The sequence below is a fragment of the Bradyrhizobium centrolobii genome (assembly GCF_001641635.1).
GTDB classification, from domain to species: domain Bacteria; phylum Pseudomonadota; class Alphaproteobacteria; order Rhizobiales; family Xanthobacteraceae; genus Bradyrhizobium; species Bradyrhizobium centrolobii.
The window spans coordinates 239639-321194 of the sequence record NZ_LUUB01000079.1 but is presented as its reverse complement, the minus strand read 5'-3'; the positions used below and the strand labels follow the sequence as shown (position 1 = coordinate 321194).

Sequence of the window (81556 nt, the reverse complement as noted above, 5' to 3'; positions counted from 1 at the left end):
GAGCCGCCGCGAGCGTACCACTGTCGGCCGACCCGGCCGGCTCAGGCCACCTCTTCGTCGTTGTACTCGGTGAATTTCTTGTAGATCCAGTCGCGGCCGTCATGCCGGCGCCAGACCTTGCCGAACACAAGCTGCCCGTTGATCGAGCGCCGCGGCACGATCACCGTCCAGAGGTGCCAGATCTCAGTCCAGCCGGACCGTGGATGGAGGTTTCTCGGGTTCATATCGAAGGTCATGACGGACAACTCGCGCGAAACGAAATGCCGCGGCGAATGTGATCTTGGACGAGCCGGTTGGCCCCATCGCCGCGAGCCGTGACCGATTGATAACGCTCAGGAAAGTCGGCGCAACAAAGGCTCGCCCTTAACCTAACCGGTCAACCTTACTGACCCGGGGTAGCTCGCCTCGCCGGTTGAACCGCTGGCCCATCCTTTCTAGACTGCGTGCGCAATTTGAGAGCAAGCGCGCCGTTTTTGAGGGCGCGGCGATTTCGGGCTTCGACTGAATTCGTTAAGACGCATTGCCTGGATCTATGACCATGAAGTTGCAATGTGCATGTTTGCATCTGACGATCGTTTCGACGCCGCCCATCCCGGTCGTCAAACCCGGCGCCGATAGACTGCCGAAAGCCGCCAACGACAATTATCCCGCTTGGCCGCTAATCCCGTTCCCTGCGGGCTGGTACGCCTCGAGCTGACCTGCGCTGCGGCTGAAAAGCGCAACGCCGCGCAAGCGGAATATCATCGCTTGGCGGCGTCCGTTTAGGCATTGGGCGCTGAAATCCCCAACACCCATGTGTCTGCACCGACGCTCAAAGGTTCGATGAAGCGCGCGAATTCCGCGCCTGGTCAGACGGCGCCAATTCCTTGAAAAATCGCGCAGAAGTCGCGACGCGCGGAGAACAAACGCCAAGGGTTCAAGGCCGCACCCGCGCGTGCGTCTAGTGCCTGCGATCGAGCCTCGTTCAGACGCCGGCGCTCGCGCTGGAGGCACTGTTGGCATTGCCGGTGAGCGCGCCTTGCGCGTTGTAGGTTTGGCCTTGATTGCTCTGACCTCCCTGCGCGCTGACGGACGTCTCGACTTCGGTCGTGCCGTCCGAATAGGTGATGGTCGTGGTGGTGATCCCGTTGACGGTGGTGGAGACCTCGCTGACGATGGTCTTGGCCGAGCTGCCGCCACCGCCTCCCGTGCCCGAGCTGCCGCCGGCGGATTGCGAAGATGACGCAGCCGATGTCGACGATGTCTCCGACGTCGACGAGGCTGCTGACGTTGACGACGACGATGGAGTCGCTGAGGAGGACGTTGAGGCGGTCGACTGGGACGTCGCCGCCGCCGTGGTGAATGAGCCAATCGCACTGATCGACATGAAAACCTCGCCTGAAGGAAACCTCGACGGGCGCGGCACGGATTTGTGCGAACCGCCCTTTCCCTTCAACGCGGGGCACGGCGGGATCAGGCGACAGAAACGCGGAAAAGCTAATATGGCAATGTAAGCAATCGAGGACCTGGCAGATCGAGGCCGCCGGCTGCGAACCAACGGCGGCCCCGCTCGCTCAGGACTTCGCGATGACCGGGCCGCCGAAGCGGTAGTTCAGGCGCACGCGCAAAGCTCGACCGCATCAGGCGCTGGAAGGACTACGTCGATGACTGGTGGAACAGGCAATATTGAGCCCACCGGAACGTTTGGCTGAACTCGCGCGCCAGGGCTGGTCACGCGCAGCAAAATGCGAAGGAAAATCAACGTCGGGACTGGTCGGGGCAGCTGGATTCGAACCAACGACCTGCAGTACCCAAAACATTTGCATTTGCATTCCAGTGGTCATGCTGAGACATCCTGCAAACGCTAAGCCGTTGATTTAATTCAGTTCCACCTCGTCACCTTGTTCATACGAATGCAAACAGTGTCGCAAGTTCAGGTCCCCAGCGGGTCCCCAGAACTCCTCCTTTCCAAGGAAGACCTGCAGTGAGATTACAGGCTGCACCCTCCACGCCTGCTGGATGGCACCTGCATTTTGACGGCTCAGGCGAACCGCTTCGGATTTCATCGTCCAAGCCCTTTGGATGCCGCGCGACCTGACGGGAGACGGATGCAAGCCCGATTGGGGAGCGTAATGAGCAAGCCCTTGCAAAATCTCCCAAGCTCGGGTTGTACCTAGATGGGGAAACATCCAGTGGGCGGGAGGGGGCTGTGAAGCTGATCAAGGCGCAAGTTATAAACTATAGGAGTGTGCGCGACTCGACCGAGTTTGAGTTAGAGCCCTCGAAGACAATCTTTGTCGGCCCAAACGAAGCTGGGAAAACCGCAATCCTCCGCGCGCTACAGCAGATCAATCCGCCAGCAGACGTACCAAAATTCGATACGCTGCGAGATTATCCGCGCGCAAGCTACAATGACATCACGACCAAAAAGGTTGATCCCGCCAAGTGCAACGTCGTGGTTGCAACGTTCGCACTCGAGGATGACGACAAAAAGGCCCTTCACGCCGACTTTCACGACTGCACATATACGACCTGGCGCAGGCTGGATAATAGCTGGTCACACCGCCTGGATGGTGGGCCGCAGTTGAAGACTTATGGGGGTCTGAAAAATGATCTCATCCGCCTCTCCTCCCACATGGACGACCGTGTCCTTGTTCCAGCCGAAGGGGCAGCGCCAGAAAAGAAGCCGACTGATCTACTCAACGAGTTCACGGCAAGCTGGCAGAATGACTTGGTCCTTCGAGGCGAAGACAGCACCAAATTGAACGCATGGCTGAACGCAAACCTAAAATATGTTGACGAGGATAACGAGAAAGAGACAGCGCGATTTAATAAGCTTCAAGAAGCCTGCGAAATTGCGGGCAGAAGGATTGAAACGCTCAAGTTGCTCCGCGAACGCTTGCCAATTTTTGTTTTGTTCAGCAACTATTTCAGGGTCAGGCCGATCATTCACCTCGACCATCTCGCGAGCAGGGTCGAACAAAATATCTTGGATGACGTCCAATACGACTACGGAAACCTTTGTCTCCTAAAGCTCCTGGGGTTTACGCCTCGCGAGCTTTCCGATCTCGGGAAGGCAAAGGAACCCTCAGCTCAAGACGTGGACGCGATGCGGGCCTATCGGGACCAACTCGATAAACGCCAGTATCAGCTCAATGCCGCAAGCGTGAAGCTCACTGAAGAAATCCGCTCTGTCTGGAACCCCAATCCGGAGCGCGCAGAAGCCGACCGACTCAGAATTGTTGCCGACGGCCAATATCTCAAGGTAGTCGTGGAAGACTCGCTCGGCGTCGAAATCGAATTGGATCAACGCTCCGAGGGTTTCCAATGGCTGGTGTCATTCTTCGTCGTCTTCTTTGCGGAAGCCGCGGATAAACATCAGAACGCGATCCTATTGCTCGATGAGCCGGGGCTTAGTCTGCACGGCCTCAAGCAGCGGGATTTTCGCGACACAATCTCCCGGTTGGCAAAATCCAATCAGACAGTTTACACAACGCACTCGCCGTTTCTTGTCGGACCTGACGAACTCGATTTGGTGCGTGTCGTTGAAATGACTGATCGCAGGGTGGGAACGAAGGTTCACACCGAGGTCATGGCTGACGATCCGGCATCACTACTACCACTGCAGGAGGCGCTAGGCTACGATTTGGCCCAAAGCCTTTTTGCCCAGCAGAGAAACCTTATCCTCGAAGGCCTAACCGACTTTTGGTATCTGGAAGCAACGAGCGATTTGCTGCGCGATGCAGGGATCGCTGATCTCGATCGAAATATTGCACTCATCTCCGCAAACAAGGCGAGCAAGGTTGTCTACTTTGCGACAATCTTGCATGCCCATAATCTCAAGGTCGCCGCGCTCCTCGACTCCGACGTAGCCGGAGACCAAGCTGCTAAGCAAGAAATTCTCATTCATAAGCTGGGCAACAAGCGGATTCTGCGAACTCAAGATGTCTACACGGGCGCAGCTAAGGCGCCGGAGATCGAAGATCTTTTGCGAGAGACGCTAGTCGAAATCGCGAAGGCCCAACTTGGATGGAATGTTTCTACGAAAGCCACTGCCCAACCCAATCGACCGATCGTCGACATCTTCTCGGACGAGATCGCGGACTTCTCCAAGTATCGGCTTGCGAAAGCGTACGTTCGCTGGACAAGGGAAAACACAGCATCTGCTCTAAAGGAAGCCGAGCGGAAACAGTGGATCGATCTCATCTCGAAGATCAATTCCGCGCTGCGCCCTACTTCGGCCTAGCACGCCGGCCTCCGGTCAGTGGTCTCGGGGCCGCTCCCCGCGACTACCCATAAATCCGCCCGCCGACGATGTCCGCATTACCCTCGGAAGCGGACATGGGAGGCGCGCTTGGTCATGACGGCTAAGGGCCAGCTGCTGACTCATGCAGCGCAGCAAACACCGTGCATAGGTTGCAGGTGTGTGCACCCGGTCCGCCAGCTGTCCTGAGCAGATCCGTTCTGGGCGCACACAAGATCAGCCAACAGCTGAAACATCAAGCAAGGGTAGACGCTATACGTCGGCGCGACAACCGGCGCACCTCCTGTCAAGTTGAGCATGTCGGCATCGTCGTATCCGGCTGCGCCACCGCTGCCTTGGACGACCTGTAGATTAGCTTACGCGTAAGCACTGACGACCTCATCATGCGCCCATTTCACCGCGTCCTCGGCCGGCATACCTTGGATCGCCTTCGCATACATGTCCGTGATGATGTATTTGGTCACCACTTCGGCGGCCTTGCGATTGGGCGGCCCTGCATATCCTGGCAACCGGCCGAACGGCGGGAGATCGCGGAACGGCAGCAGGACGGGATCGACTTCCCATACCTTGTCCTTTTCCCAATCCCTGGTAGCGCCGTCGGCATACCCCTGCTGCGAGGTGAACCATTCCGCAAAAACCGGTTTAGAGTGCATCCAGCGCAGGAAATCCTTGGCCGCTTTCTGGTTCTTGGAGTAACCCATCAGCATATCGGTGAAGGGACCTGGAAGGTTAAACTGTCCGCCGGGACCCTTCGGGATGCGCGCGTGCAGGATGTCGTTCCACATCGGCGCGCCCTTCTCGGTCAGATACGCCTCGGGTTTGCGCTTGGCTTCAATGTAGATCGAGGCGCCGTTGTTAGTGGCGCTGATGGTACCCGACAGGAAGGCGCGGTTGTTGTTGGTGTCGTCCCAAGCGAGCCCACCCTCGTCGCAGGTGTCTTTCCAGAAACCAACTGCGAACTTGACCGATTCGATGGTTTCTCGGCTGTTCAACACCACCGTCTTGCCGTCGGCCTCGACCTCCTTCCCGCCCCAAGACCACAAATACGGGTACCACCAGCTCGGGGCATCGCCGAACGTGTGTCCAGCGGTTTGGCCGATAGGCCGGCCCTTGGCCTTGAGTTTCTTGCCGGCATCGAGCAACGCGTCCCAGGTTTCCGGGAAGGTATTGTACCCAATCTCTTCGAACCACGACTTGCGATAGGCGATCAGCCCGCCGACGATAGCCCACGGCACGCCGATCCATTTGTTGCCGACCGTGGCGACGAGCTTGGAGACGTCGTAGTAGCCGCCTTGGGCCTTGCCGATCTCCTCAGCCACGTCACCGGCATCGGCGAGGCTTTCGGTATAGAGCTGCGGCCAGTTTCCGAACGCCATGGTGATGTCGGCTCCGGTTCGCGACTGGATCGCCGATGTGATGCGCGACTGCAGATCATTGGCGTTGATAGTTTCAACGTTGAGCGTGATGCCGGTCGCCTTCTTGCATTCCTGCGTGATCTGTCCTTTGAGCAGCACGTCGGAAGCCGGAACGAAATCCGCCCAGCGCAGCCAATGAATATTCGTCCCCTGCGCGTAGGCGGGTGCGAGTCCAGTGGCTACGATGGCAGCAAGGCCGCCGGTTTTTGCGGCGACAAGTCCGGCTCCGGACAATTTGAGAACTCTACGTCGCGTGATGCGCGCCATGTCTTCTCCTCCCATCATTGTTATGCGTTGGAATTGCGCTTACTCAGCCGCGCACGTGTGCGCGCCGAGGCGTCGTGTACCAACCAGGGCATCAGGGCGGGGCGTGCAGCCGAGTGCTCCCAGGCGCGACGCCGGCTGAGAATACCGCTATTCAGTCGAAACCACAGCTCCAATCTGGGTATTTTCGCCACGCCGTGGCGTCGCGAGGGTGACCCAGTGCCGCGCAGTGTCGGTTGTTTGACGCGCTTGCGGTTGATGGCAATGCCACGTAATCGCACTCGCGGGATGGTGCGTCGCAATGCACGGTCGTTGACGATGGCAGTTCTGGGTCATTAGCGCCGCTTTGTCTGTCAACCTCGCACTTCCGGTCTTCCCCGAACAACCGACTTTTTCGTGGGCAGTCGGGGTGTCTCAAACGGGCCCAATTGCGGACAAGTGCAAGATTAACCGCTAGGCTGGCGAGGGTTCGCGGATCGCTACGAACAGTGGACCGAAGAAGGCGGCGAGAGGAGAGCTCAATTGAGAAACGCCGACCCAGATGCGTTCATCAACACCGCCATTGAGGTGGGCTCACGCGCGCTACGGGACGGTCGGGGAATTGGCGCGTTAGACGCTGATCAGCGCCTTGTATACCTGATATCGGAAGCAGAGGTTCTCTGCGATATGGAGGGGATTGACTCTTTCCTCGATCGCTACTTTCCGCAGTGGATGGAAGAGACCGCATCCGCCTTCGCCGAGGTCGGAGCCGCTGAGATCGCTGTCGCCCTGCGTGCAATTGACGCCGACACGATACACGAAGATCCCCTCCTTGATCGCGCAAACGATCTTATCACCAGCCGCGCAGGCTATGGTTACGAAGCCGTCCGCCAGGCAGTCGAGAGGCGCCTCACAAAACGATCTCCTTGAGTGCGGACTTTGGTGCCTCTCGTTTGCGGGGCGCAGGTGCATTGTCGGCTAATGGGTCAAAATGCGAAGAACTCAGGTGAGCCAGTCTAGTCCGCTATACCCCCGTGTCCGGACCTCGACGAGGCGCGCGGCCACTTCGCTGATGGGCCTGAGCGGACATCTCGGCCCCTTCCGGGTACCTCGCGCAATTGGCGTAGCATTATTTTCGCGGGCTGCGACCCTCGCGACAGGCCGAAGCCCCGATTTCAACAGCAGCATTGCAGAACAGGAGAGCGAACATGTCGAACGTTCACGCGCGCGCGACTTCGCGGCGTACCCTGCTGGCGACGCTTCTTGTAACTGCAGGTCTGGGGATAACAATGTCTTCCGTTGCACAGCCAACCCAAGCCGAGGCGCCCAGGAGTATCGATCGACCTGTTTCAGTCCAGTTGGCACAGGCGACTCCGCCCGACACCACGTCGGTCAACGAAAAGGAAGCCATTCATAAAGTCCTTAGCGGCTACTACGATGCCTTTGGACGCGACTCTGCGGCGGCATCAGCATTTTATGGCGAACCAACTTTGATTATTCTGCCGAACGATGTCGTCCTGCTTTCGACCCGCGCAGACGTTGAGGCGTTTTTTGATAAGTTTGTGGCGAGTCTTAAGCCCAGCGGATATTCACACTCGAAGTTGGGTGACCACCGCGTCAAACTGCTGAATTCAACGACGGCGCTGTACAGCACCGTCGCAATTCGCATGAAAACGGACGGCACAGAAATGCAGCGGTCTGGCTTCACTTACCTGCTTCACAAGAGCAACGCCGGATGGAGAATTCACGAGATTATCGCCACTGATCTCGACAAGCTGATGAGCGCCGATTGAGCGAGAAGTTAGTCGTACATCACCCGTCAATGAGACCCCGCTGACTTCCGCAACGGGTGGTCAAAATGCGAAGAACTCAACGTGAGCAAATCTAGTCGGCTATGCCCAATTAAGCGGACGTCAATCAGGCGCGCCGCCACTTCGCTGATGGGCCATAACCAGACTAGCAGTCAGTTTCTGATGAAGTCGCGACCTTCCCGGCCCCTGCGCATCTTCCTTCATTTGCGGCCCACAGTGCCACCAACGCCAATTGTGCTCGGCCCCTCCTGAGGACGATTGATCAGCGTTGCAAACGGCCCGACAGGATGGAGCTAACCACACAAGTTAATAGCGGCGCAACGCGCTTTGGCACATCTGAAGTTAGCGGCTGCTGCGACAAGCTAGCTGTTCTTCACGTCTCATCACGAAAACAAGATTACCCGACCCGTCGTAGCCAGATCTAGCCACGCCCGCAGCGCCAGAGCCAAGTAGAGAACTGTAGCGACAGGCAGTAGAGGGCGTTTTCCATCATCGAGTCTCCTTCGAACGCCAGAAAGTCCTTGAATCATGATCCCGTACCCGAAGTGCATGGCGTCAAACAATTCGTGTTCGAAGGAATAAACGGATTCAAACGGGAGTCTCCTGCGGAGGCGTTACGAAGAACGCGCAACTTTCGGGAGACAGACGATGACTAATCTTTCACTGCTTGGAACCGCCGCTGTCTTATCGATCATGTTCGCATCATCGACACCGGTTCAGGCCGCCATCTATGATTCAAGCGCTTGTCCGAATTCATCGATGACATCCGCAAACGCTCCAGCTCCCTCGATCTGGCTACCGCGCGGATGCGAAACCTCGACCAAGCCTTGGTCGGCGCCGGTCGGTCACCGCCAGCCGCAAGCGGCCGATATTCCAACGTCAATTTCGTTCGAGCAAACTTTGGATGAGGAAAACGCGAGAATCGATCGCGTGATCAGCGGTGTATGCCGAGGTTGCTGAACATCGCGGTCATAACTTCTGATAGAAATTCAGCCCATCGGTCGCCTCTGTTGATGACGTGACGAATATCGTTTGCGGAACTGTTCGAACAAAGGGCGACCCCAATGACAAGGCCGCAATCCTCGCGTTCGACAGAGCCGAGTCGATGTCTTGAGCCCGCTCTTTCTCGGTTCCCCGCTCCAAAACGGCCCGCTCGCCGAGAAACTTCGGAGCAAGGAAAAATCCAAATCTCTCGGGTCATCCACGCAGTGAATTGATTTGTGCGCGAGCCAATGCCTGGAGCAATCGACATGATGCAAAGTTCAGAATCCGCAAGGGAAGAGGCAAAAACCACACCTCCGGCAAGTGGACGTTTCGATCGAACAAGCATCATTCTGCATTGGTTTACGGTGCTTCTGATTGCAGTTCAATTCTCGAGCGCGTGGTTACGCCAAATGGTCGATCACAACAGCAGCTTTGCCGCGACCCTTCTGGACACGCACCGAAATTCTGGCGTGCTGATCTGGACCGTTAGCATGACGCGGCTGGTCTGGCTGCACAATTACGCCTATCTGCCGCCGTTTCCGGAAGGCATGCCGAGACTGCAACAAACCATCGCCAAGGCCAACGAATACGGCCTCTATGCGCTGCTCCTGGTCCAGCCAATCACGGGTCTGGGAAGGGTTCTGCTCCGCGGCGCGCCGTTTGACCTCTTCATCTGGGAAGCGCCGGCGCTGTTCGAGCCCAATGACGCGATTCGTCATCTGCTCGAGAAGGCTCATGAGTTTGGCGCCAATGCGCTCTTTGCGCTGATCGGTCTCCACGCGGGAGCGGCGCTGTTCCATCGGCTAATTTTGCGCGATGGCGTACTGCAGCGGATGTTGCCGTGGAACTCGCAGGCGGTTGGTGTGGGCGAACCAATCCGCGGCCGACTGCCAGTGAGGCGGAATAAAACAAACTCTCGATCGGTCTTGGCGCATGGGCGCAGGTCGTTTTGAAGGAGGAGCAATTATGTCTGCGATGAATAAATCGATGATTGCCGCAGCGGCAGCTCTCGTCAGCATTTTCACCCTGCTCGCGGCTCCTACGCCGAAGGCATTGGCGCAAGCGAGCCTTCAGGATGCGGAGATCGCGAAAGCATTGCGCGCGGGCGATCTCGTCATGGTCGTTCGCCACGGCGCCACCTTCCCGGATCAGACCGATACCGATCCGCTGAACTTCGACAACATTGCTGCTCAGCGCAATCTCAACGACAAGGGCAAGGCATTGGCCAAGGCGTTCGGCGACGCCCTTCGTCAGGCCGGGGTGCCCGTAGGCAAGGTCTACACCAGCAAATACAACCGCGCCTACGAGACTGCCGTCATTGCCGGCTTCAAGGACATTGAAAAGACAACGGACCTGACCGAGGGCGGACTTATCGTATCGCCAAACGAAAACAACCGGCGCGCCGAGGCTTTTCGGAGGATGATTGCGACGCCTCCCCAGCCTCACACCGTCACGATCCTCATCACGCACCAGCCGAATATCATCGCAGCACTGGGCAAGGACTGGTTCGACGTCAAGGAAGGCGAAGCATCGATCTTCCGCCCCTCAAGTGGCAACTACAAGCTTTTGACCCGCGTGCAGATGGATCAATGGCCGCGCATCGCAGCGGCGAAATAGGTTGAAAGCGCCAGTGCCGGCTGGCCGGTACCTCACAGCAATCATGTTCGGCCAGCCGGGATTCTTCGCGCCGCGTGTGCCGACACACTGGCTATTCGGCGGAAAAGTCACGAGTTGCTACGACACCTGCGGCCTCAAATCGACACCTCGCTCTTCAGGAGCGCCAATCGAGGAATTGAGGTGACACGATCAAAATTCGGTTGTCAGGCAAGTCGGCTCGAGAGATTGCGACCCTACGAGGTGAGAGAAATGGCGGAGTGCTTGTTTCAAATATATTGGATCAAGCCGAATGTCCGAATCGGGTCAAAAGGCGACATCCCAGTGCCGTTGGTGCGTTTCCGCTTTACCCCATAAAGCAGACATCGACTGTTTATGAGTACACGCTCTAGACTGCTTCAAAACGGAAGGCAGGAGTTGGTGCTAGGCGTCCGTCATTGTGATTTCAGCTTGCCGCGCCGTCCGGCTACCAATGGCTTGGGCGGTCGCTCCCCTCGCGATGGCGTGCGAAACAAATCCGCGATGGAAATCGAAAGAGCCGACGCCAGTTTATCCAAAACAACTACGGTTGGATTCTCGAGCCCTCGTTCCAGGCTGCTCACATAAGTACGATCTATTTGGGCATCGACAGCGAGCTTCTCCTGCGAAAGGCCCTGCTCGACGCGATGCCTTCGAAGATTCCAAGCAACAAGCCGCCGACCATCCATGGGGATGAGGCGATCTGTTTATAAAACCACGGTCCATAGTCGACATATTTTGTGGACTCAATTTCATTGCGTTGGGCTGAAGTGATCAACCCACGGCGCCGGCACGAAGCCGGACAAGCTAGGAGACGACAATGGAAAGAGCGGACACACCCGACAGGGCATCGGCTGTGCGGCAAATGATCTCAATCAGGGACGTCTTGAGGAGAGTACCGATCAGTCGGTCGACCCTTGAGCGGAAAGTGAAGGAAGGCACTTTCCCTAAAATGTACTCGATCGCTCCAATGCGGGTCGGCTTCTTCTTGGACGAGGTCCTGCAATGGCAAGCGGATCTTATTCAGAATGAGATCAGGCCCGCAGAACCTTTGCGCGTCCTCGTACGCGGACGCAGCTAAATAGAAAACGGGTCCCTAGCGGGTCCCCAGGTGACACTGCTGAATGCCAATGCGAGGAAAGCACTAGAATTTACGAGGGATTCTGCGCACGACCTGCAGTACGAAATACTGTCGCGCCAAAAATCAGCTGCTTCTCTTAAGTTGTTGATTTTACAGTGCTTTTGGTCGGGGCACGCGGATTCGAACCGCGGACCTGCAGTACCCAAAACTGCCGCGCTACCAGGCTGCGCTATACCCCGAATGTCCGGCGAGCCCCGTCGATACACGCTTCCTGGGGCTCCAGCAAGGCGGCAATAGCGGGCTCTTGACCGCCCCTATTTGCCGCCGAACAGCGGATGGGCGACGCGGTCGCCGGGCCGGATGCCGTATTTCTGTGCCGTCCCTGCCGGCACCTCCAGGACGGCCCGAGCAAGCCCCTGGGACGAGATGATCCTGGTCGACAGCGGCTCGGTGTTTTCCGCGATCCTCAAGATGCGGCCGTCGGCCCGGATGAAGATCATGTCGAGCGAGATGTAGGTGTTCTTCATCCACATCGACACTTCCTGCTCGGGATTAAAGTCGAACAGCATGCCTTTGCCGTCGGCCAATTCCTTGCGGTACATCAGGCCCGTCTGCTTCTCCTCCTCGGTGGTCGCCATCTCCACCGAGAACACCTGCACGCCGTTCTTCGTGACGATCTCGAGCGGCTGGAAGCTGGCGGCGCGGATGGGCGCGACCACGAAGACGGCAACAACGAAAACTGCGGCGAGCCAGCTCCTGGCAAGGAACCAGGCGGCCTTTCGATCAAAACGCATGGGATGGCACTCATGGCCTGGCGGCGTGGGACTGGAACATCCTTACGCGGCGATCGTGACAAAAACCAGATGGCGCGGCCCGGTGCGGACGCGCGCCCCTGCTCACGATTGCGGGAGTTGGCGGCCTTGGAGCCGCCAGCAGGACGACAGTCTTCCGGTGAGAAGGCCAGCCTTCTAGTGAGAAGAAAGTCCCGGCGACCCGGACTCGGGATGGATCTCGGCCGCCATCATGCCCTTGGAGCCCGGCCCATAGCGGACCAGCACATACTGGCCGGGCCGCAATTCGGTCATGCCGAAGCGCCGCAGCGTCTCCATGTGCACGAAGATGTCGGGCGTGCCTTCCCCGCAGGTCAGGAAGCCGAAGCCGCGCAGCCGGTTGAACCATTTGACCTGGGCGCGCTCCAGCCCGCTGGTCGGCGTCACCGTGACATGGGTGCGCGGCGGCAGCATCTGCGCCGGATGGATCGCGGTCGACTCGTCCATCGAGACCACCCGGAACGCCTGGTAGCCTTTGGCGCGCTGGATGCATTCGACGACGACGCGGGCACCTTCATAAGCCGTCTGGAAACCGTCGCGCCTGAGAACGGTCACGTGCAAGAGCACGTCCGGCCAGCCATTGTCGGGAACGATGAAGCCGTAGCCCTTCGAGGCGTCGAACCACTTGATGACGCCGGTGACCTCGACGAGGTTGGCGCTGGCTTCGCCCAGTCCGGTGAAGGGATTGATCGCGGGATCGCGACCAACGCCGCCGAGTTCGCCTGGCGCATGCCGGCCCGGCGACGCGCCGCCCGACGCAGGAATTCCGACTTTCTTGGACTCAAATCCGTCCGACGACCCCATAACCCCGGACCCCACACCTGCCATGCAACCCGCCTCAGCGGCGGAGTCGAATCACGCGTCTATCGAGAAGCTTCCCAGTAAGACGCGACGCGAATCTTTCGAATCAAAAGATAACACTCCCGGTTGCGAGGCATAGACAAAAAAGAGATTCGCCGGAACCTATGAACAGCTTGCACGGCCGCGAATCAAATTGATGCCTCAATTACCGACAAAGGGCCCGAGTGCTTCGCCGATGTCGTGACGGATCACGAGATCAGCGATGTCGTCCTGTTCAGTGGGCTCGCGATTGATGATCACTAAACGCGCACCGCAGTTCTTCGCCATCATCGGAAAACCCGCGGCGGGCCACACCACGAGCGAGGAACCGATCGCGATAAAGAGATCACAGGTCTGCGACAGCTCCGTTGCGCGCTGCATCGCATCCTCCGGCATCGCCTGGCCGAACGAAACGGTCGCGGTCTTCACCGGTTCGTCGCATACGGTGCAATCGGGCGCGGCACCGTCGACCTCGAAGCGGCTCTTCACCCAGTCGAGCTGATAGGTCTGCCCACATCCGATGCAGCGCGCATAAGTAGTATTGCCGTGAAGTTCAATCACGTGGTCGGGAGCGAAACCCGAGGCCTGATGCAGATTGTCGATGTTCTGGGTGATGATCGCGGGAATCTTGCCGGCGCGGTAGAGCGAGGCGAGCGCCCGATGGCCGCGTCCGGGCCGCGCCGCCGCAAAGGTCGTTTCCATGGCAAAGCGCCGGCGCCAGGATTCGTCGCGGGCATCCTGGCTTGCGACGAATTCGTCGAACGGGATCGGACGGTTGCGGGTCCACAAGCCCCCGGGTGAGCGGAAGTCGGGTATGCCGCACTCGGTCGAGATGCCGGCGCCGGTGAACGGCACGATGGTCTTTGCCGCGGCGATCATGTCGCCGAGCCGTTCAACGCCGCTGCGAAGATCCGATGCAATCATGGCAGGCCATCCGTTTTTCCGAGCATGGCTCTATAGCATGCCGGGAGCGGACGTTGCCGTGATCCATGGATGGTGCGTGCTGCCTTCGCGGCAGGCGCGCCTCAAGCCGCTGTCGCGACGTTGTCCCTCGGTGCGGCGGCCGCCTCGTCGCTCTTGCGCGCTTTCGGCGCCGCCGGTGCAAGCGCGGCCTTCTTCGGCGGCTTGCCATATTGGGAGAGCTTTTCGAGCTCGGCCTGACGCGCAGCGACCTTCTCCAGGAGTTTTGCATTCGCGCGCTCGCGCAGCTCCGCCAGCTCTTCGATGCTCAGTGAGTCCAGATCGATTTTCGCCATCGCAGCTCCCCGATTTCCTTTTTTTTGGCTAGCGGCGGAACAGACAAGCGACAAGATTGTTGACGCTCTTATCCACCGCGCAGCGAGATGCGGTCGGCAGATTTTTCCGTTCTTCGCTTATCACAATCCTGCAATGCCTCGTCCCCATTGACGCCAGAATCAGAAGTGCCAATGCATACTGCAGATGCGACTCAACGCGATGCGGCGGCAGTGCTTGAGTTCAGTAGTGAACAAAGGGAATGGACATGACCGAAGACGAAGAACGCAAAGCACGCGAGCGCGATGAGATTGCCGCACGTGTAGCGGCCTTCCGCGCCACGCAGGAGAAGTTCAAGCGTGAGCGTGAGGAATACTTCGTGTCCACGCTGGAGAACGCCCGGAAGGTGGAACGGCCCTCGCTCTGGCCGTAGGACATCACGTCAAAATCGCCGCGCATGAAAAAGCCCGGAGCAACGCTCCGGGCTTTTCGCTTACCAGTAGTGGCGGTAGTAGCGGTGCCGGTAGTAACCCGGCCCGCCGTAATAGGCGTACGGACCCGGTCCGTAATAGTAGCCCGGGCCTTCATAATAGCCGTAGCCAGGGCCGTAGTAGCCGTACGGATGGGACGCCGCGATGGCGCCGGCCGTGATCGCGCCGGCGGCCAGACCGAATGCAAGGCCCGGTCCAATGTGGCGTGCCTGCGCGGGGGCCGGTGCCGCGACCGCGGTCACGCCGACGGTCGCTGCCGTGGCCAAAACAGCCAGTGTCTTCTTCATCATGCATTCTCCTCCTTCGCGTCTGGCGAGATAACGCCGAGGGTCTGTGGTGGTTGCGCGCTAGCGCGCAGGGCAGCGGAACCACGGCCCACACAAAAATGTCGGAACGATGGGAACGGCATCGCGCCCCCGGCGTTCAGGTCACAAGTGCGACAGCCTCCGCCATCCGACTGAGGCGAGAGCACGAAGCCCCGTCAGTATCCAAGTGATGCTGGCGGGGTTTTCAGTTTCATGGAGGGAGATGGCAGCAGACTAGACGGAGTCTCCCTCGGCGGAGACGGTGGCAAACCTCGGCCGCCGGCTCGATCCGTCCTCGAAGATCTGAAGGGCGTTCCCTGTTGCGTGCCGGGAACAAGGGGCCTGGCGACGGCGTTGATGCTGTTCATCACGCCAAGAGGCCCGAGATGCCCCCGTGGCTTGAAGTCCTGCTCAACCTGTTTGGCTATGCCGGCTTCCTCGCGCTCGCCACGCGCGGGGCGTGGCGTCCTCGCGCTTCCGGCGACGATCACATCTGCGGCGACAAACGCTAGTTCGTGTGCGCGGCCTGACCTGCGGTGCGCACCAGCCGGTCAGCCTTGACGAGGACATGGACGTCCTCTGCCTGCGGGCGCAGCGAGAAACTGATCACCACGAAAGCGAGGCAAAACAGCGTGCCGACGACGGCTACGCGCCGATAGGTGTGCCTGTCACCCTGAAAGAAGGACGTTTCTGAAAACGGAGTCTCTGAAAACGAAGTCATGGCAAAGCTGTTTCTTGCTTGTCTTTGCCGACACACCTACCGCAAAGCGCCGCAACTGCAACGCGATTGGACTTTTAACCTAACCGAATAGCGTTATCGCCTCTCGTGAAAGCTTTCGTTAGGACTCCGCGCCATCGCGCGCATCAGATGTCGGCAAGCCGTTTCAACGTCGCGCGAAAGCTCAGGCTACGAGAGCCCGCGACCAGCACGGTACCGAACACCTCGGCCCCGTCATCACTGAACGTCCCGGAAAAGCCGCTCGTAACCTCCTGCCCGCCGAACAGCGGCCGGATGAATGGATCGGGAAACGGCGAGTGCTGGTTGGTGGCGAGTTCGCCCTTCCAGGTGCCGTTGCCGACGGTGTACGAGCCGCGCGACCAGAAATACGGCCCGCCGCCGAGCAGCACCCCGTCGCGCAACACCAGTATCCCGCTGTCGCGGCCCTTCACACCGTCGAGCATGTAGATGTGGATGGAGTAAAGGCCGTTCTTCATGGCTGCGCCCGCCGTCGAGGGCGACGATATCGCCGGACGGAGCGAGCGTCGAGACGGTGGCGGGAAGGTTTAGGGCAGCTCGGCGGACCGTTTTGTTCCAGCTTCGACTCCATTTCGTTCTCTGAGAACGAATCGGAATCGAAGAAATCGGCGCGGACGACCTCTTAACAACTGGTTTGGATCGCTAGAAAGAAATCCAGCACGCGCCGCTGCCGACGCAGCTGATGCAAACGTCATCGCTAGCTCTGTGCGAAGCATCACGCTGGCTGGCTCAGGCAAACACGCGAGGTCGACATCAACAGCCACGACTTGTTCTGCTTCCAATTCCATTTCGTTCTCGAAGAACGAATCGGAATCGAAGAAATCGTCACGGAGCAATTCCTAACGATCGATGAAGCTGCGTCCTGTTACTTCTTTGGCGGGAGGAATTTCGAGACGACTGCAAAGACGATGACGATCTCGCGACAGGGCTCGCACTTGAATGTGTTCGTTGAGTTTGCCGCCATCGGCTTGGCGCATTGTGGGCAAGTCATGCAAGCCGAACGCGGCCGATACTCGTTTGTTCCTAAGCGATCGGCTTACTTGAACGGCCCGTCATCCTTGCTCTGGAAGCATCACACGCCTCACGCACATGCGCACGCACCCCCTGCCCCTTGTCGCGTTTTGCTGCTATTTGATGCTCCCACCGGCCCCGGCCCGAACAAGAACCCTCCGACTGTCCAAGGGAGCAAGAAACATGCGTTATCTCCACACCATGCTGCGCGTGCGCAATCTCGATGTCGCGCTGAAATTCTATTCTGATGCGCTGGGCCTGAAGGAGGTGCGGCGGATCGAGAACGACAAGGGGCGCTTCACGCTGGTGTTCCTGTGCTCGGCGGACGATCTCGAAGCGCTGAAGAAGCAGCCCTCGACGCGCGGCGCGCCGCTGGTCGAGCTCACCTACAACTGGGATGAGGAGAAATACGGCGAGGACCGCTTCTTCGGCCATCTCGCCTATGAGGTCGACGACATCTACGCCACCTGCGAGAAGCTGATGAAGGCCGGCATCACCATCAACCGGCCACCGCGCGACGGCAACATGGCCTTCGTCCGCTCGCCCGACCTGCACTCGATCGAGCTGCTTCAGAAGGGCGAGCCGAAGCCGCCGCAGGAGCCCTGGCTGTCGATGCCCAATACCGGCCACTGGTAAGACGCCCCACGCGCCGCACGCCCTCAGGAACAAGCCCTTCCCCCTCGCGTTCTCCCTGCCATGAGGAGACTGGAGGAGGAGACAATGGCGAGAGGGCCGTTGCTGTGGTTGCTTGGCGTGCCGATACCGGTGATCATTCTGCTGTGGCTGTTCTTCGGCCACTGATCGCGCCGACGAGTGCTGCATGAAAGCTTCGCCTCAGGCGGAGCTTTTTGCATGAGGGCCACGGCGCAATCGCCGACGCTCGAAAACCGAAATTCCGCTATCACCCCGCGCAAAGCCAATTGCTGCGGGAGAAGCAACGTGCCGGACACTCAACAGCCGCAACTGACGATCTGGGGCCGCGCCAACTCGGTCAACGTGCAGAAGGTGCTGTGGTGCTTGAGCGAGCTCGGCCTTCCCTATGAACGCGTCGACGCGGGCATGCAGTACGGCCGCACCCGCGAAGCCGATTATCTTGCGATGAATCCCAATGCGCGCATCCCGACGCTGGTCGAGGGCGACTTCGTGCTGTGGGAATCCAACTCGATCATGCGCTATCTCTGTCTCGCCCATGGACGCGGCACGCCGATCTATCCGGAGGCGCCGAAGATGCGCGCGGCCGTCGACCGCTGGCTGGACTGGACGCTGTCGACCGTGCAGCCGGTCGACCGCCCCGTGTTCTGGGGGATCGTGCGCACGCCGCCCGCGGAGCGCGACATGATCCAGGTCCAGAAGGACGCCGATGCGGCGGCCGAAGTCTGGGCGATCGCCGATCGCCTGCTGGCCACGCGGCGATTCATGGAAGGCGATCAGTTCACGCTCGCCGATATCGCGATCGGCGCCTATGCGCGCCGCTGGCTCGGCGTCGAAGGGATCTCAAGGCCCGCGCAGCCGCATCTGACGCGCTGGCTCGCGGAGCTCGGCCGCCGCCCCGGCTTCGCCCAGCATGTCGCGCCGCCGATGTCCTGAGCCTGGACGAAGGCTAACGCCAGCCGCGCTCGACCAGCAGCACGCAAATGACCAGCGCGAGCGTGACGGCGGCCGTAGCAAGCCGCGCGGCCCAGCTCACGCCGCGGCCGACCCACCACAACAGCGCGCAATACATCAGCACGGGAACGAGGATGTCGAGCCGCAGGAGATCCGGCGGCATCCTTTAGCGCCGGATCGTCGCGTCGACGCTGATCGCGCCGCCGATCTTCACGCAGGTTCCGGTGGCCTCGACCATGACGAAGCCCCGGCCATAAGAGGCGCAAGAATTCGCCTTCGCCGTCCCGGCCGCTCCCTTCAGCGGCAAGGTCTTGCTGGTCTGCGGCTGCTCGGCAGCAGGAAGACGCAAGGTCTCTGCCGCGGCTGCGGATGTCGCTGCAAAGCAGATGAAAATGAGGACCGAGGTTCGCATCCAATGCCTTGTAGCCCGGACCCGCGCCGGACGCCATCGGGCAGCGCGCCGGCTTCAAACGAACTTGATGCCGGCCGATTTGCCGCGGCGCCAGACCACCTGGCAGCGCTGCCCCGTGCGCGCATCGCGCGCGAACGCCATTCGGATGATGCCCGGGAGCTGACTCGCGTCCTCGTCGAGCGTGATCTTCGCACCGGTGCTCGAGATGTCCTGCACCAGGCAATGCCGTGCGGCGAACCCGCCGTCGAGCGTGATCCAGGCATGCTGCGACAGCAGTTTGCGGGCCGCGCGCTTCTTGGGCTGTGGCATCGATCGAAGTACTCCCGTTCCAGCGCTATCTCAGGGAACCCTAAGAAATAGTTGAAATTGGCTCCGAAAAGCCCCGGGCTCAACCTGTCCACCGGCCCCAAAAGAGCGTTCCCGAATGGCTTGCCCACAGGCTGAAAGGCCACTATACGTTCGCCCGCTGCAAGCCGCCGGCACGACTCGTGCGGGCTTCGGCACGGTGCCCCGGGGCCAGTTCCCGAAAGGCTTGCCGTCGTAACGTTAAGCCGTGCGAACGGCCGTGCCGCGAAAAGCGGCGGGGCTTTGCGTTTGCTCCCTTCGTCTATCGGTCAGGACGCCACCCTTTCACGGTGGAGAGAGCGGTTCGATTCCGCTAGGGAGCGCCAACTAAATCGATCACTTACATTCGCCTCCTCCGCCGTGTCCAACGCATGGCCAATAAACGGGTGTGGACTCTCAGACGGCCAGGAAGCCGAGCTGCGCGCCAGCAGATTCGATCGTGAGCTCGTCGACGTCCTTCTGATTGTGCCCCATGCGGCCGATCAGACTCCGGTGGCGACTCCCGCGTCAGGGGCTTTGGTACGTTGTTGAGACGATCCTGCTGGCGCTCGATCTCCCGCGAGGCAGCCCGTCTCGAGTCAACGGAGATGAAAATGAGCGAGCAATTCAAAGGCTGCGAAACCTGCTTCGGCACCGGCAACGAGCCGAGGACGACGTCACCTCAGCCAACCCAGCAGATCCTCTTTCGGCCATGCCCGACGTGCGCTGGTAGCGGCAGGCCGCCTTCGCGGGCGTCCTGATCAAATGGGGCGCGGGACCGGAGCGGCGCCTCCTGGAAAACGCTGGAACGTCGGCCCCTGCTGCGCATTCAAACGGGATGAAGCAGCTTGCTTTTGGCCTGGCTGCTTTAGGCGGCTCGCTGATCCTCTTCGTCCTGTGGTTGGGACGTCACGAGCAACAGGCAGCCGTCGAGCGGCTGGAGCGCTACGAGATCCCCCATACCGACCGGTGATCCGCCGGCTCGAGCGGGGCATCGCGGTGCCATTGGTCATTTGGCAGATTCTTGCTGCCTGGCCGGTGTAAAAGGGAGATGCCCGCCGAGTGCAGATCGCAGCCGCGCGCTCTGTAAGGTCCCCGTCAGTTGGTCGCCGTAAGATCACACTGCCAAAGCTGTAAGCAACGCAAAAAATAAGCAGCTTTAGCTGGAGGGTCAGATGGCAGTCCGGCCCCTGTTGATAGCCCTTTGCATTCTGCTTTTGAGCGAGCCGCCGGCAATTTCCAAAGGCAGTGCTGGCAACAAACATGATATTTGGGATTCTCACCACATAGACGATCTGCCCCCGGACGTCCGGCATTACATCGTCGGAATCTGCAAGGGACCTCCCGCGGCGCAGCACGACTTTGCCACCTACTTGCCGAGCGAACACCGTTGGCGAATAAATCTTGAGTATCTTCGATGCGAAGGCCTCGGCGAATATCGTCGAGGAAACCAATGTCTCGACGTGGACTTCGTAGAAGTGGGCTCGCACTTTCGGCTCGCGAGAAAGCAATATGCGGCCTGTGGGTTTTGAGGACTAACCTCCGTCGACAAAGCAGAACATTTAATCAGACGGAGTAGGCCCGCCCGCTCGAGCTGGCGGGCCTTGTCGTTCACAGCCCCAGCCGACGGCGATTCGTCGTCAACCGGGCTCACGTCCGCTTCCTGCGCGGTTGAGAAAGATCGGCAGCCCCCGCTTGTTGGAATAGAGAGGACGGTAGCGCTCCGTGTTGTATGAGCTGGCGACGTCCAGTTTACGCGGCCCGAGCCTGGCGTCAGGGATCGGCACAAGGTCGTAGCGGCCCTCGACCAGCGCCGACATCAGACCGCTCTTGCCTTCCAGGATGGCATCGTAGGCCATGTTGCCGAAAGTCAGGGCGACCAGCTTGTCGATGAAATCAGGATCGCCCGACCGCAGGTCGTAGGTGAGATCAGAGACGATAGTCTCCTCGCCGGCGCGCTGCTTGATCTCGTCGGCAAGCGCTTCGGCTACGCTCGCCCTCTTGCGGTGACCGTACGCATCCGGTTCGCCGTATTCCTGCGCCTTGTAGCCATCCCACTCCGCTCCCTCGCTGAGAACGATCAGCGCGTAGTTGCTTGGGTTGGCGCGCTTCTCCTCGCGCAGCAACTGGATCAGCTTGTCCAGATTGACCTTGTACTCCGGTATCACGCATCGGATCGAGGTCGCGTATGCGGTATAGAGCGCCGTAAATCCGGCATCACGGCCAAAGATGCGGAAAATGCCAATTCGCTCGTGCGAGCCGACAGTCGTGCGCTGCCGCTGGATAGCATCGCTGGCGCGGGTGATCGCGGTCGAGAAACCGATGCAGTACTCGGTGTTGCGGACATCGTTGTCCATCGTCTTCGGTATTGCGATGATCTTGACGCCGAGTCCGCCGAGCTTGTCCGCATAACTGAGCGTGTCGTCGCCGCCGATGGCGATGAGGTGCTCGAGGCCAAGCCCGGAGAGGTTCGCCAGGACCTGGCCGGTGAGATCCCAGGTCTTGGTTGCGATGCCGCCCTTGGCACTCTCCGAGCCCGGAGGGTCTTGACCAAGGAGATGACCGGGCAGCTTTTTGACTCTGGAGGGATTGGTGCGGCTCGAGTGCAGCACGGTGCCGCCGCGTCGGTCGATGATGCGCGTATTTTCACGGTTGAGCGGGATGAGGTAGTGCGATTTGCTGGCGGGGTCGTCGAGATTCAGATGCGTGAGCGCCTCCCAACCGCGGCGGAGACCGACGACCTCGATGTCGTCCTCGCTGCCGCGATAGGTCACGGTCTTGATGATTGCGTTGAGGCCGGGGACGTCGCCGCCGCCGGTGAGAATGCCGATGCGTTTTCTCGCCATGCCCACCTCCCAGCATTGGCATGTCGCAATGGCGCCCGCGTCACACGTTCGCTACTCGGCCGCTTCCGGCTTGCGCTCCTCGCGCAGCCGAAAACGCTTCAGGAGCGCGGATACGGTGTCGCGGAAGCCGCCATATTCCAGCTCGGAATAGGGCAGCATCGCAGCGCCGGACCAGCCTTGGCTGCGCATCTCGATTGCCTTGCTTTGCGCGCGCCGGCGCACCTCGTCCCACGCCGGGTTATCGAAAAAGTCGGTATAGGACTCCGAAAAACGGCCTTCCTTGTCGATCGAAAAGCCGGTGCAGGAAACGATCGGCAGGCAGTACATGCCAGTCACCGGCGTATTGAGCGGCACGGGCATCAGCGGCATCACGTGCGAGCCGCGTGCATCCCCGCCCACGAAGTGTGCCTTGGCGAAGGGCGAGATGATCTCCTCGGGAGCCGGGAAAATTCCCTGGTTCCTGATGATCGCGACCGGATCGTCCTTGCCGGTGTACTTGCCTGCGATTGCGTGAAGACGTTGCGCCGACACGGCGACGGCAACCTCGCCATATGTTTGAGAAACGATGCGATCAATGCCAAAGCGCTCGTTATCGCGGAGGAGCGCGGCAATGTGGTAATTGTCCGCAGGCGCGTCAAGTTCGATCACGCTGTCGCCCGCCGTGTGATCCATGTCGATGACATGGAAACGGAATCCCTTGATCATCGGGGGCAGCATGAGCCCCGCGCAATACATGGGATCAGCGAAGGCCAGGTAGAGTGGCAGGTTGTAGGCGCCGGGGCCGCATTTGTCGGCGGCGAACACCATGAAGGATTCCGCGGGTCTCGCCCCAGAGAGGCTGTGGTCGAAGCTGAGTTCGGCGACGCCCGGGCCAGCACCGCGAATGTTTCCCGAAGGTGCATCTGCAAGAAGATCCTGGCCGGCGCCGTAGAGACCGGACGTCTTCGCAACCGAAGTGGCCGCGAGAAACGCCTTCCAGGCGAATTGATGGATCTCGGAGCTCCCTTCGCCCCGTGTGTGCGTCATGATGATCGCAATGTCATCGCCGGTGTGGCAGACAAAACCGTCGATCAAGAGATTATTGCAGATCGCCTTCGCGACCTCGCCCTCGACAGCGGCCATCATACGTGAAGATGGTTTCGTATGCCCGCCGATGGAGCCAACGTCAGCCTTGATGACCGAAAGAGTGAGTCTCATGAGCATCCCTCCCAGCAGCACAGCTCAGCGCCTCGCCCTCGGCGCTTGCTGCGCCGGGGCGACGGCGCTGCTCATTCGCATAAACGAACGTCTAATGTCGCGATTAGGTTCCAACTGGAGGCCCGCTGCATCGCAATCTTGGGCGGCGGCCGATAGGACCTGGTGCGTCGCGAGGTTGTCGAAGGCCGGAAGGTCGTAGCCCCCGCTCGCGGCTACCATCCTTTCGATTGTCCAGGGTGCGCCAGCTGACTCTTTGCTGCCGGCTTGCTTGTTTGGTGAAGGACCAGATCCCCAGAGGAAAGGAATGAAGCGCGCGAAGCGCCCTTCGGACCCGCCGGCGACCTGGCGCGATTGCCCCAAAGGAGACACGTCAATCGGCAGCGCCCCCCAAACAGAGCCATGGCAATTCTGTAGTCGCCTCAGATCAAACGATCTTACGTGGCAGCTTCGATGCTTTTGGGAGCTGGCCGGCTCACGAAGTGACACCGTGGCCGCCGCGTCAAGCTTAGCACTTGATTTCCTGCTGTGACGGGCGACAATGACGCCGCGCCAGCTTCCGGTACCGAACTTCAGGTGAGACGGGGAATATTAAGACGGGGAAAACCCGCTTGGCCACGGTAATACCGTCGCTGCGCGGGAGGCACCGTTATGACGGTAGTGTTCATGCGCTGGGTGCAGTGCCGACACGATCCAGGCCGCCGGTCGTATCGCCATTGCCGTTGCGAGCGCTGTAATCCCGCCGCTGCTCTGCGCAGAATTCACTCTATGTTGCGGCGCACTCGCCACCACGGCGCTGCGAGTGGAACACCAACCAATGATCATCGAGGCAACGTACTGCGCAGGCGACCGCGCAAACGTTGAACCATGGAGACGCGATAGACTGAAAGGTACTCCAAGCCGGCGTAAGACCGGCCGGAGCATCAGCTCAGACACACCGAGGGAGGGATGCATGACGACAGTAACCCGACGCAATGTCCTCAAGGGCGGTACCGCGCTTGTGGGCGGCATGGCCGGCATCCTGGCGACCGGCAGGGCACCCGCCTATGCGCAAGCCTCCACCGTGCACTGGCTGCGCTGGACCGACTTCGTTCCGGCTTCAGATCAGCTTCTGCGCAACGAGATCGCCAAGGAGTGCGAGAAGGCGCTCGGCATCAAGCTCAATCTGGAGACCATCAACGCCAACGATATCCAGGCCCGCGTCACCTCGGCGATCCAGTCGGGGTCAGGCCCCGACGTCGTCTGCGTCCTCAACAATTGGGGGCAACTTTACGGCGAGAGCGTCATGGATGTCAGCGACCTCGCTGAGGCGCTCGGCAAGAGCCAGGGCGGCTTCTACGAAACATCCCGCGCTGTCGCCAATGACGGCAAGAAATGGATTGCAGTGCCGTGGTGCATCGTCGGCCTGCAGATCGCATACCGAAAGTCCTGGTTTGCCGAGATCGGCTACACGGATGGAAAATTTCCCCAGACGTGGGAAGAGTATCGCGAGGCCGGCAAGAAGCTGAAGGCAAAGGGACGGCCCATCGGCCAAACGCTGGGTCACACCTTCGGCGATGCGCCCTCCTTCGCTTACCCCTACCTGTGGTCCTGGGGCGGCAAAGAGGTCGAAGCAGACGGCAAGACGGTTGTGCTGAATAGCCCGGCAACGGTCGAGTCGGTGAAGTTCATGGTGGGCTTCTGGAAGGACGCCCACGATGAAGGCGGACTCGCCTGGGACGATTCCAACAACAACCGCGCTTTTCTGTCCGGGACGTGCAGCGCCACTCTCAATGGCGCCTCGATCTACATCGAGGCTCTGCGCAAGCCGGATACCTACAAGACGGAGACAGGTGGGAAACTGAAGGACGACATCCTGCACGCCGCGCTGCCCAAGGGCCCCGGCGGGCAGTTCAGCTATCACGTCCCGTTCTCGAACCTCCTGATGGGTTATTCGAAGAACCAGGATGCCGCGAAGAAATTCCTTGGCTGGATTCACTCCAAGGACGTCTACGACAAGTGGTTCGTCTCCCAGAAGGGCTTCTCGGTCGGCCCGACCACGGATTGGGAAAAGCACAAGCTGTGGGACGACGACCCGATCATGCTGCCCTACAAGCAAGCGGCACGCACAGGGCGCTTCGCTGGCTACGAAGGGCCCTCTACGCGGAAGGCAGCCGAGGTCGTAACCAAGTACATCATCATCGATATGTACGCAAAGGCCGTCCAAGGCATGCCGGCCGAGGATGCCGTGAAGTGGGCCGAGGCTGAGCTCAAGAAGGTCTACGTCTGAGGTTAAGCCGTCCCCCTCCCCACTTTTCGAGGGGCGGGGGATTCTTCCGGCCGACGAGGATCGAACATGGCGATAAGCGCGGTTTCCGACACCACGCTCCACGAGGCGCCCCCTCCCCGGCGACAGCGTTTGCTCGAGGACGAGCGCTGGCTGGCGTTCGTGCTGCTGGTGCCGACCATCGTGCTGCTCGGCATGTTCATTGCCTATCCCTTCATTCAAGGGATATTGCTGTCGGTCACCAGCTCACGCGTCGGTATGCGCGGTGACTTCGTCGGCCTCGCCAACTTCTACAAGATCTTCAATGACGGGATCTTTCGCACCGCCGTTTACAACACCTTCCTCTATACGGGCGTGACCACCGTCTTCAAGCTGGCGCTGGGGCTGTGGCTGGCCATGCTGCTCAACCGTAATTTCCGCGGCAAGGCTTTTACCCGTGCTTTCATCCTGCTGCCGTTCATTATTCCGACCGTGCTCTCGACTTTCGCCTGGAAGTGGATGTTCGACCCGACGTTCAGCGTTCTCAATTGGCTCCTCTACCATCTCGGTTTGATCACCGGTCGGATCAACTGGCTGGGCGATCCGGACCTCGCCATGATCTCGATTATCATCGTCAACATCTGGCGCGGGGTGCCGTTTTTCGCCATCAGCCTGCTCGCCGGCCTGCAGACGATCAGTCCCGAGCTCAACGAGGCCGCCGCCATCGATGGCGCCAAGCCGTGGCAGCGATTCTGGCACATCACCTGGCCGCTGCTGCTGCCCGTGACCATGGTCGTGATGCTGTTCTCGGTGATTCAGACGTTCGCCGATTTTCAGATTGTGTATGTGATGACGGGCGGCGGGCCGGCCAACGCAACGCACCTGTTCGCCACCTACGCCTATCAGATCGGCATCGGCACCGGCCTCTTGAGCGAGGGCGCCGCGATCTCACTCGCAATGTTTCCGGTCCTGTTTCTGGTCGTCGTCATCCAGCTTCTCTACATCCGCCGCGTGGAGGTCCGCTGAGCCATGATCGAAGGCGCAAGGTGGCGAAAGTGGGTGTTCTTCTACGTGCCCATGGCGCTGTTCCTGCTTTTTCTGCTGTTCCCGTTCTACTGGATGGTGATCACTTCGGTGCGGCCGGACGGCGAGCTTTACCGGCCCTGGAATTCGACCAACTACAATCCGTTCTGGACTTGGAATCCGACCTGGGTCCATGTCAGGTACCTGTTCGAGGAGACGCTGTTTGCATCGTGGCTGTGGAACACGACGTTCATTGCGCTCGCGTCAACCGCTATCTCGCTCGTGTGCGGCGTATTCGCCGGCTATGCTTTGTCGCGGCTGAACTTTCCATTTGCCGGCAGCCTGGGCACCGCCATCTTCATTACCTATCTGGTGCCTCAGACGCTGCTGTTCATTCCGTTGGCAGAGATCATCCGCAACTATCGGCTGGGCGACACGCCGTGGTCATTGATTCTGACCTATCCGACCTTCCTTATTCCGTTCTGCACCTGGATCATGATGGGCTACTTCAAGGCGGTGCCCAAGGAGCTCGAGGAATGCGCGCGCATCGACGGCGCCTCGCGCTGGCAGGCGATGCTCTACATCGTCATTCCGGTGGCGATCCCGGGCATCCTCTCGGCCGGCATCTTCGCTTTCACGCTGTCGTGGAACGAGTTCATCTATGCGCTTGTCTTCTTGTCCTCGCCTGCGCAGAAGACTGTGCCGGTCGGCGTCACATCGGAGCTGATCCGAGGAGACGTATTTTACTGGGGACCGCTGATGGCTGGGGCCCTGCTTGGATCTATACCGGTTGCTATCGCCTATTCGTTCTTCGTCGAGCATTACGTCGCAGGATTGACCGGATCGGTGAAGGGCTGACAGCACCGCGGATCAAGGGGATTCGAAAGCGCGCATGCGACTGCGCATACGCCGTTGGGATGCAGGTGGAAGCAAATGGGCCAGGTCGTCCTCAAGGGAATCAACAAATTCTTTGACGGCATGCACGCTGTCAAAGACGTCAACCTGCAGATCCGCGACAAGGAGTTCATGGTGTTCGTCGGCCCCTCCGGCTGCGGCAAGACGACGACGCTCAGGATGATCGCCGGGCTTGAAGCGATCAGTTCCGGCGACATTTCCATCGACGGCAACGTGGTCAACAATTTGGCACCCATGGACCGCGACATTGCCATGGTGTTCCAGAACTACGCCCTGTACCCGCACATGAGCGTGTACGACAACATGGCGTTCGGCCTGAAGATGCGCAAATTCGAAAAGCCCGAGATTGACAAGCGCGTGCTGGAGGCGGCTGACATCCTCGGCATCGGCGAACTGCTGAAGCGCAGGCCACGCCAGCTCTCAGGCGGCCAGCGCCAGCGCGTGGCGTTAGGCCGTGCTATCGTGCGCCACCCCCGCGTGTTCCTGTTCGACGAGCCGCTGTCGAACCTCGATGCCAAGCTGCGGGTGCAGATGCGCGTTGAGCTGAAGAAGCTGCATCTGCGTCTCGGCACTACAGCCATTTACGTTACGCACGATCAGGTCGAAGCCATGACGCTGGGCGACCGGGTCGTCGTCATGAGAGAGGGCGTGGTGCAGCAGGTGGGGGAGCCGCTCGAGCTGTACAATCAGCCCGCCAACAAGTTCGTTGCCGGCTTCATCGGCTCCCCGGCCATGAATTTCGCCGTCGTTACTGTGACCGAGGCGAACGGATCGCTGATCGCCGAGAACTCCGGCCTGCGCATCAAGCTGCCGGACGAGACCGCGCGGCGGCTGCGCGGCCATATCGGACGCGAGGTCATGCTCGGCGTGCGTCCGGAGGACCTCACCGTAGCGGGCAGCGTTGATCTCGGCCACCCATGCTTCGATGCTGTGATTGAGGTGGTCGAGCAACTCGGCTCGGAAATCCTCCTCGATATGAAGGTCGGCGAGAGTATCATGGTGGCGAGCGTCGAGCCGACCGTGAGCGTGAGGGTGGGCGACAAGCTGCGCGTTGCCATGCGGCCCACCAGGCTTCACGTTTTCGACGCGCAGACCGAGGCGGCCATCTAACGCCGGCAGTTGGCCAAATCCTCTCTGGATGCCCTGCGTGGCAAACCGGCAAAAAAAGATCAGGGCGGCCGAATTGGGCAAACGGATCGCTCAGAGACGATGGCGCGCAGCCATGGAGTTCGGGAAGGTCAATGGCGCAGGACCCCGGGGCACGTTGTACCTACAGATGAGCCTTGGACCGCGGGCACTTCGTCTAGAAGGTCGCGACCACCTCATGCCTGTTGCGGCCACTCCAATCCGCTTGGCCACGATCCAGCTCCTCATCGGCCTTGGTCTTCTGGCCCCGCTCGTTGTCTTCGACTATTCCACGTTCATGATCACGAGCTGGCTCGGACGCCTTTGAGCCGCCGGAGATCGAACGCTTGCCGAAGCCCCGGCCGCCCCTCTGTCAGGTCTCCGTAAGCCGTCACGGCTAGCTTCGAAAGGACCTGATTCACAGCGCCCGCTCCGCCGACGCGGGCAGCGGCGTCACGCCCGGTGAGAGATGAGCCTTTTGGAGCTCCGGAAGCTGCGACAGATCGTGATCGTGTCGCGCGCGCTGGCTCGGCAGGACGGGGTCGACTACCGTCACACCTCCAGACACAAGCGACATCAGTACCGGCGCGAGGCGATCATCACTCTGCTCGGCAACTGGACGCTTGCAGACATCCGCCGCATCGACGGCGTCCTGGACATTCGCCGCGACGATTAGCCCCTCACGATCGCGTGCGCATTTACCTGAAATTTACCCCGGCTCATGAGTGGCGGTATCATTTGCTTAGAATTTGCTGGCTACCGTGGAAATACGGAATCCTTCCCAAACATCATTGGCCCTCATGTCCGTCGCAGAGTTCCTCCGGCAGCGCGCAGTGGAAGTCACTGTGAACGGCAGCTACTCGCTGCATCGCTGGTACGATTGCGAAGGCAAGCTCCGGACTTTCGCTTGCCGCACCAGGCGTGTCTCGCCGTTCCGGATGATCGTGGACGTCCCGGTCGTCGGCAAGGTCGGCGAGCGCGTGACGTCCTACTTCCAGGACTTCGGCGAATTCGAATGCACGATCAGCGCGACGCTGAAGTCGGGCTTCATGATGGAGCTCGATATGACGCGGGCGCGGCGTGCCTGGATGTCGGAAAAGCTGACCTGGCTCGAGAAGAAGCAGAAGGACGCCAGCGTCATGGAGCACCGGCGTGACGCGCGGTTCGTCCCGCAGGTCCCGCACACCTTCCTGACGCTCGCTGACGGCAGCACGCATCCCTGCTTCATCATCGACGTCTCCACCGCCGGTGTCGCGGTATCGGCCGAATACGACCCGCAGGTCGGAATGCCGCTCGCGATCGGCGCCTGTGTGGGGCGCGTCATCCGGAAATTTGCCAACGGCTTTGCGGTGAAGTTCGCCGAGAGGCAACAGCGGGACGACCTCGTCCGCTTGATCGTACGATCGGCTGCGCTGCAGTCAGCCTGAGGCGTCGGTCGGACGAAACCGCCGCCGGTTTCTTGGGGGAGCCGGCGGCGACGCAGGGGCGCGCCCGATGCGCCTCCGACTCCGGGGTGCCCTGAATGGCCGCTTCCGCCATCCGGCCGCCTCGCCTCTTCACCGCCGCCATTTCGTGGCCCCAATGCGGGATCAGCCTGTCGAGGTCCGCGCCTCGTGCCGGCCTTCATTTGCAGGGTTGCGATCGGGGGACCGAATGGCTGTCGACAAGATCACCTGGGACAGGGTCGGCCGGGTTACCGAGCCCGGACGCTACATGTATACCTTCGGCTGGCTCACGATCACGGCCAGTGACATCGCGATCTGGCAGCAGTATCCGCACGCGGCGTTCACGCTGCTCGCACAGCGTCCCCCGCCGGGCGAGACGGTCGGCCGGGAATTCTATCTCGGCACCTTCGACATTGCGCCCGGCGCGAGGCTGCCGCTAACCACGCATTGACGGCTGGATATGGCCGGTCCGATCGCGCCGGACCGGACCACCGCCTCGCCGGACGCACAATGAATAGTGACTGGGCCGGCCTGCCCGGCTCCGCGTTATTCAGGCGTTGGCCGAAGCGGCTCTGGACTTGCGACCGCGGCACGTGCATCGTGAATCGAAGAGACCTTCATACTCCTTTGATCTAATTCGCTAATCGCAACCTGACGCGGGCTGCACGAATGCTGCCATCGAGATCGAACAGGCACCGTCATACGATTGATTGCGCTCATACTTCCGGACTTCGCAGCCCGAGCCGCGACGCGTCCAAGCTTCGACGTCCCCGCGAAATGCATGGGCTTGCCGAGCGTGAGAAGTGTGGTGATGAACGGAATCTGCCCCGGTTGTTAATGCCAGCGACAGCAGGCGCATGACACATGGTCGCATCGGTGGAAGTGGATAAGCCGGCCAAGGGAACCTATTTTCGCGCCGATGTATCTGATTGAAGCATTACCCACGGTCATCGGAACTGCCGCCATCGCCCCGGCGCTCTTGATGCTGTGGCTTGTCATTGCCGCCGAAGAGCGTCCCGGCCCGCCGGCCCAGGTCTGGACCGCGTTCCTGCTCGGCGCGGCCAGCATTTCGCTCCTGGGCCTTGCCCGCGCCCCCTTCGCCAAGATGGTCGCAGCCCCCGACAATCCCTGGGCGGCGCTGGCGATGCATTCGGTGTTCGGCGTCGCGCTGCCCGAGGAAGCCGTGAAGGTGATCGCCATCGTGCTGGTCTCTTCGACCAAGCGGCGGACCTTTGCCAATCCCATGGACACGGTGGTCTACGGCGCGGCCGTCGGCCTCGGCTTCGCAGCCTATGAGAACCTCGCCTATCTCGTGCAACATGCCGAAATGTGGCGGTCGCTGGCGGCCCTGCGCAGCGTGCTCACCGTGCCGTTCCACGGTGCGCTCGGCATCATCGCCGGCGCCTACCTCACGATTGCCCGCGCAGGCACGGCGCTGGGTGCAAACCGCCATCATCGCGACTGGGCCCGCCTCTCCAGCCGCCTCCTGATGTTGGCGGGCCCGCTCGCTTTGCACTCGGCCTTCGACTTCCCGCTGCTCACGCTCCAGCAAATGCCGGATCTCGATCCGACGCTCAGGATGTGGCTGGGCGCGGCGAGCCTTCTGATCGGCTTCAGCTCGATCGCTTTCGCCATCCGTCTGGTGCAGCGCGTCGCGCGCCACCATGCGCCCCGGACCGATATCGCCCGGGAGCGGCTCAGCCAGTTGCGGCGCATGTGGGCGTTGCTGCTGGCCGGCGGCGGCGTCGGGTTTATCGGCCTCGCCTTCGTGCTGACCTCGATCCGTCACTGGATCGTCAATCCCGAGCGCAACGTGACGGTCGTGCTGATCCCGATCGGCTTCACCTCGATCCTGCTCGGCATCGCGCTTCTCGTTGTCACAACCGCGATCTACATTCTCGGCCGCAACCGCATCCGCACCAGCGCGGACGGTTTTTCGTCGGCGCCGGGCGGCGGGTGAGCTGCCGGATGGCAACGCCGGTGCAGCCATACTAGACTGAGCCGCATCCGCGACCTGGAGGCCTCCATGACATCGCCTGAAGATTTCGCACGATTGCGGTCCGCCATGAGCCAGGCGGTGAAGGCGCACTGGAAGGCCTTCCTGTTCGAAGGCATCCTGCTTGCCGTTCTCGGCATTGCCGCGCTGATCCTGCCGCCGCTCGCAAGCCTTGCGATCACGATCTTCCTCGGCTGGATGTTCCTGATCAGCGGCATCGGCGGGCTGATCGTGACCTACTGGGCACGCAACATGCCGGGCTTCTGGTGGTCGCTGATCTCGGCCGCACTCGCGGTGCTTGCCGGCATGATCCTGCTGGCGCGGCCGATGCAGGCCGTGCTGACGCTGACCATCGTGCTCGGCGCCTATTTCCTCGCCGAAGGCGTCGCCACCATCATGTACGCGCTGGAGCATCGCCGCGAGCTGAACAGCCGCTGGTCGTGGCTGCTGATCTCGGGCCTCGTCGACATCGCGATCTCGTTCATGGTGATCGCGGGGCTGCCAAGCTCAGCCGAATGGGCGATCGGTATCCTGGTCGGTATCAACCTCCTGTTCGGCGGGGCCACCTTGATCGGCATGGCACTGGCGGCGCGCAACAGCAACACCTGAGGCGCCTGGTCGCGCCTGTACCGATTGGGGGTGACAACCCCGGAGGCCTGCGCTATAGAGCCGCCCATGATCACCCTCGCCACCAGCTATTTTTGGTACTTTAGCTACGACAGCTCGCTGGCGGCGGGAGGATCGCGCTCAATCTGACACATTGCAGCAAGACATCCGAACAGCCGCCAGACCTGGCGGCTTTTTTGTTGGCCGGCAGGTTCTTCAAAGACAGGAGCCCCGCCGTGCTGAGCACGACCGACGACCTTCGTATCCGCGAACTGAAAGAGCTGAGCACGCCTGACGAGGTGATGCGGGAGGTCCCGCGGACCCTCACCGCGACCCGCGTGGTCATGGCGGCGCGCAACGCAATCCATGCCATCCTGAACGGCCAGGACGACCGCCTCCTGGTCGTCGTCGGGCCCTGCTCGGTGCACGACCCCGAGGCCGCGATTGACTATGCCGAGCGCCTCGCGCGCCTGCGCGAAGATCTCGCCGATCAGCTCGAGATCGTGATGCGGGTCTATTTCGAGAAGCCGCGCACCACCGTCGGCTGGAAGGGGCTGATCAACGACCCAAATCTCGACGGCAGCTTCGACATCAACAAAGGCCTCAGGCTCGCACGTAACGTGCTGTCCGCGGTGAACAATCTCGGCCTGCCCGCGGGCGCCGAATTCCTCGACATGACGACGCCGCAATACATCGCCGACCTCGTGTCCTGGGCCGCGATCGGTGCGCGTACCACCGAGAGCCAGATCCATCGCGAATTGGCCTCGGGGCTATCGTGCCCGGTCGGCTTCAAGAACGGCACCGACGGAAACGTCCGCATCGCGGCGGACGCGGTGAAGTCGGCCTCGCACCCGCATCATTTCATGGCGGTGACGAAGCGCGGCCGTTCGGCGATCGCCTCGACCGCGGGCAACGAGGACTGCCACATCATCCTGCGCGGCGGCAGCAAGCCGAACTACGACGCGGCGAGTGTTGCGGCCGCCTGCAATGAGCTGGCAAAGTCCGGCGTCGGCCCGCGGGTGATGGTGGATGCAAGCCACGCCAATTCGAGCAAGCAGCCGGAAAACCAGCCGCTGGTCGTGGCCGACATCGCTGGCCAGATCTCAGGCGGTGAGAGCCGCATCATGGGCGTGATGATCGAGAGCAATCTCGTCGCTGGCCGCCAGGACGTCGTCCCGGGCAAGCCGCTCACCTACGGCCAGAGCATCACCGACGGCTGCATTGACTGGACGACCACGGCGACCGTGCTCGAGCAGCTTGCCGATGCGGTCGAGATCCGGCGCAACTCGCAGCGCGCAGGGTTCCACGAGCGCACGGCCTGAGCATGACGAGGTTAAGTCGGTCGGTTGCGCTAGTCCTCACCTCTCCCCAGCGGGGAGAGGTGAAGGCACCTCAACAGCCGCGGCAGATGCTCTTGATCTTCTTGTCGAGCAACGCGTCTTCCTTGTTCACCGGATTGTTCGGATCGCTCAGATTCTTCTCGCTGGGCACGTCAGAGGCACGCGGCTGACGGTGACCGACCGGCGCGGGCAGCACGCCTGAACCTGCCGATTGTCCCGACGTCGACGTCCCCGCACCCTTGCTCCCGGTCTGCGCAAGGCCTGCACTGCCGAACACCACCAGGAGCGACATTGCCACGACGATCTTTCTCATTCTGCTCCTCCATTCCTCAAACCGGCGTCGCCACACATTCCACCCGCTCAGGTCTCTGGCGGATAGAGATGAACGTCGCCGCAATAGTCCACGATACGATAGCGCGTTTCCGACGCCGCTTCACGCCCATCGGGTGCGGTATTTTGCACCGCCAACACATAATTCGGACCGACCGGCGATTTGCCGGCGCCGCCGGGAACGTCGATGACATAGTCCGGCTGACACAATCCTGACACCCGCCCGCGCAATTGCCGCATCAGTTCCTGTCCCTGCGCCAGCGTTGTGCGCAGATGCGCGGTGCCCGGCGCGAGATCGCCATGATGCAGGTAGTAGGGCTTGATCCGGCATTCGACGAAAGCGCGCATCAAATCCGACAAGGCAACCACATTGTCATTGACGCCGCGCAAAAGCACGGACTGGCTCACCATGGGAATGCCGGCGTCGACCAGCCGCGCGCAGGCGGCACGCGCCGTCTCGGTCAGCTCGCGCGCATGGTTGGCATGCAGCGCGACCCAGGTGGTCGCGCCCTCGACCTTCAGTGCCGCCACCATCTCGTCGCTGATGCGCGCGGGATCTGCGACGGGAACACGGGTGTGCAGCCGGATGATCTTGACGTGCTCGATGCCGGCGAGATCGGCCATGATCTCGCTCATCCGCCGCGGCGATAGCATCAACGGATCGCCGCCGGTGAGGATCACCTCCCAGATCTCGCCATGCGCCCGGATGTAATCGATGGCCGCGCGGTAGGCATCTTCCGAGAGCGCATTCTCCTTGCCGGGACCGACCATCTCGCGGCGGAAGCAGAAGCGGCAATAGACGGCGCAGACGTGAACGAGCTTGAACAGCACGCGGTCGGGGTAGCGGTGCACGATGCCGGGCACCGGCGAATGCGGATGGTCCCCGATCGGATCGGCGCTCTCGCCCGGCTGCATCTCCAGCTCCGCGGCGCTCGGAACGAACTGCCGCGCGATGGGATCCCCGGGATCGGACGTGTCGATCAATTCGACCAGCGCCGGCGTGATCGCCACAGCATAGCGCGCGGCAACCCGCTCGAGCGTCGGCAGCGCCGCAGCGGGCGCAAGGTGCTCGGCCACGAGCTCGGCCGGCTCGCGCAACGTACGTGCAAGATTGGTCTTCGTCATGTCTCACCTGCAGGCGGCGTCCACACCACCTGATCAATTCGCGATGCGCCGCTCGCCAGCATGACCAGCCGATCGAAGCCGAGCGCGACGCCGCTCGCCTCCGGCATTTCGGCGACCGCGGCCAGAAAATCTTCGTCCAGCGGATAGGCTTCGCCATATCGGCGCTGCTTCTCCGCCATCGCCTCCGTGAAGCGTCGGCGCTGCTCGTCGGCGTCGGTCAACTCGCCGAAGCCGTTCGCGAGCTCGACGCCGCAGGCATAAACCTCGAAACGCTCGGCCACCCGCGGATCGCCCGCCTTCACGCGCGCCAGCGCCGCCTCAGGAGATGGGTATTCGAACAGAATGGTCAAACGGTCCTGTCCCAGATGGGATTCGACATGCTCGACCAGAACCTTGCTGAAGATATCGGACCAGGTGTCGTCCTCGGCCACGCGGACTTTGCCGGCGGCCGCCGCCGCGAGCGCGGCGCGGTCGCCCTCTCCGCCCGAAATGGTCGAGAGCAGGTCGATCCCGGCGAACCGCTCGAAGGCGTCGGCGACCGTCACAAGCTCCGGCTCGGCCAAGGGATCGGCGGCCCGGCCGCGGAAGGAGAACTGCCTGATTCCGGTCGCCTGCGCCGCATGGGCGATCACGACGACGCAGTCGGCCATAATGGCGTCATAGGGCGCGGCGGCCCGATACCATTCCAGCATGGTGAATTCGGGCAGATGCAGGTCGCCGCGCTCGCGATCGCGGAACACCCGCGCGAACTCGAAAATCCGGGGCTCGCCGGCCGCTAGCAGCTTCTTGCAGGCGAATTCAGGGGACGTCCGCAGATAGCGGCTGGCGCGGCTGCCGTCGGGCCGCATGATCTCGGTCCGCGGGGCGTGCAGATGCGTTTCGTTGCCCGGGGAGACCTGGAGAACGGAGGTTTCCACCTCAACGAAGCCCTGTTCGGCGAAAAAGCCCCGTACAGCCCCGGTGACAGCCCCCCTCGCCCGGAGGAACGGCCGCCGGTCGAGGTGGCGCCCGGGCGACCAGAACGGGGATATCGGCTTGTCCCCAGCCATTAACCGACCGCCCCGCGGCACAGCAAAATGCTGGCATCCAACGGCAAAATCAGTATGTTGCGGCCCGAAACGGGCGCCGAGGTCCGATTTGAGGCCCCCAGTCCCCCATCAATTTGACCAAGTCCTGGCCGGAGCCGGGCCAAGCAAGCAGGAAATACAGCTTTGAGAGTCATCGCCAGTTCTATTCGCAAGGGCAACGTGATCGAGCAAGACGGCAAGCTCTATGTCGTCGTGAGCGCCGAGAACATCCATCCCGGCAAGGGCACCCCGGTCAGCCAGATCGAAATGCGCCGAATCTCGGACGGGGTAAAGATCTCTGAACGGTACAAGACCACCGACCAGGTCGAAAAGGCCACGATCGAAGAGCGCAACTACACCTTCCTGTATGAAGATGCCGACGGCTACCACTTCATGAACCCGGAGACCTACGACCAGGTCCAGGTCTCCAAGGACGTCGTCGGCGATGCGGCCGCGTATCTTCAGGAGAGCATGACGGTCAAGCTGTCCATGCACGACGCCAACCCGGTGTCGATCGCGCTGCCGCAGCGCGTGACGCTGGAAGTGGTCGAGACCGAGCCCGTGACCAAGGGCCAGACCGCCTCCTCCTCCTACAAGCCCGCGGTCCTTTCCAACGGCGTGCGCACCACCGTGCCGCCGCACATCTCGGTCGGCACCCGCATCGTGGTGATGACCGAAGACGGCTCCTATTCCGAGCGCGCCAAGGACTAACGGAGAGAACAGGTGCCGCCGGGGGGCGAGACAGTGGTTGGGAAGAGTTTCCGCTTCGTCTCGCTTCTTCTGGCGTCGCTTTCGCTCCTCACCGCCACGCCGCTCGCTGCGGACGAAATCCGCAGCCCTTCACTCACGGCCCTGCGCGTCGATTGGCGCGCAGCACTCGACCAGCTCCGCACCGAGATCAACAGCCACCCCCAGATTGCTGGCGACTTCATCTTTGCACCCCGCCGTTCGGTGCCGCGATACGATCCGCGCGCCACGCCGGCGCTGGTGCAGCTCAACGCGATCTCCGCACAGTTCTTCACCGGTATCGCACGCAGCTCCATCCCCGTGCTGCTGCCGTTCGACGCCGCCGCCTACCTCGATGCGCAGCGCAGCGGCGCGCCGGCGCCTCTTGCGCTGGCTCGCTACCAGGCCGACTTCAATCCCGTCGACGTGTTCGATGCCGGCCCCGCCGGCTACAGTGCGAGCTTTTCGTTCGAGCCGGGCGCCGGTGACGGCATGCCGGCACGCGTGTTCGCAAGGCCGGTCGAGGTGCAGATCACCGGCTCCGCGCTGATCTACGACATCGCCGATCCCGCCGGCGGCAAGGGTGAGCAGGTCAAATCGCTCACGGCGCTCTATCCGGATCTGCGCAGGTTCATCCGGGAAGGCTTCGTGCGCTACGCCTTCACGCGCTTCGGCGTCGCCTATGTGGTGTCGATCCAATGTCTCGACAGCGTTGCCAAGCCGCGGCGGCTGGCCTGCAAGGAAGCCTATCCGGTTGCCGAACGCTTCCTGAAGGCGCTGCGCGTCGCGGGCGGCCAGCGCATGCGGCCGCTGATGGACATCGCCTCCGACGGCATTGAGCGTCCTGCGGAGCGCTCGGCGGATTTCACCTACCGGCCGAGCGGCGACATCATCCCGAACAGCGGGTACCGCAAGCAAGGTGGCCATCCCGACGTCATCGCCTATGCGCAGATCCGCTTTCCGCTCGAAAAGACACCCGCCTTCGTACGCTCACAGTCCCACGTCAAGCGCGACAAGATGAATCCCGCGACCGCTTATCCCTGGCGCGACAATTTCTGCGAGTCGCGCAGTTTCGAGGTCTGGCAATGCGCCGGCGGCTATGGCCATCAGGGCGAGGATATTCGCGCGGCCGACTGCCCGTCCCCCGGCGATAGTGGCGAGCGCTGCGATCCCAGGCAGCGGGCGGTAGTTGCGGTCCGCGATGCCGCGGTGATCCGTGGCATCAAGGACCAGGCCGCGACGCTCGAGGTCAACAGCCGCACCGAGCACATCCGATTCCGCTACATGCACATGAATCCGCAGGCCATGAACGCCGACGGACTGCTCAACGGCCGCATCGTTACTGAAGGCGAGAAGATCGGCGTGGTCTCGAACTATCTCGATCATCCCGCCGGCACGTCCAGGCACCTGCACTTCGACATCCAGCTGTTCACCCGCGACGGTTGGATCTGGGTCAGCCCCTACGCCACGCTGGTCTCGGCCTATGAACGTCTGATCCAGGCCCGCGGGCGCGAGGTCGGCCCGGAAATCGCAGGCACCCCGCAGCCGGTCGCGCATTCGCTGCCGGAGGACGTGATCAAGCCGGACCAGCGCGAAGGCTCGAGCGGCGAGGACAATTGAGCGGCTAGTGTAGACGCATTGCACATGCCGCCCATTCGGTGTCGTCCCCGCGAAGGCCGGGACGACGTCGGGGAAGCAGTGTCAGCGCTACTCCAAGAACGTCGTGAGCTGCGCGCCCTCATCCGCCACGAACACCGCGATCAATTCCGCCGACTCCGTGGTGCTGGCGTTGGCCGACACCAGATGCGTCGAGCCGGGCGGCTCGAAGAAGGACTGGCCGACTCCAAACGTCGCGACCGGGCCGCCGCCGAGCTGGGAGCGGATCTCGCCCTTTGTGATGTAGGCGGTGACGGAGCCGGCGTGACGATGCGGCCGCGAGAACCCGCCGGGACCGTAGAACACGCGCACGATGGTGACGCGTTTGCCGGGCACGTTCGGCAGCGGGTAGGAGGCGATCGGCTCGACCTTGTCGAGCGGCGAGCTCTCGGCGGCGGTGGCGCATAGCGGTGCCAGCGCACCGGACACGGTGTCCATCGTCAGCGGCAGCGCCTGGCCGATCGCGAGCGCACAGGCGAGCCCTGCGACGACGGCAAGCGACATCGGCCGCGACGGCGTCTGCCGCGGCGCGGCGGCCATCATCATTGTTGTCATATCGACCTCCTCTCCTCGCGATCAGGACGCCGCGGCATTCGCCGCGACCGGCCGCTTCGCCGGTGTCCAGCGATACGCCGCGCCAAAGCGGTTCCAGGTGTTGATCGAGGCGACCGCCGAGGTCAGATACATCAGCTCCGTCTCCGAGAATTCGTGGCTCGCCTCCGCATAGGTCTCGTCGCTGACGCCATCGGGGAGGAAGGTCAGCGCTTCGGCCCAGGCCAGCGCGGTGCGCTCCCGCGCCGAGAAGATCGGCGCCTCGCGCCAGACCGCGACCAGGTTGAGCTTGTCCACGGGCACGCCGATACGCTCCGAGACGAGGATGTGATGCTGCACGCAGAAGGCGCAGCCATTGATCTGCGAGGCCCGCAGCTTGACCAGTTCCAGAAGCTGCTTGTCGAGGCCGGCCTTGGCTGCGAGCTGGCCAAGCGCGAGCACCAGATCATAGGCGTCGGGCGCGAGGCGCTTGAAATCTTCATATTCGCTGCGGGCGTGTGACATTTCCGTTCACCTCGTGTAATTGTCAGAATGCTTACATCTTATAAGAGCTCTTATATGCACCGCAAGACGGCTGGTATCACAAGATCACAACCGGGCCGAAAAGCGACCGCGCGACGAAAGACGTCCGGACCGGTCGTTGATGGTTCCGTGCGCGTTCCCGCGCCCGGCGAGGGCAAGCGTGGCGAGCAAGGCTATCTCGGCTATCTGCTGCGTCAGGCCCACGCCGCGGTTCGGCTGAAGATGGAACGAACGCTCGCCGATCTCGGCGTGACGTCACCGCAATTCGCGGTGCTCACCATGCTCAATGCCTATCCCGGCCTCTCGGGCGCCGATGTCGCCCGCCTCACCTTCCTGACGCCCCAGACCGTCTGGCGTGATCATTCGCAATCTCGAACGCGACGGTGCGATCGAAATGACGCCCCATCCCGTCCATGGCCGCATCCAGCAATGGACGCTGACTGCGCGTGGCGCGACGCTGCTCAAGGCATGCCGGGAGCGCGTGATCGAGCTAGAGACGCGCCTCGCCGGCGGCCTCGATGCCAGGGCCGAGGCGACCATCCGGCGCTGGCTTTCCAACATTGCTGCCGAGTTGCAGGAAGAGGATTAGGTACGCATCCTGCGCAGACAGGAACGAACCGACCGTAAAGCGACAAGCTCAGAACTTGGGATTGATCGACTTGTGCAAGGCGCGCCTATCCGCCCCTCAACACATTCTTAACCTCGCCGGCGGGCCAGGTCTCATTTGCGGCAATCACCCGCACGCGGCTTTGGTCTGTGCAATTCACCAGCACATGCGAACTCACCCGTTCATCGCTGCGCTCGACGCGCAACTCGGTCTCGGGTTTCCAGTCTAGCGTCTGATCAAGATCGCCGGGAAAGATCTGCCAGCGGGATCCGTCGTCCAGCTCGACGACATGACTCTCTGAATGCGTGCGTATCTTCATCACCCTCCAATTCGCATTCTGCCAACTGGGCGCCTGCAGCGAAGAAGCCCCAGCGTTCGGCCGGGGCCCTGCTCCATCAAATGCAGGAGTGCGGCACTTTGTTCCGGGGAACGATGAAGCTGAATCTTCCTGTTCCGCGCCGCATGTGAACTTACGCTGGAACTCATCGGCACGTCTCAGGAACCGGCTCACAGGGGCGCAGTTTCCCGCTAGAATGGACACATGAAACCAGCTGATTCCTCGGCCAGTCCCACCCGCCGCGCGTTGCTCCAATCCGCACTCGGTGCAGCCCCTCTGCTCGCATCACCGACGCGCGTCCTTGCGGCAACGCCGCCCGGCTTCGATGAATGGCGCGAAAGCTTTCGCGCGCGAGCCATGGCGAAAGGCATTTCGGCTGCGACGTGGCAGCGCGCGATGGCACGGGTCGAGCCAGACATGAGCGTGTTCAAGCAGATCCGCAACCAGCCCGAATTCAACGAGCAGGTCTGGCAATACATCAATCGTCGCGTCTCCGACTGGCGCATCATCAACGGCAAGATCGCACTGAAGAACAACGAGGCGCTGTTCGCCCGCATCGAGCGCGATTTTGGGGTCGAGCGCGGCACGCTGCTCGCGCTGTGGGGCGTGGAGTCAGCCTATGGCGATCCGCTGGTGCAACAGAACCACATGACGCCGGTGTTTCCTTCCCTCGCGGCACTCGCCTGGAACGAGCCGCGACGAAAGGCCTATTGGGAGACCGAGCTGATCAATGCACTGCGCATCGTCGACAAGGGCTGGAGCACGCCGGAGGAGATGCGCGGCTCCTGGGCCGGCGCGATGGGGCATTCGCAATGGATGCCCGAGGTCTGGCTCAACGTTGGCATCGACTATGACGGCGACGGCAAGGTCTCGCCGTTCGGCAAGCCCGACGATGCGCTGGGATCGACGGCAAAGTATCTCGTCAATCGCGGCAAATGGCATCGCGGCGAGCATTGGGGCTATGAGGTGCGTGCGTCCGGCAACATGAGCGGCAGCCGCACCTACGCGGCCTGGCAAGCCGCCGGCGTCACCCGCGCTGACGGCCAGCCGTTTCCGCAACCCAATGCCTCCGCGCAGATGTGGACACCGGTCGCGGGCGGGCCGACGTTCCTGCTCGGACCGAACTTCTATTCAGTGAAGAGTTACAATCCCTCGATGAACTACGCGCTGGCGATCTGCCATCTCGGCGACCGCTGCCTCGGCGCGTCGCCCTTCATCCAGCCTTTCCCCGGCTCCGAACGCGCGCTGACACTCGCCGAGGTGCAGGAGATGCAGACGCGATTGACAAAAGCCGGCTTCGACACCGGCGGCACCGATGGTCGCGTCGGTAACGACACGATGAAGGCGATCAAGGATTTTCAGCAGCGGGCGGGGATCGCGCCGGCGGATGGCTACGGCGGGCTGAAGGTGTTGGCGAAGTTGCGGCAGGGATCGTAGGGCACGCTCTCTCCCCCGTCATTCCGGGGCGCGCCACTTGGCGCGAGCCCGGAATCCATCTTTCCACCTCGCTTGCTGCACAATGGATTCCGGGTTCGAGGCTTCGCCTCGTCCCGGAATGACGAAGTGCCGTCAATGCCGATACTGCGGCTCTTCAGCGTCGAGCTGGCGCCGGACCGCAGCAAGATGCAGCCGCGCGGATTCGGAATCGCCCTCCCGCATCTGCTTGTAGGTCGCAGCCGCAATCGCGGGATCGACGGGCAGAACCTTGCGTCCCGTCGACATCGCCAGCACCTGCACTTCTGCGGCGCGTTCGAGATAATAGAGATCGTCCCAGGCTTCCGCGATGGTCGGCGCCAGCACCATCACGCCGTGATGCTTCATGAAGACGATATCGGCATCCCCGACGGTCGATGCGATGCGCGCGCCTTCGCGGTTGTCGAGCGCGAGGCCGTTATAGTCGCGGTCCACTGCCGTGCGGCCATAGAACTTCAGCGCGGTCTGGCCGGCCCAGATCAAGGGATCGCCCTCGGTCATCGACAGCGCGGTGGCATAAGGCATGTGGGTGTGGAAGGCCACCTTCGCGCGCGGCAGACGCTTGTGCATCTCGGCGTGGATGTAGAACGCGGTCGCCTCGGGCACGCCCTCGCCGTCGAGCACATTGCCGTGGAAGTCGCAGATCAGGAGCTTTGACGCGGTGAGCTCGCGGAAGGCGTAGCCATAGGGGTTGACGAGAAAGAGCTCGTCATGGCCCGGCACCACCGCGGAAAAATGGTTGCAGATACCCTCCTCGAAGCCGTTCCGCGCGGCCATCCGGAAGCAGGCGGCAAGGTCCTCGCGCACGGTGCGGATCGCATCGGTGGCGAGGTCCGGCCGGTTCGAACGATGGGGCGCGGGTACGGAGGCATGAAGGCTGTGCGCCATGGCGAAGGAAACCTCTTTCGGTCGGAAGCTCCTCGCGTTCTACAGGGCCGGCGCCTGCGCGTCAGCCCCTGCGAGCGCCACCCTGCCCTGCGTGGCTTACACCCGCCGCGGCGCGCTGCCTGCGTTCATGCCGCCGTCGATGACGAGCTCGCTGCCGGTAACGTAGCGCGAGGCGTCGGACGCGAGATACAGCACGCCGCTGGCGATCTCCGCGGCCTGGCCGGCACGGCCGAGTGGCGTTGCAATCTTCGCGCGCTCCTCCGGATCGATCGGCGCGTTACCCTGGTTGCCGGTCGCGCCCGTCGGGATCTTGCCCCAGATCGGCGTGTCGATGATGCCGGGATGCACGGAGTTGACGCGGATGCCGTCGCCCGCCGCCGCACACTCCATCGCGATCGATTTGGCGAACAGCCGCACGCCGCCCTTGGTCGCCGAATACGCGGACAGCCCCGGCGCGCCGCGCAGGCCCGCAAGCGAGGACATCATGATGATGGAGCCGCCGCCAGTCTTGCGCATCAGGGGCAGGCAATGCTTGACCGAGAGGAATACGCCGTCGAGGTTGATCGCGTTCTGCTTGCGCCAATCACTGAGCGTCATGTCGACGATCGAGGGCACGGAAATGCCGATGCCGGCGTTGGCGACGAGAATGTCGAGCCGGCCATAGCGCTTCGCGATTTCGGCTGAGATCTCCGTCCAGCGCTCCTCGCTAGTGACGTCTTGCTCCAGGAAGATCGCCTTGCCGCCGGTCTTCGTGACGCGTTTTGCGAGCTCAGGGCCCCTCAGCTCGTCGATGTCGGAGGCAATGACCGTCGCGCCCTCCCGCGCGAACAGCTCGACGATCGCTTCGCCGATGCCCGAGGCGCCACCCGTCACCAGCGCAACCTTGCCCTCAACCTGCCCTGCCATGTTCACTCCCTTTTTTGTTGTTTGCGAAATGCTATCTAATCACGGATGGCCCCTGGTCCGGTAGCGCGACATCGATGACGCGAAACTGCACGCGCTCGGCGCCCTGGTAGCGGTCGACCGACAAGGAGCCAGCGACATGCAGTTGCTGGCCGCGGTTCGCCAGGAGCGCATTGCCGAGCTTCTGGCCGACGGAGCGGAACGCGATGCCGTTGACGATCGCGCCATCGCCGGACTTGAAGCGCAGCCGCAAGTGCGCCTGCCCGACCTCGTCGGCATAGACGAGCTGATGCGCCGGCAGCGCCAGCACCGCTTCCGGATTGCCGCTGCCGAAGGGACCTGCGCGGTTGAGCGTGGTCGCAAGCTCCGGCGTCACCGCGCGCGCGGAGACGGCGCCGTCGACATAGAGCTCGTTGACATGCCGCGCTTCCGCAACGTCATGCGCCAGCGCGCTCTCGAGATAGGCGCGGAATTCGGCGAGCTTCTCTTTCCGCAGCGTGACGCCCGCAGCCATCGCGTGCCCGCCCCCCTTGAGCAGAAGGCCGTCGGCCACCGCCTGCCGCACCGCCTTGCCGAGATCGACGCCGGCAATCGAGCGACCCGAGCCGGTACCGATGCCGCCGGGCTCCAGCGCAATGGCGAAAGCCGGCCGCGAGAACTTCTCCTTCAGCCGGGAAGCGACGAGGCCGACCACGCCCGGGTGCCAGCCCTCGGAGGCCGTCACGATGACACCGAGCTTGTCCTCGAAGCCGATCGAGGCGAGCGCCTCGGCTTCGGCCTGGGCCTCCGCGGCCTGTTCGATCAAGCGGCGCTCGCTGTTGAGGCGATCGAGTTCGGCGGCGATCCGCGCAGCTTCTACACTGTCGCCTTCGAGCAGGAGCCGCACGCCGAGATCGGCGCGGCCGATGCGGCCGCCGGCATTGACGCGCGGCCCCAGCATGAAGCCGAGATGCCAGGCCTCCGGCGGGCCATTGAGCCGCGCCACGTCCATCAGTGCGGTGTGGCCGACATGGTCGCGCCGCCGCATCGCGATCAGGCCCTTGGCGACGAAAGCGCGGTTCAGCCCGATCAGCGGCGCGACGTCGGCGACCGTGCCGAGCGCGACGTGATGCAGCATGCCGAGCAGGTCCGGCTCGGGTATCTCGCTGGTCCAGAAGCCGCGCTGGCGCAGCTCCCGGTTGACCGCGACCAGCGTCACCAGCACGAGGCCGACGGCCGCGAGATGGCCGAGACCGGAGAGATCATCGGGGCGGTTCGGATTGACCAGTGCATCGACCTCGGGAAGGTCGAGGCCGCACTGATGGTGATCGATCACGACGACGGACATGCCGAGCCGCTTGGCCTCGGCCAACGGTTCGATGCTGGTGGTGCCGCAATCGACGGTGACGAGCAGCGTCGCGCCCTTCGCGGCCAGTACACGCACAGCCTCCGTGTTCGGGCCATAACCCTCGAAAATCCGGTCGGGAATGTGGATCAGCGGATCGAGCCCGCAATGACGCAGGTGCCAGGCGAGCAGCGCCGCCGAGGTCGCACCGTCAACGTCGTAGTCGCCGAAGATCGCGACCTTCTCGCCTCTCGCTGCGGCATCGGCGATGCGCTTGGCTGCAGCTTCCATCTCGGTCACGGTGAACGGGTCGGGCAGCAGTTTGCGGATGGTCGGGTCGAGGAAGTCCGGCACCGCGTCGATATCGACGCCGCGCCCGGCCAGCACGCGCGCAAGCAGCTCCGGCAATTGGTGGCGCTGCACGATAGCGAGTGCCCTCGCGGCCCCGCGCGCGTCCAGCCGGTCCCGCCAGAGCTTGTCGGTGAGCGAGCGCGCCACGCCAAGAAAAGCCTGGGGCATCTCGACGGGCAAGGCGGTGGAGAGCGGCGTCATGATTCGAGCGTGTTCGACTAGTCCGGGTAAAACCCGCGGCGGGACAGCCGCGTCAGATCAGAGGATTCGTCGGGAATCTTGGGCGATTTGCAATCTCGACGCCTCAGAAAGCGGTGGATTGCCGAATTCCTGAGCGAGCTGACTATCATTTGAGCAGTGGCGCAGTCAGCAAATTAAGTGGGCGTTAGGCGGAATCTTCGAAAACGACTCATATTCGATCTGTAATTTGTTGTTCCGGGTTCGTTGCAGATCAGGCCTCATTGCCAAGGAAGCCCCTGATGTCTGCTGCGCTGGGTCTGAAAGCCAAGCCGATTGCGAACGGAACCACTGAACCCGCCGACGATGATTCCGACATCTCCGCGCTGATCAACCGCCTCACCGCGGAGGTCAACCAGATCGCGGTCGACAAGACCAAGTCGATCCAGCAGATCACCAACCAGATGAAGATGCTGGCACTGAACGCGCTGATCGAGAGCTCGCGCGCCGGCGCGCAAGGCGCGGGCTTCGCGGTGGTGGCGCAGGAGGTGCGCGGCGTCGGCCAGCAGGTCGAGACCATCGCGCGCGAGCTCGAGACCCAACTGACAAAGCGCACCGGCGATCTCGTCGCCTCGATCGAGCGGATGAGCCAGCGCTCGCGCGGCGAGCGCATGGTCGATCTGTCGCTCAACGCCATCGAGCTGATCGACCGCAACCTCTATGAGCGCACCTGCGACGTGCGCTGGTGGGCGACCGATTCCGCCGTGGTCGATTGCGCAGCCTCGCCGAGCACTGCAGCGGTCGCCCATGCATCGCAGCGCTTAGGGGTGATCCTCGGCGCCTACACCGTCTATCTCGACCTCTGGCTCTGCGACCTCGACGGCAACGTCATCGCCAACGGCCGCGCCGACCGTTTTCGCGTGGTCGGCCAGAACGTCGCCGGCACCAAATGGTTTCGCGAGGCGCGGTCCTTGCGCTCCGGCGACGACTATGTCGCCGGCGACGTCGAGAACCAGCCGCTGCTCGGCAATGCGCAGGTTGCGACCTACTGCGCCAGCGTGCGTGCCGGCGGACAGGCCAATGGCGCGCCGATCGGCGTGCTCGCCATCCATTTCGACTGGGAGCCGCAGGCCCGCGCCATCGTCCAGGGCGTGCGCGTCGGCGACAGCGACAAGGCGCGCGTGCTGCTGATCGACTCGCATCTGCGTGTAATCGCGTCCTCCGACGGCCAGGGCATTCTGAGCGAGCGCCTCTCGCTGTCGCTGAACGGCCAGCGCTCCGGCTTCTATCACGACCGCTCGGGCGCCCTGGTCGCCTTCCACGCCACGCCGGGCTACGAGACCTATCGGGGGCTCGGCTGGTACGGGGTGATCGTCTGCGGGCCCTGAGGCCAGGAGCGACCGGTGCGAAAATCGGACCGGTTCGGAGAGCCAAGCAAAAATCTGAAAAACAACCCCATGCAAAGTAGCGCGGGGCTGCCGATAGTGAGTATGGCCCCCCGCTAAACCGTTTGACACGTCGGGCAAAACACCGGCAAGATTCGATCATGGCGGGGTTTGCAAAAGCGGCCGTTTGCGCTCGCCTATGTCGTGCCTAAACGAAACGCGGCGCATCAATGGTCTTCATCGCCGTGGCTGCGGTGCTCCAAACGGGATCAACGCGCGGACGCCGGTAGGTCCAAAGGCCGAAATTGCCGCCAAGAGCTGCGCGCTCGGCGCCGAACGCAACTTGTCCGTTCAGGATGACGCAGTCGATCTCGCGGCGCGACATACGGGGATCGCAGAACTCGCGGTCGCTCTCGGGTCGCACAACCTGGCTCGCATCCTGTGGAAGCCGCGGCGGACAAAAGGCCGCTCTCGGGCCAGTCCCTTGAAACCAAGCCCGCGCGTTCTGGTTTTCTTCCTGCAGTCCGGCCCATGCCGGCGCCAAGCCTTGGCGCCGGGCCTTGGCGCCAAGCCTCGGGCCGTCCGTTTCAGCGTCATCTCGAGCTCTCGCATGACCAAGAAGACCCGCTTCAACATCCTGTATGCCATCGCCACAATTGCTGCGGTCCTGTTCATCCAATACGTCATTGCGACAGCGAACCGGATCGCCGTAATCCCCTACAGCGAGTACCAGCAGCTTTTGAGCCAGGATAAGGTCGAAAGCGTCGGCGTCTCGGATCGCACGTTGCAGGGCACGCTGAAGGAGCCGCTGCCGGGCGGTCAGAAGCAATTCGTGACAACACGTGTCGATCAGGACATCGCCCAGGAGCTCCAGAAACACAACGTCCGCTTCACCGGCCAGATCGAGAGCCCCCTGTTCCGCGATCTGCTCTCCTGGGCCATGCCGGTGCTGCTGTTCTTCGGGGTGTGGTGGTATATCGGCCGCCGCGTTGCTGAAGGCGGAGGACTCGGCGGCGGGTTGATGCAGATCGGCAAGAGCAAGGCCAAGATCTACGTCGAATCCAACACCGGCGTCACTTTTGCCGACGTTGCCGGCGTCGATGAAGCGAAAGATGAGCTGCGCGAGGTCGTCGATTTCCTGAAAAATCCCACCGACTATGGCCGGCTCGGCGGACGCATGCCCAAGGGTGTGCTGCTGGTCGGGCCGCCGGGCACAGGCAAGACCCTGCTCGCGAAGGCGGTTGCGGGTGAAGCGAAAGTGCCGTTCTTCTCGATCTCGGGCTCCGAGTTCGTCGAAATGTTCGTTGGGGTAGGTGCGGCACGCGTGCGCGACCTGTTCCAGCAAGCGCATGAAAAGGCGCCTGCGATCATCTTCATCGACGAGCTCGATGCGCTGGGCCGCGCCCGCGGCATCGGGCCGTTTGCCGGTGGTCACGACGAGAAGGAGCAGACGCTGAACCAGCTGTTGGTCGAGCTCGACGGTTTCGACTCGCGGTCGGGCCTCGTCATCCTGGCCGCGACCAACCGGCCCGAAATCCTCGACCCCGCCCTGCTCCGCGCCGGCCGCTTCGATCGCCAAGTGCTGGTCGATCGTCCCGACAAGAAGGGACGCGTCGACATCCTGAAGGTGCACATGGCAAAGGTGCGAGTGACGCCCGAGGTCGATGTGGAGGCCGTGGCGGCCCTGACGCCGGGGTTCACCGGCGCCGACCTCGCCAATCTGGTCAATGAGGCGGCGCTGCTCGCGACGCGGCGCGGGGCGGCGGCAGTCGGCATGATCGACTTCAACAACGCGGTCGAGCGCATGGTCGCGGGACTTGAGAAGCGCAATCGCCTGCTCAATCCCAGGGAGCGCGAGATCGTCGCCCATCATGAGATGGGCCACGCGCTGGTCGCGCTGTCGTTGCCGGGCGTCGATCCCGTGCACAAAGTCTCGATCATCCCGCGCGGTGTCGGCGCGCTGGGCTACACCATTCAGCGTCCGATCGAAGACCGCTTCCTCATGACCAAGGAGGAGCTCGAGAACAAGATGGCCGTGCTGCTCGGCGGCCGCGCCGCCGAGCAGATCGTCTTCGGCCATCTCTCCACCGGCGCGGCCGACGATCTGCGCCGCGTCACCGATATCGCCCGCAGCATGGTCACACGCTACGGGATGTCCGAGAAGCTCGGCGGCATCGCCTACGAGCGCGATCCCGGCAATTTCCTTGCCAGTGCCGACCGGCCCTACCCGGCTCACGAGCGCGACTATGCGGAAGAGACAGCGGCCAGCATCGATCACGAGCTCAAGGACATTGTCGATCGCGTCTTCCAGCGCGCCCAAACCATTTTGACCGCGCGCCGGCCGACCCTGGACCGTGCGGCCAAGAAACTCCTGGAGAAGGAGACGCTGGAGCAGAGCGATATCGACGCGCTGATCCGCGAGATGCCGAGGGAAACCCTGCGCGCGATTTGACCATGAGATCGCGACTTGCTCTGGACCGGGGTTGACTGGGCTGCTTCTGACTGGCGTCGCGGGGTTCGGTCGTCTTCTGATCGAGAGACGGCGCGCGTGATATCAGCGGCGGCGATGCAGCTGGCCGGCCCGGCAATTCAAGTTCGTTGCTCGGTGGGTGCGTGGAGCTGTGCTCGATGTACAGTTGGCCCGCGACCAACATCATGTCGGCGCACTGCAGCGCAAGGCTCACAGCCACGAGATCACGATAGTCGTCGTCCATCCTTATTGCTTGCCCTTCGCTGCCTCAGAGAACGTCGCAGTTCGTCGTCAATTCCGAACATGCGGCGAGCGTGAAATCGCATACGACAATCGGCCGTTTCGCGTGCGCATCGTGGCGGCACCGATCTCGCCGCTTCGTTCGGCGCGCCGATCTGCTCCATCGGGCTCAAAGGCGGGCTGTGGCGCGCCGGCTTAAAGAGCTCGCCGAGCACGCAAACTCAGCTCTGCGGCAGATCACCGAAGACCTCGACCAGGCGAAAGCGCTCGCACATCAGCATCATGTCGTCGCTGAATCGTCCGAGCCGGCCGAAATAGGCCCGATGAGCGTTACGCCAATAGGCGAGGCTCCGATCGCCTTCGCCCTCATCAAACGCAAAGTCGGCCTCAACTTCATTGAAGCGCCGATATGTTACCTCGGTGGTTTCGATGACACAGCGCGGTTCTCCACGTCCATCGAGCACGACCCAGCGCTCACCGGGCGTAGAGGTGTTCGGCTCGTCCTCTGTGCTGCAAGTCGCGACCTTGATGCCCTTGACGACAAGTTCAAGGAGTTCATCTGCAAGCGCGGGACTGTCGCCGAAGGCAAACGTTCGAAGGTGTCGATACCGTTCAGGGACCCGCTCGTTCATGATCTTCCAAGCCTTCACGTCACCTCGCAGCTACGCAATGGTCGCATCGCTTAGCTGCAAAGGGACGTTGTCGAAATTCGTGATTGCGCGCAAGAACCCGTCACGGCATTCGGCAGACGTCCGGATGCATCAGCGGCGCGTCCTTCACCCAAACTTTCGCGCCTTCAGGACCTGACACGGCACGCAGCGCTTCGCCAGGCGGCAAGCGGATCCAGCCTTGCGATGTCAGCATCTGATCGCCGATCGACAAGCTCCCCGCGAGAACGAGTGCTTCGAGCCCGCGTCGGTTCTCGATCATCACGGTCTTGCCGGGCATCCAGCTCTCGATGCGCACATTTTCGAATCCGTCGTCGAACAATTCGGTTGCGCTCGCCACGCCCGATCTCGGCTCCAGGGGACGACCTTCCGCCGGCTGTCGCACGATCTGGTCGCGATCGCCGTCCCGGAATTGCCAGAGACGGACGAAGATCGTGCAGCCGTCCTTCGATGCGGGAACGTGCGAAGTGCCCGGAGGGTTGCGGAAGTAGCTGCCCGCCGGGTAGTCGCCATGCTCGTCCTGGAAGACGCCGTCGAGGACGACGATCTCCTCACCGCCACCGTGGGTATGGCGGGGGAATACGCTCTGCGGTGCATAGCGCACGATCGACGTGGCGCGCGCCACCTCCTCGCCGATGCGCAATAGCATGCGCCGCTCGACGCCGGGGGCCGGACTTGGCTTCCATGGGAGCTGTGCGGTGTGAACGATCACCGGAACCGTCAGATCATCATTGATGCGCATTGCGTTCCTCCATCATGGTCAACACCATTCTGAACCTGGCCTGGTCGGACCTCATCTTCGTTGTCCCCCACATCAGGTCGCTACTTCACTGCGGCGCCGTCGCGAAGACGCCACCACCAACGCGGCGACGGCGAAAACGAGAGGCAGAAATGAAAGCCACAGGACCGCGTCCCAGCCATAGGCGGAGAGCAGTCCTCCGGACAGGAACGAGCCGACCGTCATGGTGCCGAACACGATGAAGTCGTTCAGCGACTGGACGCGCGCCTTCTCCTCCGGTCGGTGACACTCGAGCACCATCGCGGACGCTCCGACGAAGCCGAAATTCCAGCCGACGCCCAGCAGGATCAGCGTCGTCCAGAAGTGCGCGACTTCAATGCCGAGCAGACCCACCACCGAAGAGGCAGCCGTGAACAGCAGGCCCGTGGCCACCACCCTCGATGCGCCGAACCGGGTGATCAACCTGCCCGTCCAGAAGCTCGGCCCGTACATGGCGATCACATGCCATTGTAGACCGAGATTGGCGGATTGCTGCGAAAGATTGCAGAACTTCATCGCGAGCGGCGCCGCCGTCATGAGGAAGTTCATCAGCAGATAGGACACGACGCCGCAGACGACAGCGCCGATGAAGCGCGGCTGGCGCACGATGACGGAGAGAGGACGACCTCGATCCGCCTCGGTGTCGGTCGGCATCGGCAGCCGGATGCCGGCGAGAACGAGAAACGAAAGCGCGGCGATTGCGGCCTGTGCCAGATACGTGGCTGCGAACAGATAGGGTTGCCAAAGATCCATCGTGTACGTGACGAGCTGCGGCCCGATCACGCCGGCGAAAACCCCGCCCGCCATCACCGCCGACAGCGCGCGCGGTCGCCGCTCCGGTGCGGCGCAATCGGCGGCCGCGAACCGAAACGACAGCACCACCGCGGCATAGGTGCCGCCGAGAAACGCCGCGGCACAGAACAACCAGAACGAAGCCTGCAGCACCGCCAAGGACCCGATGAGGCCGGCGAGGACGCCGCAGCCCGTCCCGATCATGAACGTCGCACGCCGGCCGTAACGCTGCGCGACTGCCCCCGCAGGCAATGTGCAGGCAGCCATTCCGACGACGAAGATCGAGATCGGAAGCGTCGCCAGCGCTTTGCTCGGTGCCAGCATGTCGCCGATCACGGCGCCGGTGGCATAAATGACGGTCGAATTCGCGCCGGCCAAGGCCTGCGCGATCGCGAGCCGCACGACGTTGCTGCGCTCGAACCGGAGCGCCGGCGGCGCGTCCGCCGCTCCCTGAATAACGAGTTGGGACATTCAGAACTCGATTGGCGACGGGAGCGCGCACCGCGCCAGCGTCGGAGGTCCACCGCTAACAGGGCAAAATCAGGCTGTCTTTCGACGTTTTGCCAACTTATATAGAATATCCGCCAATCGGAGACGACATGACCTGGGCATCCATTTCGGCCCCACCGGGCGTCTTGCCGCCCCGCCCCATCACCATGCGCGTCCAATCGATCCCACCCCGGCACGAATTCCCGGAGCACGCGCATGATTGGCACCAGGTGGCCTACGCCATCGATGGAGCGCTGATGGTGACAGCGGAAAGCCGCTCGTTCGTCATCTCGCCCGACCAGGCGGTCTGGCTGCCGAGCGGTGTTTCCCACCGGGTGGGCTCGCTGCTAGGGGCCGAGTTTCGCAGCCTTTGGATTGCCGTCGATGCGGGACGGAATCTCCCATCCGCCCCTACGGTCCTGGCGGTCTCTCCTCTGCTCAAGGAGTTGATCGTGGAAGCTGCAGCGATCGAACGCAGCCAGGACAGCGATGGCTACCCGGAGCGGGTCGCGACCCTCATCCTCGATCAGCTCCGCAGGGCTCAATCACTGACGACGGGACTGCCTTGGCCGCGCGGCGGACGCCTGCTTCGGCTTTGCGAAGCACTGTACATCGACCCTGCCGACGCGCGCAGTTCAAGCGAGTGGGCCAAAGCGCTAGGCATGTCCTCGCGCACGCTCACGCGCCAGTTCGAAGCGGAGATGGGTTTAAGCCTGCGATCATGGCGGCGGAAGCTTCGACTGCTGCGCGCGATTGAGCTTTTGAGCAGCGGCACAGCCGTGACAGAGACGGCGATGCAACTGGGGTACGGATCCGCATCGGCTTTCGTCTTCGCGTTCCGGACGGAGATGGGAGCCAGCCCGCACGCCTACATGCGAAAGGCGACAGGGGCATATCGCGCCTCATCTCCAATTCCGCCGAAACTACGCCGTCAAAATTCTCGACGATGATGTTGCCATATGGCGACATTCGCTTGCATGGCGCACCGCACACACGCGACGAGGCAGCTCCTGAAGCCACCTCTTTTCTTTCAAATCGCCACTCGTCTTGATGCAAATCAACACGGGCCGCCATCGCGGAAACAATGCTGGCCAGAACGGCGGACCTTTCGGGACGAGCGGCGCCATGGACGATCTGTCGCGACTTGGCATCGATGCCGCCAGGCTGCCGACCTGGCTCCGCATCGTCATGGTCGTGGCGCTGGTGGTGCTCGCCACCGGCGCGGGCCTTTTTGCGTATCGCTGGTACGTCCGGCCGGTGACGCTGTCGATTGCGGTCGGATCGCTGGATGGCGACGCGCCGAAGATCGTGTCGGCGCTTGCGAGCAGACTTGCCGTGAACAACGCGCCGGTGCGGCTCAAGGTGGTCGAGACCAGTGGTCCGATCGAATCCGCCGCCGCGTTCTCGTCCGGCAAGACTGACCTCGCCGTCGTTCGCGGCGATGTCGGCGACCTGTCGCAGGCGCAAGCGATTGTCGTGCTGGCCGAAGCCGTGGCGCTGCTGGTCGCGCCCCCTGGGTCGGCCATCACGGATATCGCGGGCCTGAAGCGCACGACCGTGGGCGTTGTTGCCGGCGACACCAATCAGAAGATCGTCGGCGTCCTCACCAAGGCATATGACCTTGGCCGCGCCAACGTCGTGTTCAAGAACCTTGCGCCGGACGACGTCCGTCGCGCGCTCGAGACCAAGGAGGTGCGCGCAGTCCTCTTCGTCATTCCACTAAGTGACAAATATCTGTCACTGGTCCGAGGGCTGTTCCCGCAGAATGCCAAAACCGCGCCGGTTCTGATCCCGATCGAGAATGCGGGAGCGATTGCGGAGAAAGAGCGCGCCTACGAGAGCTTCGACATCCCCAAGGGGACGTTGCGCGGATCTCCGCCCGTCCCCGAAGATGACGTGACGACCTTGCGCGTGTCGTTCTATTTGGTCGGCAAGAAGAGCCTCGACAACGACATGATCGCCGGCTTCACGCAGGCGATCACGGCTGCCCGCAGGGACATTTTGCCCGAATGGCCGATTCTCGCGCAATTCAAGGCGCCCGATACCGACGCCGGCGCTTATCTTCCCGTTCATGCCGGCGCCGCCGAGTTCTACAACGGCAACCAGCAAACGTTCCTCGACAAATGGAGCAACGCGATCTTCCTGGCGCCAATGGCCCTGGGCGCGCTGGCGTCGATCGCGGCTGCGCTCTGGCAATTTCTCCGGTCGGGCGAGCGCAAGCCGCGGGAGCCGGCGCTCGATGCACTCTATGCGCTCGGGCGGCAGATACGACATGCGGATGACGAAACGGAACTGCTTGAGATCGAAAATCAGATCGACAACGTGCTGCGCGCGCAGCGCGCCGGTGCCAACGAGGACGAAAACGCCCTGGATGCGGCTACCCTGAACGTGGCGGCCCATCGCCTTGAGAATCTCATCCATGATCGAAGGGCTGCGCTGAACGTCGCAAATGCCGAGCGACCACTGGAAATCCGGGACCAATCGCCAGGGTAGCAGCGACATCCACCCAACCCGTCCTCGACCTTCCGGAGCATTTTTCGGCCAATCAGGCCCGTTTCAGGCAAGAGCTTGTCTCATTGCTCGGGTAAAGTGAATTTCGTGTCAGGTTCATTGACCTGAGCGTGAGTACGAATTGGCTTTGATCATCTCACGTTCGCAAAATGCCAAGGAGACATGCCATGAAGATTGTCGTGATCGGCGGGTCCGGGTTGATCGGATCCAACCTCGTGGCAAAGCTCAAGCAACGGGGCCACGAGGCCGTAGCAGCCTCGCCAAAATCCGGCGTGAACGCCGTGACCGGGGAAGGCCTCGCTGACGTGATGGCTGGCGCGGATGTCGTCGTCGACGTGGCCAACGCGCCGTCCTGGGAACCTGCCGCCGTGCTCGAATTCTTCGAACGTTCGAGCCAAAATCTCGTCGCGACTGAGGCCGCAGCGGGCGTTGGGCATCACGTGGCGCTGTCGATCGTGGGGACCGATCGGTCGCCCGACATCGCCTATTTCCGTGCAAAGCTGGCCCAGGAGACCATCGTCAAGGCATCTTCGGTCCCCTACTCGATCGTCCGCGCCACCCAGTTCTTTGAATTCCTCGGCGCTATTGCCGAAACAGGTGCGGTTGGGGGCAATGTCGTCGTGCCATCGGCGCTGTTTCAGCCGATCGCGGCCGACGACGTGGTTGATAGCCTCGTCGAGGTCGCAACGGGACGGCCGCTGAACGGCACGATCGAGATCGCGGGACCCGAGAAGGCCCCCTTCAATGAGTTCGTTGCGCGCCGCCTGAAAGCGTCGGGCGACCGCCGTACGGTGGTGGGAGAGCCCAGCGCGCAGTACTACGGTGCGCCCATTGACGACACGTCGCTGATCCCGCTCGGCGAGGCGCGGCTCGGGAAAACGCCGCTCGCAACATGGCTCGCGCGGGTCTGAGAATCCGCGATCCCAGATTCACCGCAACCACGGCAGTGAAGAGGCTCCCATGCGCGGATTGCTGATCGCGACGGCGGTTTATGCCGCTTCTTTCCTGACTGCACAGGCAGCCGAGACACAGCCGGCGGCGCCGCCTGCCAAAGTGACCGTGGTATTTGACCAAGTACTGCCCAACATCCCGGGCAAGAGCATGAAGGGCGTGCTGGTCGAGTACGGTCCCGGAGGTTTCTCACCAGCCCACGTTCATGCACCTTCGGCATTCATCTATGCCACCGTCCTGGAAGGAGCGATCCGCAGTCAGGTCGATGACCAGCCCGCCAAGGTCTTTCACAAGGGAGAGAACTTTTTCGAAAGGCCCGGCGATCGCCATGCCATCAGCGCCAACGCCAGCGATACCGAGCCTGCGAAGTTGCTGGCCGTCTTCGTGGTGGATACAGGCGACAAGGAGCTGACGACGCCTCTCGTGAAGTAACTGCAAAATCAACGGGCGGCGTTGCTGCATCGAGACGCTCGCATCATCCGCGGCCCTCCACGAACGCGACCGGCGTCCCTTTCGAGACGCTGCCTGCGACGCGTTCGGCGTCCCAATTGGTGAGGCGCACGCAGCCGTGGGATTCCGCCTTGGAGATCTTCCCCGGCGAAGGCGTACCGTGGATGCCGTAGCCTTCGGCCGACAGGTTGATCCAGACCGTGCCGACCGGATTGTTCGGACCGGGCTTGATGGTGAAGGGCTTGCGCGAATGGACACCCTTGAAGTGATAATCGGGATTGTAGCGGTAGGTCGGATTGCGGCTGATCTCCGTGACCTTCAGCGTGCCCGAGGGTGACGGTTTTTCTTCGCTGCCAACGGTCGCCGGATAGAATCCGACCAGCGAGTTCGACTTGTCGAACAGCTTCACCGTCTGCCGGCTCTTGTCGATCTCGACCCTGTCAGCCTTGACAGGCGCACCGCCCTCACCACTACCGGTGTTCACCACGACGATGCTGTCGCCGACGCGATCGAAGTGGCGTCCGGGGTTGAGCGCCGCCAATAGCTGCTCGCTCATGTGAAATTTCTCGGCCAATCCTTCGCGCGGACTGGTGAAGCTGAGCTTCGGGATATTCTTCATCTCCTCCATCCTCGACGGCAGCTTGCGCAGGAACGGGCCCGCCACGTCCCGCTCGGTGATGGTGTAGGTCGCCGTCGGCGGCCGGTCGTCGGCCTGCAGCGCCTTCCAGACGTCCTCCGTCAAGGCGTCCGAGCTCGGCAACTGCTGTGCCTCAGCATAGGCCCGCAGCGCCTTCTTCGCGTTCTCTCCGAACTTGCCGTCGATCTCGCCGGGCGAGAAGTGCGCCCTGTCCAGGAGGACCTGCAGCCGCACCCCCGCCGGGGTCGGCTTCTCGTTCGAGAGCGTCTTCTTCGATGGCTGGGAGGATCCGATGGCTGCCGCGTCCATCTCGGCGGCGAATGCAGGCACGGCCGTCAGGGCGAAGACCAGAAAGATGCAGATCTGCCGAGCGCGGCAGACGGACCCGGCGGCATTCGCCGCCGTTCGTCGCTGGCCGTCGTCGACCATGTTCCAGCTCCGAGGTGGAGATGTTCATCGGGATGGCAACTCGGCTCGACGACGGAAGTTTCCAGTTTTTCCCGGGAATCCTTGGCCTCCCGTCCGTTCAACCGGACGACGAATGGATCACGACACCGTATTGCCGGGCGATTGTCGCAATGGTCTCGACAGCCGGCATCTGTCCGCTCTGTTTTCCCAGCTCGTCGAAGGCGGCGAACATGCGATCGAGGCCGTCGCCGGGCATCGCGAACACCAGGAGGCGCGCGGTATCAGTGCCCACATTGCGATAGCCATGGCGGCGGTGGCGCGGGGCAAAGAGAAATGCGCCGGGGCCGAGGCGCAACGGATCGCTCATGCCTTCGACGTCAACAAGCACCTCGCCGCTCAGCACGTAGAATGCTTCGTCCTCGCGGGTATGCGTGTGCGGCGGCGCGCCGCGGCCCGGCGGCACGATCGATTCCCATATCGAGAATTGCTGACCGGTATCGCTCGCCATCGCCTTGTAGCTGTGCGTCACGCCGAGCACATCGAGCGTAGGTCCAGTCCCTGGCGCACGGGAGAGCGGACTCAATTGCGAGCAATCGCGGCTTGCATCGCTGGTCATGGCAGTTCCTCCGCGGATCGGGTTGCGATGCGTCGTCTTCCAGCGGGAGCGAACCCGCCTGACGCCGCAACGTTCCTCACAGAAGGATTGCGATGAGCCTGCCAAGGTTACGTGTGATGGAACCAGCCTTCCCCCTTTGGTGGAACGCCACTTGTCGCACCTCCAGCACTTCGAACCGGAGTCGCGCGGTCCTGTCGTAGCCAAGCACCAACGCGCACGAGATGTTCTTTCTCAACGGCTTGAAGGGAATATTCGCGCAATGGGACGGCCATTTGCCGAATGATCACTTTCTTGCCGAGTATGATCGTATCGGCGGCTCGCGGTTGGCGTTGATTGGTGAGAGCGCGATCGTCCGGGTCACCGGACGAACGCTCCCTGAGTGAAAATCAGGCGACGCGACGAGCGGCCATCTGCGCGGCGAGCAGCAGCGCGGCGCGGCTCGCGCCAGTCGATGCGATGCCCTGGCCCGCGATGTCGTAGGCGGTGCCGTGCGCCGGCGTGCAGATCGGAAACGGAAAGCCGCCGAGCAGGGTCACGCCGCGATCGAAGCCCATCAGCTTCATCGCGATCTGGCCCTGGTCGTGATACATCGTCAGCACCGCATCGAAGGCGCCGCCCTTGGCGCGCAGGAATACCGTGTCGGCCGGGAACGGCCCCTCGACGGCGATGCCCTCGCGCTGGCCGGCCGCGACCGCAGGCTCAATGACGTCGATCTCCTCGCGGCCGAAATTGCCGCCGTCGCCCGCGTGCGGATTGAGCCCGGCGACCGCGATGCGCGGACGCGCGAAGCCGGCGTCGCGCATGCAGAAGTCGGTCAGCTTGAGCGCACGATGGATGCGTTCACTGGACAGCCGCGCAGCGACGTCCTTGAGCGGGATGTGCGAGGTGACGCGCGCATTCCACAGCTGACCCAGCACGTTGAATTCGCTTGCAGCGGTCTTGAGCCCGGCCACCTCCGCGGAAAACGCGATCTCGTCGTCGTAGTCGGCGCGGGCAAGGCGCATCGCCTGCTTGTTGAACGGCGTGAAGCAGACGGCATCGACGCGGCCGTCGCAGCCGAGCTCGAGCGCGTGCCGGTAATTCGCCAGCGCGAACCTTCCGCCGGCAAGGCTCGCGGTTTTTGGCTCGACCTCTGCGGGATCGAGATGGCCGAGATCGACGAACAGCGCCTCGCCCTCCGCCTCGCGAAAGTCAGTGCCCTGCTCCACCGTCCTGAGTTCCGGCCTGACGCCCGCAACGCGCGCGCCTTCGTCGAAGATGCGCCGGTCGCCGATCACGACCAGCCGGGCACGGGCGCGGATGTAGTCCAGCGTCACGAGCTTCGCCGTCAGCTCCGGGCTGATGCCGGCGGGGTCTCCCATCGCGAGCGCAATGAGCGGCTTTGCAGTCATATGATCACCTTCTCCTGGCTTGTCGTCTCGGCGGTGGGGGGCGCGGGCTTGCGCCAGGGACGCGTCAGCTGCAACGCAAGCGGAAGCAGCAACAGCGCGATGCCGGCGATCACGAGGCTCGTCACCAGCCCGTTGGCAAAGAAGATCCCGAGCGATCCCTTGGACATCAGCATCGATTGTCGGAACGCGTCCTCGGCTTTGTCGCCGATCACGATCGCGAGCACCAGCGGCGCCAGCGGATAGAACAGCTTCTTGAAGAGATAGCCGACGATCCCGAAGCCGAGCATCATGACCACGTCGAGATAGGAATTCGAGACCGAATAGGCGCCGACCACGCAGATGATCACGATCAGCGGCGCGATCACGACAAAGGGAATCCGCATCAGGGCGGCAAAGACCGGGACGGTGAGCAGCACCAGCGCGACGGCGACGATGTTGCCGACATACATCGAGGCGATCAGACCCCAGACGAAGTCCTTCTGGTCGACGAACAGCATCGGCCCGGGATTGAGACCCCAGATCATGAGCCCGCCCATCATGACCGCCGCGGTGGCCGAGCCGGGAATGCCGAGCGAGAGCATCGGGAGCAGCGCGCTGGTGCCGGCGGCATGATCGGCCGTCTCCGGCGAGATGATGCCCTCGACCTCGCCGGTGCCGAAATATCGGCCGCGGCGCGAGAAGCGGCGGGCGATGCCGTAGCTCATGAAGGACGCCGCGGTCGGGCCGCCCGGCGTGATCCCCATCCAGCACCCGATCGCGGCGCTCCGCAGCAGCGCTACGCCATGCCGCGGCAGGCGGGCGACGGCGCGAAACACCTCGCCCCAATCGATCTTCGATGAGACGGCCCGGGCATGGAACTCCTCTTCGACTGCGACCAGGAGCTCGCCGATGCCGAACAGGCCCATCACCGCGACGACGAAGTTCACGCCCTTGACCAGCTCGTCGATTCCCATGGTGAGGCGCACGCTGCCGGACACGGTGTCGATGCCGATCGCGGCGATCGCAAAGCCGATCGCGAGCGCCACGACGGTCTTGATCGGCGCCGCGCCGCCCATGCCGACGAAGCTGGCGAAGGCGAGGAAATAGACCGCAAAATATTCCGGCGGCCCGAAGGCGAGCGCGACCTGCGCCACCCATGAGGCGAGGAAGGTGATCAGGATCACGCCGACCAGCGCGCCGAACGCGGCCGAGCCGAACGCGGTGGCGAGCGCCGTCGTCGGCCGGCCGTCGCGCGCCATCGGGTAGCCGTCAAAGGTGGTCGCGACCGATGATGGCTCTCCCGGGATGTTGAACAGGATCGAGGTCACAGAGCCGCCGAACAGCGCGCCCCAATACATGCTGGAGAGCAGGATGATCGCCGAAACCGGCTGCATGCCGAAGGTCAGCGGCAGCAGCAGCGACACGCCGTTCGGCGCGCCGAGGCCAGGCAGTACGCCGACGAGAATGCCGAGCAGCACGCCGATTGCCATCAGGACCAGATGCGGCACGGTGACCGCGATGGTGAAGCCGTGCAGGAGCTCCTGGAGATTGTCCATCGGCCTCTCCGTCAGAACCCGAGCGCGGCGGCGAGCGCGCCGTGCGGCAGCGTCACCTGGAACATGCGCTCAAACACGACGTAGAGCGCCAGTGCCGTCGCCGCCGCCATGGCGAGCGCGCGCGGCACGGATTGATGTCTGGGGATCGCGAGCACCGCGAAGACATACAAGGCCGAGGCGAGATACATCCCGAGCAACGGGATCGCAGCAACGAAGATTGCGGCCGGCACGAACAGGCCGGCAAGCCGGCGCAGCTCGGTCGGCGTGATGGCGATGGGAACGCTTGCGAGCGTCGCGGCCGGCAGGACTCCCCGCACCAGATTGTAGAGGCTGCCCACCACGATTACGAGGCCGGTCAGGAACGGGAACGTGCCGGCGTCCACGCCCGCGCTCGACCAGCCGATGCCGTTATCGAGGCTGGAGACGACCACCGCGACACCAAAGCTGCCGGTGAGGATGGCGGTCGCAAGTTCGAGGGCGCGGCGCGATATCATCGAGGGCTCCAGCCGGACGTGAGACGACAGGACATCATGGCGCAGGCGTTCGCCGTGTCACTTCACGAGCCAGCCCTGCTCGCTCGCAACCTGCCTGAGGTGCTCGAGGTCCTCCTTGATGAATTTGTCGAAGTCGGCGCCGGTCAGGAACGTGTCGACCTGGGAGGTCTTCTCGATGTAGTCCTTCCATTCCGGCGTCGCCTGCACCTTCTTCATGAGGTCGACATAGAACGCAGCCTGGTCCGGCGTGACCTTGCCGGGCAGCCACACCGTGCGGGGCTGCTCATATTGCTTGATGTCGAGGCCCTGCTCGACACAGGTCGGAACGTCGCTCCAGCCTTCGGTCGCCGTGATCTTGGCGCCCTGCGGCAGCCGCTTCGGGCTGAAGGCGCACAGCGGGCGCTGCGTGCCGCCGCGCCATTGCCCGAGGCTCTCGCTGGGATTGTTGACGTGGGAATCGATGTGCCCGCCAGCGAGCTGCACGGCGGCTTCGGCGCCGCTCTTGAAGGGGATGTAGGTCAGCTTGACGTGACCGATCTTCTCGATCATGCGGGTCAAGACCTCGTCGGTGTCCTTCGACTGCGCGCCGCCCATCTTGAATTCACTCGACGCGGCGGCCTTCAGGTAGTCCCCCGCCGTCTTGTAGGGCGCGTCCTGCTTGACCCAGAGCAAAAACTCGTCCTGCGCCATCGCCGCGATCGGGGTGAGGTCGGTGTAGTTGAAGGCGACCTTGGATACGAGCGGCTGCTGCCAGGCGTTCGACGTGCCGAAGATCACCTTGTAGGGATCGCCCGCGGACGCCTTGCCGTAGACATAGCCTTCGGCGCCGCTGCCGCCGCCCTTGTTGACGACAACGATCGGCTGATCCGTCAGCTTGTACTTGGTGATGATGTTCTGCACCGCACGGGCGAGATTGTCGGTCCCGCCGCCCGGCCCGGCCGTGGCCACGAACTCGATCGGCTTTTGCGGCTGCCAGGCCGCAAGCGCCGGCATCGTGCCGGCGAGCAAGGCCGCGGCTGCGGAAAGCAGAAATGTTGACGTCCGACCCATGATTTCCTCCAGCTGATTTCTTGTTTTTTCTGTTGTTCTCGTCTGTCGTATTGACGTTAGGTCAGGCGACGCGTTCCTCCTGCCCCCTAGACGCCGAAACGATCGCGCCTTCTTGTTCGAGCGCTTCGATTTGCTTTTGGTCGAACCCGTGCTCGGCCAGCACCTCCCGGGTATGCTCACCATAGACGGGCGCACCGGAACGCACTTTGCCTGGCGTCTCCGAAAACTTGACCGGAAGCCCGATCGTCTTCACCGGGCCGAGGGTGGAATGCTCGACCTCGACGACCATCTCGCGCGCCAGTGTCTGCGGATCGCTGAGGGCTTCCAGCATGTCGTGCACGGGTCCGCACGGCACACCCTTCTCGTCGAGCGCCGCAAGCCAATGCGATCGTGACTTGGTGCGGAAGCGCTCACTCAGGACCGCTTCGAGCTCCTTCAGATTCGCCATGCGGTCGGCACCGGTAACGAAGCGCGGATCGGCGGCGAGCTCGGTTGCGCCAAGCGCCTCCAGCATCAACAGCCAGTGCTTCTTGTTGGCGCCACCGACCACGAGCCAGCCGTCGGAGGCTTCAAAGGCCTGGTACGGCGCGTTGAGTGGATGGGCCGAGCCCATCGCGCGCGGCGCGGTGCCCACGGCCAGCGCGATCGTCGATTGCCAATAGGTCTGTACCAGGGCCGCTTCATAGAGCGAGGTCTCGACCCACTGCCCTTCACCGGTCTTGAGACGGTGCGCATAGGCAGCGAGGATGCCCATGCTCGCGAGCAGGCCGGCGGTGATGTCGGACAGCGGCGGGCCGCACTTCACGGGCGGACCGTCAGGACGTTCACCCGTGAAGCTCATGATGCCGCTCATGGCCTGCGCGACCAGATCGAATCCCCGGCGGCGCTTGTAGGGCCCGGTGCGGCCAAAGCCCGACAGCGAGCAGTAGATCAGCGCCGGGAATTCCTGGTGCAGCGCCTCGTAGCCGAAGCCCAGGCGCTCCATGGCGCCCGGCGCAAAATTCTCGACCAGCACGTCGGCGCTCGCGATCAGACGGCGCAGCACCTGTTTGCCGCCTTCGGTCTTCAAATCCAGCACGATGCCGCGCTTGTTGCGGTTCATCATCAGGAAGGACGCCGCCTCCTCACCGATCTTCGGCGGCACCGAATGACGGGTGTCATCGCCGTTCGGCCACTTCTCGATCTTGATGACGTCGGCGCCCATGTCGGCGAGCATCAGGGTGCAGGTCGGCCCCGCCATGACATGGGTGAGATCGATGACCTTGAGGCCGGTAAGCGGGCCCGAACGGCGAGAGGTGGATTTCGATCGATCGCTTTGCATCGGCCTGCCCTATTGACCGCGCCACTGCGGCGCGCGCTTGTTGAGGAAAGCATCGAGCCCTTCGCGAAAATCCTGGCTCGTGTAGCACATCAGGATGAGGTCTCCGCCCTCATCCCGCGTCAGCCGCTTTTGCAGGCGGGCCACCGCCTGCTTGGTCGCAGTCAGCGTCAACGGCGCGTGGCTGGCGAGCAGCCGGGCGACCTCGTCGGCGCGCCTGTCGAGCGCCGCAATGTCCTCGACGACCTCGCCGAGCAGCCCGACGTTTGCGGCCTCCGCGGCATCGACGAGACGCGCAGTGAAGATCAGATCCTTGACGCGCGCGGCACCAATGAGCGCGGTGCGACGGCTGACATTGGACATCGACAGGCAATTGCCGAGCGTCCGGGCGATGGGAAAGCCGATTCTGGTGGTCTTGGTGCCAATGCGCAGGTCACAGGCCGCGGCAATGCCCGCCCCTCCACCGGTGCAGAATCCGTTGATCGCCGCGATCGTCGGCACGCGGCACTGCTCGAGAGTGGTGAGGACGCGATCAATCCGGTTCTCGTAGTCGATCGCGTCCTGCGGTGTCTTGAATTCGCGGAACTGATTGATGTCGGTGCCCGAGGCGAAGGCCTTGTCGCCTGCACCGCGCAGCACCAGCACCTTGATCGACTGATCGCTGTTGGCCTCTTCGCAAATCGCGGCGAGCCGCTCGTACATGGCGAAGGTGAAGGCATTGCGCGCCTGCGGGCGGTTGAAGATGATCCGCCCGATGCCGTCCTGGCACTCAAAAACGAGGTCTGCCGCCGCCGCGACCGATAGGTCCATTTCCTCTGTCCTTTGTTTTTTTACATTTTTGAATGCAAAATCTGATATTTTCAAGCTGAAACTTCTATTCATCAGCTTATAAGTTCATTTTTGCATGCAAAATGGAGCCCGATCCCATGCTTCATGAGGAGGTCGTCGGCCGCATCCGCGCCATCCTGCTCGACGGCGAAATCCCGCCGGGCGCGCGGATTCCCGAGCGCGAGCTGTGCGACCGGCTGCAGATCTCGCGCACGCCGCTGCGCGAGGCGCTCAAGGTGCTCGCCGCCGAGGGCCTCGTGCAGTTGCTGCCCCATCGCGGCTCGCGCGCGGCGAAGCTGACCGACAAGGACATGCGCGACCTGTTCGAGGTCTGCCAGGGCCTCGAGGCTCTCGCCGGCGAGCTCGCCTGCGAGCGAATCACCGACGCCGAGATCGACGAGATCGCCGCCGCGCATTCGGACATGGTGAAGCATTATCGCGAGGGCGACCTGATCCAGTACTACCGCGGCAACCGCGCCATTCACGAAGCCATCGTCACCGCGGCCGGAAATCCCGTGCTCGTAGGGCTCTATGCCTCCGTGACCGCGCGCATTCGCCGCGCGCGCTATGTCACGCCGATGACGCCGCAGCGCTGGGCGCTCGCCGTGAAGGAGCACGAAGCGATCCTGAACGCTCTCCAGCGCCGCGATGGCGTTGGCCTAGCCCACATCCTGCGTGCGCACCTTCGCCACAAGCGCGAAGAGGTCTTGCAGGCGGGTTTTGCCGAAACGGAAGGAAGTGAGCTCACGCTGCGGATCGCGTGAGGGGCGACGCGCCGGCAGGATCCTTGGCCGGCCGAGCTGTCCGGGGAACATGCAATTCTCTGTTGCCCTACAATCACACCACCGTGGAATCGGCAGTTAGACCTGTGACGAGAAGCGCCACCAATGGCAGACCACTGGCGAAGCAGCTACGTATTTCCCGTTTGAAATATTTGGCAATGCAATGCATTGCATTGGGGCACCTGTGGAATTTGCAGTTAGGGTTGGCGGCTCGCGTCCCACGCGGTGGGCGTTCTCCATCAAGGCGCTGTTAGCGAGTACGGCATTGACGAGGGCCCTACCTGCCGCAGTCGTGGTCCTGACCGCGATGGCGATCTCCGGACAGGCGGCCGCGCAGACCTGGTACGGGGGACCCGGCCCGTGGGGCACAGGCTCGAACTGGACACCAGCTAGTGTTCCAAATGCAGTCGACGCTGTTGCGACGTTCAATGACGGAACCGCATACGCGACCTTCTTCGTCGATCTTGTTGGCGCCCGTTCACGATCGGCACCCTCAATCTGAACGCTACCGTTGTGAACGGTAACTTCGGGTTTACCAACGGCACGCTGATCATGCAGACCAGCACAGGCTCGGCCAGCTGCTGGCGCTTCGCGCCACTTCGCTCCACGCCGTCACCAGACCTCACGACCGGCTTGTAAACTCGCAAGGATCGCGCGATTCTGATTGTGGCAGGACAGGACCGCGGTGCATGGCGATTGAGCTGCATGGCTACCAATACAGCGTCTATTCCTGGATCGCCCGGTTGGCTCTCCATGAAAAAGGCGTGACGTACAATTGGGTGGAGATAAATCCCTTCGCTGAGGATGTCCCTGCCAGCTACCTTGCAATGCATCCCTTCAGGCGCGTGCCCGCGCTGGTTCATGCCGGGTTCGTCGTCTACGAGACGGGCGCGATCACGCGCTATGTCGATGAGGCCTTTGAAGGTCCCATGCTCCAGCCAGCGGAGCCGAGAGAGCGGGCACGTTGCAATCAGATCATGTCGATCGTGGACAGCTACGCCTACTGGCCTCTGGTGAGGCAAGTCTTCTCTCACAGGGTTCTCAGGCCGCTCATGAGACGACCGGCGGATGAGAGCGAGTTTCAAAAAGGCATCGAAGCGGCGCCGAGGATATTGGCAGCTCTTGAGAGAGCCGCTAGCGAGGGGCAGTACCTCTGCGGCAATCAACTGTCATTGGCTGACATCCATTTGGCGCCGATGATCGGCTACTTTGTGCTGGCCGACGAAGGGCGTGCGCTTCTCCAGAAGCACCCTAGGCTTGATCACTGGTGGTCAGAACTCTCCAAGAGATCCGCGTTCGCAAACACAACGCCGCGATTGCCGTGATCCTATGAGTACGCGCCTCAGCACCCCAACTTGTCGGCGATGCCGCCAAAATCTTTCGCGACAATGTCCCACTTGCCGGTGGCATCAAAATCCACCTTTTGCAGCGGACCGTATTCGGTCGGTCGTGCGACGAAGGCGGTCTTGAGGCCGTTCTTTTGCGCGGCCAGGAGGTCGCCGTTGTGGGCGGCGACCATCATCACCTCGCCGGGCTTGAGGCCGAGCAGGCGCGCGGCGCCGAGATAGGTCTCGGGATCGGGCTTGTAGTGCTCAAACAGCTCCGCCGACATCACGAGGTCCCACGGAAGACCTGCGAACTTCGCCATGTTGGTCAGCAGCGCGACGTTGCCGTTCGACAGCGGCGAGATCACGAATTTTGATTTCAGCCGCGTCAGGCCCGCGACGCTGTCCGGCCACGGATGCAGGCGATGCCAGCCCTTGGTGAGGTAATCGAGATCGGCATCGGTCAGCCCCTTGATCGCGAACTTCTCGACCAGCTTTTCCAGCGAGCGGCGGTGCAGGTCATCGAGCATGACATAGCCGCGCTCAGGATGCTTGCGCACATCGTCCATGGAGGCGACGTACACGCCGCGCCAACCGTCGACCAGCGCGGTCCAGTCGGCGGCGATGCCGCGTTGCTTCCCCCACCACATGAAGTCGGTGATCAGGCTGGTGCGCCAGTCGACGACCGTGCCGAACACGTCGAACACGAGGGCTTTGACGGTGGACAGATCGGACATGTGCGCTTCCCCTGTTATTTGTTGTCATTCCGGGGCGCGACGAAGTCGCGACCCCGGAAACTCGCGCCACATCCCCTGGATTCCGGGTTCGCGCTGCGCGCGCCCCGGAATGACGTCAGAGGATTAATCCAGGTGAAACTTCGCCAGCTCCCGGTGCTCGGCCTTGATGTAGCGCACGGTGCCTGTCACCGAGCGCATCACCACCGTCTCGGTCTCGATCACGCCGTCCTTGCGGAATTTGACGCCCGAGAGCAGCGAGCCCGTAGTGACGCCGGTGGCGGCGAACAGGCAGTCGCCCTTGGCCAAGTCCTCGATGCCGTAGATCAGCTTGGGATCGTTGACGCCCATCTTGGCGGCACGCTCGCGCTTCTCGTCGGAATCGAGGATCAGGCGGCACTGCATCTGGCCGCCGATGCAGCGCAGCGCCACGGCCGCGAGCACACCCTCCGGCGCGCCGCCGGTGCCCAGATACATGTCGACGCCGGTGTTGTCGGGGTCGGCGCAGTGGATGACGCCGGCGACATCGCCGTCGGTGATGAGGCGCACCGCTGCGCCCGTCGAGCGCACGCTCGCGATGATGTCGGCATGGCGCGGACGGTCGAGCACGAGAACCGTGATCGCCTCCGGGTTGACACCCTTGGCCTTGGCGAGGCGGCGGACGTTGTCGGCCGGCGTGGCATCGAGATCGACAACGCCCTTGTCGTAGCCCGGACCAATCGCGAGCTTCTGCATGTAAACGTCGGGCGCGTGCAGCAGCGTGCCGCCATCGGCCATTGCCATGGTCGCGATCGCGCCCGGCATGTTCTTGGCGCACAGCGTGGTGCCTTCGAGCGGGTCGACGGCGATATCGACCTGGGGACCGGCCTTGATGCCGACCTGCTCGCCGATGAAGAGCATCGGCGCCTCGTCGCGCTCGCCCTCGCCGATCACGATGGTGCCCTCGATCGGCAGCTTGTTGAGCTCGCGCCGCATCGCGTCGACGGCGGCCTGGTCGGCCGCCTTCTCCTGCCCGTGGCCGCGCAGCCGCGCGGCCGACACCGCCGCCCGCTCCGTCACGCGCACGATCTCCAGCGTGAGAATGCGCTCGAGCAACGCGTGCGGCGGGACTGAAATATGGGTCGACATCGGCTCACTCCTTCGAAACAGTTCGGGACAGAAGTCTCTGTCCGCATCAACTCGCAACGCCCACGGTTCGTTCGAACCGCCCTCATTGTTTGAGCATGATCTCTCCGGAAAACCGCTTCACACTTTGCGCTAGCGCGGTCCTTCGAATCCGGATCATGCTCTAGTTCTTCTCGATCCGGATGACCTGCGGCCGTCCGCTGATCACCTTGTCGTGCTGTACGGCGGCAAGCGCACGGCGCACGGCGTCCTCGTGGGTCGCATAGGTGATCAGGATGACGGGCACGGGCGCAGCCTTGCCTGGATTCGCCGGGACAGCTCCACCATTGGGATGGCGCTGCACGATGGATTCGATCGAAATCTTTTGCTCGGCGAGCCGGGTCGCTATCGCAGCCGCAGTGCCCGGGAGATCGCGCGCCAGGAGGCGAATGTAGTAGCCGCCTTCATGCCGCTCCATCGGCGCCTTCGTGGTGTCGCGCAGGTGCGCGACGGGGCGGCCGAACGGATTGGCGCGGATGCCGCGCGCAACATCGGCGATGTCGGCGACGACGGCGGATGCGGTCGCAGCTCCCCCGGCACCGGGGCCAACCAGCGTGATCGGCGGAATCCCCTCGCCGTCGATTGTGACTGCATTGGTGACGCCCATCACCTGCGCGATCGAGGACGATTTCGGAACCATGGTCGGATGCACGCGCTGCTCGATGCCCTTGGCGGTGCGAACCGCAACGCCGAGCAGCTTGACGCGGTAACCAAGATCGGCAGCCGCGCGCAAATCTTCCGGCGCGATGGACGAGATACCTTCGACATACACCGCACTTTGAGCAACTTTTGTGCCGAAAGCGAGGCTCGCGAGGATCGCGAGCTTCTGCGCGGTGTCATGGCCATCGACGTCGAAGGACGGATCAGCCTCGGCATAGCCGAGCCGCTGCGCATCCTTGAGGCATTCGGCGAAGGACAGGCCTTCCTGCTCCATCCGCGTCAGGATGTAATTGCAGGTGCCGTTGAGGATGCCGTAGACGCGGCTGATGCCGGTTGCGGCGAGACCTTCGCGTAACGTCTTGATGACGGGAATCGCGGCACCGACCGCTGCCTCGAAATTCAGCGCGCCGCCGTGCTTTTCGGCTGATTTGGCGAGCTTGATGCCGTGCTTGGCGAGCAGTGCCTTGTTGGCGGTGACGACGGACTTGCCGGCGTTCAGCGCTGCCTCGACCGCGGAGAGCGCGGGATCGCCGGCCCCGCCCATCAGCTCGACGAAACAGTCGACCTCGGGATGGGTGGCCAGCGCGATCGGGTCCTTCGCCCAATCGACGCCGCGCAGGTCGATGGAGCGCTTCTTCGCCTTCGAACGCGCGGTGACGGCGACGACGCGAATGCCCCGGCCGCTGCGGCCCGCGAGCACGCGAGCCTGGGTTTCAATCAAGCGGACAACTTCGGCGCCCACGGTGCCGAGGCCCGCAATACCCACTTTCAGGGGTGCGACCATAACGCGAAAAAACCTGCCGGAGGGACTTAACGCCGATTGGCGAGCGGAACGACGTTGTGCAACGTTTCGATGCCGCTTTCAAGGAAGCGGCGCACGCCGCGCGCGGCCTGCCTGATCCGTTGCTCGTTTTCCACCATGGCGATGCGGACATATCCTTCGCCATGCTCGCCGAATCCGACGCCGGGCGACACCGCGACCCCGGATTTCTCCACCATCAGCGTCGCGAACTCCATGCTGCCAATGCTGCGGAAGGCCTCCGGCAGCGGGACCCATGCGAACATCGAGGCATCCGGCGGCGGAATGTCCCAGCCGGCGCGGCCGAACGACTCGACCAGCGCATCGCGGCGCTTGCGGTAGGTGTCGCGCATCTCCTTGATGCAATCGTCGGGGCCGTTCAGCGCGGCCGTCGCGGCGACCTGGACCGGCGTGAAGGCGCCGTAGTCGAGATAGGATTTGACGCGCGCGAGCGCTGCGATCACGCGCTCATTGCCGACGGCAAAGCCCATGCGCCAGCCGGCCATCGAATAGGTCTTCGACATCGAGGTGAACTCGACGGTCACGTCCATCGCGCCCGGCACCTGGAGCACCGAGGGCGGCGGGTTCTTCTCGTCGAAATAGACCTCGGCATAGGCGAGGTCGGAGAGAATCAGGATCTCGTGCTTCTTCGCGAACGCCACGAGGTCCTTGTAGAAGTCGAGGCTCGCGACATAGGCGGTCGGGTTCGAGGGATAGCAGACGACGAGCGCGAGCGGCTTCGGGATCGAATGAACGATCGCCCGCTCCACCGCTTCGAAGAACTGCGGCGTCGGCTCCGACGGCACCGAACGGATCACGCCGCCCGCCATCAAAAAGCCGAAGGCGTGAATCGGATAGCTCGGGTTGGGACAGAGGATGACGTCGCCGGGCGCGGTGATCGCCTGGGCCACGTTGGCAAAGCCCTCCTTCGAGCCGAGCGTTGCCACCACCTGGGTGTCAGGATTGAGCTTCACGCCGAAGCGACGGGCATAATAGGCGGCCTGGGCCTTGCGCAGCCCGGGGATGCCGCGCGAGGCGGAGTAACGGTCGGTCCGCGGTTTGCCGAGCGTCTCCTTGAGCTTCTCCAGCACATGCGGCGGCGCCGGCAGATCCGGATTGCCCATGCCGAGGTCGATGATGTCGGCGCCGGCGTTCCGCGCGGCCGCCTTGGCACGGTTGACCTGTTCGAACACGTAAGGCGGCAGGCGGCGGATGCGGTAAAAATCTTCCATGGCTCTCTGGGCTCCGGGCAACCGGTCAGGACAGAATCGAACGGCCTTCCACGGACCATCGAAAAGGGATCCAAGCCTTGCGCGAAAATCACTCCAAATCAAACACTTAGAGCAAATTCCGACGACAAGGGCTGAACTCCTTCACCCTGACTTTCGGTTGAATTGATGTCTTTTAGCACGGACCGACGGGCGCGCCAGCGATTACCTTGCACCGCCCCAGCTTGGCATCGTTACTTGGCATCCTTGGCGGCGACGGCCTGGCGGTCGCGCGCGGCGGCCAACTCCGCCTCGATCTTTGCGCGCTTATCCGGCGGGATCACCGCCTCGTCACGGGCCGGCGGCAGATCATGAACCGGCAGATAGGTGCTGGGATCCTTTGGATGCGCCTGGGTGTCGGCGGGCGTCAGATCCGCGATCTGGCTGGTACAGCCGGCAAGCCCGAGCGCCACGATCAGCAGCGCGCCGCAGACAAGCCGCGTCTTTTGCAGGTCCCTCAACGCCAACACTTGGGAAATCCCCTACTCGTCCCAACGCCAGGCTGTCGGAGCCTAACCCGACAACCTGCCCAAGCTCAAACCATTGCTGCCCTAAATGGTGCGAGCGAGAAAACATCCAAGAGCCACCAACCCGCTAGGTGCGGCTTGATTGTGACGGAACCAAGAAACTTTGTCGCAGTGCAACACATCTTCGCGAGTGTTTAACGCCAAACGTGCGAGCTTCGCGGTGACGAATACGGAATGAATCGTTACTGTCTTGGTCATGACTACCGTTACGCCCGACACGCCCACGTCTGAAAAGAAGTTCGATGCGGAAGCCTTCGCGATGAATGTCGCGCGGGCGCTGGAGAGCAGCGGCAAGGCGCTCGCCGCTTACATCAAGCCGCGCGAGAGCGGCGAGGTGCAGGATCGACCGCCGACCGAACTCACCGAAGTCGTCAAGACTTTCACGTCGGTCGCGGAATACTGGCTGTCGGACAGCTCGCGCTCCTCCGATCTGCAGACCAAGCTCGCCAAGGATTATCTCGACCTCTGGGGCGCGGCGGCGCGGCGCATGGCCGGCCAAGACGTGGCGCCCGCGATCGTGCCCTCGCCGCGCGATAAGCGCTTTGCCGATCCGGAATGGAAGTCGAACCAGTTCTTCGATTTCGTGATGCAGCTCTATCTGCTCACGACCAAATGGGCGCAGGAGCTGGTGCACGACGCCGAAGGGCTCGATCCGCACACCCGCCGCAAGGCCGAGTTCTACGTCCAGCAGGTCACCAACGCGCTGTCGCCGTCGAACTTCGTGCTGACCAATCCGGAGGTGCTGCGCGAGACGGTCGCAAGCAACGGCGAAAATCTCGCGCGCGGCCTGAAGATGCTGGCCGAGGACATCGCGGCCGGCAAGGGCATGCTGAAGATCCGCCAGTCCAATCCTGACAACCTCGTCGTCGGCGTCAACATGGCGACGACGCCGGGCAAGGTGATCTACCAGAACGAGATGATGCAGCTCATCCAGTATGAGCCGACGACCGAGAAGGTGCTGCGCACCCCGCTCCTGATCGTGCCGCCCTGGATCAACAAGTTCTACATTCTCGATCTCAAGCCGGAAAAATCCTACATCAAGTGGTGCGTCGACCAGGGCATCACCGTGTTCGTGATCTCCTGGGTCAACCCCGACAAGCGGCTCGGCAACAAGAGCTGGGAAGACTACATGAAGGAAGGCCCGCTCACGGCGATGGACGTGATCGAGAAGGCCACCGGCGAAATGAAGGTGCACACGGCGGGCTATTGCGTCGGCGGCACGATGCTTGCGACCACGTTGGCCTGGCTCGCCGAGAAGCGCCGCCAGCGCGTGACCTCGGCGACGTTCTTCGCCGCACAGGTCGACTTCACCCATGCCGGCGACCTCCTCGTTTTCGTCGACGAGGAGCAGATCGCCGCGCTCGAGCACGACATGAAGGCCGCCGGCGTGCTCGAAGGCTCGAAGATGGCGATGGCCTTCAACATGCTGCGCTCCAACGACCTGATCTGGTCCTACGTCGTCAGCAACTATCTGAAGGGCCAGCAGCCGAGCGCGTTCGACCTGCTGCACTGGAATTCCGACGCCACGCGTATGACCTCGGCGAACCATTCCTATTACTTGCGCAACTGCTATCTCGAGAACCGGCTGTCGGCCGGCACGATGGTGCTCGACAACACCCTGCTCGACCTCTCCAAGGTCAAGGTGCCCGTCTACAATCTCGCCACCCGCGAGGACCACATCGCCCCGGCCGAGTCGGTGCTCTATGGCTCGCAGTTCTTCGGCGGCCCGGTGAAATACGTCCTGTCCGGCTCCGGACACATCGCCGGCGTGGTCAACCCGCCCGCCTCGAACAAGTACCAGTACTGGACCAACGACAACATCAAGGACGCCAACGTCGCCCAGTGGATGAAGGGCGCGGTTGAGCACAAGGGCTCGTGGTGGCCGGACTGGCGCCAATGGCTGGGTGAGCTCGATCCGGAGGAGGTCCCGGCCCGCGCGGTCGGCAGCGACGCCCTGCCCCCGATCGAGGACGCGCCCGGCAGCTATGTCCGCGTTCGCGCATAGCGGAATCTCTCGCGTTTTTGTATAAGCTTTCTTCTCGGCACAGCGACCAGAGGGGACCGGGTTATGACGCGCGAATTGTTCTGGCTGACACTGACGGTGATCCTGACCGGTATTCTCTGGATCCCCTACATCATCAACCGCTGCCAGGTTCGCGGCCTCTCCGGCGCGATGGCCAATCCCTCGCGCGGTGACAAGCCGCATGCCGAATGGGCCAACCGGCTGATGTTCGCGCATGACAACGCGGTCGAGAACCTCGTGATCTTCGCGCCGCTGGTGCTGATCCTGAACGCGATCGACTATTCCACGAAATGGACCGTGTTCGCCTGCGCCGTCTATTTCTGGGCCCGCGTTGCGCATCTGATCGTCTATACGCTCGGCCTGCCGGTGTTCCGCACGCTGGCCTTCACCGTCGGCTTCCTCGCGCAGGCCGTGCTGGCGCTGGCGATCTTCAAGGTATTCTGATCTCGCGTCCCGGACGCGCTGCGTCCGGGCCCCGGCCTGTCGAGCACCGAGACCTGGATGCGTCGCGAGTTGAACCGGGACTTTCTCGAATTCCACGATCTGCGACCGGACACCGTCCTGTCGATCGTCGACCGCGCGCAGGTCCTGGCGGCAGCCTGGAACGACCGTAGCATGCCGCTGAGCCTTGCCGGCAAGCGCGTGGCTCTCATTGTCGACGACGGTGGATGGAGGAATACCACGGCCTTCGATCTCGGCGTGCAGGCAATGGGCGGCGTCTGCGTCCAGACGCCGATCAGATTCAATGTCCGCGAAACAACTGCCGATCTGGGGAAATATCTCGACAACTGGTTCGACGTCCTGATGGTGCGCACCAGGGAGCTGTCGGCGCTGCGAGAGCTTGCATCGAGCGCCGGCGCGCCGGTCGTGAATGCGAGAACGCGATCAAATCACCCCTGTGAAACGCTCGGCGATCTCGCCTATGTCAGGAGCAAGAGAGCCAGGCTCGATGGCCTGAAGGTCGTCGGCGTGTCCCCCGCCGCAAACATACTCCGCTCATGGGTTGAAGCCTCGATCGCGCTGCCGCTCCAGGTGACCCAGATCTATCCGGAAGACTGGCATATCAAGGACATCGCGAGTCCAAACTTCACCGCCACGTCCCGCCTGGATCCCTTGTTCGATGCGGACGTGATCATCACCGACTGCTGGCCTGACGGCGCGCGCGAGGATGAGCTTCTCAAATATCAGATATCGGCATCGCTGCTCGATAGATGCCGCCCCGACGTCATTTTCCTGCCCTGCCCGCCCGTGACCAGGGGCCAGGAGGTCAGCGCCGACGCGATGTCACATCCGGCCTGCCAGAGTCCGGCTGCAAAAGCCTATCTTCTGCACGCCCAGAACGCCCTGCTCGAATGGATCGTCGCATAGCCCCTTCGAGCTGGCGCACCTGCGATTTTCAAGGGACCTGAAGCCTCCAAAAGCTCCGCCGCGGCCGCCGGTGGCTTCGGTACGGGCGGTGGCCCCAACGAGACCCGTTGGGGTGGGCTCCGGCTCTGCAGCGCACCGCCGAAAGAAGCGCTGCGCTGCGTCGGGGGCACGAGGAGCTCTACTCCTCCGGCAGGCCCAGCATCAGCCGCATGTTCTGCACGGCAGCGCCGGACGCACCCTTGCCGAGATTGTCGAGCCGCGCGACCAGCACCGCCTGGTGATACTTGTCGCTGGCGAAGACGTAGAGCTCGAGCATGTTGGTCTCGTTCAGCGCCTCCGGCTCGAGCCGGCCGCCCTTGGTCGCCTCGTTCTGAAGCGGCATCACCGAGACGTATTTTGAACCGGCGTAGCGCTTTGCCAGCGCGGCCTGCAGGTCCGCGCCATCAGGCTTGCCCGGCAGCGTGTCGAGCTGCAGCGGCACCGAGACCAGCATGCCCTGCCGGTAGTTGCCGACCGAGGGGATGAAGATCGGCCGCCGCGTCAGGTTGGAGTAAAGCTGCATCTCCGGCAGATGCTTGTGCTCGAAGCCGAGACCGTAGAGCTCGAACGACGGCGCGCTGCCGTCCTCGAAACTCGCGATCATCGACTTGCCGCCGCCGGAATAGCCGCTCACCGCGTTGACGGTGACGGGATAGTCCTGAGGCAGCAGGCCGGCATCGACGATCGGCCGCAGCAGCGCGATCGCACCGGTCGGATAGCAGCCGGGATTGGAGACCTTTTTCGCGGCCTTGATCTTGCCGGCCTGGTCGGGCGTCAGCTCCGGAAAGCCATAGGCCCAGTCGGGCGCGACCCGGTACGCAGTGGAGGCGTCCAGCACCTTCGGCGCCGAGGCGCCCATGCTGTCGACCAGCGCAACCGTCTCCTTTGCGGCATCATCGGGCAGGCAGAGGATGACGAGATCCACCTCCTCCATCAGCGCCTTCTTGGCCGCGGGATCCTTGCGCTTGTCGTCGGCGATGGTCTTCACCGCGACGTCGCTCTGGAGCTTGAGCCGCTCGTTGATGCCGAGCCCGGTCGTGCCGGAGCCGCCGTCGACGAAAACGGTGGCGGGCTTCTTCGCAACGCCGGTGGTCGGTGCTTGCTTGGTATCAGCGAGGCTCATGGCGCGCTCCTTTCGAGCATGTTCGTGTCGTCTGCAAAAGCTAGCGGCCGGGTCTGCCGCATCAAGTGTGAGATCTGCTTCGCGTCGGCATCGCCGTCGCCAAGCGCGTTCGCGACCGCCGCGAAATCGGCATCCGACTTGTGCTGGTTGAGCTTGAAGCTGCCCTCGACCTCTTCAACCGTCATGACCAGACCAACGATCGCCTTCTTCATCGTCTCGAGCCGCCCGGCCGTCATCTTGGCCGACGTCCACGGCGCCTTCGGCAACAGCCAGCTCTCGAACTTGTCGCTGAGCGTGTCGATCTGCACCGACAACTCGTCGCCCGACAGCAGCCGCACCGGGCCGGTCAGGTGAACCGACTGGTAGAGCCAGGTCGGCACCTGGTCCGGCGAGACGTACCAGTCCGGCGACACATAGGCATCGGGGCCGTTGACCGCGAGCAGCCAGGACGTCGTGCCGTCCGCAAGCTTTACCAGCGGATTGTGACGGGCAACGTGAAAGGCCACGTGCGGCGTGCCGTCGTCGGCGTAGGTCAGGTAGAACGGCAGCGCGGAGGCGACCGGCTTGTGGCCGTCGAAGGCGCACATCGTGCCGAAGCCGCGCTCATCCGCGAATTTGAGGCTGGCGGCGCGGTCCTGCTTGAAAAAGGGTGGCGTGTACATCGTGGTCTCCTGCTGGGCCTCCTCTGGGGAGCCGCCGGATCAGATCGCGCTGACAGGAGAGAGAATGCCGCGGATCGGATCCAGCGGCAAAGACGATGATCTCAAACGCGATCGACCGCCCAAACCGCTAAGCTGCGGCGGCGGCGACGGGCGAACAGGATGGTCGCGGCGTTGATCATGGCGCGCGGCTATAAGGCCATATCGGCCGAACGTCAAGGTTTTGGAACCGTTGTTCGAGGCCTGGATCCGGAGTACACGGCGAGCGCAAGCGGCCGGCGTCCCGTTGCTGTCGTTACCATCTGGCTAGGCCGAGACGGCCGAAGAGCGTTTCCCAAAAGGAACCTCCGCGGGTCAGCTCGTACAAATGAGCGCTTGCCTGCCCGTTTCCGAGATCGGACGCCTTGCTGTACCACTTGATCGCCTGCCGGGTATCCTTGGCCACACCCGTGCCGCTCTCATACGCCCACCCCAAATTGTATTGGGCCAGCCCGTCGTTCTGTTCGGCGGCCTTGCGCAGCAGCGATATGCCCTTGGCGAAATCCTGCGGCACGCCTTCGCCCTTGATGTGCAGGAGGGCGAGGTTCGTCTGCGCGAACGTCAATCCCTGGTCAGCTGCCTTCGAAAACAGATCGAAAGCCAGCGCATAGTCCTGGGGAACACTGCGTCCGTCCCGGTACATGGCCGCAAGGCGGGACTGGCTATAGGCGTTGCCCTGATCCGCGGCCTTGGCGTACCAGTCGGCCGCCTGCTTCTCGTCCCGAGCTGTTCCCAGGCCCATCTCGTAGACGTAAGCAAGATTCTCCTGGCCGTAGGCATCGCCCTGTTCGGCCGACAAGCGAAACCATTTGATCGCCTCCGCGCTGTCGCGCTTCGTTCCGCTTCCGTCCCGGTACATCGCCCCCAGATAGGACTGCGCACGTGCGCTGCCGATTTCGGCCAGCGGCTTCAACCGCTCCATCGCGCGTTCGAAATCATGGGCGAGATATGCGCTCACGCCGTCCCTGAAGTCGGCGCCAACGTCGATGACGGAGGCCCCCGCTTTCGGGGTCAGGCCGATCAGCCCGTATTTGAACTCGTCGAGCTTATCAAACCCCTTCTCGATTGCGGGGGCAAACTCCGCCGGGCAGACCGGCGCATCGAGCGTCAGGCGAAGAACGGCATTGGAGCGAATGGTTCGGCCATCGAGGTCAATCGTGCCGCTGACCTCGATCCGGCCGTGCACGGCTCCATAGCCCGTCCGCCCTTCGAACGTGGCCGAATAGGCGACGGGTGCCGGTTTCTCGTAGAAGAAGATGTTCTCGGGGACCGTGAGCGAAGCGGCCTCGCGGTATTCCATCGGCCGGCAAACGAAGGGCCGGCCGTTCGTCTGGCGGGCAGCCAACCGCAGCAACGGTCGCCTTGGATCAGTCAACGGCAACACCCTGACGCGCGCAGGCCGATCGAGATCGACGGCCTTGCTGATCTGAAACGTCGACGTGATAGCGTAGTCGTCCGTCAGGTCGCGCGGATTTGGATAGGTGTAGTCGCCGGTGCCGGTCAGGCCGGCCTGCTCGATCAGGCGCTTGGCGGTCATCTGCCGGTCTGCATCATCCAGTCCTTGTGCGACCACGCGTCCCAGTTGCGCGCCGACGCCAGCGCCGGACAGGATCGACCGTGCCTCGCGTTTCCCATCCTTGCCGAGGACGTAGTCCGTTTCCGCAGCTAGGCGGAAGCGTGCCGGGTCGATCATGGGGATGCGTCCCATAGTGCCCTTGTCGATGTTGAGGGCCGGCTTGCCCGCGAGATCCGGCGGCAGGGAGCCGAAGGCAAAGAGTGAGGCGGTCGGATCGAGATACTGGTCGATCTCCGGGACATAGGCGATCGCGTGATCGAAATTCGGCGTGGCAATTTCGGTGAGCGTGTACCTTGCGTCCGAGTTCACTGCGACCAAATTTGCCTCTATGCCCTGGGCAGCAAGCAATGCCTTGAACAGCGTCGCATGCGCCTTGCAATCGCCGTAGCGCGACGCAAGCACGGCCGAGGCCGGCTGTGACGTCCAGCCGCCGTCCTCCAGTCCAATTCCGACGTAGCGGATGTTGCGGGCCACCCAATTGTAAATGCGCTCGATCTTCGCGCGTGAGCCGACGGCGTCGCCGGCGATCTCCCGCGAGAGTCTCGTGATCTTCTCGTCCGGTCGCGCCATGAGCGCGTTGCGGGCGTTCAGCGTCGCCGCGAAAGCGGAATAGTCGGCAAATGTGCTCACCTCGAAACGCGCGGCATATGAGAGAGCCTCATCGTCGATCTGGCCGGGTCTCGGCGCGTCGTGCCGGAAATGCACGCGATGGACGATTCGATCGTTTACCCTCTCTTCCCGATGCTCGACATTGCGCAGTGCGATCCGCAGCGGCCTGGATGCCGGTCCGTCCACGATCACTTCGAGCAATTCGGGCGGTTGGCTCGCCGGCTCGCTCCAAAACCGCGCAAACTCGCCTGCAAATCTCGCCTGCTTCGCCTTGTAGATCAAACGCCCGCGGATGCTGTCGCCGGGAGCAACGTGCGGAAAGGCGATGATCCTGTCGCGAACCTCGTCGAAATAGGGCGAAGAGGAATCTGTCGAGGCCGGTTGATCGCGGATGGCACGCTCGTCGACCGCGACCACGCTGCCATCTGCCTTGAGGGTGGCAAGCGACGTTGACGACAAATCGTCAAAATAGCTGTTGTACTGAAAACTCTGCTGCGCGATCGCCTCGGCGCCCTTCTCGTCGAGCGCCTTGATCTCGAACTCGAAAACCTCGGTGCTCAGCCCTGTCTCATCGAATGTAACGGTATGGCGCGCCACCGTTCGCCGCCAACCCGCGTCGATCCAGCCGGGCTTCGTATCCGAGCCGGATGATTCAGCGGCATACGATGTCATGCATGGCGACGAGAGGAGCAGCATCGCCAGGAAGGCTGAATAAATTCGTACGATCATCTATTGAGCGCTCGGCCAACCAAGTCCGCAGCTCAACTAGCAGGCGAAACTTACCAGCGACACTCTCAGAAACAACGCCTTTTAAGTTTCTTCTGCCCGGGCGATCCGTTGGGGGGCGAGCCGGGCCCAATCACACCAAGCGCCAGATCCATTCCATGACCTTCGCGATCACGTCGCCGAACAGCAGCAGAGCCGCCGCCCAGACCAGCGCGGAAATGAAATTGGCGGCCTGGAAGCTCCAATAGGGCATCTCGAAAATGCCGGCGGCGAGCGGCACAGAGGCGCGCAACGGACCGAAGAATCGGCCGATGAAGATGCTGGGCACGCCCCAGCTGCGCACAAAGGCCTCGCCCTTGGGGAGGATTTCCGGATAGCGCGACAAGGGCCACATCTGGGCGACCTGTTCCTTGTAGCGATAGCCGAACCAGTAGGAGACCCAATCGCCGAGGGCGGCGCCGAGGCTGCCGGCAATCCAGACCGGATAGAAGCTGATGCCGCTGGCTCCGATCAGCGCGCCGATCGCCACCAGCGCGCCCCAGGCCGGGATCAGGAGCGAGATGAAGGCCAGCGACTCCCCGAAGGCCAGCAGGAACACGATCGGGGCGGCCCAGACCTGGTGGACACGCACGAAATCGGCCAGTGCGTGCGCAAACTGCTCCATTCCAGATAGCTCTCCCGCCCCGTAAGGTCCTGTCAGATGGAAAAGACTGGTAAGCCAAGGGCTTGCGTGACATCAAGTCACAAAGCCCGGCCGGACGTGGACGGGACCGTCAAATTGCCGCGAATTGGTGGGCGCCGGCGTAAAATCGCCGGGATTAGCTCCCAACCCCACCGCCAGGCCGGCCTTGCGGTCACCTTTTCCGGGCCAGCCGTGGCATAGTCAGGCCAACCGATTCGCCGCCTGCGCGGCCCCCAAAACGCATCAAGATATATGTCCAAGCAGTTGAAAACGAAAACAAAAGACGATCTGTTCAACGGTAACGAGCCGAAGCCTCGCGCCCCGGCGAAGGCCGCATCACGGGCAAGCGGCGGCGAAGCCGAATACACGGCCGCCGACATCGAGGTGCTGGAAGGCCTGGAGCCGGTCCGGCGCCGGCCCGGCATGTATATCGGCGGCACCGACGAGAAGGC

At 62.8% G+C, this 81556-nt stretch carries 85 protein-coding genes, 2 tRNA genes and 1 pseudogene (1 of these 88 only partly in view); 42 read left to right on the top strand and 46 right to left on the bottom strand.

The window, feature by feature from the left end; genetic code table 11:
• Positions 1 to 41 precede the first annotated feature (41 nt).
• Positions 42 to 236, bottom strand: coding sequence for a hypothetical protein (locus tag AYJ54_RS27855; protein WP_063703957.1), 195 nt, complete (start codon positions 234 to 236; stop codon positions 42 to 44).
• 870 nt (positions 237 to 1106) lie between these two features.
• On the opposite strand from AYJ54_RS27855, the gene AYJ54_RS50860 reads away from it, so the two are divergent.
• Complete coding sequence (locus AYJ54_RS50860; protein ID WP_063703956.1) at positions 1107 to 1493, top strand: hypothetical protein; 387 nt, start codon at positions 1107 to 1109, stop codon at positions 1491 to 1493.
• 695 nt (positions 1494 to 2188) lie between these two features.
• Positions 2189 to 4225: an AAA family ATPase gene (locus tag AYJ54_RS27845; protein ID WP_063704277.1), complete on the top strand. Its 2037-nt coding sequence runs from the start codon at positions 2189 to 2191 to the stop codon at positions 4223 to 4225.
• Between the two features lie 374 nt (positions 4226 to 4599).
• Here AYJ54_RS27845 and AYJ54_RS27840 read toward each other — a convergent pair whose 3' ends face one another.
• Positions 4600 to 5925, bottom strand: coding sequence for an ABC transporter substrate-binding protein (locus AYJ54_RS27840; RefSeq protein WP_063703954.1), 1326 nt, complete (start codon positions 5923 to 5925; stop codon positions 4600 to 4602).
• 519 nt (positions 5926 to 6444) lie between these two features.
• Between AYJ54_RS27840 and AYJ54_RS27835 the strand changes: the two genes are divergently transcribed.
• From AYJ54_RS27835 to AYJ54_RS27820, 5 genes are all read left to right on the top strand, one after another.
• The gene (locus AYJ54_RS27835) at positions 6445 to 6831 is read left to right on the top strand and encodes a DMP19 family protein (RefSeq protein WP_136623968.1); all 387 of its coding nucleotides are present in this window, start codon (positions 6445 to 6447) and stop codon (positions 6829 to 6831) included.
• 278 nt (positions 6832 to 7109) lie between these two features.
• On the top strand, positions 7110 to 7694 hold the full coding sequence (locus tag AYJ54_RS27830) for a DUF6841 family protein (RefSeq protein ID WP_063703951.1): 585 nt from the start codon (positions 7110 to 7112) through the stop codon (positions 7692 to 7694).
• Positions 7695 to 8360: 666 nt separating this feature from the next.
• A complete protein-coding gene (locus AYJ54_RS52805) occupies positions 8361 to 8672 on the top strand; it encodes a hypothetical protein (RefSeq protein WP_245329148.1) in 312 nt (103 codons plus the stop codon).
• Positions 8673 to 8962: 290 nt separating this feature from the next.
• Positions 8963 to 9649 (top strand): cytochrome b, encoded by a 687-nt coding sequence (locus AYJ54_RS27825; RefSeq protein ID WP_161491915.1) that lies wholly within the window; start codon positions 8963 to 8965, stop codon positions 9647 to 9649.
• Positions 9650 to 9662: 13 nt separating this feature from the next.
• Complete coding sequence (locus AYJ54_RS27820) at positions 9663 to 10313, top strand: histidine phosphatase family protein (protein WP_063703947.1); 651 nt, start codon at positions 9663 to 9665, stop codon at positions 10311 to 10313.
• 431 nt (positions 10314 to 10744) lie between these two features.
• On the opposite strand, the gene AYJ54_RS47865 is transcribed toward AYJ54_RS27820, so the two are convergent.
• Complete coding sequence (locus AYJ54_RS47865; protein ID WP_082905880.1) at positions 10745 to 11017, bottom strand: helix-turn-helix domain-containing protein; 273 nt, start codon at positions 11015 to 11017, stop codon at positions 10745 to 10747.
• Between the two features lie 131 nt (positions 11018 to 11148).
• On the opposite strand from AYJ54_RS47865, the gene AYJ54_RS54105 reads away from it, so the two are divergent.
• Positions 11149 to 11409 carry a helix-turn-helix transcriptional regulator gene (locus AYJ54_RS54105; protein WP_082905879.1) on the top strand — a complete coding sequence of 87 codons (261 nt, stop codon included), beginning with the start codon at positions 11149 to 11151 and terminating at the stop codon, positions 11407 to 11409.
• A 162-nt stretch (positions 11410 to 11571) separates the two neighbouring features.
• On the opposite strand, the gene AYJ54_RS27810 is transcribed toward AYJ54_RS54105, so the two are convergent.
• From AYJ54_RS27810 to AYJ54_RS27790, 5 genes are all read right to left on the bottom strand, one after another.
• Positions 11572 to 11648: transfer RNA gene (locus AYJ54_RS27810), tRNA-Pro, on the bottom strand.
• Positions 11649 to 11723: 75 nt separating this feature from the next.
• Complete coding sequence (locus AYJ54_RS27805) at positions 11724 to 12203, bottom strand: DUF192 domain-containing protein (protein ID WP_063703944.1); 480 nt, start codon at positions 12201 to 12203, stop codon at positions 11724 to 11726.
• Positions 12204 to 12377: 174 nt separating this feature from the next.
• Entirely contained in the window at positions 12378 to 13043 is a 666-nt protein-coding gene (locus AYJ54_RS27800) for a cold-shock protein (protein WP_063703942.1), read from the bottom strand.
• Between the two features lie 198 nt (positions 13044 to 13241).
• Complete coding sequence (locus AYJ54_RS27795) at positions 13242 to 14003, bottom strand: SIR2 family NAD-dependent protein deacylase (protein ID WP_063703940.1); 762 nt, start codon at positions 14001 to 14003, stop codon at positions 13242 to 13244.
• A gap of 101 nt (positions 14004 to 14104) precedes the next feature.
• Positions 14105 to 14335, bottom strand: a complete 231-nt coding sequence (locus tag AYJ54_RS27790; RefSeq protein ID WP_063703938.1) for a hypothetical protein — start codon at positions 14333 to 14335, stop codon at positions 14105 to 14107.
• Positions 14336 to 14580: 245 nt separating this feature from the next.
• Between AYJ54_RS27790 and AYJ54_RS51440 the strand changes: the two genes are divergently transcribed.
• Entirely contained in the window at positions 14581 to 14745 is a 165-nt protein-coding gene (locus tag AYJ54_RS51440; RefSeq protein WP_162832225.1) for a hypothetical protein, read from the top strand.
• Positions 14746 to 14805: 60 nt separating this feature from the next.
• Here the strand turns inward: AYJ54_RS51440 and AYJ54_RS27785 are convergent, their stop codons facing one another.
• Positions 14806 to 15090, bottom strand: a complete 285-nt coding sequence (locus tag AYJ54_RS27785) for a hypothetical protein (RefSeq protein ID WP_063704275.1) — start codon at positions 15088 to 15090, stop codon at positions 14806 to 14808.
• Positions 15091 to 15494: 404 nt separating this feature from the next.
• Between AYJ54_RS27785 and AYJ54_RS53535 the strand changes: the two genes are divergently transcribed.
• A complete protein-coding gene (locus AYJ54_RS53535; protein WP_283808710.1) occupies positions 15495 to 15620 on the top strand; it encodes a hypothetical protein in 126 nt (41 codons plus the stop codon).
• On the opposite strand, the gene AYJ54_RS27780 is transcribed toward AYJ54_RS53535, so the two are convergent.
• Together AYJ54_RS27780 and AYJ54_RS27775 are read right to left on the bottom strand one after the other, a co-directional pair.
• Positions 15617 to 15829, bottom strand: a complete 213-nt coding sequence (locus tag AYJ54_RS27780; protein ID WP_063703936.1) for a hypothetical protein — start codon at positions 15827 to 15829, stop codon at positions 15617 to 15619. The two genes, AYJ54_RS53535 and AYJ54_RS27780, sit on opposite strands and share 4 nt — an antisense overlap.
• 143 nt (positions 15830 to 15972) lie before the next feature.
• The gene (locus AYJ54_RS27775) at positions 15973 to 16323 is read right to left on the bottom strand and encodes a GrlR family regulatory protein (protein WP_063703935.1); all 351 of its coding nucleotides are present in this window, start codon (positions 16321 to 16323) and stop codon (positions 15973 to 15975) included.
• A gap of 736 nt (positions 16324 to 17059) precedes the next feature.
• Here AYJ54_RS27775 and AYJ54_RS27770 point away from each other — a divergent pair.
• Together AYJ54_RS27770 and AYJ54_RS27765 are read left to right on the top strand one after the other, a co-directional pair.
• Positions 17060 to 17512, top strand: coding sequence for a VOC family protein (locus tag AYJ54_RS27770; RefSeq protein WP_063703933.1), 453 nt, complete (start codon positions 17060 to 17062; stop codon positions 17510 to 17512).
• A 303-nt stretch (positions 17513 to 17815) separates the two neighbouring features.
• The gene (locus tag AYJ54_RS27765) at positions 17816 to 18463 is read left to right on the top strand and encodes a glutathione S-transferase family protein (protein ID WP_063703932.1); all 648 of its coding nucleotides are present in this window, start codon (positions 17816 to 17818) and stop codon (positions 18461 to 18463) included.
• A 13-nt stretch (positions 18464 to 18476) separates the two neighbouring features.
• Here AYJ54_RS27765 and AYJ54_RS49810 read toward each other — a convergent pair whose 3' ends face one another.
• From AYJ54_RS49810 to AYJ54_RS27755, 3 genes are read right to left on the bottom strand one after another with little or no spacing between them, the layout of a single operon-like run.
• On the bottom strand, positions 18477 to 18644 hold the full coding sequence (locus AYJ54_RS49810) for a hypothetical protein (protein WP_136623967.1): 168 nt from the start codon (positions 18642 to 18644) through the stop codon (positions 18477 to 18479).
• Positions 18645 to 18647: 3 nt separating this feature from the next.
• On the bottom strand, positions 18648 to 18893 hold the full coding sequence (locus AYJ54_RS27760; protein ID WP_063703930.1) for a hypothetical protein: 246 nt from the start codon (positions 18891 to 18893) through the stop codon (positions 18648 to 18650).
• Positions 18894 to 18947: 54 nt separating this feature from the next.
• Positions 18948 to 19202: a PilZ domain-containing protein gene (locus AYJ54_RS27755; RefSeq protein WP_063703928.1), complete on the bottom strand. Its 255-nt coding sequence runs from the start codon at positions 19200 to 19202 to the stop codon at positions 18948 to 18950.
• Between the two features lie 287 nt (positions 19203 to 19489).
• Between AYJ54_RS27755 and AYJ54_RS27750 the strand changes: the two genes are divergently transcribed.
• The 3 genes from AYJ54_RS27750 to AYJ54_RS49805 all read left to right on the top strand — a co-directional run bounded on the left by AYJ54_RS27750 (position 19490) and on the right by AYJ54_RS49805 (position 20749).
• Positions 19490 to 19564, top strand: a tRNA-Glu gene (locus tag AYJ54_RS27750).
• 491 nt (positions 19565 to 20055) lie between these two features.
• Positions 20056 to 20190 carry a hypothetical protein gene (locus AYJ54_RS53530; protein ID WP_283808709.1) on the top strand — a complete coding sequence of 45 codons (135 nt, stop codon included), beginning with the start codon at positions 20056 to 20058 and terminating at the stop codon, positions 20188 to 20190.
• Between the two features lie 202 nt (positions 20191 to 20392).
• Positions 20393 to 20749 carry a hypothetical protein gene (locus AYJ54_RS49805; RefSeq protein WP_136623966.1) on the top strand — a complete coding sequence of 119 codons (357 nt, stop codon included), beginning with the start codon at positions 20393 to 20395 and terminating at the stop codon, positions 20747 to 20749.
• Between the two features lie 108 nt (positions 20750 to 20857).
• On the opposite strand, the gene AYJ54_RS27745 is transcribed toward AYJ54_RS49805, so the two are convergent.
• Together AYJ54_RS27745 and AYJ54_RS27740 are read right to left on the bottom strand one after the other, a co-directional pair.
• Complete coding sequence (locus AYJ54_RS27745) at positions 20858 to 22063, bottom strand: 6-phosphofructokinase (RefSeq protein ID WP_063703927.1); 1206 nt, start codon at positions 22061 to 22063, stop codon at positions 20858 to 20860.
• A 51-nt stretch (positions 22064 to 22114) separates the two neighbouring features.
• The gene (locus AYJ54_RS27740; protein ID WP_063703925.1) at positions 22115 to 23260 is read right to left on the bottom strand and encodes a fructose-1,6-bisphosphatase; all 1146 of its coding nucleotides are present in this window, start codon (positions 23258 to 23260) and stop codon (positions 22115 to 22117) included.
• Positions 23261 to 24209: 949 nt separating this feature from the next.
• On the opposite strand from AYJ54_RS27740, the gene AYJ54_RS27730 reads away from it, so the two are divergent.
• From AYJ54_RS27730 to AYJ54_RS27680, 10 genes are all read left to right on the top strand, one after another.
• Positions 24210 to 25526 carry an ABC transporter substrate-binding protein gene (locus tag AYJ54_RS27730; RefSeq protein ID WP_063703921.1) on the top strand — a complete coding sequence of 439 codons (1317 nt, stop codon included), beginning with the start codon at positions 24210 to 24212 and terminating at the stop codon, positions 25524 to 25526.
• A 66-nt stretch (positions 25527 to 25592) separates the two neighbouring features.
• Positions 25593 to 26528, top strand: coding sequence for a carbohydrate ABC transporter permease (locus AYJ54_RS27725; protein ID WP_063703920.1), 936 nt, complete (start codon positions 25593 to 25595; stop codon positions 26526 to 26528).
• A gap of 3 nt (positions 26529 to 26531) precedes the next feature.
• Positions 26532 to 27383, top strand: coding sequence for a carbohydrate ABC transporter permease (locus AYJ54_RS27720; protein WP_063703918.1), 852 nt, complete (start codon positions 26532 to 26534; stop codon positions 27381 to 27383).
• A 75-nt stretch (positions 27384 to 27458) separates the two neighbouring features.
• Complete coding sequence (locus AYJ54_RS27715) at positions 27459 to 28550, top strand: ABC transporter ATP-binding protein (RefSeq protein WP_063703916.1); 1092 nt, start codon at positions 27459 to 27461, stop codon at positions 28548 to 28550.
• 493 nt (positions 28551 to 29043) lie between these two features.
• On the top strand, positions 29044 to 29241 hold the full coding sequence (locus AYJ54_RS27705; RefSeq protein WP_161491914.1) for a hypothetical protein: 198 nt from the start codon (positions 29044 to 29046) through the stop codon (positions 29239 to 29241).
• A 124-nt stretch (positions 29242 to 29365) separates the two neighbouring features.
• Complete coding sequence (locus AYJ54_RS27700) at positions 29366 to 29992, top strand: PilZ domain-containing protein (RefSeq protein ID WP_063703911.1); 627 nt, start codon at positions 29366 to 29368, stop codon at positions 29990 to 29992.
• Between the two features lie 226 nt (positions 29993 to 30218).
• Complete coding sequence (locus tag AYJ54_RS27695; RefSeq protein WP_063703909.1) at positions 30219 to 30461, top strand: hypothetical protein; 243 nt, start codon at positions 30219 to 30221, stop codon at positions 30459 to 30461.
• 468 nt (positions 30462 to 30929) lie between these two features.
• Complete coding sequence (locus AYJ54_RS27690; RefSeq protein ID WP_063703907.1) at positions 30930 to 31970, top strand: PrsW family glutamic-type intramembrane protease; 1041 nt, start codon at positions 30930 to 30932, stop codon at positions 31968 to 31970.
• Between the two features lie 66 nt (positions 31971 to 32036).
• Positions 32037 to 32615: an HdeD family acid-resistance protein gene (locus AYJ54_RS27685; protein ID WP_063703905.1), complete on the top strand. Its 579-nt coding sequence runs from the start codon at positions 32037 to 32039 to the stop codon at positions 32613 to 32615.
• Positions 32616 to 32848: 233 nt separating this feature from the next.
• Positions 32849 to 33934 carry a 3-deoxy-7-phosphoheptulonate synthase gene (locus tag AYJ54_RS27680; RefSeq protein WP_063704273.1) on the top strand — a complete coding sequence of 362 codons (1086 nt, stop codon included), beginning with the start codon at positions 32849 to 32851 and terminating at the stop codon, positions 33932 to 33934.
• A gap of 70 nt (positions 33935 to 34004) precedes the next feature.
• Here the strand turns inward: AYJ54_RS27680 and AYJ54_RS27675 are convergent, their stop codons facing one another.
• The 3 genes from AYJ54_RS27675 to epmA are packed head-to-tail and all read right to left on the bottom strand — an operon-like array spanning position 34005 to position 36456.
• Entirely contained in the window at positions 34005 to 34265 is a 261-nt protein-coding gene (locus AYJ54_RS27675) for a hypothetical protein (RefSeq protein WP_063703903.1), read from the bottom strand.
• A gap of 47 nt (positions 34266 to 34312) precedes the next feature.
• A complete protein-coding gene (locus AYJ54_RS27670; RefSeq protein ID WP_063703901.1) occupies positions 34313 to 35407 on the bottom strand; it encodes a lysine-2,3-aminomutase-like protein in 1095 nt (364 codons plus the stop codon).
• Positions 35404 to 36456 (bottom strand): EF-P lysine aminoacylase EpmA, encoded by a 1053-nt coding sequence (gene epmA, locus AYJ54_RS27665; RefSeq protein WP_063703899.1) that lies wholly within the window; start codon positions 36454 to 36456, stop codon positions 35404 to 35406. The genes AYJ54_RS27670 and epmA overlap by 4 nt, the downstream gene beginning before the upstream one ends.
• A 162-nt stretch (positions 36457 to 36618) precedes the next feature.
• Between epmA and efp the strand changes: the two genes are divergently transcribed.
• Both efp and AYJ54_RS27655 read left to right on the top strand, forming a co-directional pair.
• Positions 36619 to 37185 carry an elongation factor P gene (gene efp, locus AYJ54_RS27660; protein WP_063703898.1) on the top strand — a complete coding sequence of 189 codons (567 nt, stop codon included), beginning with the start codon at positions 36619 to 36621 and terminating at the stop codon, positions 37183 to 37185.
• Between the two features lie 12 nt (positions 37186 to 37197).
• Positions 37198 to 38820, top strand: a complete 1623-nt coding sequence (locus tag AYJ54_RS27655) for a hypothetical protein (RefSeq protein WP_063703896.1) — start codon at positions 37198 to 37200, stop codon at positions 38818 to 38820.
• A gap of 87 nt (positions 38821 to 38907) precedes the next feature.
• Here the strand turns inward: AYJ54_RS27655 and AYJ54_RS27650 are convergent, their stop codons facing one another.
• Positions 38908 to 39411 (bottom strand): cupin domain-containing protein, encoded by a 504-nt coding sequence (locus AYJ54_RS27650; protein ID WP_063703895.1) that lies wholly within the window; start codon positions 39409 to 39411, stop codon positions 38908 to 38910.
• Positions 39412 to 39432: 21 nt separating this feature from the next.
• Positions 39433 to 39912 carry a carboxymuconolactone decarboxylase family protein gene (locus AYJ54_RS27645; protein ID WP_063703893.1) on the bottom strand — a complete coding sequence of 160 codons (480 nt, stop codon included), beginning with the start codon at positions 39910 to 39912 and terminating at the stop codon, positions 39433 to 39435.
• Positions 39913 to 39966: 54 nt separating this feature from the next.
• Here AYJ54_RS27645 and AYJ54_RS27640 point away from each other — a divergent pair.
• Positions 39967 to 40519, top strand: a pseudogene (locus tag AYJ54_RS27640) (MarR family winged helix-turn-helix transcriptional regulator).
• An 85-nt stretch (positions 40520 to 40604) separates the two neighbouring features.
• On the opposite strand, the gene AYJ54_RS27635 reads toward AYJ54_RS27640, so the two are convergent.
• On the bottom strand, positions 40605 to 40856 hold the full coding sequence (locus AYJ54_RS27635; RefSeq protein WP_063703892.1) for a hypothetical protein: 252 nt from the start codon (positions 40854 to 40856) through the stop codon (positions 40605 to 40607).
• 222 nt (positions 40857 to 41078) lie between these two features.
• Here AYJ54_RS27635 and AYJ54_RS27630 point away from each other — a divergent pair, with 222 nt between their 5' ends.
• Entirely contained in the window at positions 41079 to 42311 is a 1233-nt protein-coding gene (locus tag AYJ54_RS27630) for a lytic murein transglycosylase (protein WP_063703890.1), read from the top strand.
• 132 nt (positions 42312 to 42443) lie between these two features.
• On the opposite strand, the gene AYJ54_RS27625 is transcribed toward AYJ54_RS27630, so the two are convergent.
• The 3 genes from AYJ54_RS27625 to recJ all read right to left on the bottom strand — a co-directional run bounded on the left by AYJ54_RS27625 (position 42444) and on the right by recJ (position 46014).
• Positions 42444 to 43235: an aldolase gene (locus AYJ54_RS27625; protein WP_063703888.1), complete on the bottom strand. Its 792-nt coding sequence runs from the start codon at positions 43233 to 43235 to the stop codon at positions 42444 to 42446.
• Positions 43236 to 43331: 96 nt separating this feature from the next.
• The gene (locus AYJ54_RS27620; protein WP_063703887.1) at positions 43332 to 44141 is read right to left on the bottom strand and encodes an SDR family NAD(P)-dependent oxidoreductase; all 810 of its coding nucleotides are present in this window, start codon (positions 44139 to 44141) and stop codon (positions 43332 to 43334) included.
• Between the two features lie 31 nt (positions 44142 to 44172).
• The gene (gene recJ, locus AYJ54_RS27615; RefSeq protein WP_063703885.1) at positions 44173 to 46014 is read right to left on the bottom strand and encodes a single-stranded-DNA-specific exonuclease RecJ; all 1842 of its coding nucleotides are present in this window, start codon (positions 46012 to 46014) and stop codon (positions 44173 to 44175) included.
• Between the two features lie 278 nt (positions 46015 to 46292).
• Here recJ and AYJ54_RS27610 point away from each other — a divergent pair, with 278 nt between their 5' ends.
• Positions 46293 to 47378 (top strand): methyl-accepting chemotaxis protein, encoded by a 1086-nt coding sequence (locus tag AYJ54_RS27610; protein ID WP_063703884.1) that lies wholly within the window; start codon positions 46293 to 46295, stop codon positions 47376 to 47378.
• Positions 47379 to 47583: 205 nt separating this feature from the next.
• On the opposite strand, the gene AYJ54_RS49800 is transcribed toward AYJ54_RS27610, so the two are convergent.
• Positions 47584 to 47760: a hypothetical protein gene (locus AYJ54_RS49800; protein ID WP_161491913.1), complete on the bottom strand. Its 177-nt coding sequence runs from the start codon at positions 47758 to 47760 to the stop codon at positions 47584 to 47586.
• Positions 47761 to 47985: 225 nt separating this feature from the next.
• Here AYJ54_RS49800 and ftsH point away from each other — a divergent pair, with 225 nt between their 5' ends.
• Positions 47986 to 49827 (top strand): ATP-dependent zinc metalloprotease FtsH, encoded by a 1842-nt coding sequence (gene ftsH / locus AYJ54_RS27605; protein ID WP_063703882.1) that lies wholly within the window; start codon positions 47986 to 47988, stop codon positions 49825 to 49827.
• Positions 49828 to 50306: 479 nt separating this feature from the next.
• Here ftsH and AYJ54_RS27600 read toward each other — a convergent pair whose 3' ends face one another.
• The 3 genes from AYJ54_RS27600 to AYJ54_RS27590 form a co-directional block, all read right to left on the bottom strand.
• Positions 50307 to 50717, bottom strand: coding sequence for an ASCH domain-containing protein (locus AYJ54_RS27600; RefSeq protein WP_063704272.1), 411 nt, complete (start codon positions 50715 to 50717; stop codon positions 50307 to 50309).
• 100 nt (positions 50718 to 50817) lie between these two features.
• Entirely contained in the window at positions 50818 to 51495 is a 678-nt protein-coding gene (locus AYJ54_RS27595; RefSeq protein ID WP_063703881.1) for a cupin domain-containing protein, read from the bottom strand.
• A gap of 72 nt (positions 51496 to 51567) precedes the next feature.
• Positions 51568 to 52794 carry an MFS transporter gene (locus tag AYJ54_RS27590; protein ID WP_063703879.1) on the bottom strand — a complete coding sequence of 409 codons (1227 nt, stop codon included), beginning with the start codon at positions 52792 to 52794 and terminating at the stop codon, positions 51568 to 51570.
• Positions 52795 to 52922: 128 nt separating this feature from the next.
• Here AYJ54_RS27590 and AYJ54_RS27585 point away from each other — a divergent pair, with 128 nt between their 5' ends.
• From AYJ54_RS27585 to AYJ54_RS27570, 4 genes are all read left to right on the top strand, one after another.
• On the top strand, positions 52923 to 53762 hold the full coding sequence (locus AYJ54_RS27585) for an AraC family transcriptional regulator (protein ID WP_063703877.1): 840 nt from the start codon (positions 52923 to 52925) through the stop codon (positions 53760 to 53762).
• Between the two features lie 175 nt (positions 53763 to 53937).
• Positions 53938 to 55305: a TAXI family TRAP transporter solute-binding subunit gene (locus tag AYJ54_RS27580; RefSeq protein WP_063704270.1), complete on the top strand. Its 1368-nt coding sequence runs from the start codon at positions 53938 to 53940 to the stop codon at positions 55303 to 55305.
• Positions 55306 to 55490: 185 nt separating this feature from the next.
• Positions 55491 to 56234, top strand: a complete 744-nt coding sequence (locus AYJ54_RS27575) for an SDR family oxidoreductase (protein WP_063703876.1) — start codon at positions 55491 to 55493, stop codon at positions 56232 to 56234.
• 49 nt (positions 56235 to 56283) lie between these two features.
• Positions 56284 to 56706 carry a cupin domain-containing protein gene (locus AYJ54_RS27570; protein WP_063703874.1) on the top strand — a complete coding sequence of 141 codons (423 nt, stop codon included), beginning with the start codon at positions 56284 to 56286 and terminating at the stop codon, positions 56704 to 56706.
• Positions 56707 to 56749: 43 nt separating this feature from the next.
• Here AYJ54_RS27570 and AYJ54_RS27565 read toward each other — a convergent pair whose 3' ends face one another.
• Together AYJ54_RS27565 and AYJ54_RS27560 are read right to left on the bottom strand one after the other, a co-directional pair.
• Positions 56750 to 57790 (bottom strand): L,D-transpeptidase family protein, encoded by a 1041-nt coding sequence (locus AYJ54_RS27565; RefSeq protein ID WP_063703872.1) that lies wholly within the window; start codon positions 57788 to 57790, stop codon positions 56750 to 56752.
• Positions 57791 to 57887: 97 nt separating this feature from the next.
• Entirely contained in the window at positions 57888 to 58385 is a 498-nt protein-coding gene (locus AYJ54_RS27560; protein WP_082905878.1) for a cupin domain-containing protein, read from the bottom strand.
• A gap of 221 nt (positions 58386 to 58606) precedes the next feature.
• Between AYJ54_RS27560 and AYJ54_RS50855 the strand changes: the two genes are divergently transcribed.
• Complete coding sequence (locus AYJ54_RS50855) at positions 58607 to 58768, top strand: hypothetical protein (RefSeq protein ID WP_161491912.1); 162 nt, start codon at positions 58607 to 58609, stop codon at positions 58766 to 58768.
• Positions 58769 to 58771: 3 nt separating this feature from the next.
• On the opposite strand, the gene AYJ54_RS27555 is transcribed toward AYJ54_RS50855, so the two are convergent.
• From AYJ54_RS27555 to AYJ54_RS27530, 6 genes are all read right to left on the bottom strand, one after another.
• A complete protein-coding gene (locus AYJ54_RS27555) occupies positions 58772 to 59776 on the bottom strand; it encodes a 4-hydroxythreonine-4-phosphate dehydrogenase PdxA (protein WP_063703869.1) in 1005 nt (334 codons plus the stop codon).
• Positions 59773 to 61311, bottom strand: a complete 1539-nt coding sequence (locus tag AYJ54_RS27550; RefSeq protein ID WP_063703867.1) for a tripartite tricarboxylate transporter permease — start codon at positions 61309 to 61311, stop codon at positions 59773 to 59775. The genes AYJ54_RS27555 and AYJ54_RS27550 overlap by 4 nt, the downstream gene beginning before the upstream one ends.
• A gap of 11 nt (positions 61312 to 61322) precedes the next feature.
• Positions 61323 to 61805, bottom strand: coding sequence for a tripartite tricarboxylate transporter TctB family protein (locus AYJ54_RS27545; RefSeq protein WP_063703865.1), 483 nt, complete (start codon positions 61803 to 61805; stop codon positions 61323 to 61325).
• 57 nt (positions 61806 to 61862) lie between these two features.
• On the bottom strand, positions 61863 to 62855 hold the full coding sequence (locus tag AYJ54_RS27540; RefSeq protein ID WP_063703864.1) for a Bug family tripartite tricarboxylate transporter substrate binding protein: 993 nt from the start codon (positions 62853 to 62855) through the stop codon (positions 61863 to 61865).
• A gap of 61 nt (positions 62856 to 62916) precedes the next feature.
• A complete protein-coding gene (locus AYJ54_RS27535; protein WP_063703862.1) occupies positions 62917 to 64176 on the bottom strand; it encodes a CaiB/BaiF CoA transferase family protein in 1260 nt (419 codons plus the stop codon).
• Between the two features lie 9 nt (positions 64177 to 64185).
• Complete coding sequence (locus AYJ54_RS27530; protein ID WP_063703860.1) at positions 64186 to 64983, bottom strand: enoyl-CoA hydratase/isomerase family protein; 798 nt, start codon at positions 64981 to 64983, stop codon at positions 64186 to 64188.
• A gap of 116 nt (positions 64984 to 65099) precedes the next feature.
• Here AYJ54_RS27530 and AYJ54_RS27525 point away from each other — a divergent pair, with 116 nt between their 5' ends.
• Together AYJ54_RS27525 and AYJ54_RS27520 are read left to right on the top strand one after the other, a co-directional pair.
• Complete coding sequence (locus AYJ54_RS27525; RefSeq protein ID WP_245329147.1) at positions 65100 to 65765, top strand: GntR family transcriptional regulator; 666 nt, start codon at positions 65100 to 65102, stop codon at positions 65763 to 65765.
• 707 nt (positions 65766 to 66472) lie between these two features.
• A complete protein-coding gene (locus AYJ54_RS27520; protein WP_063703857.1) occupies positions 66473 to 67108 on the top strand; it encodes a glutathione S-transferase family protein in 636 nt (211 codons plus the stop codon).
• Positions 67109 to 67125: 17 nt separating this feature from the next.
• Here the strand turns inward: AYJ54_RS27520 and AYJ54_RS27515 are convergent, their stop codons facing one another.
• From AYJ54_RS27515 to AYJ54_RS27495, 5 genes are all read right to left on the bottom strand, one after another.
• Positions 67126 to 67845: a haloacid dehalogenase type II gene (locus AYJ54_RS27515; RefSeq protein WP_063703855.1), complete on the bottom strand. Its 720-nt coding sequence runs from the start codon at positions 67843 to 67845 to the stop codon at positions 67126 to 67128.
• Between the two features lie 123 nt (positions 67846 to 67968).
• Positions 67969 to 68970 carry a class II fructose-bisphosphatase gene (gene glpX / locus AYJ54_RS27510; protein WP_063703854.1) on the bottom strand — a complete coding sequence of 334 codons (1002 nt, stop codon included), beginning with the start codon at positions 68968 to 68970 and terminating at the stop codon, positions 67969 to 67971.
• A gap of 160 nt (positions 68971 to 69130) precedes the next feature.
• Positions 69131 to 70450: a homoserine dehydrogenase gene (locus AYJ54_RS27505; protein ID WP_063703852.1), complete on the bottom strand. Its 1320-nt coding sequence runs from the start codon at positions 70448 to 70450 to the stop codon at positions 69131 to 69133.
• Positions 70451 to 70476: 26 nt separating this feature from the next.
• Positions 70477 to 71697: an LL-diaminopimelate aminotransferase gene (locus AYJ54_RS27500; protein WP_063703851.1), complete on the bottom strand. Its 1221-nt coding sequence runs from the start codon at positions 71695 to 71697 to the stop codon at positions 70477 to 70479.
• Positions 71698 to 71927: 230 nt separating this feature from the next.
• Complete coding sequence (locus AYJ54_RS27495) at positions 71928 to 72203, bottom strand: hypothetical protein (RefSeq protein WP_063703849.1); 276 nt, start codon at positions 72201 to 72203, stop codon at positions 71928 to 71930.
• Between the two features lie 253 nt (positions 72204 to 72456).
• Here AYJ54_RS27495 and AYJ54_RS27490 point away from each other — a divergent pair, with 253 nt between their 5' ends.
• The 3 genes from AYJ54_RS27490 (at position 72457) to AYJ54_RS27480 (ending at position 75651) form a co-directional block, all read left to right on the top strand.
• Positions 72457 to 74265, top strand: coding sequence for a PHA/PHB synthase family protein (locus AYJ54_RS27490; protein ID WP_063703847.1), 1809 nt, complete (start codon positions 72457 to 72459; stop codon positions 74263 to 74265).
• A gap of 63 nt (positions 74266 to 74328) precedes the next feature.
• Positions 74329 to 74727: an MAPEG family protein gene (locus AYJ54_RS27485; protein WP_063703846.1), complete on the top strand. Its 399-nt coding sequence runs from the start codon at positions 74329 to 74331 to the stop codon at positions 74725 to 74727.
• Positions 74728 to 74784: 57 nt separating this feature from the next.
• Positions 74785 to 75651: an ornithine carbamoyltransferase gene (locus AYJ54_RS27480; protein WP_063703844.1), complete on the top strand. Its 867-nt coding sequence runs from the start codon at positions 74785 to 74787 to the stop codon at positions 75649 to 75651.
• A gap of 178 nt (positions 75652 to 75829) precedes the next feature.
• On the opposite strand, the gene argC is transcribed toward AYJ54_RS27480, so the two are convergent.
• The 4 genes from argC to AYJ54_RS27460 form a co-directional block, all read right to left on the bottom strand.
• The gene (argC, locus tag AYJ54_RS27475) at positions 75830 to 76813 is read right to left on the bottom strand and encodes an N-acetyl-gamma-glutamyl-phosphate reductase (RefSeq protein WP_063703843.1); all 984 of its coding nucleotides are present in this window, start codon (positions 76811 to 76813) and stop codon (positions 75830 to 75832) included.
• Positions 76810 to 77475, bottom strand: coding sequence for an FMN-binding negative transcriptional regulator (locus AYJ54_RS27470; protein ID WP_063703841.1), 666 nt, complete (start codon positions 77473 to 77475; stop codon positions 76810 to 76812). Before AYJ54_RS27470 ends, argC begins: the two co-directional genes overlap by 4 nt.
• A 292-nt stretch (positions 77476 to 77767) precedes the next feature.
• Positions 77768 to 80425 carry a DUF3857 domain-containing protein gene (locus AYJ54_RS27465; protein ID WP_063703840.1) on the bottom strand — a complete coding sequence of 886 codons (2658 nt, stop codon included), beginning with the start codon at positions 80423 to 80425 and terminating at the stop codon, positions 77768 to 77770.
• 130 nt (positions 80426 to 80555) lie between these two features.
• Entirely contained in the window at positions 80556 to 81086 is a 531-nt protein-coding gene (locus tag AYJ54_RS27460; RefSeq protein ID WP_063703838.1) for a DedA family protein, read from the bottom strand.
• 270 nt (positions 81087 to 81356) lie between these two features.
• Here AYJ54_RS27460 and parE point away from each other — a divergent pair, with 270 nt between their 5' ends.
• A protein-coding gene (gene parE, locus AYJ54_RS27455) for a DNA topoisomerase IV subunit B (RefSeq protein WP_063703836.1) crosses the window boundary here: on the top strand, positions 81357 to 81556 show its start. 1846 nt of this gene lie beyond the right edge of the window; 200 of the gene's 2046 nt are visible here — the first part of the coding sequence; its start codon is at positions 81357 to 81359; the stop codon falls past the right edge of the window.

Coding starts and splice junctions, on each gene's coding strand:
- AYJ54_RS27855 (WP_063703957.1), bottom strand. CDS start 236: ATGACCTTCGATATGAACCCGAGAAACCTCCATCCACGGTCCGGCTGG.
- AYJ54_RS50860 (WP_063703956.1), top strand. CDS start 1,107: ATGGTCGTGGTGGTGATCCCGTTGACGGTGGTGGAGACCTCGCTGACG.
- AYJ54_RS27840 (WP_063703954.1), bottom strand. CDS start 5,925: ATGGCGCGCATCACGCGACGTAGAGTTCTCAAATTGTCCGGAGCCGGA.
- AYJ54_RS27830 (WP_063703951.1), top strand. CDS start 7,110: ATGTCGAACGTTCACGCGCGCGCGACTTCGCGGCGTACCCTGCTGGCG.
- AYJ54_RS52805 (WP_245329148.1), top strand. CDS start 8,361: ATGACTAATCTTTCACTGCTTGGAACCGCCGCTGTCTTATCGATCATG.
- AYJ54_RS27825 (WP_161491915.1), top strand. CDS start 8,963: ATGATGCAAAGTTCAGAATCCGCAAGGGAAGAGGCAAAAACCACACCT.
- AYJ54_RS27820 (WP_063703947.1), top strand. CDS start 9,663: ATGTCTGCGATGAATAAATCGATGATTGCCGCAGCGGCAGCTCTCGTC.
- AYJ54_RS47865 (WP_082905880.1), bottom strand. CDS start 11,017: ATGGATGGTCGGCGGCTTGTTGCTTGGAATCTTCGAAGGCATCGCGTC.
- AYJ54_RS54105 (WP_082905879.1), top strand. CDS start 11,149: ATGGAAAGAGCGGACACACCCGACAGGGCATCGGCTGTGCGGCAAATG.
- AYJ54_RS27805 (WP_063703944.1), bottom strand. CDS start 12,203: ATGCGTTTTGATCGAAAGGCCGCCTGGTTCCTTGCCAGGAGCTGGCTC.
- AYJ54_RS27800 (WP_063703942.1), bottom strand. CDS start 13,043: ATGGGGTCGTCGGACGGATTTGAGTCCAAGAAAGTCGGAATTCCTGCG.
- AYJ54_RS27795 (WP_063703940.1), bottom strand. CDS start 14,003: ATGATTGCATCGGATCTTCGCAGCGGCGTTGAACGGCTCGGCGACATG.
- AYJ54_RS27790 (WP_063703938.1), bottom strand. CDS start 14,335: ATGGCGAAAATCGATCTGGACTCACTGAGCATCGAAGAGCTGGCGGAG.
- AYJ54_RS51440 (WP_162832225.1), top strand. CDS start 14,581: ATGACCGAAGACGAAGAACGCAAAGCACGCGAGCGCGATGAGATTGCC.
- AYJ54_RS27785 (WP_063704275.1), bottom strand. CDS start 15,090: ATGAAGAAGACACTGGCTGTTTTGGCCACGGCAGCGACCGTCGGCGTG.
- AYJ54_RS53535 (WP_283808710.1), top strand. CDS start 15,495: ATGCCCCCGTGGCTTGAAGTCCTGCTCAACCTGTTTGGCTATGCCGGC.
- AYJ54_RS27780 (WP_063703936.1), bottom strand. CDS start 15,829: ATGACTTCGTTTTCAGAGACTCCGTTTTCAGAAACGTCCTTCTTTCAG.
- AYJ54_RS27775 (WP_063703935.1), bottom strand. CDS start 16,323: ATGAAGAACGGCCTTTACTCCATCCACATCTACATGCTCGACGGTGTG.
- AYJ54_RS27770 (WP_063703933.1), top strand. CDS start 17,060: ATGCGTTATCTCCACACCATGCTGCGCGTGCGCAATCTCGATGTCGCG.
- AYJ54_RS49810 (WP_136623967.1), bottom strand. CDS start 18,644: ATGCCGCCGGATCTCCTGCGGCTCGACATCCTCGTTCCCGTGCTGATG.
- AYJ54_RS27760 (WP_063703930.1), bottom strand. CDS start 18,893: ATGCGAACCTCGGTCCTCATTTTCATCTGCTTTGCAGCGACATCCGCA.
- AYJ54_RS27755 (WP_063703928.1), bottom strand. CDS start 19,202: ATGCCACAGCCCAAGAAGCGCGCGGCCCGCAAACTGCTGTCGCAGCAT.
- AYJ54_RS53530 (WP_283808709.1), top strand. CDS start 20,056: ATGAAGCAGCTTGCTTTTGGCCTGGCTGCTTTAGGCGGCTCGCTGATC.
- AYJ54_RS49805 (WP_136623966.1), top strand. CDS start 20,393: ATGGCAGTCCGGCCCCTGTTGATAGCCCTTTGCATTCTGCTTTTGAGC.
- AYJ54_RS27745 (WP_063703927.1), bottom strand. CDS start 22,063: ATGGCGAGAAAACGCATCGGCATTCTCACCGGCGGCGGCGACGTCCCC.
- AYJ54_RS27740 (WP_063703925.1), bottom strand. CDS start 23,260: ATGAGACTCACTCTTTCGGTCATCAAGGCTGACGTTGGCTCCATCGGC.
- AYJ54_RS27730 (WP_063703921.1), top strand. CDS start 24,210: ATGACGACAGTAACCCGACGCAATGTCCTCAAGGGCGGTACCGCGCTT.
- AYJ54_RS27725 (WP_063703920.1), top strand. CDS start 25,593: ATGGCGATAAGCGCGGTTTCCGACACCACGCTCCACGAGGCGCCCCCT.
- AYJ54_RS27720 (WP_063703918.1), top strand. CDS start 26,532: ATGATCGAAGGCGCAAGGTGGCGAAAGTGGGTGTTCTTCTACGTGCCC.
- AYJ54_RS27715 (WP_063703916.1), top strand. CDS start 27,459: ATGGGCCAGGTCGTCCTCAAGGGAATCAACAAATTCTTTGACGGCATG.
- AYJ54_RS27700 (WP_063703911.1), top strand. CDS start 29,366: ATGTCCGTCGCAGAGTTCCTCCGGCAGCGCGCAGTGGAAGTCACTGTG.
- AYJ54_RS27695 (WP_063703909.1), top strand. CDS start 30,219: ATGGCTGTCGACAAGATCACCTGGGACAGGGTCGGCCGGGTTACCGAG.
- AYJ54_RS27690 (WP_063703907.1), top strand. CDS start 30,930: ATGTATCTGATTGAAGCATTACCCACGGTCATCGGAACTGCCGCCATC.
- AYJ54_RS27685 (WP_063703905.1), top strand. CDS start 32,037: ATGACATCGCCTGAAGATTTCGCACGATTGCGGTCCGCCATGAGCCAG.
- AYJ54_RS27675 (WP_063703903.1), bottom strand. CDS start 34,265: ATGAGAAAGATCGTCGTGGCAATGTCGCTCCTGGTGGTGTTCGGCAGT.
- AYJ54_RS27670 (WP_063703901.1), bottom strand. CDS start 35,407: ATGACGAAGACCAATCTTGCACGTACGTTGCGCGAGCCGGCCGAGCTC.
- epmA (WP_063703899.1), bottom strand. CDS start 36,456: ATGGCTGGGGACAAGCCGATATCCCCGTTCTGGTCGCCCGGGCGCCAC.
- AYJ54_RS27650 (WP_063703895.1), bottom strand. CDS start 39,411: ATGACAACAATGATGATGGCCGCCGCGCCGCGGCAGACGCCGTCGCGG.
- AYJ54_RS27645 (WP_063703893.1), bottom strand. CDS start 39,912: ATGTCACACGCCCGCAGCGAATATGAAGATTTCAAGCGCCTCGCGCCC.
- AYJ54_RS27635 (WP_063703892.1), bottom strand. CDS start 40,856: ATGAAGATACGCACGCATTCAGAGAGTCATGTCGTCGAGCTGGACGAC.
- AYJ54_RS27630 (WP_063703890.1), top strand. CDS start 41,079: ATGAAACCAGCTGATTCCTCGGCCAGTCCCACCCGCCGCGCGTTGCTC.
- AYJ54_RS27625 (WP_063703888.1), bottom strand. CDS start 43,235: ATGGCGCACAGCCTTCATGCCTCCGTACCCGCGCCCCATCGTTCGAAC.
- AYJ54_RS27620 (WP_063703887.1), bottom strand. CDS start 44,141: ATGGCAGGGCAGGTTGAGGGCAAGGTTGCGCTGGTGACGGGTGGCGCC.
- recJ (WP_063703885.1), bottom strand. CDS start 46,014: ATGACGCCGCTCTCCACCGCCTTGCCCGTCGAGATGCCCCAGGCTTTT.
- AYJ54_RS27610 (WP_063703884.1), top strand. CDS start 46,293: ATGTCTGCTGCGCTGGGTCTGAAAGCCAAGCCGATTGCGAACGGAACC.
- AYJ54_RS49800 (WP_161491913.1), bottom strand. CDS start 47,760: ATGTCGCGCCGCGAGATCGACTGCGTCATCCTGAACGGACAAGTTGCG.
- ftsH (WP_063703882.1), top strand. CDS start 47,986: ATGACCAAGAAGACCCGCTTCAACATCCTGTATGCCATCGCCACAATT.
- AYJ54_RS27600 (WP_063704272.1), bottom strand. CDS start 50,717: ATGAACGAGCGGGTCCCTGAACGGTATCGACACCTTCGAACGTTTGCC.
- AYJ54_RS27595 (WP_063703881.1), bottom strand. CDS start 51,495: ATGCGCATCAATGATGATCTGACGGTTCCGGTGATCGTTCACACCGCA.
- AYJ54_RS27590 (WP_063703879.1), bottom strand. CDS start 52,794: ATGTCCCAACTCGTTATTCAGGGAGCGGCGGACGCGCCGCCGGCGCTC.
- AYJ54_RS27585 (WP_063703877.1), top strand. CDS start 52,923: ATGACCTGGGCATCCATTTCGGCCCCACCGGGCGTCTTGCCGCCCCGC.
- AYJ54_RS27580 (WP_063704270.1), top strand. CDS start 53,938: ATGGACGATCTGTCGCGACTTGGCATCGATGCCGCCAGGCTGCCGACC.
- AYJ54_RS27575 (WP_063703876.1), top strand. CDS start 55,491: ATGAAGATTGTCGTGATCGGCGGGTCCGGGTTGATCGGATCCAACCTC.
- AYJ54_RS27570 (WP_063703874.1), top strand. CDS start 56,284: ATGCGCGGATTGCTGATCGCGACGGCGGTTTATGCCGCTTCTTTCCTG.
- AYJ54_RS27565 (WP_063703872.1), bottom strand. CDS start 57,790: ATGGTCGACGACGGCCAGCGACGAACGGCGGCGAATGCCGCCGGGTCC.
- AYJ54_RS27560 (WP_082905878.1), bottom strand. CDS start 58,385: ATGACCAGCGATGCAAGCCGCGATTGCTCGCAATTGAGTCCGCTCTCC.
- AYJ54_RS50855 (WP_161491912.1), top strand. CDS start 58,607: ATGTTCTTTCTCAACGGCTTGAAGGGAATATTCGCGCAATGGGACGGC.
- AYJ54_RS27555 (WP_063703869.1), bottom strand. CDS start 59,776: ATGACTGCAAAGCCGCTCATTGCGCTCGCGATGGGAGACCCCGCCGGC.
- AYJ54_RS27550 (WP_063703867.1), bottom strand. CDS start 61,311: ATGGACAATCTCCAGGAGCTCCTGCACGGCTTCACCATCGCGGTCACC.
- AYJ54_RS27545 (WP_063703865.1), bottom strand. CDS start 61,805: ATGATATCGCGCCGCGCCCTCGAACTTGCGACCGCCATCCTCACCGGC.
- AYJ54_RS27540 (WP_063703864.1), bottom strand. CDS start 62,855: ATGGGTCGGACGTCAACATTTCTGCTTTCCGCAGCCGCGGCCTTGCTC.
- AYJ54_RS27535 (WP_063703862.1), bottom strand. CDS start 64,176: ATGCAAAGCGATCGATCGAAATCCACCTCTCGCCGTTCGGGCCCGCTT.
- AYJ54_RS27530 (WP_063703860.1), bottom strand. CDS start 64,983: ATGGACCTATCGGTCGCGGCGGCGGCAGACCTCGTTTTTGAGTGCCAG.
- AYJ54_RS27525 (WP_245329147.1), top strand. CDS start 65,100: ATGCTTCATGAGGAGGTCGTCGGCCGCATCCGCGCCATCCTGCTCGAC.
- AYJ54_RS27520 (WP_063703857.1), top strand. CDS start 66,473: ATGGCGATTGAGCTGCATGGCTACCAATACAGCGTCTATTCCTGGATC.
- AYJ54_RS27515 (WP_063703855.1), bottom strand. CDS start 67,845: ATGTCCGATCTGTCCACCGTCAAAGCCCTCGTGTTCGACGTGTTCGGC.
- glpX (WP_063703854.1), bottom strand. CDS start 68,970: ATGTCGACCCATATTTCAGTCCCGCCGCACGCGTTGCTCGAGCGCATT.
- AYJ54_RS27505 (WP_063703852.1), bottom strand. CDS start 70,450: ATGGTCGCACCCCTGAAAGTGGGTATTGCGGGCCTCGGCACCGTGGGC.
- AYJ54_RS27500 (WP_063703851.1), bottom strand. CDS start 71,697: ATGGAAGATTTTTACCGCATCCGCCGCCTGCCGCCTTACGTGTTCGAA.
- AYJ54_RS27490 (WP_063703847.1), top strand. CDS start 72,457: ATGACTACCGTTACGCCCGACACGCCCACGTCTGAAAAGAAGTTCGAT.
- AYJ54_RS27485 (WP_063703846.1), top strand. CDS start 74,329: ATGACGCGCGAATTGTTCTGGCTGACACTGACGGTGATCCTGACCGGT.
- AYJ54_RS27480 (WP_063703844.1), top strand. CDS start 74,785: ATGCGTCGCGAGTTGAACCGGGACTTTCTCGAATTCCACGATCTGCGA.
- argC (WP_063703843.1), bottom strand. CDS start 76,813: ATGAGCCTCGCTGATACCAAGCAAGCACCGACCACCGGCGTTGCGAAG.
- AYJ54_RS27470 (WP_063703841.1), bottom strand. CDS start 77,475: ATGTACACGCCACCCTTTTTCAAGCAGGACCGCGCCGCCAGCCTCAAA.
- AYJ54_RS27465 (WP_063703840.1), bottom strand. CDS start 80,425: ATGATCGTACGAATTTATTCAGCCTTCCTGGCGATGCTGCTCCTCTCG.
- AYJ54_RS27460 (WP_063703838.1), bottom strand. CDS start 81,086: ATGGAGCAGTTTGCGCACGCACTGGCCGATTTCGTGCGTGTCCACCAG.